At 68.4% G+C, this 115,343-nt stretch carries 99 protein-coding genes and 2 riboswitches (2 of these 101 cut by a window edge); of the genes, 46 read left to right on the plus strand and 53 right to left on the minus strand.

The window, feature by feature from the left end; genetic code table 11:
* The 4 genes from NFL01S_RS29590 to NFL01S_RS29605 form a co-directional block, all read right to left on the minus strand.
* A protein-coding gene (locus NFL01S_RS29590) for a fused (3R)-hydroxyacyl-ACP dehydratase subunits HadA/HadB (protein ID WP_062979608.1) crosses the window boundary here: on the minus strand, positions 1 to 722 show its 5' portion. The gene continues 334 nt to the left of window position 1, outside the view; 722 of the gene's 1,056 nt are visible here — the first part of the coding sequence; the start codon lies at positions 720 to 722; its stop codon lies beyond the left edge, outside the window.
* 85 nt (positions 723 to 807) lie between these two features.
* On the minus strand, positions 808 to 1,875 hold the full coding sequence (locus NFL01S_RS29595; RefSeq protein ID WP_062979609.1) for an alpha/beta hydrolase: 1,068 nt from the start codon (positions 1,873 to 1,875) through the stop codon (positions 808 to 810).
* Positions 1,876 to 2,114: 239 nt separating this feature from the next.
* On the minus strand, positions 2,115 to 2,450 hold the full coding sequence (locus NFL01S_RS29600) for a histone-like nucleoid-structuring protein Lsr2 (protein ID WP_062979610.1): 336 nt from the start codon (positions 2,448 to 2,450) through the stop codon (positions 2,115 to 2,117).
* A 178-nt stretch (positions 2,451 to 2,628) separates the two neighbouring features.
* Positions 2,629 to 3,519 carry an alpha/beta fold hydrolase gene (locus NFL01S_RS29605; protein WP_062979611.1) on the minus strand — a complete coding sequence of 297 codons (891 nt, stop codon included), beginning with the start codon at positions 3,517 to 3,519 and terminating at the stop codon, positions 2,629 to 2,631.
* A gap of 125 nt (positions 3,520 to 3,644) precedes the next feature.
* Here NFL01S_RS29605 and NFL01S_RS29610 point away from each other — a divergent pair, with 125 nt between their 5' ends.
* Entirely contained in the window at positions 3,645 to 4,556 is a 912-nt protein-coding gene (locus tag NFL01S_RS29610; RefSeq protein WP_062979612.1) for a TIGR03564 family F420-dependent LLM class oxidoreductase, read from the plus strand.
* A gap of 71 nt (positions 4,557 to 4,627) precedes the next feature.
* Here the strand turns inward: NFL01S_RS29610 and NFL01S_RS29615 are convergent, their stop codons facing one another.
* Complete coding sequence (locus NFL01S_RS29615) at positions 4,628 to 5,533, minus strand: universal stress protein (protein ID WP_062979613.1); 906 nt, start codon at positions 5,531 to 5,533, stop codon at positions 4,628 to 4,630.
* A 176-nt stretch (positions 5,534 to 5,709) separates the two neighbouring features.
* Between NFL01S_RS29615 and NFL01S_RS29620 the strand changes: the two genes are divergently transcribed.
* On the plus strand, positions 5,710 to 6,207 hold the full coding sequence (locus tag NFL01S_RS29620; RefSeq protein WP_062979614.1) for a GNAT family N-acetyltransferase: 498 nt from the start codon (positions 5,710 to 5,712) through the stop codon (positions 6,205 to 6,207).
* 7 nt (positions 6,208 to 6,214) lie between these two features.
* Here NFL01S_RS29620 and ku read toward each other — a convergent pair whose 3' ends face one another.
* From ku to NFL01S_RS29650, 5 genes are all read right to left on the minus strand, one after another.
* Positions 6,215 to 7,141 carry a non-homologous end joining protein Ku gene (gene ku, locus NFL01S_RS29625; RefSeq protein ID WP_062979615.1) on the minus strand — a complete coding sequence of 309 codons (927 nt, stop codon included), beginning with the start codon at positions 7,139 to 7,141 and terminating at the stop codon, positions 6,215 to 6,217.
* Positions 7,141 to 8,247, minus strand: a complete 1,107-nt coding sequence (locus NFL01S_RS29630; protein ID WP_062979616.1) for a lycopene cyclase family protein — start codon at positions 8,245 to 8,247, stop codon at positions 7,141 to 7,143. Before NFL01S_RS29630 ends, ku begins: the two co-directional genes overlap by 1 nt.
* Positions 8,248 to 8,736: 489 nt before the next feature.
* Positions 8,737 to 9,603 carry a hypothetical protein gene (locus NFL01S_RS29640; protein ID WP_157117093.1) on the minus strand — a complete coding sequence of 289 codons (867 nt, stop codon included), beginning with the start codon at positions 9,601 to 9,603 and terminating at the stop codon, positions 8,737 to 8,739.
* A 790-nt stretch (positions 9,604 to 10,393) separates the two neighbouring features.
* Positions 10,394 to 11,773, minus strand: a complete 1,380-nt coding sequence (locus NFL01S_RS29645) for a hypothetical protein (RefSeq protein WP_062979619.1) — start codon at positions 11,771 to 11,773, stop codon at positions 10,394 to 10,396.
* Between the two features lie 76 nt (positions 11,774 to 11,849).
* Entirely contained in the window at positions 11,850 to 13,319 is a 1,470-nt protein-coding gene (locus NFL01S_RS29650) for an NAD(P)/FAD-dependent oxidoreductase (RefSeq protein ID WP_062979620.1), read from the minus strand.
* Positions 13,320 to 13,569: 250 nt separating this feature from the next.
* Here NFL01S_RS29650 and NFL01S_RS29655 point away from each other — a divergent pair, with 250 nt between their 5' ends.
* On the plus strand, positions 13,570 to 15,054 hold the full coding sequence (locus NFL01S_RS29655) for a cytochrome P450 (RefSeq protein WP_062979621.1): 1,485 nt from the start codon (positions 13,570 to 13,572) through the stop codon (positions 15,052 to 15,054).
* An 84-nt stretch (positions 15,055 to 15,138) separates the two neighbouring features.
* Here NFL01S_RS29655 and NFL01S_RS29660 read toward each other — a convergent pair whose 3' ends face one another.
* Together NFL01S_RS29660 and NFL01S_RS29665 are read right to left on the minus strand one after the other, a co-directional pair.
* Positions 15,139 to 15,981, minus strand: coding sequence for a serine hydrolase (locus NFL01S_RS29660; protein WP_062979622.1), 843 nt, complete (start codon positions 15,979 to 15,981; stop codon positions 15,139 to 15,141).
* 88 nt (positions 15,982 to 16,069) lie between these two features.
* Complete coding sequence (locus tag NFL01S_RS29665) at positions 16,070 to 16,282, minus strand: hypothetical protein (protein WP_062979623.1); 213 nt, start codon at positions 16,280 to 16,282, stop codon at positions 16,070 to 16,072.
* A 327-nt stretch (positions 16,283 to 16,609) separates the two neighbouring features.
* Between NFL01S_RS29665 and recC the strand changes: the two genes are divergently transcribed.
* Genes recC through recD form a run of 3 tightly spaced genes read left to right on the plus strand, consistent with a single transcriptional unit; the run spans position 16,610 to position 25,549 of the window.
* Entirely contained in the window at positions 16,610 to 20,239 is a 3,630-nt protein-coding gene (gene recC, locus NFL01S_RS29670) for an exodeoxyribonuclease V subunit gamma (RefSeq protein WP_062979624.1), read from the plus strand.
* A gap of 34 nt (positions 20,240 to 20,273) precedes the next feature.
* The gene (locus NFL01S_RS29675) at positions 20,274 to 23,633 is read left to right on the plus strand and encodes a UvrD-helicase domain-containing protein (RefSeq protein ID WP_062979625.1); all 3,360 of its coding nucleotides are present in this window, start codon (positions 20,274 to 20,276) and stop codon (positions 23,631 to 23,633) included.
* Positions 23,630 to 25,549 (plus strand): exodeoxyribonuclease V subunit alpha, encoded by a 1,920-nt coding sequence (gene recD / locus NFL01S_RS29680; RefSeq protein WP_062979626.1) that lies wholly within the window; start codon positions 23,630 to 23,632, stop codon positions 25,547 to 25,549. Before NFL01S_RS29675 ends, recD begins: the two co-directional genes overlap by 4 nt.
* Here recD and NFL01S_RS29685 read toward each other — a convergent pair.
* Positions 25,528 to 26,316 carry a TetR/AcrR family transcriptional regulator gene (locus NFL01S_RS29685; RefSeq protein ID WP_084493370.1) on the minus strand — a complete coding sequence of 263 codons (789 nt, stop codon included), beginning with the start codon at positions 26,314 to 26,316 and terminating at the stop codon, positions 25,528 to 25,530. The genes recD and NFL01S_RS29685 overlap by 22 nt on opposite strands.
* A 180-nt stretch (positions 26,317 to 26,496) precedes the next feature.
* Here NFL01S_RS29685 and NFL01S_RS29690 point away from each other — a divergent pair, with 180 nt between their 5' ends.
* Positions 26,497 to 28,068, plus strand: a complete 1,572-nt coding sequence (locus tag NFL01S_RS29690) for a succinic semialdehyde dehydrogenase (protein WP_062979726.1) — start codon at positions 26,497 to 26,499, stop codon at positions 28,066 to 28,068.
* Between the two features lie 60 nt (positions 28,069 to 28,128).
* Positions 28,129 to 28,956, plus strand: a complete 828-nt coding sequence (locus NFL01S_RS29695; RefSeq protein WP_062979627.1) for an SDR family NAD(P)-dependent oxidoreductase — start codon at positions 28,129 to 28,131, stop codon at positions 28,954 to 28,956.
* Here the strand turns inward: NFL01S_RS29695 and NFL01S_RS29700 are convergent.
* Together NFL01S_RS29700 and NFL01S_RS29705 are read right to left on the minus strand one after the other, a co-directional pair.
* The gene (locus NFL01S_RS29700; RefSeq protein ID WP_062979628.1) at positions 28,940 to 29,755 is read right to left on the minus strand and encodes a putative protein N(5)-glutamine methyltransferase; all 816 of its coding nucleotides are present in this window, start codon (positions 29,753 to 29,755) and stop codon (positions 28,940 to 28,942) included. The two genes, NFL01S_RS29695 and NFL01S_RS29700, sit on opposite strands and share 17 nt — an antisense overlap.
* A gap of 73 nt (positions 29,756 to 29,828) precedes the next feature.
* The gene (locus NFL01S_RS29705) at positions 29,829 to 30,428 is read right to left on the minus strand and encodes a TetR/AcrR family transcriptional regulator (RefSeq protein ID WP_062979629.1); all 600 of its coding nucleotides are present in this window, start codon (positions 30,426 to 30,428) and stop codon (positions 29,829 to 29,831) included.
* A gap of 117 nt (positions 30,429 to 30,545) precedes the next feature.
* Here NFL01S_RS29705 and NFL01S_RS29710 point away from each other — a divergent pair, with 117 nt between their 5' ends.
* Positions 30,546 to 31,367, plus strand: a complete 822-nt coding sequence (locus NFL01S_RS29710; protein ID WP_218019641.1) for an SDR family NAD(P)-dependent oxidoreductase — start codon at positions 30,546 to 30,548, stop codon at positions 31,365 to 31,367.
* Positions 31,368 to 31,520: 153 nt separating this feature from the next.
* Here NFL01S_RS29710 and NFL01S_RS29715 read toward each other — a convergent pair whose 3' ends face one another.
* The gene (locus NFL01S_RS29715) at positions 31,521 to 32,150 is read right to left on the minus strand and encodes an NUDIX hydrolase (protein ID WP_084493385.1); all 630 of its coding nucleotides are present in this window, start codon (positions 32,148 to 32,150) and stop codon (positions 31,521 to 31,523) included.
* Between the two features lie 147 nt (positions 32,151 to 32,297).
* Between NFL01S_RS29715 and galT the strand changes: the two genes are divergently transcribed.
* Positions 32,298 to 33,419 (plus strand): galactose-1-phosphate uridylyltransferase, encoded by a 1,122-nt coding sequence (gene galT, locus NFL01S_RS29720; RefSeq protein ID WP_062979631.1) that lies wholly within the window; start codon positions 32,298 to 32,300, stop codon positions 33,417 to 33,419.
* Here the strand turns inward: galT and NFL01S_RS29725 are convergent, their stop codons facing one another.
* A complete protein-coding gene (locus NFL01S_RS29725; protein WP_245670950.1) occupies positions 33,420 to 34,295 on the minus strand; it encodes a YdcF family protein in 876 nt (291 codons plus the stop codon). It abuts the gene before it with no gap.
* 256 nt (positions 34,296 to 34,551) lie between these two features.
* On the opposite strand from NFL01S_RS29725, the gene NFL01S_RS29730 reads away from it, so the two are divergent.
* From NFL01S_RS29730 to NFL01S_RS29740, 3 genes are all read left to right on the plus strand, one after another.
* Positions 34,552 to 35,427, plus strand: coding sequence for a bifunctional 5,10-methylenetetrahydrofolate dehydrogenase/5,10-methenyltetrahydrofolate cyclohydrolase (locus NFL01S_RS29730; RefSeq protein ID WP_062979729.1), 876 nt, complete (start codon positions 34,552 to 34,554; stop codon positions 35,425 to 35,427).
* Positions 35,428 to 35,537: 110 nt separating this feature from the next.
* On the plus strand, positions 35,538 to 36,020 hold the full coding sequence (locus NFL01S_RS29735) for a cation:proton antiporter regulatory subunit (RefSeq protein WP_062979632.1): 483 nt from the start codon (positions 35,538 to 35,540) through the stop codon (positions 36,018 to 36,020).
* 10 nt (positions 36,021 to 36,030) lie between these two features.
* On the plus strand, positions 36,031 to 37,221 hold the full coding sequence (locus NFL01S_RS29740) for a cation:proton antiporter (RefSeq protein WP_062979633.1): 1,191 nt from the start codon (positions 36,031 to 36,033) through the stop codon (positions 37,219 to 37,221).
* Positions 37,222 to 37,286: 65 nt separating this feature from the next.
* Here NFL01S_RS29740 and NFL01S_RS29745 read toward each other — a convergent pair whose 3' ends face one another.
* Positions 37,287 to 37,637 carry a hypothetical protein gene (locus NFL01S_RS29745; protein ID WP_062979634.1) on the minus strand — a complete coding sequence of 117 codons (351 nt, stop codon included), beginning with the start codon at positions 37,635 to 37,637 and terminating at the stop codon, positions 37,287 to 37,289.
* Positions 37,638 to 37,921: 284 nt separating this feature from the next.
* Between NFL01S_RS29745 and NFL01S_RS29750 the strand changes: the two genes are divergently transcribed.
* From NFL01S_RS29750 to NFL01S_RS29760, 3 genes are all read left to right on the plus strand, one after another.
* Positions 37,922 to 39,493 (plus strand): AIM24 family protein, encoded by a 1,572-nt coding sequence (locus NFL01S_RS29750; RefSeq protein ID WP_062979635.1) that lies wholly within the window; start codon positions 37,922 to 37,924, stop codon positions 39,491 to 39,493.
* 114 nt (positions 39,494 to 39,607) lie between these two features.
* The gene (locus NFL01S_RS29755; RefSeq protein ID WP_062979730.1) at positions 39,608 to 41,185 is read left to right on the plus strand and encodes a phytoene desaturase family protein; all 1,578 of its coding nucleotides are present in this window, start codon (positions 39,608 to 39,610) and stop codon (positions 41,183 to 41,185) included.
* A gap of 132 nt (positions 41,186 to 41,317) precedes the next feature.
* Positions 41,318 to 42,766 (plus strand): three-helix bundle dimerization domain-containing protein, encoded by a 1,449-nt coding sequence (locus NFL01S_RS29760; RefSeq protein WP_245670951.1) that lies wholly within the window; start codon positions 41,318 to 41,320, stop codon positions 42,764 to 42,766.
* A 38-nt stretch (positions 42,767 to 42,804) separates the two neighbouring features.
* Here NFL01S_RS29760 and NFL01S_RS29765 read toward each other — a convergent pair whose 3' ends face one another.
* Together NFL01S_RS29765 and NFL01S_RS29770 are read right to left on the minus strand one after the other, a co-directional pair.
* Positions 42,805 to 43,725: an LLM class F420-dependent oxidoreductase gene (locus tag NFL01S_RS29765; protein ID WP_062979637.1), complete on the minus strand. Its 921-nt coding sequence runs from the start codon at positions 43,723 to 43,725 to the stop codon at positions 42,805 to 42,807.
* Between the two features lie 66 nt (positions 43,726 to 43,791).
* Positions 43,792 to 44,019 carry a hypothetical protein gene (locus tag NFL01S_RS29770; RefSeq protein WP_062979638.1) on the minus strand — a complete coding sequence of 76 codons (228 nt, stop codon included), beginning with the start codon at positions 44,017 to 44,019 and terminating at the stop codon, positions 43,792 to 43,794.
* A 325-nt stretch (positions 44,020 to 44,344) separates the two neighbouring features.
* Here NFL01S_RS29770 and NFL01S_RS29775 point away from each other — a divergent pair, with 325 nt between their 5' ends.
* Both NFL01S_RS29775 and NFL01S_RS29780 read left to right on the plus strand, forming a co-directional pair.
* Positions 44,345 to 46,450, plus strand: a complete 2,106-nt coding sequence (locus NFL01S_RS29775) for an AMP-binding protein (protein ID WP_062979731.1) — start codon at positions 44,345 to 44,347, stop codon at positions 46,448 to 46,450.
* 231 nt (positions 46,451 to 46,681) lie between these two features.
* On the plus strand, positions 46,682 to 48,001 hold the full coding sequence (locus NFL01S_RS29780) for a metallophosphoesterase (RefSeq protein ID WP_062979639.1): 1,320 nt from the start codon (positions 46,682 to 46,684) through the stop codon (positions 47,999 to 48,001).
* A gap of 29 nt (positions 48,002 to 48,030) precedes the next feature.
* On the opposite strand, the gene NFL01S_RS29785 is transcribed toward NFL01S_RS29780, so the two are convergent.
* The gene (locus NFL01S_RS29785) at positions 48,031 to 49,272 is read right to left on the minus strand and encodes a phthiocerol/phthiodiolone dimycocerosyl transferase family protein (RefSeq protein ID WP_062979640.1); all 1,242 of its coding nucleotides are present in this window, start codon (positions 49,270 to 49,272) and stop codon (positions 48,031 to 48,033) included.
* A gap of 148 nt (positions 49,273 to 49,420) precedes the next feature.
* On the opposite strand from NFL01S_RS29785, the gene NFL01S_RS29790 reads away from it, so the two are divergent.
* Positions 49,421 to 50,197 (plus strand): siderophore-interacting protein, encoded by a 777-nt coding sequence (locus NFL01S_RS29790; RefSeq protein ID WP_062979641.1) that lies wholly within the window; start codon positions 49,421 to 49,423, stop codon positions 50,195 to 50,197.
* Positions 50,198 to 50,209: 12 nt separating this feature from the next.
* Here the strand turns inward: NFL01S_RS29790 and NFL01S_RS29795 are convergent, their stop codons facing one another.
* Positions 50,210 to 50,986 carry a M50 family metallopeptidase gene (locus NFL01S_RS29795; protein WP_062979642.1) on the minus strand — a complete coding sequence of 259 codons (777 nt, stop codon included), beginning with the start codon at positions 50,984 to 50,986 and terminating at the stop codon, positions 50,210 to 50,212.
* Positions 50,987 to 51,224: 238 nt separating this feature from the next.
* Between NFL01S_RS29795 and NFL01S_RS29800 the strand changes: the two genes are divergently transcribed.
* Positions 51,225 to 51,689, plus strand: coding sequence for an RsbRD N-terminal domain-containing protein (locus NFL01S_RS29800; protein WP_062979643.1), 465 nt, complete (start codon positions 51,225 to 51,227; stop codon positions 51,687 to 51,689).
* Positions 51,690 to 51,694: 5 nt separating this feature from the next.
* Here NFL01S_RS29800 and NFL01S_RS29805 read toward each other — a convergent pair whose 3' ends face one another.
* Together NFL01S_RS29805 and NFL01S_RS29810 are read right to left on the minus strand one after the other, a co-directional pair.
* Positions 51,695 to 52,912 carry a PucR family transcriptional regulator gene (locus tag NFL01S_RS29805; RefSeq protein WP_062979644.1) on the minus strand — a complete coding sequence of 406 codons (1,218 nt, stop codon included), beginning with the start codon at positions 52,910 to 52,912 and terminating at the stop codon, positions 51,695 to 51,697.
* Between the two features lie 164 nt (positions 52,913 to 53,076).
* Entirely contained in the window at positions 53,077 to 53,598 is a 522-nt protein-coding gene (locus NFL01S_RS29810; RefSeq protein WP_084493372.1) for a DUF3558 family protein, read from the minus strand.
* Between the two features lie 226 nt (positions 53,599 to 53,824).
* Here NFL01S_RS29810 and NFL01S_RS29815 point away from each other — a divergent pair, with 226 nt between their 5' ends.
* On the plus strand, positions 53,825 to 55,237 hold the full coding sequence (locus tag NFL01S_RS29815; RefSeq protein ID WP_062979732.1) for an MFS transporter: 1,413 nt from the start codon (positions 53,825 to 53,827) through the stop codon (positions 55,235 to 55,237).
* Between the two features lie 19 nt (positions 55,238 to 55,256).
* On the opposite strand, the gene NFL01S_RS29820 is transcribed toward NFL01S_RS29815, so the two are convergent.
* From NFL01S_RS29820 to NFL01S_RS29835, 4 genes are all read right to left on the minus strand, one after another.
* Complete coding sequence (locus tag NFL01S_RS29820) at positions 55,257 to 56,240, minus strand: hypothetical protein (protein ID WP_062979646.1); 984 nt, start codon at positions 56,238 to 56,240, stop codon at positions 55,257 to 55,259.
* Between the two features lie 256 nt (positions 56,241 to 56,496).
* Entirely contained in the window at positions 56,497 to 57,051 is a 555-nt protein-coding gene (locus tag NFL01S_RS29825; protein ID WP_062979647.1) for a DUF8020 domain-containing protein, read from the minus strand.
* Positions 57,052 to 57,453: 402 nt separating this feature from the next.
* A complete protein-coding gene (locus NFL01S_RS29830; RefSeq protein WP_062979648.1) occupies positions 57,454 to 59,247 on the minus strand; it encodes a hydroxysqualene dehydroxylase in 1,794 nt (597 codons plus the stop codon).
* Between the two features lie 13 nt (positions 59,248 to 59,260).
* Positions 59,261 to 60,631: an NAD(P)/FAD-dependent oxidoreductase gene (locus NFL01S_RS29835; protein ID WP_062979733.1), complete on the minus strand. Its 1,371-nt coding sequence runs from the start codon at positions 60,629 to 60,631 to the stop codon at positions 59,261 to 59,263.
* 57 nt (positions 60,632 to 60,688) lie between these two features.
* Here NFL01S_RS29835 and NFL01S_RS29840 point away from each other — a divergent pair, with 57 nt between their 5' ends.
* Positions 60,689 to 61,528, plus strand: coding sequence for a TetR/AcrR family transcriptional regulator (locus tag NFL01S_RS29840; RefSeq protein ID WP_245670952.1), 840 nt, complete (start codon positions 60,689 to 60,691; stop codon positions 61,526 to 61,528).
* A gap of 13 nt (positions 61,529 to 61,541) precedes the next feature.
* Here NFL01S_RS29840 and NFL01S_RS29845 read toward each other — a convergent pair whose 3' ends face one another.
* Positions 61,542 to 62,099 carry a TetR/AcrR family transcriptional regulator gene (locus tag NFL01S_RS29845; RefSeq protein ID WP_062979650.1) on the minus strand — a complete coding sequence of 186 codons (558 nt, stop codon included), beginning with the start codon at positions 62,097 to 62,099 and terminating at the stop codon, positions 61,542 to 61,544.
* Between the two features lie 89 nt (positions 62,100 to 62,188).
* Between NFL01S_RS29845 and NFL01S_RS29850 the strand changes: the two genes are divergently transcribed.
* From NFL01S_RS29850 to NFL01S_RS29875, 6 genes are all read left to right on the plus strand, one after another.
* Positions 62,189 to 62,656 (plus strand): DUF4334 domain-containing protein, encoded by a 468-nt coding sequence (locus NFL01S_RS29850; RefSeq protein WP_062979651.1) that lies wholly within the window; start codon positions 62,189 to 62,191, stop codon positions 62,654 to 62,656.
* Between the two features lie 2 nt (positions 62,657 to 62,658).
* Positions 62,659 to 63,747 (plus strand): NAD(P)-dependent alcohol dehydrogenase, encoded by a 1,089-nt coding sequence (locus NFL01S_RS29855; RefSeq protein ID WP_062979652.1) that lies wholly within the window; start codon positions 62,659 to 62,661, stop codon positions 63,745 to 63,747.
* Between the two features lie 131 nt (positions 63,748 to 63,878).
* Complete coding sequence (locus tag NFL01S_RS29860; RefSeq protein ID WP_062979653.1) at positions 63,879 to 64,166, plus strand: acyl carrier protein; 288 nt, start codon at positions 63,879 to 63,881, stop codon at positions 64,164 to 64,166.
* 401 nt (positions 64,167 to 64,567) lie between these two features.
* Entirely contained in the window at positions 64,568 to 64,882 is a 315-nt protein-coding gene (locus NFL01S_RS29865) for a hypothetical protein (protein ID WP_062979654.1), read from the plus strand.
* A 77-nt stretch (positions 64,883 to 64,959) separates the two neighbouring features.
* A complete protein-coding gene (locus NFL01S_RS29870) occupies positions 64,960 to 65,415 on the plus strand; it encodes a hypothetical protein (protein ID WP_157117096.1) in 456 nt (151 codons plus the stop codon).
* An 81-nt stretch (positions 65,416 to 65,496) separates the two neighbouring features.
* Positions 65,497 to 66,126: a DUF305 domain-containing protein gene (locus tag NFL01S_RS29875; protein ID WP_174555735.1), complete on the plus strand. Its 630-nt coding sequence runs from the start codon at positions 65,497 to 65,499 to the stop codon at positions 66,124 to 66,126.
* 486 nt (positions 66,127 to 66,612) lie between these two features.
* Here NFL01S_RS29875 and NFL01S_RS29880 read toward each other — a convergent pair whose 3' ends face one another.
* The 6 genes from NFL01S_RS29880 to NFL01S_RS29905 form a co-directional block, all read right to left on the minus strand.
* Positions 66,613 to 67,167, minus strand: coding sequence for a TetR/AcrR family transcriptional regulator (locus NFL01S_RS29880; protein ID WP_062979657.1), 555 nt, complete (start codon positions 67,165 to 67,167; stop codon positions 66,613 to 66,615).
* Positions 67,164 to 67,487: a DMT family transporter gene (locus NFL01S_RS29885; RefSeq protein WP_033242026.1), complete on the minus strand. Its 324-nt coding sequence runs from the start codon at positions 67,485 to 67,487 to the stop codon at positions 67,164 to 67,166. The genes NFL01S_RS29880 and NFL01S_RS29885 overlap by 4 nt, the downstream gene beginning before the upstream one ends.
* 306 nt (positions 67,488 to 67,793) lie before the next feature.
* Entirely contained in the window at positions 67,794 to 68,573 is a 780-nt protein-coding gene (locus NFL01S_RS29890) for an SRPBCC family protein (protein WP_062979658.1), read from the minus strand.
* A 28-nt stretch (positions 68,574 to 68,601) separates the two neighbouring features.
* Positions 68,602 to 69,102, minus strand: coding sequence for a (2Fe-2S)-binding protein (locus NFL01S_RS29895; RefSeq protein WP_062979659.1), 501 nt, complete (start codon positions 69,100 to 69,102; stop codon positions 68,602 to 68,604).
* A complete protein-coding gene (locus tag NFL01S_RS29900) occupies positions 69,095 to 69,970 on the minus strand; it encodes an FAD binding domain-containing protein (protein ID WP_062979660.1) in 876 nt (291 codons plus the stop codon). Before NFL01S_RS29900 ends, NFL01S_RS29895 begins: the two co-directional genes overlap by 8 nt.
* Complete coding sequence (locus tag NFL01S_RS29905; protein ID WP_062979734.1) at positions 69,967 to 72,312, minus strand: xanthine dehydrogenase family protein molybdopterin-binding subunit; 2,346 nt, start codon at positions 72,310 to 72,312, stop codon at positions 69,967 to 69,969. Before NFL01S_RS29905 ends, NFL01S_RS29900 begins: the two co-directional genes overlap by 4 nt.
* A 336-nt stretch (positions 72,313 to 72,648) precedes the next feature.
* On the opposite strand from NFL01S_RS29905, the gene NFL01S_RS29910 reads away from it, so the two are divergent.
* Complete coding sequence (locus NFL01S_RS29910; protein ID WP_063916094.1) at positions 72,649 to 73,797, plus strand: XdhC family protein; 1,149 nt, start codon at positions 72,649 to 72,651, stop codon at positions 73,795 to 73,797.
* Here the strand turns inward: NFL01S_RS29910 and NFL01S_RS29915 are convergent.
* The 4 genes from NFL01S_RS29915 to NFL01S_RS29930 form a co-directional block, all read right to left on the minus strand.
* Positions 73,728 to 74,288, minus strand: a complete 561-nt coding sequence (locus NFL01S_RS29915) for a nucleotidyltransferase family protein (protein WP_062979661.1) — start codon at positions 74,286 to 74,288, stop codon at positions 73,728 to 73,730. The two genes, NFL01S_RS29910 and NFL01S_RS29915, sit on opposite strands and share 70 nt — an antisense overlap.
* A 12-nt stretch (positions 74,289 to 74,300) precedes the next feature.
* Positions 74,301 to 74,906 (minus strand): TetR/AcrR family transcriptional regulator, encoded by a 606-nt coding sequence (locus NFL01S_RS29920; protein ID WP_062979662.1) that lies wholly within the window; start codon positions 74,904 to 74,906, stop codon positions 74,301 to 74,303.
* Positions 74,907 to 74,981: 75 nt separating this feature from the next.
* Complete coding sequence (locus NFL01S_RS29925; protein WP_062979663.1) at positions 74,982 to 75,782, minus strand: ABC transporter ATP-binding protein; 801 nt, start codon at positions 75,780 to 75,782, stop codon at positions 74,982 to 74,984.
* A 194-nt stretch (positions 75,783 to 75,976) separates the two neighbouring features.
* On the minus strand, positions 75,977 to 76,648 hold the full coding sequence (locus tag NFL01S_RS29930; RefSeq protein WP_062979664.1) for a FadR/GntR family transcriptional regulator: 672 nt from the start codon (positions 76,646 to 76,648) through the stop codon (positions 75,977 to 75,979).
* A 175-nt stretch (positions 76,649 to 76,823) separates the two neighbouring features.
* Here NFL01S_RS29930 and NFL01S_RS29935 point away from each other — a divergent pair, with 175 nt between their 5' ends.
* A complete protein-coding gene (locus tag NFL01S_RS29935; protein WP_062979665.1) occupies positions 76,824 to 78,587 on the plus strand; it encodes a 2-isopropylmalate synthase in 1,764 nt (587 codons plus the stop codon).
* A 57-nt stretch (positions 78,588 to 78,644) separates the two neighbouring features.
* Here NFL01S_RS29935 and NFL01S_RS29940 read toward each other — a convergent pair whose 3' ends face one another.
* The 5 genes from NFL01S_RS29940 to NFL01S_RS29960 form a co-directional block, all read right to left on the minus strand.
* A complete protein-coding gene (locus NFL01S_RS29940; RefSeq protein ID WP_062979666.1) occupies positions 78,645 to 79,163 on the minus strand; it encodes a DinB family protein in 519 nt (172 codons plus the stop codon).
* 46 nt (positions 79,164 to 79,209) lie between these two features.
* A complete protein-coding gene (locus tag NFL01S_RS29945; protein WP_062979667.1) occupies positions 79,210 to 81,006 on the minus strand; it encodes an acyl-CoA dehydrogenase in 1,797 nt (598 codons plus the stop codon).
* 573 nt (positions 81,007 to 81,579) lie between these two features.
* Entirely contained in the window at positions 81,580 to 83,418 is a 1,839-nt protein-coding gene (gene cysC / locus NFL01S_RS29950) for an adenylyl-sulfate kinase (RefSeq protein WP_062979668.1), read from the minus strand.
* Complete coding sequence (gene cysD / locus NFL01S_RS29955) at positions 83,418 to 84,350, minus strand: sulfate adenylyltransferase subunit CysD (protein WP_062979669.1); 933 nt, start codon at positions 84,348 to 84,350, stop codon at positions 83,418 to 83,420. The genes cysC and cysD overlap by 1 nt, the downstream gene beginning before the upstream one ends.
* A 32-nt stretch (positions 84,351 to 84,382) precedes the next feature.
* Entirely contained in the window at positions 84,383 to 85,294 is a 912-nt protein-coding gene (locus tag NFL01S_RS29960; RefSeq protein ID WP_084493373.1) for a helix-turn-helix domain-containing protein, read from the minus strand.
* 81 nt (positions 85,295 to 85,375) lie between these two features.
* On the opposite strand from NFL01S_RS29960, the gene NFL01S_RS36210 reads away from it, so the two are divergent.
* The 3 genes from NFL01S_RS36210 to NFL01S_RS29975 are packed head-to-tail and all read left to right on the plus strand — an operon-like array spanning position 85,376 to position 88,501.
* Positions 85,376 to 86,539, plus strand: a complete 1,164-nt coding sequence (locus tag NFL01S_RS36210; RefSeq protein ID WP_062979670.1) for a hypothetical protein — start codon at positions 85,376 to 85,378, stop codon at positions 86,537 to 86,539.
* On the plus strand, positions 86,539 to 87,315 hold the full coding sequence (locus tag NFL01S_RS29970; protein ID WP_062979671.1) for an SDR family oxidoreductase: 777 nt from the start codon (positions 86,539 to 86,541) through the stop codon (positions 87,313 to 87,315). Before NFL01S_RS36210 ends, NFL01S_RS29970 begins: the two co-directional genes overlap by 1 nt.
* Positions 87,316 to 87,328: 13 nt before the next feature.
* Positions 87,329 to 88,501, plus strand: coding sequence for a sulfotransferase family protein (locus NFL01S_RS29975; protein WP_062979672.1), 1,173 nt, complete (start codon positions 87,329 to 87,331; stop codon positions 88,499 to 88,501).
* Between the two features lie 297 nt (positions 88,502 to 88,798).
* Here the strand turns inward: NFL01S_RS29975 and NFL01S_RS29980 are convergent, their stop codons facing one another.
* The gene (locus NFL01S_RS29980) at positions 88,799 to 89,467 is read right to left on the minus strand and encodes a PaaI family thioesterase (RefSeq protein ID WP_062979673.1); all 669 of its coding nucleotides are present in this window, start codon (positions 89,465 to 89,467) and stop codon (positions 88,799 to 88,801) included.
* A 222-nt stretch (positions 89,468 to 89,689) separates the two neighbouring features.
* On the opposite strand from NFL01S_RS29980, the gene NFL01S_RS29985 reads away from it, so the two are divergent.
* From NFL01S_RS29985 to NFL01S_RS29995, 3 genes are all read left to right on the plus strand, one after another.
* A complete protein-coding gene (locus NFL01S_RS29985) occupies positions 89,690 to 90,142 on the plus strand; it encodes a thioredoxin family protein (protein WP_062979674.1) in 453 nt (150 codons plus the stop codon).
* Complete coding sequence (locus NFL01S_RS29990) at positions 90,139 to 91,566, plus strand: serine/threonine-protein kinase (protein WP_062979675.1); 1,428 nt, start codon at positions 90,139 to 90,141, stop codon at positions 91,564 to 91,566. The genes NFL01S_RS29985 and NFL01S_RS29990 overlap by 4 nt, the downstream gene beginning before the upstream one ends.
* A 96-nt stretch (positions 91,567 to 91,662) precedes the next feature.
* Positions 91,663 to 92,484, plus strand: a complete 822-nt coding sequence (locus tag NFL01S_RS29995; RefSeq protein ID WP_062979676.1) for an IclR family transcriptional regulator — start codon at positions 91,663 to 91,665, stop codon at positions 92,482 to 92,484.
* A 30-nt stretch (positions 92,485 to 92,514) separates the two neighbouring features.
* Here NFL01S_RS29995 and NFL01S_RS30000 read toward each other — a convergent pair whose 3' ends face one another.
* From NFL01S_RS30000 to NFL01S_RS30010, 3 genes are all read right to left on the minus strand, one after another.
* The gene (locus NFL01S_RS30000) at positions 92,515 to 94,212 is read right to left on the minus strand and encodes an FAD-binding dehydrogenase (protein WP_084493374.1); all 1,698 of its coding nucleotides are present in this window, start codon (positions 94,210 to 94,212) and stop codon (positions 92,515 to 92,517) included.
* Positions 94,213 to 94,281: 69 nt separating this feature from the next.
* Positions 94,282 to 94,965, minus strand: coding sequence for a biliverdin-producing heme oxygenase (locus NFL01S_RS30005; RefSeq protein WP_062979677.1), 684 nt, complete (start codon positions 94,963 to 94,965; stop codon positions 94,282 to 94,284).
* A 136-nt stretch (positions 94,966 to 95,101) separates the two neighbouring features.
* Positions 95,102 to 97,186, minus strand: coding sequence for a threonine/serine exporter family protein (locus NFL01S_RS30010; protein WP_084493375.1), 2,085 nt, complete (start codon positions 97,184 to 97,186; stop codon positions 95,102 to 95,104).
* A gap of 348 nt (positions 97,187 to 97,534) precedes the next feature.
* On the opposite strand from NFL01S_RS30010, the gene NFL01S_RS30015 reads away from it, so the two are divergent.
* A complete protein-coding gene (locus NFL01S_RS30015) occupies positions 97,535 to 99,466 on the plus strand; it encodes an acyl-CoA dehydrogenase family protein (RefSeq protein WP_062979678.1) in 1,932 nt (643 codons plus the stop codon).
* Positions 99,467 to 99,791: 325 nt separating this feature from the next.
* Here NFL01S_RS30015 and NFL01S_RS30020 read toward each other — a convergent pair whose 3' ends face one another.
* From NFL01S_RS30020 to NFL01S_RS30030, 3 genes are all read right to left on the minus strand, one after another.
* On the minus strand, positions 99,792 to 100,559 hold the full coding sequence (locus NFL01S_RS30020) for a phosphatase PAP2 family protein (RefSeq protein ID WP_245670953.1): 768 nt from the start codon (positions 100,557 to 100,559) through the stop codon (positions 99,792 to 99,794).
* 139 nt (positions 100,560 to 100,698) lie between these two features.
* The gene (locus NFL01S_RS30025; RefSeq protein ID WP_062979679.1) at positions 100,699 to 101,589 is read right to left on the minus strand and encodes a hypothetical protein; all 891 of its coding nucleotides are present in this window, start codon (positions 101,587 to 101,589) and stop codon (positions 100,699 to 100,701) included.
* Between the two features lie 64 nt (positions 101,590 to 101,653).
* Positions 101,654 to 103,012 (minus strand): DUF2252 domain-containing protein, encoded by a 1,359-nt coding sequence (locus NFL01S_RS30030; protein WP_174555736.1) that lies wholly within the window; start codon positions 103,010 to 103,012, stop codon positions 101,654 to 101,656.
* Positions 103,013 to 103,662: 650 nt separating this feature from the next.
* On the opposite strand from NFL01S_RS30030, the gene NFL01S_RS30035 reads away from it, so the two are divergent.
* From NFL01S_RS30035 to gcvP, 7 genes are all read left to right on the plus strand, one after another.
* Positions 103,663 to 104,295 carry a CDP-alcohol phosphatidyltransferase family protein gene (locus NFL01S_RS30035; protein ID WP_062979739.1) on the plus strand — a complete coding sequence of 211 codons (633 nt, stop codon included), beginning with the start codon at positions 103,663 to 103,665 and terminating at the stop codon, positions 104,293 to 104,295.
* A 42-nt stretch (positions 104,296 to 104,337) separates the two neighbouring features.
* Entirely contained in the window at positions 104,338 to 104,736 is a 399-nt protein-coding gene (gene gcvH / locus NFL01S_RS30040) for a glycine cleavage system protein GcvH (protein ID WP_062979680.1), read from the plus strand.
* 150 nt (positions 104,737 to 104,886) lie between these two features.
* Entirely contained in the window at positions 104,887 to 105,372 is a 486-nt protein-coding gene (gene odhI / locus NFL01S_RS30045) for an oxoglutarate dehydrogenase inhibitor Odhl (protein ID WP_030520553.1), read from the plus strand.
* A gap of 62 nt (positions 105,373 to 105,434) precedes the next feature.
* Positions 105,435 to 106,238, plus strand: a complete 804-nt coding sequence (ftsR, locus tag NFL01S_RS30050; protein ID WP_062979681.1) for a transcriptional regulator FtsR — start codon at positions 105,435 to 105,437, stop codon at positions 106,236 to 106,238.
* Positions 106,239 to 106,436: 198 nt separating this feature from the next.
* Positions 106,437 to 106,910, plus strand: coding sequence for a bifunctional nuclease family protein (locus NFL01S_RS30055; protein WP_062979740.1), 474 nt, complete (start codon positions 106,437 to 106,439; stop codon positions 106,908 to 106,910).
* A 175-nt stretch (positions 106,911 to 107,085) separates the two neighbouring features.
* Positions 107,086 to 107,664, plus strand: a complete 579-nt coding sequence (locus NFL01S_RS30060; protein WP_062979682.1) for a MerR family transcriptional regulator — start codon at positions 107,086 to 107,088, stop codon at positions 107,662 to 107,664.
* 102 nt (positions 107,665 to 107,766) lie between these two features.
* Positions 107,767 to 107,866: riboswitch (glycine riboswitch) on the plus strand.
* Positions 107,867 to 107,870: 4 nt separating this feature from the next.
* Positions 107,871 to 107,967, plus strand: a riboswitch (glycine riboswitch).
* A gap of 51 nt (positions 107,968 to 108,018) precedes the next feature.
* Positions 108,019 to 110,838, plus strand: coding sequence for an aminomethyl-transferring glycine dehydrogenase (gene gcvP / locus NFL01S_RS30065; RefSeq protein WP_157117098.1), 2,820 nt, complete (start codon positions 108,019 to 108,021; stop codon positions 110,836 to 110,838).
* Between the two features lie 170 nt (positions 110,839 to 111,008).
* Here the strand turns inward: gcvP and NFL01S_RS30070 are convergent, their stop codons facing one another.
* Positions 111,009 to 112,367 carry a cation:dicarboxylate symporter family transporter gene (locus NFL01S_RS30070; protein WP_062979684.1) on the minus strand — a complete coding sequence of 453 codons (1,359 nt, stop codon included), beginning with the start codon at positions 112,365 to 112,367 and terminating at the stop codon, positions 111,009 to 111,011.
* 127 nt (positions 112,368 to 112,494) lie between these two features.
* On the opposite strand from NFL01S_RS30070, the gene NFL01S_RS30075 reads away from it, so the two are divergent.
* Positions 112,495 to 114,045 carry a sensor histidine kinase gene (locus NFL01S_RS30075; RefSeq protein WP_062979741.1) on the plus strand — a complete coding sequence of 517 codons (1,551 nt, stop codon included), beginning with the start codon at positions 112,495 to 112,497 and terminating at the stop codon, positions 114,043 to 114,045.
* A complete protein-coding gene (locus NFL01S_RS30080; protein WP_062979685.1) occupies positions 114,042 to 114,755 on the plus strand; it encodes a response regulator in 714 nt (237 codons plus the stop codon). Before NFL01S_RS30075 ends, NFL01S_RS30080 begins: the two co-directional genes overlap by 4 nt.
* Before the next feature lie 7 nt (positions 114,756 to 114,762).
* On the opposite strand, the gene NFL01S_RS30085 is transcribed toward NFL01S_RS30080, so the two are convergent.
* A protein-coding gene (locus NFL01S_RS30085; RefSeq protein ID WP_218019642.1) for a VWA domain-containing protein crosses the window boundary here: on the minus strand, positions 114,763 to 115,343 show its 3' end. It continues 1,087 nt past the right edge of the window; 581 of the gene's 1,668 nt are visible here — the last part of the coding sequence; its start codon lies off the right edge, out of view; it ends in the stop codon at positions 114,763 to 114,765.

Consider the following 115,343-nt stretch of genomic DNA (forward strand, 5'->3'; position numbering starts at 1 on the left):
TAGTTCACCAGATCCCCGATGGTGAACCGCACCGTCCGGGCGGGCAGTTCGTCGCCGATCCGGACGGTATCGAAATCCCGGACGTACGGGCCGGCCGGCGGTTCGGCGGCGGGCAGGGCGGGCTGCGAGGCCGGCGGTCGGACGGCCGAACCTCCGCGCGGGCGGGCGGTACTGCGATCGGCACCGGGCCGGAAACCGTGCATGAGGACACCGGCACCCAGTTCGTCGAGGTCGGGCCCTGTGCCACTGCGCCCGACCACGTCGGTCCGGGAAACCAGGACCAGTACGCCGTGCTGATCGGTGACCACGGTTTCGAACGATATGAGGTCGCCCCCGAACGCGTGACGCACCGATTGCAGGCAGACCTCGAAGGACAGAGCGTCGCCGGGACGGATCGGCCGGTGATAGCGGATCACCTGATCGGTCTGCATGACTTGGCTCAGGTCGTAGCCGGTCATCACCGATTCGAACATTTCTGTCTGCGCCAGATATCCGGGTACGGAGAACAGCGTCGGCGGCGCGATCAGGCCGGCATATCCGTAATCGATACCGGCGCCCTCGGACCAGTGCACGGGATGGTGGTCCTGGACAGCGCGGGCGAACTCGCGGATCTTCTCGCGTCCGACCACATAGTGGTCGCGGGCGCGGTAACGCAATCCCACCGGCAGTTCACCGGCGACGAAACCGCTGCCGACGGTATCGATTACATCCTCATGAGCCATGAACCCGAACCTTACCGAGTCGATACAGATAGTGCTGAGCGCCTGCCTTGCACTCGGCTGCGACGCGGGTGCGCCGCCACGGCCGTCACCCGATATTCGCCGAGAGATCCGGCAGCATCCGCAGCGCTTGATCGGCCCAGTTGTTCCAGGCATGGATACCGTGGGCAGGGAAGTCGTAGTGCACGTTCTGCGCGCCCAGCGTCGCCATCCGCACCTGGAAAGCCCGCGTGTTCACCAGCGCCAATGCTTCCAGGCCCATTCCGTTGACGGTGCCGATACTGGGGCCGTCGGTGGCGGTGGGCAGGCCGCCGGCGGCCGAGACCCACAGTCGGGTGTTGTTCGCCACCAGGCTGGGCGCGGCGACGAACGGGTCGATACGCAGCCATTTCGGATCCCACGGGGCCGCCATCGAATCCACGTTGTACCCGCCGGCGTCGATCATCGCGACCCGGATCGCTTCGCGCATACCGGGCGCGGAGATGTTCAGGTAACCGGAATAGGAACCGGCGAAGCTGAATTGAGCGGGGTAGTGCGCGGCGAGGGTGAGTGCGGCGCTACCGCCCATCGACAGACCGAAGACGCCGTTGCGGTGGGTGGCGAAACCCAGCCGGTCGCGCAGAGCCGCCGGAAGATCACGAGTCAGGAAACTCTCCCACTTATATGTGTAGGACTTCCCCGGACCATCCGCCAGGGCCTGCAGCCCGCCGGAGCCCGATGCCGACCCCGACGCCGATCCGTTCCCCGACCCGGTTCCCGGCGGTACGCCGAGGAAGGTACTGGGAGCGTTCCAATCGGTGTAGAAGCTGGACTGTCCGCCGACCGGCATCACCACGTTGATATTCCATCGGGTGAATTCCCGGGCGATATCGGTATCGATCTCCCAGCCGCTGAGGTCCTCGCGGGCCCGCATGCCGTCGAGCGCGTACACCACCCGCGAGGTATTGCCGTCGGCGGCGCGGAACACCCGGGACTTGATAGGTCCCATGGCGGAGTCGACCCAGAAATCCCTCCCCGCGGGATCGAAGGCGGCCCGCGCGGCGGGTGTACCACCGCTGACCAGTGAAATTGCCTGGATCATCACGGCGAGCGTGGCGGTGGCCAGCCAGAATCTGCGGCGGCTGCGGAGGGCGGGGATCGCCGGTGACAATCGCATGAGGGAACAGGGCCTTTCGTCCGGTGTGAGCACATCGTGCGTACGACCGGCTCTCGCCGTCCGCACGCTTCCCGACCGGTGCCGAACAACGCGTGGCCCTGCCACGGCATCGCCGTACCGGATTCTGTGTCGCTACCGGAGGCTGTTCTGTTACCTTTTTGTGATGTGTCACGCGCCCGGGCCGGGTCGCCTATGACCGGTTCCGGTCGGCCGCAGTGGGCCACCGGAATCCCTTTTTGCTACTTGTGTGCTTTCTTGTACGCCTCGAGGACCTCGGCCGAGATACGGCCACGGTTCGAGACATCCATACCGTTCGCGCGGGCCCATTCGCGGATGGCCTGGGTCTGGCGGGTATCGGTCGCGGCCTGGGCCGGACGTCTACTCTTCGTGACCCGGCCGCCGACCCGGCGCGCGTGCGCAGCCCACCCCCCGACGACGTCGCGCAGTTTCCCGGCGTTGTGTGCCGAGAGATCGATCTCGTAGGTGACACCGTCCAGAGCCAGGGTGACGGTCTCTTCCGCCGGTGAAGTTCCGTCGTAGTCGTCGACCAGCTCAACGATGACCTTGCGCGCCATGCATTCCTCCGAAAGTGGGCATTTTGTCCCGACAATCGTAGCGATACCCTTACGGCGCACCGGAACCGGCGGCGGTGTCGGCCGAGGGAAGAGGTTCTGCCGCGGCGGCGAGCCGAATCTGCTCGGCGGGCCGCCGGAGACGATCCGGCGGCCGGTTGTCGTCGGCCGAACTGCGCGCTTATCCGACCCGGGTCGTGTGGAACTCCTGAAATGCGCGCAGCGTCTCCTGCGGAGCTTCCAATTGCGGGTAGTGGCCGACAGCGGGCAGTTCCACCACATCGGGTTCGTCGACGAGGTGGCGATAGCGGCGCACCATCCGCTCCCCGGACACCGGATCGCGTAAACCGTCGATCAACCGGACCGGAACCTGCGGCCGGACGAGGGCGCCCACCCAGCGCTGCCGGTGCGTCCGCCGTTCGGCCATGTACCCCATCAGCTTGTGGCCGTTGCGTTTCCCGTGCTTACTGCACCACAGCAGCCAGAAACGATGCATTTCGTCGGCATCGGGCCTGCTGCCGGGCCCGAACACCGCGGAAAGGCTGTGCGCGAAGGTGCCTTCGGTGCCGAACCGGCCGATCAGCGGCCCGAGCGGGCCGGCCAGGAGCCGCTGGATGGGCCGGGGCCGGTGGGCCTCCGGGAAGAGCCCACCATTGAGCAGGCAGACCGATTCGATGATCAGCGACGTATCGCCGGCGGCCCGGCGTTCGGCGTCACGGGCCAGAAGTTCCTGGGCGACGGTATCGCCGTAGTCGTGCGCGAGGATATGGCAACGGTCGATGCCTTGTTCGCGCAGCAGCTGCTCGCACAGATCGGCCTGATCGGCGATCGTGTACTCGTAGTGCTGCGGTTTGGCAGACCAGCCGAAACCGATCAGATCGGGGGCCAGGACGCGGGCGAACCGTTCGCACAGATCCGGCCAGATCAGGTGCCAGTCCCAGGATGCCGTCGGGAACCCGTGCAGGCACAACAGGGTTCCCGCCGAACCGGTTCCGCCGGGCTGCCAGAAGATCTGGTGTCCGCGATGGGTGAAACGCTGCCCGTTCGACCGCCAGCTCGCAAACTCGTCCATGGTCACAGCATGCCCCGCCGCGGCTCCGGGGTCGAGCAGGTCCCGGGCGCGTCGGCCGGCGCAGGTTAGGGTCGGTGGCGCAACCATCGAGGTCCAGTCCCGACGAACCGTCCAGGAGGCCCGCCGTGCGGATCGGCATACTGCTCAGTGAACGATCCGGAAGCGACGCCCTGCGCGCGCTCACCGAGGACCTGCACCGGACCGCCGACGAAGGATTCGTTTCGGCCTGGATGTCGCATATCTTCGGCGTCGACGCGCTCACCGCGCTGGCGGTGGCCGGCAGCCGGGTGCCGGAGATCGAGCTCGGGACGGCCGTGGTGCCGACCTATCCGCGGCATCCGGGCGCGCTCGCCCAGCAGGTCCGCACGACCGCACTGGCGGTGGGCCCGGATCGCCTGACCCTCGGTATCGGGTTGTCCCACCGCGTCGTCATCGAGAACATGTTCGGGTACGGATTCGAGCGGCCCGCCCGCCATATGCGCGAATACCTGTCGATTCTCGGCCCGTTGCTGCAACGGCAGCCGGTGTCCTACACCGGTGAAACGCTGACGGGGAATCTGGAACTCGGGATCCCGGACGAGGGCCGGATCCCGGTCCTGCTGGCCGCCCTGGGCACCCGGATGCTGGAACTGGCCGGCCGCCGCGCCGACGGCACCGTGCTGTGGATGACCGGTCCGGCCACGATCCGGGAACATATCGCCCCGGCCATCACCGCGGCCGCCACGGCCGCCGGCCGGGCCCCGGCCCGTATCGTGTGCGCACTTCCGGTGCTGGTGACCGACGATGCCGATGCGGCGCGGGAACGGGCGGCCCGCACCTTCGCCACCTACGGCACACTGCCGTCCTACCGGGCGATGATGGACCGCGAGGGCGCGGCCGGACCGGCGGATCTCGCGATCATCGGCACCGAGGAGCAGGTCGCGGCCCGGGTACGGGAGGTCTTCGACGCCGGTGCCACCGAGTTCGTTGCCTCGGTCTTCGCCGGCGGCGCGGAAGCGCAGCGCACCCGGGCGTTGTTGTCCGGTTTGCTCGGCTGACCGGGGTGTTCGGCCGGCCGGGTGCCTGACTGACCGGCCGCTCGGTCCGGCGGACCGAGCGGGTTTCATGATCAGCCCGGCCGGGTGATCATGACCGGACAGGCCGCCCGCTGGATCAGCGACTGACTGGTCGAACCGAGCAGTAGCCCACGGAATCCGCCCCGCCCGCGGCTGCCGACCACGACCAACTGAGCGCGTTCGGACCATTCGCGCAGATGCAACGCCGGGGTCGAGGGATAGACCTCGCGCCGGACGGTGACCTCCGGGTAACGCTGCTGCCATCCGGCCAGCCGCTCGGCGAGCACCGCCTGTTCCGCGGTCTGCAGATCCTCGGCCGGTATCTCGATGAAACCGGTACTGGCGAACTCGGTGAAGGTGAGGTCGCTCCAGGTGTGGACGGCGACCAGTTCGGCTCCGCGTTCGGAGGCCTCGGCGAAGGCGGCGGCGACGGCGGTATCGCTGACCGGGCTGCCGTCGACGCCGACCACCACCGGGCCGCTCGTGATGTCCTCGGCGTCCTCGCGGACCGCGACGATGGTGCCGTGCCCGTGCGCCGCGACCGCCAGAATCGTCGACCCCAGGTGCGCGATGGCGCCGCCGCGACGTGAACCCAGCACCACCATATGCGCGGATTTGGACAGCTCGATCAGCATTTTGGCGGGGCTGTGCTCGGAGAGCAGAGTATCGGCCGCCAGATCCGGCGCGGCCTCGCGGACGACCTGCACCCCGGTGGTCAATGCCTGTTCGCCGTGTGTGCGCAGGGTCTGTACGGCTTCGTCCACCATCGGCTGATAGGCGACCAGCCAGGTCTTGGCCGGGGTGGAGTTCATCCCATAGGCCAGGACGAGCCGCCGCCCTCGCCGGGCGGCCACCGTAGCGCCCCAGCGGATGGCCGAATGGGCGGCCGGGGTGCCGTCCACACCCACCACCACGGCAGCGGATACGAGCCGGTGCGGATCCTCCGGGTTATCGGTCATGCACCCGAGTATCCACCCGGCAAACCGTGCCGGTCCTGTACTGCGGGCGTGTCTGCACGATTGGGTGTCGCGGAATTGTTGCTCGCCGGGCTTTCCGATGCGACCTGCGATTCTTGTCGGCGGCTCGCCGTCCATGGGGCTTGTCGAATGCCGTCAAATATGCAGATCATGATCACGTGCTGATATCGGATGGGGTGATCGGGCTACGGCCGATCGAGGTCGCCGACGCCGCCGCGCACCTGGCCGCCCAGGATCGGGAGTCGGTGCGCCGGACGGCCGGGCCCGGCATACCGAATACGGTGGCCGAATTCGAACGGTGTGCGGCGGAGTGGGCTGCCGACGGGCCCCGGAAAACATTTGCTGTGGTGGACGTGCCGTCGAATGCGCTGGCAGGGACTCTGGATGTGACGCTGGAGCCGGAATTCCTGGCGAAACGCCAGGCCGATATCCGCTATGGAATCCACGCGCCGTGGCGCGACAACGGAGTGCCCGGCCGGACGATCGTGCTGGCCTGCCGGTATCTGGCTCGTAACGACCTAGCGGACGAAGCGGTGCTGCGTATCGACAGGGACAACACATCGGACATCGCGCTGGCCCATCAGCTCGGATTCCATTACCACCGCAGCAGCATCGATTCCGAGGGGTACCTGGATTGGTTCATCCAAGCCCTGTGACCAGAGGTCACGCGCCTTTGCGAGTCCGCTTCTGAGCGGTTTTGCGTGGGGTCGTCTTGCGGGCTTTCGCGCTGCCGGAGCTCTTCTCACCCGTGGATTTCGTTCCGCCGGATTTCCCGCCACCGCGGCCACCGGACTTCTCGCCACCGCGAGCACCGCTGGCCTCCAGGCTGCGTTGCAGCGCAGCCACCAGATCGACCACTTCGGCATCGGATTCCTCGGCCGGTTCCGCGGCGCGTTCGGCAACCTTTCCGTCACCGCTGGCGATCGCCTCCTCCAGCAGTCGCTGCAGTTCGACCTGATATTCGTCGGTGAATTGATCAGGGTCGAAATCGTCGGACATCGATTCGACCAGTGTTTCGGCCATTTTGATTTCCTGCGGCCGGGGCGCCTTGGCCTCCTCCAGCGATTCGAACGATACCGAGCGCACCTCGTCCGGCCACAGCAGCGTCTGTAGCACCAGCATTCCGTCTCGCACCCGCATCGCGGCCAGCCGGGTCTTCTGCCGGAGGGTGAAATGGACGAGGGCGGTGCGATCGATACGCTCGAGTGTGGCGGCCAGCAGGACATAGGCCTTGGGCGTGGTCGAATCCGGCTCCAGATAGTACGTCTTGTCGTAGAGAATCGGATCGATCTGGTCCGACGGGACGAATTGCAGAACCGGGATCTCGTGTTTTTCGGCCACCGGCAATTTGGCGAAATCGTCGTCGGTGAGCACGACCTTCTCGCCCTCCGGCGATTCGTACTGTTTATCGATATCGGCGAATTTCACCGATTGCCCGCAGACGGTGCAGACACGGTCGTATTTGATCCGGCCGCCGTCCTTGGCGTGGACCTGGTGGAACCGGATGTCGTGGTCCTCGGTGGCGGTGTAGACCTTCACGGGGACATTCACCAGCCCGAACGCGATCGAGCCTTTCCAGATTGACCGCATCACTCCATGATGACCGAACCGGACCCCGCGTGCGAGAGCGCCGGGAGATGGAGTGTCGCGGCGGCGAGCCGCACGCGGGTACCGGCGGGCACCGCAGCGAACAGCCGGTTCATCGCGCTGACGGTGCCGGCGAGATCGGTGTGACCGGACAGATACGCGCACTGCAGGCCGATATCGAGCTCGAAGAACGCGTCGAAGAATCCGGGAAGTTCGCTGGGCGGCAGTGCGAGCAATGCCCGCAGCCCGGCGCGGCGCAGCCGATACACGGCTCGGGCCGCACTGGACGTGGCCGTATGACCGGCCGCGATATCTCCGGCCGCCGCCAGAGCCGCCCCCACGCTGTATCCGGTGGCCGGATGCAGGTATCCGCCGGCGGCACCGAGTCGGCCGGCCCCCGGGGTGCCGCCCACGACCGGGAAACGGACCCGCTCGACCGGTTCGTCGCCGCGCACCGGGATACCGCGAGCCCGCAACCGGCAGCGCAACCGCCGGGCGAGTTCACCGAGGTCGATTGCCGGTGCGCCCACCAGGCAGGTCTCCTCGAACAGAACCCGGCCACCGCCCACCGGGATCGTGTACAGGAACGACCGTGGCGAGCCGGGATCGGCACCGTTATCGTCGCGCCAGTCCATGAACAGGGCCGGTTCATCGTGTCCCGGATCGTCGAGCACGAGTCCGTAGGCCGTCTGCTCGGCCCGGCCGGCCCGGCGCCGCAGGCCGCGCGCGTCGACTACACGGTCGGTCCGCACGGTCCGCCCGGAATCCACGGTGACGGTGTGCCGGTCGAGGATCGTGGCCCGTCCGGTGAGCACGGTGGCTCCGGCGAGATCGAGGCGGTGCTGGAGCCGGCCGGTGTCCAGAATCGAGTACGACCGGGGGATCGTATGTGCGCGCCGGCCGTAGGCACACGGCCGGGCGACCGCCGCCGCGACGGTCGTGTCGTCCAGCCAGGCCGGGAGTTCGTCGGTCCATGCGGCGTAGGTCGCCTGCCAGCGCCGATGTGGATTGGGGTCGATTGCGATAACCGACATACCGCGCACCAGGCATCGGTGGGCGAGCGCTCGCCCGGCCGGGCCCAAACCGCAGATCACGATATCGGCGCGCACCGGAGGATCGAAACACGGCCGGGACTGTCCGGTGTCGGCGGGGTACCGGGATCGTGGAGCGTCCCGGTCCGGCCGGTCGTGCGCCCATAGCGCTGTGACTGGATGACCGCCGGCCCGAACGATCCTCGGTCACGAATTCGAGGCTGTCGATCCGGGGCGGGATCGATATCGACTCGAGCCCGTCGGCGGCGGTGTGGCTCGATGGATTGCCTCGAACCCGGGCGGCACCGATTGCAGGTCCGTACCCAGTGGCAGCGGGCGTTGTTCGGAGCCGGCGGCCAGATGGCCGGCCGGTGCGGCCGTGGTGCTGTCACTCAGGGGCGCTGTCGACCACGGCGCGAGCGGGTTTCCGAGTCTGTGGTCGACGGTCCGGGTGGCCGCCCCTCGACCCGCCCGTGTACCGCTGATGCGCGCCGGGTCGTTTCGCAGAGGATGCTCGACCGCAGGCAGGCGGGTGTCCGGCGGCGTATCCCGCCGGACACCCGGTGATCACTGCGGTGGCGCGCCGTACGGTGCCGCGGTGTACCCCTCGGCTGCTCCGATCGCGCCGCCGACAGCCGCGCCGACGGCCATCGCGGGTGCCGCGATCACCGCGTAGCCGATGGCCGCGCCGAGCACCGGGCCCACGACGAGACCGATCGGCAGGAACGGGACGCCGGAGATCAGCCCGGCGACCGCGCCGACCATCGCGGAGGTGGTCGCGATCGGGGAGGCCAGCGTATTGGCGACCGATGCTCCGATGGCCGCGGAACCCACGGTCTGCGCGGCCATCCGGTCCGACCGGCTGCGCTCCACGCCCACCGAATCGTAGAAGGTCGCCACCTGCGCTTCCGCCTGTGCGGCGCCGGTATTGATCTCCCGGACATCGAACGGCGGCGCATCCATGACGATGTTGCCGATCCGGAGCTTGCCGGGCGGCGCCTCGATCGGCGCTACCGGCGCCACCGGCATCGGCGCGTGCAAATCGCCCTGTGGGGCGAGATAGGCATGCTGGGGGAGCGCCCGGGTCGCCGGCGCGGGGGCCGCCGGTTCGGCGACCGCCGCGGGGGCCGGGGCCGGTGGCGCCGGGAGGAACGGTGCCGCCGCCATCCCGAACGTATCGGTAGCGGACCGCACGGCCACCCGGGTGGCGTCCTGGACGGCGACGGTGAGATCGCGGACCGGGTCGGGGGCGGCGGCCGGCTGGAGCGGATTCGCCGGTAGCGCGGGAATCGGGGGTGACGCGGGTGGAGCGGGGAGTGCTTCGGCATTGGCCGTACCGGCGCCGATCAGTGTCGCGATGAGCGGAACCGCGCCCGCCGCTACCACCGATCCCGCAGCCCGCCGAGCCGGACCGGTAGCTCTGTGCTTACCCATGGTCGCCTTTCTCCGGGAAATTGTCGGTTTGCCAGACATTCGGACCGGAGCGTCCCGCGGATGGGATCATCCTGTTCAGGCGGCTGAGCAATACGATATCGAACCGATAGCGAGGACCGGGCGGCACACCGATAACGACTGGTTTGCGGTACCGGCATGCGGTGACCACATCGCCGGTTGTGCCATCGACCGGACGGTCTCGATTTCAACGCGGTGTCAGGCGAACAGCAACCGGAACCGCCGTCCCGGCCGTGGCGGCTCGGCGCCCGGGATGCCGGGGCGGGGTTCGGCGGGTTGCTCACCGGTGTTCGGAACGACCGATGGGTGCGCGGACCCGACCCGTGCGGTACCGGCTCGTCGCGGTGCCCGGCGAACGGCAACGCGGGAACCGGCGTCCGGGCCGCGGGGGGCCCGGACCCGAGATACCGGCGTGGGCGGAAGCCGTGCCCGGTGCCGGCGCCCACGATCGGCATCGATTCGCGCGGTGCCCCGGTGCCGTCGGTCCAGGTGCGGACGTGGAGCCCGCTCCATTGCCGGCACCCGGCGGCAGGACGCACAGTCGACTGCCGACCGAGTGCGCGCCTGACCATGGCGGCATTGCCGGCCGAACCGAAACAAGCTGATGGAGAGCTGTATGGGGGTGTCGACGATGGATGGGTGGGCACCGACACGGGGCATCCACAAGGAGGAAGCGGCTATTCCCGAGTCCGTGCAGTCCGTGCAGTCCGTGCAGTCCGTGCAGTCCGTGCAGTCCGGTATCCGGCTGCCGGGCTCGGGCCGGATACCGGACTCACGGCTGGGTTGCGCCGAGCAGCGGTGTGGTGAAACCGTCGGTGACGCCGTACGCCGCCCCGAGTGCGGCTCCGGCGATCATGGCGGGCACCGCGACGACGCCGTACCCGACCGCGGCGCCGAGAACGGGCCCGGCGACGAGGCCGGTCGGGAGGAACGGGATACCCGCCACGAAACCCAGGGCGGCGCCGAGCATTCCGAACGGAATGGCGACCGGCGCGGCGACGGCGTTGCCGATGGCCGCGCCGATGACGGCGTTACCCAGGGTCTGGGCGGCGAGCCGGTCCGACCGGGTGGACTCCACACCCATCGAATCGAGGTAGTTCGACACCTGGCCCTCGGCCTGCGCGGCACCCTGGTTGACCGGGCCGGCGTCGAACGGGACGGCGATCACGAAGCTGCCGATCCGCAGTGTGCCCGGCGGTGCGTCGACCGGCGTCCCGGGGATGCCCGGCTGCGCCGCGAGGAGGGAACCTTGGGGCGTGTGATAGGCAGGTGCGGACCGCAGTGCCGCGCCCGGATCGGCGAACGCGGCCGACGGTGCGATCGCGGGGACAGGCCGAGTCAGCGGCGCCACCGCCGCGCTGACTGCCTCGGTCACCGACTGGACAGCATCCTGGACCGTAGTGGTTACCGCCGCGACGGGGTCCGGTACGGGGGGTGCTGCCGGCGGTTGAGCGGTCGGCGCCGGTGCGGGGTGGGCCGGTTCGGTGAACAGGTCCGCGATCGGTGTCGGGATAAGGGGTGCTGCCCCCGCCGGGCCCGGCACCAAGGCGCCGAGTGTGGCGAGCGGGCCGGGCGCCGGGTCGGCGGACGTGGCGAGTGGACCGGGGATAGGTACCGCGGGCGTTACGGAATGGGCGGGGCCGGCCGGTGCTTCCACGGAGACGGAGGTCGCCGGTGCGGTGAACAGGTCTGCGATCGGTGCAGGGACGGCGGAGGCCGCCGACGGGGTATGCGCCGGGGCGGTAGATGTGGCGTGGGCTGCGGGTGCCGGGTCGGGCGGCGCGTCGATCGGGCCCGGGGCTGCCGGTGTGGGGAACAGGTCCGCGATCGGTGCGGGGAGGGTGGGTGTTGCCGGTGCGGCAGGCATCGCCCCGGCGGGTGTGGTGGAAAGATTCGTGACCGCCGCAGCGGGTGCCCCGGTGCCGGGTGCGGGTGTGCCGGGAGTTGCTGCGGTATCCGCGGCCGGTTCGAAAGCCGGTGGGAAGATGCCCGCCGGGAGTGCGGGGAGTGCCGGGATCGGGGGTGGAGCGGGGAGTGTTTCGGCATTGGCTGTACCGGCGCCGATCAGTGTCGCGATGAGCGGAACCGCGCCCGCCGCGACCACCGATCCGGTAGCGCGCCGGGTGACACCGGGAGCTCTGTGCTTACCCATGGTCGCCTTTCTCCGGAAATTATCGGTTTGCCCGATATTAGCTCCGGAGAGGGTCTGCGCCTGGGATGTCGGCCGGTCAGCCGACTTTACGATCGCCCCCGGTTTTCCCGGCCGGATCGGCGACCCCGTTGCCGGCGGGGTTGGCCTGCGAGGAGCCGGGCGGTCGCCGCCCCGCCGCCCCGCGCACGATTTCCTCGCCCTCTTCGCTGTTGCCGTACACCGCCTCCAATGCGAGACGCGCGAAGATCCACTGTTCGGTGGCCGCCATCTGGCCGCGCCCACGGCCGAGGAAGGTCACGAACCATTGGATGATCGTGATGATCCGGCTCCGGTAGCCGACGAGGTAGTACAGGTGCAGCGCCAGCCAGGCCAGCCACGCGATGAAACCGCCGAATTCCAGCTTCCCCACCTGGCAGACCGCGCTGAACCGCGAGATGGTCGCCATGCTGCCCTTGTTGAAATATTTGAACTGCCGCCGGTCCGCCGGAGTCTGCTTACCCGCCACCTCGGCCTTGATCTGCTTGGCGGCGTAGGTGGCCCCCTGGATCGCGCCCTGGGCCTGTCCGGGGACATCGGGTACCGACATCAGGTCGCCGACCACGAAGACGTTGGGGTGTCCCTTGATGGTGAGATCGGGTTCCACCACCACCCGGCCCGCGCGGTCCACTTCGGTACCGTCCGAACGGTCGGCCAGCATCTTGCCCAGCGGGCTGGCCTGCACTCCCGCGGACCACACCTTGCAGGCGGATTCGATCCGCCGGGTGGTGCCGTCCTCGTCCTTCACTGTCACGCCGTGCGCGTCGACATCGGTCACCAGGGCGTTCAACTGGATCTCCACACCCATGGATTCGAGCCGGCGTTGCGCCTTGCCGCCCAGTTTCGGCCCCATGGGGCCGAGTACTGCGCCCGCACCTTCGACCAGGATCACCCGGGCGTCACGCGGGTCGATGTTGTGGAAGGTTCCCTCGAGGGTGCGGTCGGACAGTTCGGCGATCTGGCCCGCCAGTTCGACCCCGGTGGGGCCGGCGCCCACCACCACGAAGGTGAGCAACCTGTCGCGCTCCTCCTGCGTCCGCGCGACCTCGGCCTGTTCGAAGGAGCCCAGAATGCGGCCGCGTAGTTCGAGGGCGTCGTCGATGGTCTTCATACCGGGCGCGAAGGTGGCGAACTGGTCGTTGCCGAAATACGACTGCTGTGCGCCGGTCGCGACGATGAGGCTGTCGTAGGGAGTTACGGTCGACTCGCCGAGTAGTACCGAGGTGACGGTGCGCTCTGTCAGGTCGATATCGGTGACCTCGCCCAACAGGACCTGGGCGTTCTTCTGTTTCCGGAGCACCAGCCGGGTCGCGGGCGCGATCTCGCCGACGGACAGGATTCCGGTGGCCACCTGGTAGAGCAGGGGCTGGAAAAGGTGGGTCGTGCTCTTGGAGATGAGGGTGACGTCGACGTCGGCTCGCGCGAGGTGTTTGGTCCCGAACAGTCCGCCGAACCCGGATCCGATCACCACGACGCGGTGCCGGCCGTTCCCAACAGGTTGCGTGCTCATGGTCGCTCCTCGCCAGCGGTGGGCCGGTGCTGCCCGTGATGATCATGTCCGACAACGCACACGGTAGTTGCAGTACCCGTCGAGGACACAGTCCGACGCTGTTGTTCACTCGTGGTGGTGTGGCAACTCACCACGATAGCGATCGCGTGACGGTCTCGAGGTAGGCGAGTAGGTACCGATTCGGTCGAAATCGCCCGGTCTGTTGCAACAAAGAGAATAGGATGGGTGCTATCTCTCAGGAGGTTCCACCATGGTCACCGTCGACCGTGCCGCCACGCGAGCGTCGCGGGCGCGCACCGATACCGAGAATTCGGCGCTCATCGAAATCCCGCGGCGCCGCGCACTCGACCGGCTGCTGTTGCAGGTCCCCGAGCGGCCGCGAACCCTGGCCAGCCCGCCGGACCGGCACCATACCGTCGCGGTACGCGGCGACGGGGGCCTACCCTATCTGGGGCGCACCTTCCATTACATGCGCTGGGGTCCGGCCGAGATGCTGGATCGGTACCGCCGGTTCGGCCCGGTCACCCTCAACAGTTCGATGGGTATGGACCGGGTGTTCGCCGCGGGGCCGGACGCGCTCGACGAAGTGGTCGGCCGGCGACGCCGCGATTTCGGGCAGGGCTGGGACTATTTCATCGGCCCGTTCTTCCGGCGCGGTCTGCTACTGCTCGAATTCGACGAGCATATGTTCCACCGGCGCATCATGCAGCAGGCATTCACCCGGGAGCGCCTGGAGGCGCATCTGGCCGAACTGACGCCGGCCGTCCGGTCGGCCATCGGCCGCTGGGTGCCCGAGGGCGCGGGGGCGAGCCGGACCGTACAGCTGTTTCCCGCCATCAAAGAACTGGCGCTGGATATCGCCGGCGAAACGTTCATGGCGCTCGAGGTGGGCGAAGAGCGCAGGAAACTGACCGACGCGTTCGTGGCCTGTACGCATGCCGGGCTGGCACTGGTCCGGCACAATGTGCCCGGCGGCAAATGGCGGGCCGGGTTACGCGGCCGCAAGGTGCTCGAGGAGTACTTCCGCGGGATGCTGCCGCAGAAGCGGCGCAGCGATGCCCCGGACTTCTTCTCCGGTCTATGCCACGCACGCGCCGAGGACGGTTCGGTCTTCAGCGACGACGATGTGGTGAACCATATGATCTTCCTGATCATGGCCGCGCACGACACCACGACCACCACCGCCACCGCGGTTGCCTACTACCTGGGCAAACACCCGCAGTGGCAGCAGAAGGTGCGCGACGAGGTCCTGGCGCTGGATCTGACGAACGATTCGCCGGCCATCGCCGATCTGGACAGCCTGCGCACTCTGGACCTGGTGGTGAAGGAAAGCCTGCGGCTGATGCCTCCGGTGCCCGGAATGGTGCGGCGCGCGGTCCGCGATACCGAGATCTGCGGGCACTACATTCCCGCCGGAACCCCCGTCGACCTCGGCTATCAGGTCAACCATCTGCTCACCGAATTGTGGACCGATCCAGAGGTTTTCGATCCGCTGCGGTTCTCCGACGAGCGCCGGGAGGACAAATCCCATCGGCTCGCCTGGATGCCGTTCGGTGCGGGTTCGCATAAGTGCATCGGTATGCATTTCGGCACGTTCGAGGTGAAGACGATCATCTCCGCCCTGGTCCGCGACTACGCGTGGAGCTTCCCGGAGAACTATCGCATGCCCTGGGGTTTCACCACGATCCCGTTCCCGCGCGACGACGCCCCGATGCGGTTGCGGCGTCTCACCTGAGACACCGGGGGCGCCCGGCGCCGGCTCCCCGTTTTCGTCAGGGACCGGTGCCGGGCGCTCCCGGATACGGTTCGGGCCGATGGTTCAGCGGCCGGACAGCAAGTATTCGGCGACCGTGGTATCGGTTTCGGCGCCGACCTGGTAGCCGCCTTCACCGTTCATCGCCGTCATGATGGCCAGGGTGTAGCGCTCACCCGGCCCGGCGAAACCGACCGAGTTCACCACCCAGCCGCCCTGCTCCTCGGACCAGCCGTTCTTCAGGCCTGGCCGCATTGCGGAGCCGGCGCCCCAGACACCCCAGTGCTGATTGGAATCGACGCGGCGCATGAGGTCCAGCAGGTAGGCGCGGTCGTCGGGATGCATCCGGTCCAGCACATTGGACATGAGCCGGTCGAGATCGGCCGCGGTGGTCTTCTGGAATGCCCAGTGCGGCCCGGGATTGGGCGAGGGCTGCGGCGCCAGGCTGGTCATCCCGTTGGCGCGGAAGGCATTGTTGAAAGCCATCCGGTCCAGGCCCGCGTACTTGTTCCAGAGGATATCGGTGGCCTGGTCATTGGAGGTCGACATCATCTGCTCGATGAGCCCCCGATCCTCCGGCGGCAGGGTGATGGCGCCGACACGGGCCCGGTTGAGCAGATCCTGCGCGATGGCAAGTTTGATCGTCGACGCGGTCCACACCATATCTTCGGCGTGCGGGCTGGCGTAGACCGCGCCGGTGTCCCGATCGCGGATCACATAACCGGTGACACCCGGTCGCGATTCGAGATACGAGTTGACGGTTTCGATACGGCCGGCGAGATCGCAGTCGAAACCGTGCGCGCAACCCTGGGTGTGCGCGAGCGGAACGGCATCGGCCGCGGGCGGGCCCGCGGGCACACCGGCGAACATGATCGCGGCGGCGGCCAGGACTGTGGCGGGTGCGGCCATACGGGGCGCAGCACCGGTGAGCAGGGGGTAACGCACGAGGGAACACCTTGTCACATCGGCGCTCGGCGCGCACGTTTTCCGTGATCCGCTAGTGGACCCGGGCCGTTGCCTTCAGATCGGCCACCGGGCGGCCGTTGAGGCGGTAGCAGTGCTCGAATGCCTCGGTGTGCTGATCACGGGGCCACGAATGCAGAACGACGGTCCGCCCGTAATGCCGGGAGTTGACCAGCTCCCACCGGTCCCCGGAGCGGCGGACGGTGAATCCGTCTCTCGGTATCAGGGGAACAACCAGCGCTTTCATCGACGCGAACCAGCCTTTCGTGCGGTAACCCGTTCCTCCCGGGGTTGCACTGTGACACAGCGCCTCCGCCGGATCCCGGCCATCCGGCCGCGTGTCGGTGACTCATGTGCGCTAAATCACTGTGCGGAACGACTGAATATCGGGTAGAAGCGTTCAGCGCTAGGGACATTCGGGTGATGACCACCTGTCCGGGGGTTGTCCTACGCCGTCGTGGGGGGTGACCCGGCGCTGTCGGTGGCGGGGCGTATAAACGGGTGGACGAGAGAGCTGCCCGAGCTGTGCAGATGCGGGCGGATACCGGCGATCGGACCGAGCGGAAGGGCGGAGATGGCGCTGCACATCCACCGTGCCGAACGCGCGGATGCGCTCGCCGGCGCGCTCGCGGCGGTCCTCGCCGATCCGCTACCGGATCCGTTCGCCACGGAAGTGGTCGCGGTACCCGCCAAAGGTGTGGAGCGCTGGCTGGCGCAACAACTCTCGGGTGTGCTGGGGGCGGCGCCCGGTACCGGCGACGGGATCGCGGCCAATATTCGCTTCCCGGCCCCGGCCGTGCTGGTGGAGGAGGTGCTGGCCCAGGTCACCGGCGTCGCCGCGCAGGCGGATCCATGGGCCCACGACCGGGTGGTCTGGACGCTGCTGCGGGTGATCGACGAGGCGGTGCACGAACCGTGGTGCGTGGTACTGGCGCACCATCTCGGGCTGGAACCGGCCGGTACTGCCGAAGCCGCACCCGCTTCCGGGCCGGCCGCCGCGGAGCACCGGCTCGGGCGGCGGTATGCCACGGCGGCGCGGCTGGCCACGCTGTTCGACGGGTATGCGATCCAGCGTCCCCACCTGATCACCGAATGGGCGGACGGCGCCGATACCGACGGTACCGGGCGGCCGCTCCCGGACGATCTGGTCTGGCAACCCGCCCTGTGGCGCCGGTTGCGCGCGGCCGTCGGCGCCCCCGGCCCGGCGGAGCGGCTGCACACCGCGTGTGCACGCCTGCGGGCGGAACCGCGCGCTGTCACCCTGCCCGATCGCCTATCGCTCTTCGGAGCGACGAGGCTGCCCGCGGGACACCTGGCGGTACTCACCGCCCTGGCCGAACATCGCGACCTACATCTGTGGCTGACGCATCCGAGTCCGGCTCTGTGGAACGCGCTGGACCGGCGCCGCCGGGCTCCGGGCCGGCCGGTCGACTCCGGGATCGTCGCGGCCGCCGCACCGTTCGCCGGGGTCTCGGAGGTGGCGAACTCGGCGCCGCGTTCGCGCTCAGCGCCCGGCGCGGGTCCAGCGGTGGTCCGGGCGCCGGGATCGGTCTCCGGCACCGACCCGCTGCTTTCTGTGGAAAGCGCACGGGTGGAGGATGTTTCGGCCCGTTCGGTGCGGCATCCACTGCTGGCGGGGCTGAGTCGCGATATCCGGGAACTACAACTGCGGTTGCCGCCTGCGGGCACCGATACCCACCATCCGGCGGTGCCGGGCCCCGTGCCCGCCGAGGCGAGTGCGTCGGATCAGCCTGTCGGCGAAAAGGCCGTGGCCGCCGCCGGTTCTGTCGACGACCGATACGGCCCGAAGCCGCCGGCGACCCTGCTGGAGGCGCTCCAGGCACATATCCGTGACGACGACTGGCCGCCTGTCGCCGGTCGGCACACCGGCGACCGCAGCGTGCAGATCCACGCCTGTCACGGTCCCGTGCGGCAGGTGGAGGTTCTGCGGGAATGCCTGCTCGGACTGTTCGCCGCCGACCCCACCCTGGAACCGCGCGATGTCGTGATCATGTGTCCGGAGGTCGAATCCTTCGCCCCTCTGGTGCGGGCGTCGTTCGGTCAACCCGCACCGGCCGGTATCGAGGCATCGGATGTTGTGGCGCACCCCGGGCACCGGTTACGGGTACGTCTCGCCGACCGTGGGCGTGGCGCGACCAATCCGCTACTGGCTGTGGTGGCGCAACTGCTGGAGCTGGCGCGGGGGCGGGTCACCGTCACCGAGGTCCTGGATCTGGCCGCCTGCGAACCCGTACGCCGGGCATGCGCATTCGACGACGACGATATCGAGCGGATGCGGGAGTGGGCCGTCGAGGCAGGCGCCCGGTGGGGGATCGGCCGCCGGCAGCGGCATGCGTTCGGCCTCGGCGAATTCGAACAGAACACCCTCAACGCCGCGCTGGACCGGATCCTGCTGGGTGTCACCGCCGACGAGAGTTCACAGGACTGGCTGGACCGGGTCCTCCCGCTCGATGATGTGGACAGCAACGATATCGACCTGGCGGGCCGGTTCGCCGAATACATCGATCGCCTCGCCTCGATCCTGCGCGACCTCCAGGGGCCCGCACCGGCCGCGGAATGGTCGGCGATCCTGGGTCGCGCCCTCGACCTGCTCACCGATGTCGCCCCGTCACAGGAGTGGGTACGTACCGAGGCGCGGCGGGAACTGGCGGCCGCGACGGCCTTCGCCGCGGATACCGTACTGCGGCTCGCCGATATCACCGAACTGCTGCAGAGCCGCCTGGCCGCCGCCCCGACCCGGGCTAATTTCCGCACGGGCGAGCTGACGGTTTGCACCATGACCCCGATGCGCTCGGTGCCGCACCGGGTGGTGGTGTTGCTCGGCGTGGACGACGAGGTATTTCCGCGTGGCCCCGGCCTCGACGGTGACGATATTCCCGCGCGCGATCCCCTGCTGGGGGAACGGGATCCGCGGTCGGAGGATCGGCAGTTGCTGCTGGATGCGATCATGGCCGCCCGCGACACCCTGGTGGTGTTGCATACCGGTGCCGACCCGGTGACGGGTGCCTACCGTCCGCCCGCCGTACCCGTTGCGGAGCTACTCGATACCGTGCGAGCACATATCGGACCGGAGGGTATGCCCACGGTCCTCACCCGCCACCCCCTGCAACCACACGACCGGCGCAATTTTGCCGCCGCGGCGCCGTTCTCCTTCGACACCGCTGCCTATGCGGGCGCACAGGCGACGGTGCGTACCGTGGAACCCGCCGCCGGCCCTTTCACCCGGATCCTGCCCGCGGCGGAGACCACCGAGATCGGTTTGGCCGAGTTGATCGCCTTCCTGGAACATCCGGTGCGCGGATTCCTGTGGCAGCGGCTGGGTGTGCGGATCCCCGACCAGGAAGAGGAGATCACCGATCGGCTGCCGATCGAATTCGGCGGCCTCGACACCTGGGCGCTCGGCGAGCGGATGCTGACCGCGCGGCTGGCCGGAGCCGATCCCGCAGAGCTGCGGGCGGCGGAATGGCGGCGCGGCACCTTGCCGCCGGCCGAACTGGGACGTGCAGTACTCGACCAGGTGGAACGTACGGTCGATACGCTGTTCCGTGCCGCCGCACCGGACTATGCGCAACCGCCCCGCGATATCGATATCGCCGTCGATCTCGGCGGCGGCCGGCGGCTGACGGGCACGGTCGCCGAGGTGCGCGGTGATCTGCTGGTGCGTAGCACGTACTCCAGGGTCGCGCCGAAACATCGGTTGGCGGCCTGGGTTTCGGTGCTCGCGCTGGCGGCGACCGAGGAGCGGTCGTGGCGGGCCGCGGTGACCGGGCGTGGCCGGTTCCCGACGCCCGCCTGGCGCGCCGAACTCACTGCGCCCGCCGCGGACGAGGCGAGTGGTCTGCTGCGGACATTGGTCGCACTACGCGATGCGGGCCTGGCCGAACCCCTGCCGATCCCGACCGCTACCACCGCCGCCTACGCCGAGGCACGGTTCCGGCGCCTCCCGCCGGAGGAAGCCATGGTCGCGGCCGATCGCGAATTCGGCGGCGGGGACAAGAAACGTGATTTCGCCGAACACACCGACCGGAATGTGCGCTACGTATGGGGTCCGGCGCCGGATCTGAGCCGGCTCACCGCCGCCGCGGCGCCCGACGGTGAGCCCGTGGAAAGTACGCGGTTCGGATCCATCGCCCGCCGCCTCTGGGTGCCTCTGTTGCGGGCCGAACAGCAAGGGGCGCCATGAAAATTACGCGCAGCGGATACGTCAGGCGGATCCTATGACAGCCACCGCCACCACGCCATCCGCGGCCGGTGACACCTTCGCGCTCTGCGATGCGCTGCCGGGCGGCACCACTGTGCTGGAGGCCAGTGCGGGCACCGGGAAAACATATGCGATCGTCGGCCTGGCGGTCCGCTATGTCGCCGAGGCGGCGATCCCGATATCACGGCTACTGCTGGTGACCTTCAGCCGCGCAGCCACCCAGGAACTGCGGGAACGGACGCGTGACCGGTTCGTGGCCGTCGCCGCGGCGCTGGCCGATCCGGTGGCCGCACGTACAGCGGCCGATGAGTTGGTGCGGCATCTGGCGACCGCCGAACCCGGCGAGGTGGCGGCCCGCCGGGCCCGGTTGCGCACTGCACTCTCCGATTTCGATGCCGGGGTGATCGCCACCACGCACAGTTTCTGCCGGCGCATGCTGGCCGAACTCGGTGTCGCCGGTGATCTCGACCCCGGTGTGCGGCTGGTGGAGGAGGCCGACGACCTCACCCGCGCGGTGATCGACGACCTGTATCTGAGCCGTTATGCGCGCACGCCCGCGCCGTTCACGATCAAACAGGCCCACCGGTTCGCGCTCGCCGCGGTGCGGGACCGGCAGGCGGTTCTCGCGCCGGACACCGATGATGTGTCGGCGCAGCGGGTTGCTTTCGCCGAGGCGGTCCGTGCGGAGACCGAACGACGCAAAAGGCTTTCGAGCGTCCGGGATTTCGATGACCTGCTGGTTCTGCTACGCGATATCCTCGCCGACCCGGTACGCGGTCCCGGCGCGTGCCGCCGCATTCGCGACCGGTATCCGGTGGTGCTGGTGGACGAGTTCCAGGACACCGACCCGCTGCAATGGGAGATCCTGTACCACGCATTCCACGGTCACAACACGCTGGTGCTGGTGGGTGATCCCAAACAGGCGATCTATGCGTTCCGCGGCGCCGAAGTGCTCAGCTATCTCGACGCGGTGGGATATGCGACCGCCCGGCGCGAACTCGCCACCAACCGCCGCAGCGACGCCGGCCTGCTGCGGGCGCTCGATCACCTGCTCGGCGGGGCCGCGCTCGGGCACGACGACATCGTGGTGCCCACGGTCAGCGCGACCCAGCCCTGGACCCGATTGCGGGGCCCCGCCGAACTGGTCACGGCGTTGCGGCTGCGGTGTCTGCCGCGCACCGGAGCCGGGCCTCGGGGTATGTCGGGCTTTCCGAATATTCACCGGCAGCGTGCCCGGGTCGCCGCGGATCTGGCGGGCGATATCGTCGCGCTGCTGGAGTCGGGCACGATTCTCACCGAGGCGACCGGCCGGCGGCTCGCTGCGCACAACGGCTCCACCGGCGAGGGGCCGGTGGAGGAGGGGCGCCCACTGGGGCCCGGCGATATCGCGGTGCTCGTGCGCACCCACACCCAGTTGGAGGTCGTCCGGGAGGCGCTCGAACGCGCGGGAGTGCCTGTCGTACTGACGAGTGGCAGCAGTGTTTTCGGTACTCCGAGCGCCACCGATTGGCTGTGGGTACTGTCCGCGCTCGAACAGCCGCATCGCGCGGACCGGGTGCGGCTGGCCGCCCTCACTCCGCTGTTCGGGTACACCAGCACCGAAATGGATACCGGCGGCGCGGATCTGGTGGGGCGGGTCAGTGCCGAACTGCGCGATGCAGCCCGCCTGTTCGCCCGTGCGGGCTTTGCGGCCGTTTTCGAGGAGCTCGCCGCCGCGACCCGGCTGGTGCCGCGGTTGCTGGCCGTCGAGCACGGTGAGCGCCGGCTGACCGATATCCGCCAGCTGGCCCACTTGCTCGACGAGGTCTCGGCGAGCGAGGGTTTCGGGCTCACCGCGTTGACCAGATGGCTCACCGACCGTATCCGTGAACCCGGTTCGGGTTCGGTGGCCGGGCGCAGCCGGCGGCTGGACCGTGATCTGGCCGCGGTGCAACTGGCCACCGTGCACGCGAGCAAGGGGCTCGAATTCCCGATCGTGTACCTGCCGTTCGCCTGGGACAGTTCGGCCGATCCGAAACCGGCGACTCTGCTGATGCACGAGGACGGGGCACGGGTGCTCGATATCGGCGGTCCGGATGCGCCGGGCTACAACGCCCGCAAGGAGCGCGCGGACAGCGAATCGGCGGGTGAGGAACTGCGGCTGTGCTATGTGGCGCTGACCCGGGCGTGCTGCCAGGTGGTCGCCTGGTGGGCGCCGTCGTTCGGGACCGCGGTCGCCCCGCTGCACCGGTTGCTGTTCGGCCGGACGCCGGAGTCGGCGCAGCCGAAACCACGCGCTCCGGTCGACGAGGACGCGGCGGTGGTGGACCGGATCCGGGCCTGGGCCGCCGGCGCGGCGGAGACCATCTCGGTCACGGCGGCGGACCCGGGGTCGGAGGTGCCGGTGTTCCACGGGCGTGCCGGCGCTGCCGAGGGCGCACTCGCGGTGGCGCGCTTCGACCGGAAGCTGGACGAGCAGTGGCGGCGGACCTCCTACTCGGCGCTCACCGCCGCGGCGCACAATAGAGTGCCCGGCACCGAACCGGAGGAGGCCGTGGGCCCGGACGACGAACCGGAAGCCCCGGTGCCGCCGGCCGAACCCGAGCCGGGTACCGCCTCGCTCATGAATGCACTGCCCTACGGCGCGGAATTCGGCACCCTGGTGCATGCGGTGCTGGAGCGGGTGAGCACCGATGCTGCCGACCCGGCCGCCGAGGTGCGTGCCCGCTGCGGCGAAGCGGTGGGCGAGATGCTGTCGGAGGCCGATCCGGACCTGCTGGCGGAGGCGCTGCTCGCCGTACTGCGCACTCCGATCGGTTTCGGCGCCCTCGCCGATATCCCCGACCGGGACCGATTGTGCGAACTCGAATTCGAACTGCCCCTCGCGGGCGGGGACACACCCGCCGCGGGATCGGCGACGCTGCACCGGATCGCGGCGCTGGTGCGGACCCGGCTGGGCCCCGGCGATCCCTTCCAAACCTACGCCGACGAACTCGGCGCCCTGGACGACACCCCGTTACGTGGATACCTCACCGGCAGTATCGATGCCGTGCTGCGCACGCCCGACGGCCGGTTCGTCGTGGTCGACTACAAGACGAACCGGCTGGGCACCGGCGATCTCACCGTGGCGCACTACACCTGTGACCGGATGGCCGCCGAGATGATCCGGTCGCACTATCCGCTGCAGGCGCTGCTGTATTCGGTGGCATTGCACCGGTACCTGCGCTGGCGGCTGCCCGGCTACGACCCTGCGGAGCATCTCGGCGGTATCCGCTACCTGTTCGTCCGCGGCATGATCGGACCGGAGACCCCCGACGGTGCGGGAGTCTTCGATTGGACGCCGCCGCCCGTCCTGATCACCGAGTTGTCCGAGCTGCTCGCCGGAGGTGGGTCGTGATTCCGATCCGGGTGGCGCAGCGCGGGCGCGGAATACTGCGGGAATTCAACGAGGCCGGAGTGCTGTCGGCCGCGGACGTACATGTGGCCGCCCGCCTGGGCCGGCTCGCGGGGGAGGATCGCGAACCGGTGTTGTTCGCGGCGGCGCTGGCGGTACGCGCGGTGCGGTCGGGGTCGGTCTGCCTGGACCTCACCAGGATGCGGGATATCGGCGTCGATACCGACGACGAACATCCCGATCAGCTCGACCTCACCGAATTGCCCTGGCCCGACGAACAATCGGTGATCGACGCGGTGCGTGACAGCCCGCTCGTCCGCGGCGGTCCGGCCGGTCCGCTACGGCCGTTGCGGCTCACCGAACCGGCCCGGCCGGGAGCCGGCCCGCTGCTCTACTTGGACCGGTACTACCGGCAGGAGCAAACCATCCGCCGGGTGCTCACCGCGCGGGCGTCCGGCCATCCGGCCGCCGACCCGGCCGTGGTGTGCCGTGAACTCGATCTGCTCTTCGGCCCGGCGGGCGATACCCCGGACCGGCAGCGCCTCGCCGCGGCTCTGGCCGCCACCCAGTGGACAACCGTTGTCGCCGGCGGACCCGGCACCGGGAAAACGCATACCATCGCCCGGATCCTCGCGCTGCTCGTCGCGCTCCGCGCCGCCGAACCGGGGGGCGCGCCGCTGCGGATCGCGCTGGCCGCGCCCACCGGTAAGGCGGCGGCCCGATTGCAGGAGGCCGTCCGCGATCAGGCCGGGCCCCTCGGCCTCCCGGAACTCTCCGCGGCGACATTGCACCGCCTGCTGGGCTGGCAGCGCGGTCGCAGTACCCGGTTCCGCTATCACGAACACAATCGCCTGCCCTACGACGTGGTCGTGGTGGACGAGACCTCCATGGTTTCGCTGACCATGATGAGCCGGTTGCTCGCCGCGCTACGCCCGGATACCCGGCTGGTGCTGGCCGGAGACCCGGATCAGCTCGCCTCGGTGGATGCGGGGGCGGTGCTCGCGGACTTGGTGGCCGCGCCGTTCCCGGGCGAGCCCGATCCGGCCTTCGAGACGATTCTCGCCGCCGACCGCGGATTCGCCGGTGTGTCCGCACAGGCCGGGACGCCGGAAGCCGCCGAGGTGCTCACCGACTCCGAGCGTGAACGGTTGCGCGGCGGGATCGTCCGGCTCACCCGCGGTCGCCGGTTCGGCGGCCGGATCGCCGATCTGGCGGTGGCCGTCCGCGCCGGGGATACCGAGGCAGCGCTGGAACTGCTGGGGTCCGGCGGGGATACGCTCGAACTGCTCGGTCCCGACGATATCGCCGCCGTCCGGGCCGATACCGTCGCTACCGCGCAGCGGGTCACCGCCGCGGCGGCGGCGGGGGACGCGGCGGCAGCGCTGACCGCGTTCGAATCGCATCGCCTGCTGTGTGCTCATCGCCGGGGCCCGTACGGGGTGGAGCATTGGGATCGGACGGCGGCCGAATGGGCTGCCGCCGCGGGCGCGAGTGCGGATCACCGGTCCGGTCCCTGGTATCCGGGACAACCGCTGCTGGTGACGGCCAATGATCACGAGGCGCGGATCTACAACGGCGATACCGGTGTGGTCGTGAGCCGCCCGGACGGCTCACTGCGGGTGGCATTGCAGCGGGGCGAGGAACCGCTGCTGATCCATCCGACCCGATTCCCCGCCGTGGTCACGGTGTTCGCGATGACGATCCACCGCAGCCAGGGCAGTCAATACGATGCGGTGACCATAGTCCTGCCGGAGCCCGGATCGAGCCTGCTGACGCGGGAACTCCTGTATACCGCCATCACTCGCGCTCGCCGGCACGTGCGCATCCTGGGAACCGAGGACGCCATCCGCGCCGCGATCGACCGGCATGTACTGCGCGCCAGCGGACTCAGCCTCGATCAGGCCGATCGACTTTCCTGACCGGTGGCAGCGGCTCCGCCGACATCCTCCGGCGCGGCAGGGAACAACCCGGGCAGTCCCATGGCGTACCGGAAATCGGCGGTATTGCCCAGTGTCGCCAGCACGACGCGGATCATGGTGAGCCGGGCCTGGGCGACGGTGGCCGGATCGGGTTCGCCCCCGGGTTCGGAGGCGGCCGAGATCCGGTACACCACGTACTCGCAGACGTGCAGGGCGGCATCGAGATCCAGCGGTGCCGGCACCGAGCGACCCAGTTGCGTGAACTCGGCGCGAACGTTGTCGCGGATCCCGTCGAGCGCGGCATTGCGGTACGCCGAGACCGGTGAGGCCGGATCGTGGAGTTCGGCGAACAGCGGCCGCAGCATCGCGCCGTGTCCGCGGGCCCAGTCCAGGTAGGCGTCGATCAGCCGGATGCCGAGTTCCACGCCCTCACCGGTGGCCTCGAGCGCGGCCGCGATCCCGCCGACCAGTTCCGCGTTCGACACCTCCAGCAGCACATGCAGCGGTTCGGTGGCGTTGGCGAAATACCGGTAGAACGTGGGCCGGGAGATACCTGCCTGGTCGATGATCCGCGCCACGCTCAGGCCACGGGAACCGGCGCGGGTGAAGACCTCGCCGGTGGCGTCGACGATCCGGGCGCGTACTTGTTCGGCCTGTGCCCGGGTCTGCGGCGGCCGGCCTCGCCGCGCCGGGCGGGCGCCGGCGGGGCGGCGAGGCGATTCGGTGACACCCGCCTGGCCGTCACGGCTCGGTTCCGGGGTATTCATGCGGTACCTGCCCGTCCGGCTGTGAGATCCCACAGCCGGCGCAGGTGCCGGGCTGTTGTCCGCACCGTGGCTCTTGACACTCCGCACCGCACGAGCATTACATTAACACCACTGTTCAAATAATCACCGTGCCGCGGATCGCCGATCGCGGCACTCCCTCGATCCAGGAGAATGCCGACGATGACGACCGCCCAGCGTCCCGCCGCCACCGGTGCCCTCACTCCGGACCTGGTCGAACGGCTGATCGCCCGGGCCGCGGCCGGTGGTGCGCCTGCCGTCGCGGTCCACGCACCGGTCACCGGCGAGCCGATCGCCGAACTGCCGCAATCGTCGGTCGCCGATATCGAGGCCGCCTTCGAGCGGGCCCGCACGGCCCAGCGGCAGTGGGCGCAGGTGCCGGTCCGGGAGCGTGCCGCGGTCCTGCGCCGCTTCCACGATCTCGTGCTGGCCGAACAGGACACCGTCCTCGATATCGTCCAGACCGAAACCGGTAAGTCCCGCGTGCACGCCTTCGACGAGGTCGGCGATGTCGCGGTGAATTCCCGGTACTACGCCGCCACCGCAGCCAAACTGCTGGCCCGGCGCAATCCGCGCGGAGTGCTGCCGGTGCTCACCGATGTGCAGGTGCGGCAGCGGCCCAAGGGGGTGGTCGCGGTGATCTCGCCGTGGAACTATCCGCTGGCGCTGGCGGTTTCGGATGCACTGCCGGCTCTGGTCGCCGGGAACGCGGTGGTGGGCCGCCCGGACAACCAGACCGCGCTCACCGCGCTGTGGGCGGTCGACGCGGCCGTCCGGGCCGGCCTGCCCGAGGGGCTGTGGCAGATCGTGCTCGGCCGCGGCTCGGTGATCGGCGGCGAAGTGATCGACCGCGCCGACTATGTCGACTACACCGGTTCCAGCGCCACCGGCCGGACCATCGGCCGCCAGGCGGGGGAGCGGTTGATCGGTTGTTCACTCGAACTGGGCGGGAAGAATCCGCTGCTCGTCCTCTCCGACGCCGATCCGGTGGCAGCCGCCAAAACCGCTGTCCGGGCGAGTTTCGCCTCGGCCGGGCAGTTGTGCGAATCGATGGAACGCATCTATGTCCACGAATCGGTCTACGAGCGGTTCGTCGGCGAATTCGTGACGGCGGTAAAGGCACTGAAGTTGGGATCCCCGCTGGACTACACCACCGATATGGGTTCGCTGACCTTCCCGCGCCAGCTCGATACCGTCCGCGCTCATGTCGACGACGCGGTGGCCAAGGGGGCCACCGTACTGGCCGGCGGTGTGCACCGGCCCGACCTCGGCCCCTACTTCTACGAACCCACCGTGCTCACCGGTGTCACCGCCGAAATGACGGTGTACCGGGAAGAGACCTTCGGCCCCGTCGTCTCGGTGTACAAGGTCGCCAGTGACGACGAGGCGGTCACCCAGGCCAACGACACCCCATACGGTCTCAATGCCAGCGTGTGGTCGCGTAGTGCGGCCCGGGGACGTGAATTCGCGGCCCGGATCAACGCCGGCTCGGTCAATGTGAACGAGGGTTTCATCGCGGCGTGGGGGAGCGCGGACGCACCGTCCGGCGGTGTGGGAATTTCCGGTACCGGCCGCCGGCACGGTCCCGAGGGCCTGCTGAAGTACGTCGACACCCAGACCATCGCGGTCCAGCGCATGCTGCCGATCGCGCCACTGCCGGGGATGTCGGAGGCGATGTGGGCGAAAACCATGACACTGTATTTCCGGGTCATGAAAACTCTGCGCCAGAAATAGGCACGGCCGGAAACGGTCCGCAACCCCTGATTTCGCTGCGATGACAAAGGATCCGAATCGATGAAACTCGACACGGTGGCCGGCAAGAAGGTGCTGATCACCGGTGCTGCCATGGGCCTGGGCAAACTGTTCGCCGAACAGGCGGTACGCGAAGGCGCCGCCGCGGTGGTTCTCTGGGATGTCGACGAGACCGCCCTGCGCGCGACCGCGGCCGAACTCACCGCGGCCTCCGGTGCGATCCACACCCGTACCGTCGATATCTCCGATCGTGAGGCCGTTGCGGCCGCCGCCGAATCGGTGCGGGTGGATGTGGGCGATATCGACGTCCTGGTGAACAATGCCGGAATCGTGCGGGGGAATTCGTACTTCTGGGAGACGAAGGACCGCGACGATATCGAGCGGACCATGGCCATCAACGCGCTGGCGCCGATGTATGTGACCCTGGAATTCTTGCCGGCCATGGTCGTGGGAACCGCCGAGGCACGCGTGCTCACCATCGCTTCCTCGGCCGGTCTGGTGCACAATCCGCGGATGAGCGTCTACGCCGCATCGAAATGGGCCGCGCTGGGCTGGTCGGATTCGGTGCGGATCGAACTGGGCCAGGCCGGGCACGACCATGTCAAGGTCACCACCTTCTGCCCGACCTATATCAATACGGGCATGTTCGAGGGCGCCACGGGTTTCTGGTTCACGCCGATCCTCGACCAGCACAAGGTGGTGGCGACCGCGTGGGCGGAGATGAAGAAAGGCACCCCCGTGGTGATCATGCCGTGGACTTCCCGCCTCAACAAGGTCCTCTCCGGTGTCCTGCCGCTGAAACTGCGGGATCTGTTCCTGAACACCGTCGGGGTGTATCACTCGATGGACGAGTTCAAGGGCCGGAAGTAGCGGTCGCAGGCAGGCCGATCGCCACGGTCGCGCCGAGTTCGGCGGAGCGGGCGATCCGCGCCGCGAAGCCGTTGGCCGTGAGCAATACCGTGGCGGCGGGGATCTGAGCGGTACCGATCTCTATCAGTAGACCGCCGCCGGGCGCCAGCCAGGAGGACGCGGACGCGGCGACGCGACGAGCGAGAGCCAGCCCGTCCGGACCGCCGTCGAGTGCGGACGCCGGTTCGTGATCGCGGGCCTCGGGCGGCATCTGTGCCAGGGACTCCGACGGTACGTACGGAGTGTTCGCCAGCACGATATCGACCCGCCCGCGTAGCCGCGCGGGCAGCGCGTCGAACAGATCACCCCGAAAGACCCGCCCGCCGACACCCGCGAGGTTGCGGCGGGCGCAGTCGGCCGCCACCGGGTCGATATCGGCGGCGTACAGGTCCGGTAATGGGTCGGGGTGATCGGCGAGTTCGCTGATCAGGGCCAGCCCCAGAGCGCCCGAACCGCAGCACAGATCCACCACCGTGCGCGGCGGGGCGGCCCGGGCCAGGGCGAGCGCCTCGTCCACCAGTAGCGCCGAACGCCGCCGCGGGACGAAGACCCCGGCCCGTACACCCACCCGCAGCCCTTTGAATTCGGCCCAGCCCAGGACGTACTCCAACGGGTTCCCGGCGACCCGCCGCGCCACGAGTCCGGCCAGTTCGGCGGTGGATCGGGCGGTGTGCACGAGCAGCCGTGCCTCGTCCTCGGCGAAAACGCATCCCGCGGCGCGGAGCTCCCTGGTGACGGCCTCGATATCGAAAGCGGGCATGGGCACAGTCTGTCGGGTGTATCGGTCCGGCGCACCGGATTATGAACCGTGCCGCGGTCGGACGGCGCCTGCGTCAAGGGCGGAAAGCGCGCAGCGTGTTGTCGACCAGAGCATCGGCGTACTCGTCGGTGAGCGGCCCGGTGCGCAGCAGCCACCGCTGGAAAAGGGGCGCGTAGAGCATTTCCGATACGAGGTCGAGATCGGCGGCCGGGTCGAGCTGACCTGATTTCTGAGCGCTGCGCAGCCGCGCCTTCTTGGCTTCGTCGACCGGGCGGGCCAGCGTTTCGCGGTACCGCGCCGCGAGTTCCGGATCGTGGATGAGCGCGGAATTGAGTGCCCTGATGGGGCGCTCGAATTCGGGGTCGGCGAATTCGGCGGCGGTGGCGCGCAGGACGAGTTTGAGGTCGGCGGCGAGATCACCGGTATCCGGTAGTTCGATGCCGGCGCCGTCGGCGGATTCGCTCAGTGCCAGAAAGGAGTCGAAGATCACCGCGCCCTTCGACGACCACCATCGGTAGATCGTTTGTTTCCCGACACCGGCCCGGGCCGCGATCGCCTCGATGGACACCTTCGCGTATCCCGATTCGGCGATCAGCTCCCGGGTGGCGGCGAGGATGGCCTGCCGAGACCTTTCGCTGCGCCGTGAGCGGTCAGGAGTCCGGTCGGTGGTCATGCGCACAGTGTAGCAATCCAACGAGACGCAACGGTTCGTTTGACTTCCTTGTTGCACGGCGACATACTCGATGACACGAACCGAGGCGGTCCGTCTCGTATGAGAAGGGTGAATATCGTGATAACCACACGAACCTGGTTCATCACCGGTGCTACGCGCGGCCTGGGCCGGGCTTTCACGGAAGCGGCACTGGCTGCGGGCGACCGGGTTGTCGCGGTGGCCCGCAATACCGAACCGCTGGACGACCTGAGCGCCGCCCATCCCGGCGCACTGGTCCGGTTCTCGCTGGACGTTTCCGATCGCAGTGCCGTATTCGCCGGGGTCGAACGGGCCTTCGCCGCGTTCGGGCGCATCGATATCGTGGTCAACAATGCGGGCGCGATGTTGTACGGCATGGTCGAAGAGGCCACCGAGGAGCAGATCCGCGCCCATTTCGACGTGAATTTCTTCGGCGCCGTCTGGGTTTCGCAAGCGGTGGTGCCCCGGCTGCGGGCACAGGGCGGCGGCCGGATCCTGCAGGTGAGCTCGATGGGAAGCGGTGGGGGGATGGCGTCCGTCGGGTTCTACGGAGCCGGTAAAGCGGCGCTGGACTCGTTCGGCCAGGCGCTGGCGATGGAGGTGGCCTCGTTCGGAATCAAGGTCACCAGCCTGCAGATGGGTGGTTACGACACCGGGCTGTTCACCGCCGGCACCACCGCGACCGATCCGCTCCCGGAATACGGGGCCCTCCGGGAGGAGATGGCCGCGATGTGGGGGTCCGACGCCGGACCGGATCCGGCCACCGCCGCGGCCGCGATCATGCGGCTGGTGGACGTGCCGGATCCGCCGCGCGCGCTCATCGTCGGCAGCCGGTCCTACGACCTGGTCCAGGAGATGGAGCGCGACCGGGGAACGTTGCGTCAGGAGTGGGAGGATCTCAGCCGTTCGGCTCCGGGCTGAATCGCGCCACGAGAGACAGGACCGTGGGGAGCGGAGGGCGGTTCCTCTTCAAGGCACAACCGTGCTGCCCTGCCACGTGGATGTTGCTGGGCCGGCATGCGGAACGGGCACCGGTTCGACCGGCCTCTTCTGCTGGGCCGCGGCGCGCGATCGTCACGGTGGCGGGTCGCGGAACGCCCAGACCGCGGCCGGGCGGCCGGTAGCCCTGGTGCGGCGCCGCTCCCCGGTTCTCACCAGCCCGGGGATCGCGGCCAGGGTGCGGTTGAGATTGGCCGCGTCCGGCCGGGCGCCCATCAGTGAGGCGGCGAGATCGACGGCGCGGGTGGCCGGGAATTGTGCATCCAGCAGTGCGCGGGTGAGTGGGAGATCTTTCCACAGCAAGCCCGCGAGCAGACCGCGCGCGGCACCCACGATGCTGTTGTGGTCGAAGGCCAAGTCCGGTGGCTCGTCGAACGACACCCACTGTGCCGGCCCCTCGTGCGGTCCGGTCACCGCCCACATGACGATCGACAGGGTGGGTCCGCGCGGATCCCGGTTCGGTTCGTCGAAGGTCACCAGCTGTCCGACCGGCCCGAGGGCGGCGGGCGGGACGCCGAGCTTGGTGTGCACCGCCCGGGCCGCGGCATCGGCCAGGCGTTCGCCCCGGCCCAGCAACACCCCCGGGAGCGCGAGCCGGCCCGTGAACGGTTCGTGGCCGCGGGCCGCGATGCCGAACGTGACCGCGGCGTCCGCGGCCCAGAACCGCAACGCCACGACATCCACCGATACCGCCGATTGGTCCACGGCCCCATACTGCCGCATCCGGGCCCCGCAACCCATGGATCCGGCGCGGGCGGACAGCCCGCCGGGTGTCGTCACCACACGACAGCCGGGGGCCCGCCGGTCGCGGAGAGGGGGCCCGGGGCCTGCCCGGCTGGTTATCGTGAAGGCGTGCCGAACCGTATCGTGAAGCGCAGTGCGACCCTGGCCGACGGCCGGGACCTCATCTACTACGACGATGCCGATACGCGGCTCGGTCCCGAACGCCGGATCGACAACCGGCCGCTGGAACCCCGGCCACCGACCGCCACCATGCGCCAGGATGTGCTGAACGGCGAGTGGATCTCGGTCGCCGCCGCTCGGCAGGGCCGCGTAGTACTGCCCCCGGCCGACCGCGACCCCTTGGCTCCGCAGACACCGGACAACCCGTCGGAGGTCCCGGATCTCTACGATGTGGCCGTTTTCGAGAACCGTTCGCCGTCCTTCGGGCCCGCACTCCCCGGCGACGGTACGGGCGTGGTCGCGGCACCGGCCGGGCTCGCCGATATCAACGACCTCGGGTTCGGCCGGGAACGCGTGGCGGTCGGACGTTGTGAGGTGGTTTGTTTCAGCCCCGAACACGAAGGATCCTTCGGCAATCTCACGCCGAGCCGGGCGCGCACTGTGATCGAGGCCTGGGCCGACCGCACCGCCGTGCTGTCGGAACTGCCGGGCATCGAGCAGGTTTTCGTTTTCGAGAACCGCGGAAAGGCGATCGGTGTCACGCTGCCGCATCCGCACGGTCAGATCTACGCCTACCCGTATGTGACGCCGCGGACCATGCGGGTGCTCGAATCGGTGCGCCGGCTCGGACCCGATCTGTTCCAGCGCATCCTGGAGAACGAACGCGCCGGCGACCGGGTGGTGCTGGCGGGTGAGATGTGGACGGCGTTCGTTCCGTTCGCGGCACGCTGGCCGATCGAGGTCCATCTGCTGCCGCATCGGCATATCCCCGATCTCGCGGCGGCGAACGACGCGGAGCGCGACGAACTGGTCACGCTCTACCTGCGGCTGCTCCGCGGGATCGATGCGCTGTACGAGGATCCGACGCCGTATATCGCGGCGTGGCATCAGGCGCCGGTACACACCGGCCGCGATACCGTCCGGCTGCATCTGCAGCTGACCTCGATCCGCCGCGGAGCGGACAAGATCAAGTATCTGGCCGGGTCCGAGGCCGCGATGGGGGCCTTCGTCGCCGATATCGTTCCGGAGGAGGCGGCCGCCCGGATCCGGGCGGCCGTCGCCACCGGGTGATCAGCGACTGGTGCTGAGCTGGAAGGTGCGGGTCGCGTCCAGATAGATGCTGTACTGCGCCTGTTTGCTCGGCGGCGGCAATTGGGAGACCAGCTGGTTCAGCGAGGTCGTAGCACCCACCACCGGAATTCCTGCGACGTAGAGATCGGCCACCGCACGCCGGATATGGTTCGGCGAGGTGACCGCCACCGCGCCGGTGGCGCCGAGACCGTGCAGGATTTCCGCGCTGAACAGCGCATTCTGCACGGTGGAGCCGGCCCGGTCCTCCACATGGATCCGGCTCGCCGGAATTCCGCGTCCCACCAGCCAGTTACGCATGGCCTCGGCTTCGGTGATCCCGTTGCTGGGGTTGTACCCGCTCACCACGATGGGGGAGAACGGCGAGGCGATGGCCTGCAACCAGGCAGCCTGCAGCCGATCGGCGAGTTCGGGCCGGGGCGTGCCGTCGGGCAGCAGACCGAAACCGAACACCACGATGCCGGTGTTCGGTCCGACCAGGGCGGGCAGCGGATTGGGAAGGGTGGCGATGCCCGCACCGATCCCGTGCAGGACACGGTCGGTGCCCGCGGCCATCTCCGGGTCGACGACCCGCAGCCGCCCCATGGCGTCGTTCATGGCCGGGATATCACCGGCGTAATGAGACCAGATCGCCTGCAGCGACAGGGCCTCGGCATCGGCCGGGTCGCGGCCGATGAGTTCGCGCAGATCGGCGCGACCGGCATCCGAGTCGCCTTCGGTGAAATGACGCTGGGCGGAGTTGTAGAGTGCGTCCGTTTCGGGGCCGGCATGAGCGGGCGCGCCGAAAAGACCGGTGAGAGAAATACTTGCTGCTGCGGCGATGGCCACCAGATATTGCAGACCTCTGCGATTGTGCACTACGGCGACACCTTTCCACGGGGGAGTTGGTTCTCGTAGGGATCGGGTCGGAACTGACGGATTTGCGGTACGTGGGAACTCACCATAGAGCCGAACAGGGCCGCGACCGCGGATTTGCGGCTGTCCGACTCGTGACATGTCTCAAACCCGGCAGCGCCGGCTTACCGCTGATCCGGCGGTATCCTCGCGGCCGCTACGCCGTGTCGCACGACGCCCTCGCGTACCGCATGCCGCCACGGCGCTAGGGTGGATGCTCGTGGATACCGCATCGCTGACCGGGAAAGATCTCGCTGCCGCTCTCAACGCGGAGACGACCGCGCGGGCGCAGGCCCGCACCGAGCAGATCGGCCGGGCACCGCGCCTGGCGTTGATCGTCGCCAACGACGATCCGGCCAGCGCCTGGTACGTCAACTCGTTGAGGAAATCGGCCGCCAACCGCGGTATCGAGTGCGACACAGTCGATCTGGGTGCCGATGCCTCGGCCGATATGTTGCGGACCGAACTGTCCGTGCGCAGCGCCGACCCGGCCACCGATGCGATCATGCTGCAGACCCCGCTCCCGGCCGGGGTGAGCCTCGACGACGTCTCCCCGGCGATCGCCGCCACCAAAGATGTGGACGGGGTGAGCCCACTGTCGCTGGGCCTGCTCACCGCCGGATCGGCCGGCTTTGCGCCGGCCACCGCCGAGGCCGTGGTCGAATTGCTGAAACATCACGGTATTGCGCTCGAAGGGCGCCACGTCGCCATCGTCGGCCGCTCCAATGTGGTCGGCAAACCGCTGGCCCAGCTACTGCTGGCGGAAAACGCCACGGTCACCGTGTGCCATTCCCGTACCACCGATCTCCCCGCGGTGACCGCCGCCGCCGATATCGTGGTCGCCGCCGCCGGCCGGATCGGGCTGGTGACCGGCGCCAATCTGCGTCCCGGCGCGGTGGTGATCGATGTGGGGACCAACGAATCGGCCGACGGCTCGATCGTCGGCGATGTGGACCCGGAGTCGGTCCGGGGCACGGCGGCCGGGCTGAGTCCGGTGCCGGGCGGAGTCGGTCCGGTGACCACCGCGCTGCTCATGCGGCACGTGGTGATCGCGGCCGAACAGGCCGGCCGGACCGCTGATACCGCGCCTGCGTGACTTCGGTCCACCGGGGTTGTGGCCTGCGGGTTTCGCCACCGTCCCGGTTCGGGTAGGGCTAGGGAGTACGGTCCATCGGACCGTACCTACAGTCGAGTTAAGGTGACATCGTGAATGTCGAAGTGACACCCTTGCCTGGGATAGGCGTACGCAAGGATTTTCCACTCACCACCGTGCGCCGGCGGATCGGGGTCGTCGACCACAAGGACGGGACGATCGACCTGATCTTCACCAAGATCGGCGATCCCGATGCCACCACGCAGATTCCGATGACCGAGGCCGAGGCCGGGACTCTCGCCAATCTGTTGGGGGCGCCGCAGCTGGTGGGTCAGCTGCGCAACGAATACCGCGATATGGACGGGGTGAACACCCGGCAGTTGCCGGTCGGTGAGAACTCGCCGTACGACGGGCGGACGCTGGGGGAGACGCGGATGCGTACCCGCACCAAGGTCTCCATCGTGGCCGTGATGCGCGCAGGCCAGACCATGCCGGCACCGGGGCCCGATTTCGTGTTCACCGGGGGCGATGTGCTGATCGTGGTGGGGACTTCCGAGGGGCTCGACAGCGCCGCGGACATCCTGAAAGACGGCTGATCCTCCGGCGATGAATGCGACCACGCTGGCAATGATCCAGCTGGGGGCGGTGTTCTTCGGGCTCGGAGTGCTCGGACGCATCGCGGCCCGGATCGGCATGTCCCCGATACCCTTGTATCTGATCGGTGGACTGGTATTCGGGGAAGGAGGTTTTTTCGAACTCCACGAAGTCGGCGAGTTCATCCATCTCGCCAGTGAAATCGGCGTGGTGCTGCTGTTGCTGCTCCTCGGCCTGGAATACAGCGCGGCCGAATTGTTCACCGGTATGCGCCGCTCCTGGATGGCCGGTCTGCTCGACCTGCTGCTGAATGCGACCCCCGGCGTGATCGTGGCGCTGCTGCTGGGTCTGGGACCCGCCGGCGCCCTGGCCATGGCCGGTGTCACCTATATCTCGTCGTCCGGAATCATCGCGAAGGTCCTCAATGATCTGGGCCGGCTCGGTAACCGGGAAACACCGGTGATCCTGTCGATCCTGGTTTTCGAGGATCTGGCGATGGCCGCCTACCTCCCGGTGCTGACGGCTGTCCTGGCGGGGCTGGGTTTTGTGGCGGGTTTGCAATCCCTGGGTATCGCGCTGGCGGCGGTCACGGTTGTCCTCGTGGTGGCGCTGCGCTACGGCAGATACGTTTCGGCGATCGTGTCCAGCGAGGACCGCGAGATATTTCTGCTGAAACTGCTGGGTTCGGCATTGCTGGTGGCCGGGGTGGCCTCCGCACTGCAGGTATCGGCCGCGGTCGGAGCCTTCCTGCTGGGTATCGCGATCTCCGATACCACCGCGCACAATGCGACGAAGATCCTCGAGCCGTTACGTGACCTGTTCGCCGCCATGTTCTTCGTCCTGTTCGGTCTGACCACCGATCCCCGCACCATCCCGCCGGTGCTGGGCTGGGCGGTGCTGCTGGCGGTGGTCACCACGGCGACGAAGGTTGCGACCGGCTGGTGGGCCGCCGCGCATGCCGGATCCTCGCGGCTGGGCCGCGCTCGTGCCGGTGCCGCACTGGTGGCTCGTGGGGAGTTCTCCATCGTCATCGCGGGCCTGGCCGTGGCGGCGGGTGCCGTACCCGCCGAATTCGCGGCCCTGGCGACGACCTATGTTCTGCTGATGGCGGTCGTCGGACCGATTGCGGCCCGTGTGGTGGAACCGGTCCTGCGGTTCGTCACCCGGCAGCCGAAACCGGAGCCGGATACGGCGGACGAATAACACCGGAGATTCGCCGATCGGCCTCCGCGGCGATGGAGGCCGATCGGTGAACCGGAGGCCGCCGGTCAGGCGGCAGCGGCCGAGTACAGGGACCGCAGCACGGTCGCCGGGTCCTCGACATCGACGACGAGCCGGGTGTAATCGGTGCCGCGGAGATCGATACGCACCGCTTTACCCCCGAAGAGCGTGTCCCAGAATTCCTTCCGGCCCTTGCCGCGGAAGGTTCCGGCCGCGATCGCGCCGGGGAAGAAGGTGCCGGGCGCGCGTACCCACGGCGGGCGCAGATCGATTTCCGCGGGGGCGATCGCCACGATATTCGCCAGATCGAAGGTGATCCGGTCGCACAGCGAGAGCACCCGATGCGCGCCGCGGACCTGGACAGTGACGGTGGTGCCGGTGATCTCGATATCCACCATGGGTTCCTCCCGGGGCCGAGTTCCGCTCGTCTCCTACCAGAATGCCGCCGGGATCTGTCGGTTGGCTGTGCTGCTGCTGTGAATGTTCTCAGGTTGGCTGTTTTCCGGGTCACCCCAGGTGGCGGTGACCGCGGCCCGGCGGCTCGGTTCCGCGGTGGCGCGCCGCGGGCGGTATCGGTCAGACTCGTCGGTGTGGAACAGAAATCGAACGAGTGCCCGGCCTCGCGCCGGGGAACTCGGCGTACCGGACGGTTCCGGTACGTGTCGAGTCGAGGTGATAAGAGGTGACCGCACTCGCTCCGGGGGAGAACCGGCCCGCACCGGGCGACCGGTTGACCGTCACAGTGACATGTTCGGCGGCCGTCGACGTCTCGGCGCTGCTGCTCGCCGGTGACGGCAAGGTCCGATCGGATGGGGACTTCGTCTTCTTCAATCAACCCGTGGGCCCCGGTGTCACCTACCGGCACGGACGGGGCGCCGGGGATGTGGTCGATGTGCAGACGCCGGCGCTACCGGCCGATATCGACAAGGTGGTGGTCACCGCGAGCCTGGACGGTAGCGGACCGCCGGCGTTCGGGGCGGTGGGATCGCTGACGGCGACGATCACGGGCCCGCAGGGCACGCTCACCTTCCCGGTCGCCGGGCTGAGCACCGAAACCGCGGTGGTCTGCGTGGAGATCTATCGCCGGTCCGGTGCGTGGAAGGTGCGCGCGGTGGGGCAGGGCTACGACAACGGCCTGGCCGGTATCGCCACCGATTTCGGGGTCAATGTGGACGACGATCCCGTACCGCCGACGCCCGCACCGCCGGAACAGCCACCGGCTTCCCGTACCGATCCGACCATGGTCGCCAACCCTGTAGCGGCGCAACAGTATTCGCCGCCGTCCGCGCCGCATATGCCGTCCGCGCCGGGGTATCCGCCGCCCGCGGCTCCTTATCCGCCGGCGAATCCGGCGCCTCGTCCCTCGGGGCATCAGCCGCCGCCCGGATACCCGCCGCAGCAGCCCTACCCACCGCAGCAGCCGTATCCGCCACAGCGGCCGTATCCGCCTGCTGGCCCCTATCCCGCAGCGTCACAGCACAATCCAGCACACCTTCCTCAGCAAGGAGCTCAGCCGATGCACAGCGAGCTGTTCGACCCCCGTCATGCCGAAGTCTCTGGTATGGGCATCCAGAAACAGGGCGGCAAGATGATCAAGGTCGGAGTGAACGGCGAAACGCTGGTCCGGTCCGGCTCCATGGTCGCCTACCAGGGCGACCTGCATTTTCAGGCGCTCGGCTCCGGCGGTATCGGCCGCGCCATCCAGCAGCGGCTCACCGGTGAAGGAGTGCCGCTGATGAAGGTATCCGGCCGCGGTGATCTCTTCGTCGCCAACGGCGCCGCCGAGGTGCACATCATCGATCTGGACGGCACCGACGGGCTCACCATCAACGGGTCGAATGTGCTGGCCTTCGATCCGACCCTGGGCTACGACATCCGGATGGTGCAGGGTGCGGCCGGCGTCGCCAGCAATGCCGGATTGTTCAACTGTGTGTTCTCCGGTCGCGGCCGGATCGCCATCACCAGCCACGGCACGCCGGTCGTGCTGAATGTCGACCAGCCGACCTACGCCGATCCGCAGGCGGCGATCGCCTGGTCGTCGAGCTTGCAGACCGGCGTCAAACGCAACGATTCCTTCGGGCTGGGCCGGCTCATCGGCCGCAGCACCGGCGAGGGGATCACGCTCTCGTTCTCCGGCCGGGGATTCGTCATCGTGCAACCTTCCGAACTGCCGCCCGGCGGGCTCCTCGGTGGCACCGGCGGTGGGCAGGAGGCGGGCCAGAGCGGTGGGCTGCTGGGCGGTCTGCTGGGCTAGCATTCGGTCTCGTGCCGGCCGCTGCGGCAATCCATATCGACTCGAAGGCGGCGCCGCGCCGTCGCCATGGATTGCGAGCGGCATGCCGGCGGCGGCGTGTGGTATCGACAACCCATGGTGAAGAGCGCTCGATACGACATGGTGATCGTAGGTGGTGGGCACAACGGTCTCGTCGCGGCTGCCTATCTGGGCGGGGCGGGGCATTCGGTGCTCGTGCTGGAACAGGCGGGCGCCGCCGGGGGCGCGGCGGTTTCCGCACAGCTGTTCGCGGGCATCGATATCCGGGTATCGCGCTACTCGTACCTGGTCAGCCTGCTGCCGGACCGGATCGTGGACGATCTGGGCGTGCGATTCCGCACCCGGAAGAGGCGGATATCGTCCTACACCCCGGTCGGGGACACCGGCCTGCTGGTGGACAACGGTTCGGCGGCGGTGACGCGGGAAAGTTTCGCCCGTGTGACCGGATCGGACCGGGAATTCACCGCCTGGGAGCGGTTCTCGGCGATGACCGGCGAGATCGCCCGCGCCGTGTTCCCGACTCTGACCGAACCACTGCCCACCCGGGACGAACTCCGGCAGCGAGTGGGTGCGCGGCAGTGGGCGGCACTGTTCGAACGACCGCTGGGAGAGACGATCGAGGAGTATTTCGCCGACGATCTTGTTCGCGGTGTGGTGTTCACCGATGCGCTGATCGGTACGTTCACCCACGCTCACGATCCGTCGCTGGCCCAGAACCGGTGCTTTCTCTATCACGTGATCGGCGGGGGTACCGGCGACTGGGATGTGCCGGTGGGCGGGATGGGCGCGCTGACCGATGCCCTCCTCGCCTGTGCGCGTTCGGCCGGGGCGGAGGTGGTGACGGGTGCCGAGGTTGTGGGCGTGGAGACCGACGGTGCGAAAGCGCAGGTGCGTTATGTGACCGATGGTGCGGAATCGGTCGTGGACGCCCGGTACGTCCTGATGAACGCGGCGCCCACCGAGGCGGCGCGGTTACTCGGCGAACCGGCGGATACGGAACCGGAAGGCGCCCAGCTGAAGATCAATATGGTGCTGGACCGGCTGCCGCGTCTACGCGATACCGGGACCGACCCACGGGACGCATTTGCGGGGACCTTCCATATTGCGGAGTCCTACGAACAATTGGACCGCGCCTACCGTGAGGCCGCTGCGGGGCGCCTGCCCGCGGCCCCGCCGTCAGAGATCTACTGCCATACCCTCACCGATCCCGGTATCTCCGGCCCGGGCGCGCCGGGCACCCGGCATACGCTCACTCTGTTCGGGTTACAGACCCCCGCGCGCCTTTTCGCCGATAATCCACAGGCGGCGAAAGAGGCCGCCGTCGCCGCCACCCTGGCCCAGTTGAACACGGTCCTGGCCGAACCGGTGCAGGACTGCCTGGCCCGTGACGCCCACGGCGCGCCGTGCCTGGATGCGGCGACACCGCTCGATCTGCAGCGAAGCCTGCGCCTGCCCGGCGGGCATATCTTCCACGGCGATCTGTCGTTCCCCTATCGCAGCGGCCCCGGCGAGACGCCGGCGCAGCGCTGGGGGGTGGATACCGCGCACCGTAATATCCTGCGCTGCGGGGCCGGAACGGTCCGCGGTGGTGGTGTGAGCGGTATCGGCGGGCACAATGCCGCCATGGCGGTCCTCGAGGAAACCGCCGCCCAGCGGCCGGGAAATGCGCGGTGAATTCTGGTCGGAGAATCGGCTGCCGTGCCCGCTCGCGGGAGTGTTCGAATACTTTGTGGCGGTAGGGTTGTCGGCTGTGGATCGGCCCGGCGGGTCGTTTCGATTTCGCTGACCGGCGCCGAGGAGATGGACGTGGCACTCGATACCGCACCCAAGGGTGAGGCCCCCGGCGACAAGGCCGCGCGCGAGCTGAAGGCGATTCGCGAGCTGGAGAACCGGCTGGCTGCCGCCTATTCACCGGACCGCTCGGCCGCGGAGGTGGGTGTCGCGGTGCGGACGACCCACGATCGGTTCTCCGACAGCGCCGTTCGCGATTTCGTGCCCATTCTGGTGGAACGCGCGGTACGCCGCGAGCTGGAGCCGGCGCAAGAACCGGAGGGCGATACGGCGATCGCGCCGGACACCGCCACGGCACCGACCGAGAAAGTGACGACAGGTGACGGCGCGCCTGCTTCCGCCGATCACAGTCGCGCACCGGCCACCGGCCGTCGTGGTCTGTTCGTGCTGGCCGGGGCCGGTGTGGTGGCGGCGGGCGCCGCCGCCTGGGCGGTGACGCGACCGGGGTCCGAGGCGACGCATGCGGCCGCGCCGGCCGCGGGGGCACCGCCGGCGACCGTCACCGGGACCGTCGGATCGGAGAAGATGGCGTTCTTCGGCGATCCCCGGGTCGCCGAGGTCTTTGCCGCCCACGGGTTCGACATCCGGGTGAAGGCGGCGGGATCGCGGGAGATCGCCACCTCGCTCGATCTCGCCGGACAGGCCTTCGCTTTTCCGTCCAGCCTGCCGGCGGCCGAGAAACTGAAACGCGAGGTGGGTGTACGGACCCAGTTCACGCCGTTCTATTCGCCGATGGCGATCGCTACATTCGCGCCCATCGTGGAACTACTCGACGCAGCCGGGGCGGTGAAATACGACGGACCCGTCCCCGCGCTCGACTTCGCCGCCTATATCGATATGGTGCAGCGCGGTGTGCAGTGGGACGAACTGGCCGGAAACCGCACCTACCCGGTGGCGAAGAATATCCTGGTCAGCACGACCGATATCCGGACGTCGAATTCGGCAGCCATGTACCTGGCGGTGGCCGGCTATGTGGTCAACGATCACGCCGTGGTGCGCGGTGCGGCTGCCGAGCAGCATGTTCTGCCTACCTTGCAGCGGCTGTTCCTGGCCCAGGGGTACACCGAGGGCTCGAGTACGGGACCGTTCGAGGAGTACCTCACCGCGGGGATGGGGGCGACCCCGATGACGTGGATCTATGAGGCGCAATACGTCGCCGCGTCCGTCGCGGGCCGCCTGCGCGACGATATGGTCCTGTTGTATCCCTCGCCGACGGTGCTGTCACGGCACACCCTCGTTCCGCTCACTCCGGAAGGGGAGGAGATCGGGGCGCTGCTGCACAACGACCCCGACCTGCAGGCGCTGGCCGCCGAACACGGATTCCGCACGGGGGACGCGGCCCGGTTCGACGAGGTGGTGACCGAGCACAATGTGCAGGTCAGCCCGGATCTCGTCGATGTGGTCGATGTTCCGGCCTACGAAACTCTCGAACATCTGCTCGGTGGGGTCGCGGGCGCCTACTGACCGGGCCGGCGGGGACCGGACGGCCCCCGCCGGTGACCTCACAACTGCGCGGCGACCTCGTTGGCGATGAGCGTCAGGTGTTCGAGATCGGTGAGGTCCAGGATCTGCAGATAGATCCGCTCGGTGCCGATCTCGCGGTAACGGCCGATCTTGTCGACGACCTCGGCGGGCGACCCGGTCAGCCCGTTGGTGCGCAATTCGTCGACCTCACGTCCGATCGCGGCGGCCCGGCGCGCGATCTCGGCCTCGTTCGTACCGACACAGGCAACGAGCGCGTTGGAGTACACCATGCTGTCCGCGGCCCGGCCCTGCGCCGTGACCGCCGCGCGGACCCGCTCGAACTGGGCGGCGCTGTCTTCGGCGGAAAGGAACGGAATATTGAACTCGCTCGCGTACCGCGCCGCCAGCCGGGGTGTCCGCTTCGGGCCCTGCCCGCCGACGATTACCGGGACGGGTTGCTGAACCGGTTTGGGCAGCGCCGGTGAACGACGGAGTTCGTAGTATTTCCCGGTGAAGTCGAAGGTTTCGCCGAGCGCGGTCTCCCAGAGGCCGGTGATCACCGCCAGCTGTTCTTCGAACCGGTCGAATTTGTTGTCCGGGAACGGAATACCGTATGCCTCGTGTTCCTCGGCGAACCAGCCGGTGCCCAGGCCCAGCTCCACGCGACCCCCCGACATCTGGTCCACCTGCGCGACCTGGATGGCGAGCGGGCCGGGCAGCCGGAATGTGGCGGCGGTGACCAGGGTGCCGAGCCGGATCCGGTTGGTCTCCCGGGCCAGGCCGGCCAGGGTGATCCACGCATCGGTCGGGCCCGGCAGGCCGTCCACCGATCCCATGTGCAGATAGTGATCGGAGCGGAAGAAACCTCCGAAGCCGAGGTCCTCGGCGGTCCTGGCCACCCGCAGAAGTGTCGTGTAGTCCGCGCCCTGCTGCGGTTCGGTGAAGATACGCAGTTCCATGGGCCTATCGTGCCGCACGGCCGGGTGGCGGCCCCGGCCGCCCTGCGGCTGTGGTTGCCGCCGCTGTCAGACCAGGCGCGCCGCCGGGCCGGTCATCGTGGTGGGCAGGACCTGGTCGGACCAGCCGCACGGCAGACCGCAGTGGGCGATGACCACGGTTTCGATTTCGCCGGTGTCGTAGATGCGGCGATAGGATTCCGCGCGCGCCGGATAGCCGCACGATTTGCATTTGCCGAAGTAGTTGAGGATCTCGTCGGTGTGGTTGCGGACCACCCTGCGCCGGGTCTCGGGCATGGTTTCCTCCGGGGTCTCCGTTGACTGTTACGGCGCCGAATGTAATTCGCGCACAGTGGGTGTGTGGCCGGAGTGAGCCGGGGCTGGGAGCACTCACACCGTTGCCGGAGTAAGCTTTGGGCAACCTCCAACCGCGAGGTCGGCGGGCTTTCGGGACCCGGGGTGAACATCCGGCAATTCGCTTCGTGACCTGTCACAGAGCCTTTCCGGAGTGGGTGCTACTCGCTGGTAATAACGGTGGCGCCCGGCTATTGTGAGCGACGTTACAGATGGGTTTCCCCGCCGACCCAGTTGTCCGTTGCGGGCCGACGAGAAGTTGTACGAGTTGGTTACCGACGTCATCGATGTGGTCGCGGATCTGCCCGCGGCACGCGCCGCGGTGTGGGATCTGCTGCTGGACCCGCAGACCTATCCGCGCGTGTTCACCGGGATCGGCGCTTGCTCCAGGCTCGACCTTCCGGGAGCGCAACCGGTCTTCGAATTCCGCATCGGTACACCCGATGCGGGTATCCGCGTGCTGCGGGTACGGGTGGTCACCGGCCGGTGGTACGAAAGTTGTGAACTGCACGCGCCGGAGATCGGCAGCTTCGCCGCACTGCGGTTGACAGGGGAGGGCGACCGCAGCCGGATCGCGGTCACCTTCTTCACCCCCGGCCGGGTGCACCGGCAGGTGACGGGGCTGTCGAATTCCGCCGTCCAGGAGTGGGCGGTCAAGGGTTTACGCCGGATCGCCGATATCGTGCGCGGCGCCCGCACGTCGATCGTGGCGAACGGGGACGCGTCGCCGGTACGGCGCAGCTTCGGGGTGATGCGGCAGGTCACCGTCAGCGGTGTGGTGCGTACCAATGCCCAGGTCGCGGTGAAACAACTGCTGTCACTGAACAAATGGGGCTTCAACCTGGCCGGTGGTTACGCCGCCGGTGCCGCCTACTCGCCACACCGGCTCGCCGTGATCGACGACCGGGGCGCCCGGACCTTTGCCGAGATGGACGAACGCACCACCGCGCTCGCCGGGGCCATGGCGGCAGCCGGTCTCGGTGCCGGCGATGCGGTGGGCCTGTTGTCGCGCAATCATGCCGGCATGGTCGAAACCATGGTTGCGGCCGGAAAACTCGGCGTGGACGTGGCCCTGCTCAACGCCGGCCTCGCCGCGCGCACCATCGAACAGATCGTTCAGCGGCACCGGCTCTCGGCCTTGTTCGTCGATGGTGACCTGGAGGAACTGGTGCAGTATCTGCACGAGGACCTGCCCCGGTTCACCACCGATCTGCTGCCACCGTTCCCGGACCGCTACACCGTCGACGATCTGATCGAACTGGGCGAGCGGGACTTTCGCATACCGGCTCATCCCGGGCGGCTGATCGTTCTCACCTCCGGAACGAGCGGCGTTCCGAAGGGGGCGCGACGCCCGCACCCCAAAGGGTTCGCCACCATCGCCGCGCTGCTGTCCCGGATTCCGCTCGAAATGGAATCGGCAATGCTCATTCCGGCCCCGCTCTTTCATACCTGGGGCCTGGCCGGTCTGCAGCTCAGCACCGCCCTGCGATCCACGGTGATCCTGCCGGAACGTTTCGATGCCGAGGACTGCCTGCGCCTGGTCGCCGAACACGGGATCACCACCATGATCGTGGTGCCGACCATGGTCAACCGTATTCTCGACCTCCCGCCCGCGGTGCGCGCCCGGTACGACACCTCGAGCCTGCGGCATGTGATCAGTTGCGGGGCACCGCTGGCCGGAGCCACAGTCCTGCGCTTCATGGACGCCTACGGCGATATCCTCTACAACGTCTACGGATCGACCGAAGTGTCCTGGGCGACCATCGCGACCCCGGCGGATCTGCGTTTCGCACCCACCACCGCCGGCCGGCCGCCACTCGGTACCCGGGTCGCGGTACTGGGCCCGGACCACCAGCCGGTGCCGATCGGCGCCACCGGGCATATCTTCGTGGGTAACCACATGCTGTTCGACGGTTATGTCAACGCGGCGCCGCCGGACGAGGCACACGGCATGCTCGATACCGGCGATATCGGATATTTCGATGTCAACGGGCGGTTGTTCATCGCCGGCCGCGACGACGAGATGATCATCTCCGGCGGAGAGAACGTTTTCCCGCGTCCGGTGGAAGAGGCCCTCGCGCATCTGCCACAGGTGAGCGAGGTCGCGGTAGTGGGTGTCCCGGATCCGGAATTCGGTCAGCGACTGGCCGCTTTCGTGGTGAAACACGAAGGGTCCGGGTTGGATCCGGATATGGTGCGCACCTATATCCGGCACCGCCTCAGCCGGTTTTCGGTGCCCCGGGATGTCACCTTCCTGCCGGCTCTGCCGCGCGGGGAGACCGGGAAGATCTTGAAATGGCTACTGGCGGGCGGGCACAACGGCGAGCTTCCGCCGCCGGGGATGGGCGGGCTGGGAATCAGCGGCTCGGCGTGACCGGGCCGCGGCGGAGATGATCTCCGCGCCGCGGCGCGGAGGAATGCCGAAAAGATGCCGGTCCCGAAAATATTTGCGCTGACATGGGGTAATCAGTGGTTGCCGCGGCGCAGGGCCGGTACGCGCCGACGCCACGGGGGCGGATAAGAGGAACGGGGGCCACGGGCCGTCGATCCGGCACGGGTAGATTCAGCATCCGCAGAGGCAATCGGTCAGGGAGAGGCATCCTCCGTGGTAGTAGTTTCCGTGCTCGCAGGGCTGGCCGCGGTGGTGGTACTCGCCGGGGCGCACTGGTACCTGTGGCGACGGTTGGTCCGCGACACCACGCGAGCAGGTTCGATGTGGCGGCCGATCGGCGCCGGGGTGCTCGGCCTCGGCGTGGTGTCGATGGGTACTGCGTTCGGTGCGGTGTTCGCGGGCGCCACCTGGGATTTCTGGCGGCTCGCTACGTGGCCGGGTTTCCTCTGGGCTGCGTTGTTCATCTACCTGCTGATCGGTGTGCTGGCGGGAGAGATCATCCGTCCGCTGCTGTTGCGTGGACTGGAGACCCGCGACGCCGGAACCGCCGCGCCTCGGCCGGCGGCCGCCCCCGCACGTCCGGCGCAGGCACCGGAACCCGTGGGTGCTGCGCTCGGAGACGGCGGGGAGCCGCCCCGGCCGGCGCCGATGGCCGCGCCGCCGCCGGACGTTCCCCCACTTCCGCCGGCGCCGGCGCGTCCGCCGCTGTCGCGGCGGATGCTCATCTCCCGGCTGGCGGCCGGCGCGACGGTTCTCACGGCCGGTGCGGTGGTGGGCACCGGCACCTACGGCGTGCTCGACGGGCCGATGGTACGACGGGTCACCGTACCGCTGGCCAAACTTCCCGCCCAGGCACACGGCCTGCGGATCGCACTGGTCAGCGATCTGCACCTGGGCCCCGCGCTCGGCCGGGGCTTCTGCGAACGGGTCGTCCGTACGGTGAACGACACCCGCCCCGACCTCATCGCTTTGGTGGGCGACCTAGCCGACGGCAGCGTCGCGGATCTGCGCGCGGAAACCGAACCGCTGGCCGGGCTCAGCGCCCGTTTCGGCACCTACTTCGTCCCGGGCAACCACGAGTACTACTCCGATGCCGACGCCTGGCTGGACCGAGTCGGGGAACTCGGTATGCGGGTCCTGCTCAACGAGCGGGTGAGCCTGCCCGAGTTCGATCTCGCCGGGGTCGACGATCCCGCGGGCAGCATCATCGGCCGCGGCCCCGATTTCGCGGCGGCACTGGACGGCCGGGACAGCGAGCGCGCCTGCGTGTTGCTCGCCCACCAGCCGGTCGTGGTGCACGATTCGGTGCGTTACGGTGTGGATCTGCAATTGTCCGGCCATACCCACGGCGGGCAATTGTGGCCGGGTAACCTGATCGCACGATTGGCCAACCCCACCGTGGCAGGGTTGGAACTGTACGGTGCGACGGCGCTGTACGTCACCCGCGGCGCAGGGGCCTGGGGGCCGCCGGTCCGGGTCGCGGCCCCGTCGGATATCACCGTGCTGGAGCTGGCTTCGCTCCAAGGTGTCTGATCGCGCCACCGCGACAGCGGAGTCCCGGCTCAGAGCCGGGTGAGCAATGTGCGCAGGTGTTCGATGCGTGAACGCTGGACTGCGGTGAATTCCGGCGGGTGGTGGATCTCGATACTGAGCCGGCTGTCGTAGGTGGTGACGATACTGGTTCCGCCGCCGGGTTGCGGGGGGCGGCGGCCGGTGGGATCGGGCTTGGCAATCATGGTGGTACGGAAATCGTCGATCCGGACCGCGGGCCCGGACAGTCCGGGTAATCGGCCCCAATTCGTGGTCATCACCGTGTCGGACGGATTCGCCGGCGGCGCCGCCAGGGTGTCGGGCAGTTGCAACGGAGTCTGCTGGACGTAGCCGGTGGCGAGACCCTCGCGTAATGCGCCGAAGACCCCGTGCGCGAGCGAGGTGAGCGTCTGCACCGCGCCGGGCGCGGGGCGGTAACCCGCGAAACCGAGCACGTTGGTGCCCTCGGCCGGCCCGATCGCAGGCCGGACCCGGCGCCGCAGATCCACCGAATACGAACACTGCAGGCCGGTCACCGGAAGCCGGCGGGCCTCGGCTTCGGTGAGTAGCAGGGCTGCGGCCACCAGGCTGTGCACGGTCACCCCGGTGCGGTGCCCGTAGGACACCAGCGCGCCGGTGTGCTCCCGGCTCAGCCGGCACCGGGTGGTGACCAGCGGCGGGTAATCATGGTCGTTCACGGCGAGCGCGTCGGGCGGGGGGAGCGGGGGGGCGCTGCGGGGTGGCCCCGCCCGGCCGGGGACGGGGCGCCGGGTGATCCCGCGGGCAGCGAGCAGATCTTCGACCGGCTGCGGCTGCCGGGCGGGCGGGAGTTCCGGGACCCGGCCGGTGACGGCGGTCGAGTAGCACTGCCACAGTCGTTCGTAGAGGTGCAGCGCATGTGTCGCGTCGGCGATACTGTGGTGGACGAGCAGGGTGACGCTCGCGCCGGTTGCCGAGCGCACGACGTGCACCGAGCCGAGGGCGCGCCGCTGGTCGGGCCCGGCCCCGGTGAGCAGTAGTTCGGGATCGCCGTCCGCCACGGTGAGCACGATCTCGGGCGGACCGGAGGTGACCAGCGTATGCCCGGACGGTTCACCGGGGACGAGCTGGGCGCCGAGCATGGGGTGGGCGGTGACCAGCGCCTCGTACGCGGCGGCCAGGGCGGAGGTGTCCACTCGGCCGGATACGCGCGCGCAGTATCCGACGAAAACCTCGCTGAACGCGAAGATCTGCTCGCTGGGAGCCAGCGGTCGGATGACGGTAGCCGCGGTCATGGTGGTGCCTCTGTCCGGATGTTGCTGAGAGATTAGCCCAAAAAGGCTTCATTGCCTCATATTTCGGTCCGGACGAGACGGATGCTACACAGTGGTTCCGGCGGTGCTGGTACGTTGCTTAGGTATACCTAATTAGTGAGGAGGCCGGATGGCCAGGAAACGCACGACCATGACCGTGGCCCGGACCGAGCAGCTCAGCCCGCATCTCGTCCGCGTACATCTGGGCGATCCCGGATTCGACGATTTCACCGCGAACGAATTCACCGACGCCTATGTGAAGCTGCTGTTCGATCGGCCCGACGGCGAGGTGATGCGCACCTACACCGTCCGCTCGGTGGACACCGCGGCCCGCGAGATCGCCATCGATTTCGTGGTACACGGTGACGAGGGGATCGCCGGACCGTGGGCGGCGGCTGTCCGGCCCGGTGAGCAGATCACCTTCTTCGGTCCGTCCGGAGCCTACGCGCCGCGTGCGGACGCCGACTGGCATCTGCTGGCCGGTGACGAGGCCGCGCTGCCCGCGATCTCCGCCGCGGTGGAAGCCTTGCCCGAGGGCGCCCCAGCGAAGGTTTTCGTCGAGGTCGCCGATGCGTCCGACGAGATCGCGCTACCGTCCAAGGCGCTGGTCGATATCACCTGGGTGCATCGTGGCGGCGCGGCACACGAGGTCGGCGACGACCGCGCCGGGGACAACGCGCCGTTGATCGCCGCGGTACGCAGCGCACCGTGGCTGCCGGGGCAGCCGCAGGTGTTCATCCACGGCGAGGCGCAGGCGGTGATGCACAACCTGCGTCGCTATGTTCGCCGGGAGCGGGGTGTCTCCGCCGAGTTCGCGTCGATCTCCGGGTATTGGCGGCGCGGCCGCACCGAGGAGGGGTTCCGGGTGTGGAAGAAGGAACTCGCCGAGGCCGAGAGCACCGGATAGCGCGGACCACGGTCAGCCGGCCCGGCAGTCCGCGCCGCCCGGGAGCGGCAGGCAGATCCCGGCCGTGGCCGACAGGAGGAGTCCGGCGCCGGCCACCAGCGCGCCGAGGGCGACGGCCAGGAACACTCCGACCCACAGCAGGCCGGGCAGCCGGGTGAGCCGTGCCAGCTGGTCGGCATCGGTGGTGCCGTCGCGCATCCGGGACCGGGTGCGCTGCAACTCCAGTACCGGACGGCTGCCGGCGAGTAGCAGTAGCCAGGTCGCCAGGTAGGCGAAACCCGCTTGCAGCGCATCGGAACCGAACCAGGACACGCCGAAAACCAAGGCCCCCGTGGTCACTACGGATACCACGCCGTACACGTTCCGGATCATCACCAGTATGATGGCCAGGGCGGCGATGGCGATCCACAGCATCAGCGTGATCCGCCCGGCGCCGAGCAGGGCGGCGAAACCCAGCCCGACCAGCGGTGGCGCCGGATAACCGGCGAGCGCGGTCAAAATCATGCCGAATCCATAGGGTTTTCCGCTGGAAACGGTGAGCCCGGAGGTATCGGAATGCAGGGTGATCGCGTTGAGCCGCCGGCCGCTCAGTAGTGCGACCAATGCGTGCCCGCCCTCGTGCGCAATGGTGACGACATTGCGGGTCACCCGCCATAGCGGTCCGTAACCGACGAGAATCAGGGCTACCACCGCGGTCGCCAGTACCAACCAGGACGGCGGGGCCACCTGGGTCGTCGTGAGCCGTTCCGCGATGGAACTGCTGCGGTCTATCAGATCACCGGTATCCACTGCCGCACCATAACCGGGGAGGGCGCCGCGGCGCGCGGCGCCGGGAGGGCGGCCTCCGGCACCGGACCGGGGTGGGCGATACCACGATGCCCGGATATCTGTTGATGGGACGTTTCACTATCTTTGGCCGGCTGAATTCCGAGGTGGACCGAAGTCTGGGCGTTGGGTCGTTCACAGAACCATGAATAACTATACGTTTGTCCATATCGGTAGTCGGTCGCTGGCGGAGGGAGCACGGATGTGCACGAGTGGACAGTACGACCCCGAACCGGAGGACTCCGCCGAAATCTTCGAAGTGCCGGAACTCACCGAACTGCTGCGGATCTGGTCCGTGCGCAGCACGGGCGCGCCGCGGCAGTCGCGGCCGGTGGCGGATTTCGGGACGGCCTTCCGGGTGGGATTGGGGCTGGCGCTGGCGCTGCTCGACGATTCCGATCCCTCGGGACGGCAGGTGCTGGCCCGCCTCGAGGTAGCGGCCGCGCGCTGGGCCCGCGAGGAGGTTCCGCTCGAAGTGATCCAGCATGCCCTGCACGAGGGTGTGAAAAGTGGGCTGGGATTACGTGATTCGCCATTGTTGCGACGTTCGGGCGCGGCGCCCGGCGGGGTGGACGGATCGTTTGTGGTGGATGTGCTCGATACGCTGACTGCGGCGGTGTCTCGTGCCTATGTGGCGCAGGTCCGTAACGGCCAGGCCTCGGCCTGATGTGCTCACCTCGCCCGATAGCTGCGCGCGACGAGCGCGGAACGCAGGTACCACAGGCCCGACGGCTGCGTCGGGTCGAAACCGGTCAGCTGCGCCACCCGTTTGAGCCGGTAATCGATCGTGTTGGTGTGAATATGCATGAGCCGGGCCGTGCGCTGACGGTTGAGATTGTTGGAGATATGGCGCTGCAGCGTTTCCAGCAACTCCGGGTGGTCATCGAGCGGCTCGAGCAGCGAACCGAGATATTCCCGGCCCGGTCCCGGGCGGGTGAGCTGGTATTCCAGTGCCATATCGTCGAACCGGTACAGCCCAGGGACGCATTCGAGCCGCTGCACCATATCCAGCAGCTCATGGGCCTGATCGGCGGCCGCGGGGATATCCGCGGTGGGCGTTTCCACCATGGCGGCACTGATCGGCACCTGCGCCGCGCGCGCCAGTTGCGGTATCAATTCGTCGAGCTCGTCGGCGCCGAGAGTTTCGGCCGGTAGTAGTACGGTGCCACCGTCCACGCTCAGCAGCGACAACGCCGCGTCGGTGCAGCGGGTCGCCAGTTCCGCCTGCACCCGGCGCAGTTTGCGGCGGGCCACCACTTTCCCGTCGAGCGCGGGAACGGATTCGTCGGGATGGGCCGGGATGGCCACGGCCAGCACGATATACGCGGGGGCGATCTCGATACCACATTCGCGAGCCATGGTCGAGGTACTGTGCCCGCCCAGCAGCGCCGAGGTGAGCGTATGCACCGCCGTATGGTGTTCGTTGACCACCGAGCGCAGTTCCCGGACGTAGGCCATCGAGATACAGACCGTCATCTTGTCGAGCATTTCGACGACGAGTTTGGCGCCGTCGACCAGAGCGGAATAGTCGGTCACCGTCGCGTGCGACACCACCAGGTCCAGCCCGAGCCGGAACCCCTCGTGGACGGCGTGGTGGATGGTGTCGATCGGCACCCCTTCCCGCGCCCAGCCGGCGGCGGCGTTCTCCAGTCTCCGGGTCTTCTCCGGGATGTCCTTGCCGTCGAGCATGCTGACGGCCAGTTCCAGGCAGGTGCGGGTGATGATGGTGACATCGCCGTTGATCGCATCACCGGGCAGAGTCCCGCACGGCACCACGTTCTCCACGAAATGACCCACCATCCGGCGGGACAGTTTGCGGACATCCTGCAGCGGGGCAGACATGGGCTGTCCCGATAGCGTCAGCTTGGTTCTGGTCGTGTCGACGGTCATGCTGACTCCTTCTACCCCCCGGACGGTGAGACTGCGGCTACACAGTAACGACCGGATGTCGTACCGGGTACCGCTTTGCGAACTGGACTGGACGACGGTAAAGGGGCGCGCCCATCGCATTGTGAGCGGTCACAGTGGTACGCGCTATGGTCGAAACCCGCTGATCAGGCCGGTAGGGCGGGCGCAAGGACGCTTGCCACCCGCTCCGCGCGGCCGCAGACGTCCGCGCCGGTTCCGGGACCGGCACTGTCCAGCCGGACCCGGATCAGTCCGCCGTCCTCGGTGGGCAGGGCAACCGTGCAGGTCGCCGCGGTACCGGTGGACCGAGGCTGCACTCGCTGCCCGGTCCGGTCCGCCACGGTGATCTCCGTGCGGAGGGCCTCGGCGCCGCCCACGCTCTCCGGAGAGCCGGCAGTGGTGAACAGCACCCGCACCACGGCCTCACCGCTGCTCCAGCCGCACCCGGCCCAGCCCGGCTCCGCGGCGACGTCCCGCCGCTGCGATCCGGCCGGGAACCCGGCCTCGGTGAGGAGCCCGTCCGGCAGATCGCACGGATCCCACACTGCGGCCGGATCCGTGACCTCCGCCGCCCCGCAGGCGCCGGCGCCGAGCACGGCGGCGGCGAGCACGCAGCACAGCATCCGGTGGCGGACAGGACTGCCCGGGACAGTTGCCGAATTCGTCATTCCGCGGATGCTAGCCGTGGGTTACATTGCGGCACAGGGGCTCTGTGTGCCCTCACAGCGCCCACTGACGACTGTTGCGGATCGGCACAAGCCGGTTGCGGCCGGTGTGGTGGTCAAACGTCCACCCACTATGTGGAAATCCGGACGCTCGAGAGGCCCGGTGCGGGAATAGCGTGACTGCACGGCGGTGTTGGCCGGTCTGTTGTCCGAGGAAAGGGGTGCGCCGGTGGTGGCGGATACCGCAAAGGCCGGCGTAGGGCTTCGTTCCGACCGTGGCGCGATACTGGGCTCACTGATGCTGGCCACGGGTCTGATCGCGCTCGATTCGACGATTATCGCGACCGCGGTCCTCTCCATCACCGCAAGCCTCGGCGGTTTCGCCCAGTTCCCGTGGCTGTTCTCGATCTATTTGCTGGCCCAGGCGGTCACCGTGCCCATCTACGGCAAGGTCGCCGATCTGGTGGGCCGCAAACCGGTGATCCTCTTCGGCATCGCGGTATTCGCCCTCGGCTCACTGCTCTGTGGCCTTGCCGGGAATATGATGTGGCTCATCGTATTCCGGGGTATCCAGGGCATCGGCGCGGGCGCCATCCAGCCGATGACCATGACCATCGCCGGGGATATCTACACACTTGCCGAACGTGCGAAGGCGCAGGGATATATCGCCGGAGTCTGGGCCTTCTCCTCGGTGGCCGGCCCCCTGCTGGGCGGGGTTTTCGCCGATCACCTCGGCTGGCGATGGATATTTCTGATCAATATTCCGCTGTCGGCCTGGGCGGCCTGGATGCTGTCCCGCCATTTCACCGAGACCGTACCCCGGCAGCGGACTGCTCTCGACTATCCCGGCGCGATACTGCTGACCTCCGGGGCGGGAGCGATAATCCTCGGCCTGCTCGAAGGCGGCCGGTCCTGGGCGTGGGATTCGCCGGCCGGTATCGGGATCTTCGCCGGCGGCGCGGCCGCGCTGGTGGCGTTCGTTTTCGTGGAACGCCGGGCCGCGAATCCGATTCTGCCGCTGTGGCTTTTCACCCGGCGGGTGGTGCTGGCCAGTTCGGCGATCTCACTGCTGGTCGGGGCGCTGCTGCTCGGCCTCACCTCCTACGTCCCGACCTTCACCCAGGGCGTGCTCGGCGCCGGCGCACTCGTCGGCGGCCTGACCGTGGGCGCGCTCACCCTCGGATGGCCGATCTCGGCATCCCAATCCGGCCGGGTGTACCTGCGGATCGGTTTCCGGTTCACCGCCGTTCTCGGCGGGATACTCGCCACGATCGGCGCTTCCGCGACGTTGTTCATCGACATCGGATCGTCGATCGGGCAGGTCGCAGCCACCTGTTTCCTCATCGGCCTCGGGATGGGCCTGGTGGCCGGCCCCACCCTGATCGCCGCGCAGACGGCCACCTCCTGGCACGAACGCGGCGTGGTGACCTCGGCGAATATGTTCGCCAGATCCATCGGCAGCGCGGTCGGGGTGGCTGTGTTCGGTGCGCTGGTCAACTCCCGGATCGGTGATGCGGCCGTCCCCGCACCCGAAGCCCTGGCCGAAGGGGTGCACCTGGTTTTCGTGGCGGTGCTGGTGATGACGGTAGCGATCGTGGGTGGCGGTGCCCTCATGCCGGGCCGCTCCGGATCCGGCCGGTAGCGGCCCGGCGGCGCGGCGCCTAGGCCTCCCGGCCGAGAACCTCCACCCGTTCGCCCGCCTCGAACTCGATCACCTGGTGGACCCGGGATTCGCCCACGGGACCGAGATCGGCGAGTACCACGTCATCGCGCCGGGTCAGTGATTCGACGATCGCGTCGACCGGTTGACCGTCCGATCCGGCGATACGGAGGCGATCGCCGACCTCGAGGGCATCCGCACGGATACCGCTGGGGGCCGCCAGGGGGTTGTACACCCCGCAGTAGGTCCGGCCGGCTGTATCGCCGACGCCGCGGTGGGCGATGGTCCACCACACCGGCGCGGAACTGTCGCCGGCGTTGCGGCGGTGCCGGTACAGCACCCGATCGCGACCGTCCTCGGCGGCGGCCCGGCTCTCGTGCACCGAAACATGCCGCCGAATCGGCGCACTGCGATGCCGTACGGTACCGGCCGCACCGTCGACGACCAGGACCCAGCCACCGGACAGATCCTGGTCCCGGGCCGCGTTCACCCGTTTGGCCAACGCCTGGCCCGGGGTGGCGCCGAGCCGGTCGGCCACCTCGGCCAGGCTCTCGGCCAGCCCCAGCGCGCGCAGGAATCCGGCCACCTCGATCTCCGCGGTGCCGAGCCGCTGCGCGAGCACCGGCATCGGCGTGCGCTCGCGCCACGCCTGCCGGGTGAGATGCTCGTGTTCGGTGAGCCACAGCGCGGACGGGCCGTGGCGGTGGTTGTCGACCACCGTCGCCCACCAGTCCCAGCCCGGTTCGGCGGCGAGCCGATCCCGGATCCAGCCGGCGCGATCGGCGGCGCGGACCCTTTCCTGCGGGGGGATGACATTGCGTAGTGCCGCCCGTACGGCGGACGGTGTGCGCCCGAGAACGTCGGCAATCGCGGTCAGTTCCTTGCCGGCACGGAGTTCCGACACGATCGTCCGATACTCCGATTCCCGCCACGAGGTGCCGTGCTGACGCGGCGGCAGCAGTCGTTGTTGTCCGAATTCACTCATCACAGAACCCCCGGTTCCGTTGCGCCGGAGACTGTCCGCCGTGACCGGTCGGCCGATCGCGACTCACTCTCCGACTGTGTCCTACCTGCATGATTTTACTGCGGGGGTCCGACAGAAACGGCTCCGGAAAACGGCGGAGCACAGGTGCCGTCGTGCATGATATCGGCTCGGCGCCAACAGAATCGGCATCGCGGCGCTGGAAAGCGGCCTCGGCCGTGCGCCGCCGCATCCGGCAGTGCACGGCCGAGAACCGATATCACGGAGTGGAATAACCGATCAGCGCGCCGATACCCGCGCCGATCGGGATGGTGATCAGTGCACCGACACCGCCGAGGAAGAAGCCGAGTACCGCGCCGATACCGCCGCCGATCAGCGCACCGATCCCGGCATTGTGCATTTTGCGGGCTTCGGTGCCCGGATCGGCGACCAGCTGGGCGAGATGGTCACGCGCCGGTGTGGCGGCCTCCGGTGTGAGCGTGAGGGTCCGGCCGTCCGCGGAGACCGCGGCAGCCAGCGGCGCGGTGGTGCCCGCAGCGGTGACCCCGAGCGGCAAGGTGGTCAGCGTGTGCCCTGCCGCGTCGGCCAGCAGTACCGCGGCACCGCCCGCGGCGAGCCGGAAACTGCCGGTGTCCAGCGTTGTGACAACTGCCGTCCCCGCCTCGTTCGGTGCGGCGACGTACCCGACCCCCTGCTCGGTGCCGCGCACGGCCACCTCGGCGGCGGCCCGTGGATCGGCGTGCGCGGTACCCGCGGCCGCACCGAGAGCGCCGATCGAGAGCAGCGCGGTCGCTGCGATGTACTTGATTCTCATGGTATTTCCCCACATGTTCTGCCGGCGTCGTGACACCGGCCGGTCCCCAGTGGCCGGATTTCGGCCCGGAACCCATTCTCGAAGAACCGGATACGACGGACAATGCTTTCGGTCGAATCGACGCAGACACGCCGCGGTTCGAGTACCCGGCGAGTTCGCCGACCGCTCGCGGGAGCCCCGCGTATGGACTGCGGTTGTGCGGGTTCCGGCGGCGCCGGGAAACATCAGTAGCGTGGGGGCGTCGCCGGCCCGCAGGGAACGGTCCGCGGGTCCCTGTCCGGCGACGACTCCGGGACAGCGCCTGAGAGCTCCGTCCACCACATGGTGAGGTCTGGTTTCCGGCGTAGCCAGAGTCTGCTGCCGCGGTGCTGCGTTCCCATGTATACCCCGAGCCGGGGGTCGTCAAATATCCAATATGTGCGGTAGTCCCGCGCGGAAGCGGTCGGCGTCGAGCTTCTTGGCGGCCTCGAATGCCGGTAGCGCGACCAGCGGAAACACGGGGGCGTGCGGGGCGGGGTCGTCGGCGGCATCGATGATGGCGTTGGCGGCGCTACGGCCGGATTCGTTGGCGCTCTCCATGGTGGCCAGGTCGATATGACTGCGTACATGGTCGCCGCCGAAGAACAGATTCGGAATGGCGCAGTGCGCGTACGGCCGATGATCGTAGGATCCCACGGTATTGACCAGTAGGGGTGTCTCGTTGTGAGTGGTACCGCCGGACCAGCTGATTCCCGGATCCAGATGCCAGGAATGGATATCCTCGTCGCGTAGCCAGCCCGTTCCGGTGTTCAGCCACACTTTCAGCTGGGCCCAGACCTCTGCCGCGATTTCCGCGGCGGTGCACTGCTTGGCGGGTCGCCCGTGCAGGATTCCCGGGGTATCCCAATCGGAGATATCGACCGAGAAGCATTCCTGCACCGACCCGTCGCCGTACTGCCCGGCGAAATCACCGACCCACATCGGTGCCTGGCGCAGCGCCGTGAGCGCCCACGGTGACCCCAGGGCGGCGATATGGCCCTCCGGGATCTCGGTGGGACGGCGCAGATAGAACTGGATACCGACCATCCAATCGGTGAGCAGTTCCCGCATCCCGGCCAGGTGCGGATCGGCCGCCAGGATCCGGTCGTTCAGCAGCGGCACTGTTTTCTCCACCGGCATGGCGCAGATGTAGTGATCCGCGACCACGGAGGTCGCCGTGCCGTGCGCGTCGGTGACGGTGACCGAATCGATCCGGCCGCCCGCACAGGACAGCCGGCTCGCCCGCTGCCCCATGACGAATTGCACGCCGCGCGACCGTAGATAGTCCACCCAGGGGTCGATCCACGCCGCGTTCGTGGGGCGGTTCAGGATTCGGTCCACACCACCGGAGAACTGCGGGATCAGCCCCGTCCCGGCGAGTACCAGTGCTTCACCGATGGTGCCGATCGTGCGTGCCGAACTCAGATGCGGTTTGGCGGCCACCGTGATGCGGGTGAGTGCGTTGACCAGATACGCCCGGTAGGCCGCGGATTTACCGTCGGCCCGCATGATCTGCTCCCAGGTCAGGTATTCCCATTGCCCGAACCGCCGTTCGGTACTCGAGGTGAACCACATGAGCATCTGCTTGCCGAAGAAGGCCAGTTCGTGCGGCGGCAGCTCCGGGATGAAGCCGAATGCGCTGACGATGCTGTTCTGCAGGTTTTGCGGCGTGAGCTGGTCGAGTCCGGCGATCTCCACCGGCGCGACGATCGGTGGCCGGTCGCGGAAACCGGCCACGGTGCCCTCGACGCGGATCAGGTTGTCCAGGACACCGTCCGGGTTGCCGGGGAACGGGATCCGGCGCATGGTGTCGGGAATGTTCTGATAGCAGCCCGGAAAGAACCGGAACCCGTGTTCACCGGGCAGATCGGCGCGTCCGCCGGTACCGGTGCCGGGAACTCCCAGGCTGCGCGCCTTTCCGCCCAGATAGGCCGGTTCATAGACGGTCACCCGGAAACCGCGTTCGGCGAGTTCGTGGGCGGCCGATAAACCGGCCATCCCGCCACCGAAAATCGCGACCTCCTTACCGCCGGTGCGTAGACCGGGAGTTCGGTGCCGGGCCGGGCCCGCCGCGGCGGTCGCCTGCCCGGCGGCGAGTATCGCGGCGCCGGCGAATGCACCGCGTAGCGCGGTGCGGCGGTCGATCGATGCTGACTTCTTCGGCAGCTGATCCGGCATGGTCTTCTCCTGGTCAAACGGTTGAGACTCCGGTGACGGGTGGGGCGCCGCGCAGGGTGGTGCACGACGTGCGGAATTCGCGGGCGGTGACGGCGACCTCGTGCGCGATATCGCGGAACACCGGCCCGGGATCGCGACGGTGCCGCCACAGCGCGCCGGCCGTGAGCCGGGCCATCCGTGCCGGTGTGTAGAGCTCGGCGGGACGTCTGGTGCGGGAGAAGATCCCGGTGGTGACGGCCGCCAGTTCCGGGTCGGTGGTCGCGGCGCGATAGAGTTCGACTTCCAGCGGGCTCATCGCTGTACCGCGGGCGAGCCGGTTGGTCCAGTGGTAGATCTCCCGGCATTCGCGTAGCCGGCGTTGTTCCCACACGGCGACCGTATGGTCCAGACGCACGGGATCGTCGAGCACCGGGGCCACCTCCTCGGCCAGCAGGCGGCCGTAGTGCAGGGCGTCGCGAATACCCTGGGCGGTCACCGGGTCCTTGAAATGACCGGAGTCACCGGGTAAGGCCCAGCCGGGCCCGCTCGAGCGCCGGAAATAGGAAACGATCCCGGTGGCCGCCCGCACCCGCCCGACCTGTTCGCATCCGCGCAGACGTTCACGCAGCGGCGGGATCCGATCCAGTGCCGCGGCATAGCGCCGTTCGGCATCGCCGGGGCGGAGCCGGCCGGTTGGGGCGGGCGGCTGGACCAGACAGAGCAGCAGGCCGTCGTCGCAGGGGAACGCCGTGCCGAGATCGGCTCCCACCCGCCATTGCGCGGCGGTCGAGCGCCATTCGGTGGAGTTGTCGCGCCAGTACGCGAAATAGCAATCGCGACCGCTGGTTTCGGCCTCGTACGGTGTTTCCACGCCCGCCAGTCGCGCGACGGTACTGCGCCGGCCGTCCGCTCCGACGACCAGTGCGGCACGGAGTTCGACAGGGCGTTCCTCGGGTCCGGAGTAGCGGACGCCGATGCACCGCGCACCGTCCCAGACCAGTTCGGTGACCCGGCAGCGCTGCCGTACCTCGGCCCCCGCATCGGTGGCCGTGGCGACGAGTGCGTGATCGAGGCCGGTCCGGCGGACACAGAGCGTGTAGTCGATACCGCCCACCTCGGGAAACGGTGTCACGATGGTATGTCCGGAGCCTGCCGCGAAGGCATGGGTGAGTGGGGGAGCGCCGAGTTCGGATACCGCGTCGAGCGCTCCCAGCCGGGACAGTTCGGATACCGCGGCCGGCCACAACAGATGGGTGGACAGCGTGTCCGATGGAAATCGGGCGCTGTCCAGGACGACGACCCGGTGTCCGGCCCGGGCCAGCGTCGCCGCGGTGGCCGAACCTGCGCAACGGGCCCCTACGACCACGACATCGGCTTGTTCGACCGTGGCGGGGAAGTCAGCCATACGAACCGCCTCGGTCATCGAGTCTCGGACACTATGTCCGATTTATGGTGCGGTGCGATGGCGGCGTTGTCAACCATCTGGGCCGCACTGTCCCGCACAGTTTTCCGGAAATATCGCCCAGAATCGGCAGCAGTGGTCCCGGACGGGCCGGTGAACGCGGCCCGCGCGGGCCGGCGGGCACAATGGGCTCATGGACCTGGTGAGCGGATATCCACGATCGTGGCAGAGCGATACGGCGGTCCCCGGATGCCCTCGCTGACCCGCGGCCGGCGGCCCGCCCGGAAATCGGACGACGAGCGCCGGGCCGAATTCGAGCAGCGGGTCCTGCGCGCGGTCGAGGATCTGCTCGCCGACGGCACGCCGTACACCGAGATCGCGGTACAGAAGATTGCGGCGACCGCCGAGGTGGCGCGGTCCACCTTCTATCGCTACTTCCCGGACAAGAGCCGATTGCTCATCCGGATGGCGGAATTGGCGACCAGTGATCTGTTCGCCGCCGCCGAGCGCTGGTGGAGCGCCGAACACACCGACCGCGAGGTGGGTGTGCGCAATGCGATGAGCGCCATGATCGCGGGCTTCCGCCGGCACCGGTACCTGCTGCTCGCTTTGAGTGAACTCGCCTCCTACGACCGCGATGTCGGCGCCTATTGGCGCGGCCGGGTCGCCGGTTTCGTCGAGTTGGTACGCCATCGCCTCGAGGCCGACCGGGCCGCAGGCCGGGTGGCGCCCGAACTGGACCCGGCCGCGACGGCGCTGGTACTGGCGGCCATGGTGGAGCGGTCCATCAGCACGGCGTTCGCGGTACGCACCGGCATATCCGATGCGGAACTGGCGCGGACGCTGGGCCGCTCGATCTGGCTTGTGGTCTACGGTGACGCCCCGGCCGGTCCGGCCTGACGTCGCGGCGCTCTCAGATAGCGGGTTCGACCAGCCGGCGCGCAGCCAGAACCACGGCGGCGCGTTGCTCGGCGACCCGGTGGGCCGGCCCCTGGCCGCTGTGCACCGCGGTACTGCGAGCCAGTTCGGTGAGCATGCGCAACAGGGTCGGCGCTGTGATATCGGTGGTGACGGATCCGGCGCGCTGCCCGCGCCTGATCTCGGCCAGTTTGGGGTCGACTGTGCGGCGCAGTACCTGTGCGATCCGTTCGTCGGCCGGTTCCAGCTCCGCCCACGCCTGTAATCGCGCATTCTCGGGGTGGGCGCGGAAATGGTCGAACAGCCGGCCCACGTAGCCGGGAAGATCGTCGGCGCGCAGGGCGGTTTCGGCGGTGGTCTGCGCGGTCCATTGTTCGGTGACCGCTGCGTAGAGTTCCGATTTACCCGGGAAGTAGGCGTAGAGGCGATCCTTGCTGGCCTGCGCGGCCGCGGCAATCCGATTGATCCGCGCACCGGCGGTGCCGTATTCGGCGAATTCCGCTTTGGCCGCCGCGAGGATCCGCTCCCGGGTCGCCTGGCCTGCCGCACGCATACGGGAATCGTAGCTTGCCGAACCAGATGGTTCGGAACTAAGGTCGTTGCCGAACCATCTGGTTCGCCGAACCGGTCGAGGGGACAGATATGAGCGCGGACACACCACGCTGGCAGCAGTTGCGGGAGCAGACCGAGGGCGTATCGGTCGCCGAACTCGACGATCTCTGGGGGCGGCTGCGGCCCGCGCGCGCCGAGGACATTCTCGGTGAATGGCGCGGCGACGCCTTCCAGACCGGCCATCCGCTGTGCCGGGCACTGCCCAAAAGTGGTTGGTACGGCAAAACCTTCCATGCGCTCGACGACGCGAAACCGCTGATCTGCCGGGCCGAGGACGGCACGCTGTTCTCGAATGTGGAACTCGGCGGCGGCGAGGCCACCCTGTGGAATATCGAATTCCGCGGCGAGGTGACCGCCACCATGGTCTACGACGGCCGCGCGGTTTTCGACCATTTCAAATGGCTCGACGACACCACCCTGATGGGCATCATGAACGGCCGCCCGGAACTGGTCCTGGCCGGCGGTGAATACTTCTACTTCCTGCTGGAACGGGTATAGCGATGCGGACCACGGCGCTGCTGTCCCGGGATCCGGCCGCATCGTTCACCGCGGAGACGGTCGATCTCGACGGCCCCCGTGACGACGAGATCCTCGTGCGCATCCTGGCCTCGGGGATCTGCCATACCGACCTGGTCAATCGGGTGCTGGGCAAACCCGATCGGCCGGTGCTGCTGGGCCACGAGGGCGCCGGAGTCGTGGCCGCGGTGGGTGCGTCGGTGACCTCGGTGGTGCCCGGCGACCACGTGGTGCTCACGTTCCGGCACTGTGGTGCCTGCCCGAACTGCGTCGCCGGCCGGCCCGCCTACTGCCGGCACTCCACCGCGCTCAACCATTTCGGACGTCGCGCCGACAAAACGCCGCGCGTCACCGTCGGCGGTGCCCCGGTACGGGACGGCTTCTTCGGACAGTCGAGCTTCGCCGGGTACGCGATAGCCACCGTGGACAACACCGTCGTCGTCGACCCGGCGGCCGACCCGGCCGTCGTGGCCTCCTTCGGGTGCGGATTCCAGACCGGCGCGGGCGCGGTACTCAACGCCCTGCGGCCGGGATCCGGTGCCTGGCTGGCGATCTACGGTGGGGGAGCGGTCGGTTCGGCTGCACTGCTCGCCGCCCGCACCGTTCCCGGTGTGCGGACCGTCGTGGTCGAAACCTCGGCGGCGCGGCGCGATCTGGCCACGGAACTGGGCGCCGATATCGTCCTGGATCCGGCCGGCGCGGGTACCGCGGAAACGGTCCGGGAGATCACCGGCGGCGGGTCCACCCATGCCTTGGACACCACCGGGATTCCCGCCGTGCTGGCCGATGCGTTCGCGGCCCTCACCACCGGGGCGACGGTGGTCGCGGTGGGTCTCGGTGCCGGTGTGCCGCCGATCGATGTGCGCGATATGGTGCTGCAGGGTAAAACGATTCGCGGGTGTCTGGAAGGCGATGCGGACCCTGCCACGTTCATCCCGCACCTGCTCGACCTGTACCGCAGGGGAGAGCTGCCGGTGGATCGGCTGGTGACCCGCTTCCCCCACACCGACATCGAGGCGGCGCTGGCCGCGCAGCATGCCGGATCGGTGATCAAACCGGTACTCACCTGGTGAGGCGGTGTCCGGTTCATGGTTTCCGGATCCCGACAGGCAGCGGACGAATTCCGTTTGCGTAGCGGTCATCCGATGGTCGCCCGGGCGCGAGATCCTGCACGCGGTCGGCCACCGGGGCGACCACTGCCCACGTGTCGACCGGTTCCGGGCACCGGGAAAGGCCGGTCGCCGTGCCCGATATGCCGATTCGCGACTACATCGCGGAATTCCTGCGTACCCATTGCGATCTGGAATTCGACACCATCGCGCCCCAGGCGACCCCGGCCGAACTGGGCCTGGATTCCCTCACAGTGCTGTCGATCATCGTGCTGGTCGAGAAGAAGTACGGGATCGAACTGCCCGACCGGCAGGTGGCCGCCGCGCGGACGTTCGCCGAACTGATGGAGCTGTTCGGGGTATCCGTCGCGCCGGCCTCCTGATCCGGAGCGTCGACCGTCCGGCTTCGCGGTTCGCGGCTACTGCGTGAGGCCGCGGGCTACTGCCGGAGAACGCGGCGCCGTTCTCCGGTGACGGGCCGGCGCCGGGTGGCAGGGCCGCCGCCGCGCGGAGCCTGTGACGCAGCTGTCGTGAAACCGCAACGCATCGGTGACCATGCGCGAGCACCGGGGCGAATGGGATGCCGATCGGGTGCTGTCCCGAAGTGCTCCCCGCGTGTCGTCTCGGCGACACGCCGCGATTTTCGGCGCTGACCAGAAGAAATCGGCGAGTCTCTCCCCATGGAGGCCGCGATTGCGCTTCAATAACCGATCGGGTTCGGCTTTACGGAAACGGCATTCGTCCGCCACCGGATACACCGGCATCCGAGAGGGGCACGACCAGAATGAGCATGATCCTCACCGCACTGCACGACGGCCTTCCGGCATTGCACGACAGCTATACGACACTCGCCCAAGTCGGCAATCCCACCCCCGAAGCGCCGCCATTGTCGGACAAGATCACCCAGATGACCAGGTATCTGACCTGGTTCGTTCTGCTCTCCGGCGTCACCGCCATCATGTTCGGCGGCGGTAAGTTCGCCTGGGAGAAATGGAACGGCGGCGCTCTCACGGCACCGAAGCAGATCGCCGGCGCCATGATGGGCGGCGCGGTCGCCACCAGTGCGGGCACGATCATGAATGCCATCATGGGCGGCTGACCGGTCCCGGCCACCGGTTCGAGGCCACGGTACTGCCCGTGCCGGCCGCGTTCGGAGCGGTTGCTAGATTCGGGTTCGTGCACTCCGGCGCCGCGGGAACACTCGTTCGGTGGTTGCTGCCGCTCTTCCTGGCAGTGGCCCTGCCGAGCATGCATCATCTCCCCGCCGCCGGCGAGCCCGCGGCCGCTCCCGCACAGCACGAGCCGGTCCGGTCTGTCGAACCGGAAGCCGGTCCGCCGGCGCCGGCCGGTGCACTGTCCGATTCCGCGCACTGCTGTACAACGGCGGTGGTGCTCGCGCCGGAGTCCGCGCACGACACTCCCGGCGATCACGGTGCCGGTCACGACCTACTGCATCTGTGCCTGGCCGTGCTGACCGCATTGGCCGGAATCGTCCTGGCATTGTTCGTCGTCGCCCGGGGCATGACCGGATATACCCCCGGCGCGGTGATTCCGGCCGTCCCGCTCGTCTGGGCGCGCCCTCCACCACCCGTCTCCCGACGTTTGGCCGCCCTGGGTGTGTTGCGCCTGTGACCGACGCCCGCCGGACCCGGTGATCCGGGTCGCGGCGCTGTTGCGCAGTCACGACAACCGACACCCAGGGAGAACCAACTCATGAAAAGAATGCCACTGACCGCCATTACAATCGCCCTCCTCGCCTCGGCCGCGGTGCTCACCGCCTGCGGCGACGACACCGGCGAATCGGGCACACCGGCGACGAGTGGTGCGATGACGACATCAGGAGCCGCGACCCCATCGGATACTGCGCCGGTGGAAGGTGAGCACAACGAGGCCGATATCCGTTTCGCACAGGAGATGATCCCGCATCATCGGCAAGCTGTGGAGATGGCGGCGCTGGTGCCCACGCATTCGACCGACCCCCGCGTGATCGACCTGGCTGCCCGCATCCAGCAGGCGCAGGACCCCGAGATCACCGCCATGACGGGGTGGCTGCAGGCGTGGGGTGCCTCGGTACCCGAGGGCACCGGCCATTCCGGCGGCCATCACGACGGTATGCCGGGCATGATGACCGATGAGCAGATGGCCGAACTCGAAGCGGCGCAGGGCGCGGAATTCGACCGGATGTGGCTGACCATGATGATCGACCACCACGAAGGCGCGGTCCAGATGGCGCAGACCGAACTGGCCGAGGGGAGCGATCCGCAGGCCCGGACCATGGCACAGCAGATCATCGACGCCCAGCAGTCCGAGATCGAGGAGATGCAGGCGATTCTGGAAGGCTGATCCAGCGAGGTGACCCGGCCGTGTCCGCGCGGCCGGGTCATCTCCCGTCTTCCACGGGGCCGTACCCGGTCTATCGGCGGCGCCGCATCGCCGCCCGTCCCACTCGCTCACCGGTCGGTCCGCTACGGACCGCCGCCGGAGCATCAGGCCGGTCCCGCAGAGCCGGAGCTGCCGCCGGCTCGGCCTGATCTCCGCGAGCCGGGCACCTGGCGAAAAGCCGCGCCGTTCCGGCGCATGGAACGGACTCCGCGGACACTCACGCAGGCCGGGACGAAGTCTCCGGACGCCGCGCCTTGCGAAAACTGTGCTGGAGCAGGTGCCCGGCCCGGTTTCGTGTCGGCGGGCTCTGATTCGGCTGGGCTCCGCTGATCCGGCGGGGATCAGCCGTCTCGCTCCTCGGGAACGGTCGGCCGGTGCTATCGCCGTGTGGTGGATCGGAGTGCGGTGTCCGTGGTCTCCGGGCGCCCCGCATGCGCTGCGTCCCGCTCAGCCGGCCGACGGCTCTTCTCCGAGGGCCGCGAGGGCGGTCAGGGGCGCGGTGAGTGTGGTCGTGTCGACCGCGGAATCGCTGGACAGGGCGTGCAGCAGTACCCCGTCGAGATACATCGCGGTCGCCCGGGCGGCGGTGGTGCCGATATGCGGGGTGAGGATATCGACCAGGCCGTCGAACCAGACCCGGGCCAGCGGGCGTAGTTCGGGATGGCGGGTCGCGGCGAGATAGAGGTCGTTCACGGTGAGCATCTGCTCGGGGTGGTCGAGATAACCCGCGATGAGCGCGGACAGGGTTGCGGGGAGGTCGGCGCCGCGGGCAAGTTGCTCGGACCATTCCGCCAGGGCGTCGCGGGTGGCCGCGGCAGTTTCGGCCAGCGCTGCCTCGGTGAGATCGGCCAGGTCGGCGAAGTAGTAGGTCGTCGAGCCGACCGGGACTCCGGCTTCGGCCGCCACCAGGCGGTGGGTGATTCCCGCGATTCCGTGGCGGGGGATCAGAGCGCGGGTGGCGTCGAGAATGCGGCGGCGCCGGTGCGGATCCCGGGGAGTCAATGCGCGCCCGCCAGGTTGAGGGTGACCACGCCGGCGACCACCAGTGCCACCCCGGCAATTTTGGCGGGACCGAGCGATTCGCCCAGGAACAATGCGCCGACGATGACGATCAAGGTCGTGCCCAGCCCCGACCACACCGCATAGGCGAATCCGACCTGCATTCCGCGTGCGATGGCCTGAGCCAGGAGAACGAAGGCGACGGTGTACGCGGCCAGCGACGCCACGGTCGGCCAGAGCTTGGTGAAACCTTCCGTGGCCTTGAGCAGGCTGGTCCCCACGATTTCCGCGACGATCGCCAGCCCGAGCATTACCAGTGCCATGACCGGCCCCTTCGATGTGTACGTTTGTCCATGGATAAACGTACACATCGACGACCGGCCTGTGCGGTTCCTGGTCGCGGCGAAGTGATACGTGACTCCACTTCCGGGAGAACGGCCGGGCGGGGTTCGGGGAGGCCGATGAGGAGTTCGCCGAAGGTATGCAGCAGGGGCAGGCGTGCGCTGGTGGAGGGCGCCGTGCCGGCTCTTGGCCGAGTCGACGGTCGACGGGAGCCCGTACCGCCCGACCGGTGTGGCCCCGGTGACGGTGCCGGGTGTGGACGGTGCGGAGAGTAGCGCGAAACGCGTCTACCCGCGGCACTCCCGGCGATTCCGGGACAGCAGGAACAGGATCACCAATGTTGCCGCACCCAGTGCGAGCAGGAGTTGGCGGTTGGCGGATAAGCCGGCGGCCGCCATCAAATCGATGGGTTCGGCGCCGGGTCGCGCGGCGACAGGGGTGGGCCCGGCCGGCCGGGGCGAGGAGGCCGACCCGGCATCAGCGGGCCCGGTGCGAGGGGCTCGCGTGGGTCCGGTGGCCTCGGCGCCGACGATCTGAGTGGGCGCAGCGCCGACCTGCCCGGTGGCGTCGGCGGGGGTGGAGTTGCTTGCCACCTCGACTCCCTCGTCGGCGGCCCCGCCCGCCGACGAGGTGATCTCCGCGGCGAGGTTGTCGGCGAAGGTGCCGATCAGTGTGCCCGCCACATCGGCCAGGGCGCCCCGGCCGAACTGGGCGGGTTTACCGGTGATCGCCAGGTCGGTGTCGACGAAAACATCGGTGACGCCGCCCGATTCGACCAGACGGCAGGTGATCACCGCTTTCGCGGTGCCGTTGCCGCGGGTTTCGCGGCCGCCGCCCTCGAGGACCGCGATTCCGGCGTCCGCGTCCTGGGACAAAATTTTGATGACACCGTTGTAGGTGAGTCCCACCGGCCCGAGTTTCACCTTGATCTTTCCGTGGAAATCGTCACCGTCCCGGGATGTGAGGGTGGCACCCGGAACGCAGGGCGCGAGCCGCTCGAGGTCGAGCAGAACGGGCCAGGCCTCGTCGGCGGGAACGGGGATCCGGAAAGTGTTCTCGAGTTTCATACGCGGTCCTTGGCTTCGGTGGGCCGGTTCAGGCCTGCGGTGACGCGGGGGTTTCGGCGTCGATCGTGGTGGCGGCGTCCCGGACGGCCCGGATGATGCCCTGATAGCCGGTGCATCGGCAGATGTTCCCGGACAGTGCCTCGCGGATCTCGTCGTCGCCGGGGTCGGGGTTCTCCGCAAGGAAGGCGGTGGTGGAGACCACGAATCCCGGTGTGCAGAACCCGCATTGCAGGCCGTGGTGATCGCGGAAGGCCTGCTGTACCGGCGAGAGCCGGCCGTCCGGTTCGGCCAGGCCTTCGATCGTGGTCACCTCGGCACCGTCGGCCTGTACCGCGAAAACCAGGCAGGCGCGCACCGCCGCCCCGTCGAGCAGGACCGAACAAGCACCGCAGACACCGTGCTCGCAGCCGAGGTGGGTGCCGGTGAGTCCGCAGGTTTCGCGCAGGTAGTCGGCCAGCGTGCGCCGGGGCGGGATCCGGTCCCGGCGCCGGACTCCATTGACCACCACCGCGATCTCGGTATCAGTCATTGCTCGCCTCCTCTACCGCGCGGGCCCAGGCCCGCGCGACCATGACCGCCCCGATCCGGCGCCGGAATTCGGCGGATCCGTGGATATCGGCGGGGACAGCGTTCAGTGCCGCGGTGGCCGACCGCCCGACCTCCGCCGGATCGATATCGGCCGCGGGGCGTCCGAGCACCTCGGATTCGGTGGTGGTGGCCCGCAGCGGGGTCGGTGCCAGGCCGAACAGCCCCAGCGCGACCTGTTCGATTCGGGAGTCCGCATCCAGCCGGACCGCGACCGTCGCGCCGGCCATGGCGAAATCACCGGCCCGGCGGGCGAATTCCTCGATCGCGAAACCGGTGCGCCCCCGCCACACCGGGAAGGTGACCCCGGTGAGCAGTTCGTCGGGTTCCATGGCGGTGCTCCACATTCCGGTGAAGTAGTCCGCGGCCGCGATATCGCGGGTGCCGCGCGGCGACAGGGTGTGCATCCGCGCGTCGAGTGTCAGCGCCGCCACCGGATACTCGCCGGCGGCGTCGGCGTGGGCGATCGCACCACCGAGGGTGCCGCGATTGCGGATCTGGAAGTGACCGATCAGCGGGGTCGCCCGGTGCAGCAGCGGTATATCGCGGCGGATCTCCGCGGACCGGCCCACCGCCGCGTGTGTGGTTCCGGCACCTATCCATACCGAATCACCGCGGGCTTCGATACCGCCGAGTTCGTCCAGGCGGCGCAGGTCGACGAGATGGTCGAAAACGGCGAGCCGCAATGCCAGCATCGGTACGAGGCTCTGCCCGCCGGCAATGATCTTGGCTTCGTCGCCGAGATCCGCCAGCAGGGCCACTGCCTCGTTCGCGGTGGCGGGGGCGTGGTAGTCGAAGGCCGCGGGTTTCATGCTGTCACCTCCGTGTTCCCGTTCGCGCGGGCTTCGTCGATCATGGCCACGATCCGGGCCGGGGAGAGGGGGAGCCGGTCGATCTGCACGCCGAACGGTGCCAGTGCGTCGGCGACGGCATTGAGTACCGCGGGGGTCGAACCGATCGCACCGCCCTCGCCGACACCTTTGAACCCGCCCGGACCGGAACTCGGGGTCTCGACATGGCCGAGTTCGATCACCGGGACCTCGGCCGCGGTGGGCAGCAGATAGTCCAGGAAGGTGGTGGCGACCGGGTTTCCGTCGTCGTCGTAGGCCAGATGCTCGTAGAGCGCGCCGCCGATACCCTGCACGGCGCCGCCGTAGATCTGGCCTTCCACCACATTCGGGTTGATCATCGGGCCGACATCCTCGCTGACGACGAAACGCAGCAGTTTCACTGCGCCGGTGTCGATATCGACCTCACAGGTGCAGATGTGGGTGGCATTGGCCCAGATCATCATCTGATCGGCGCGGTGGCGGCCGGTGGCCTCGAGCCCGGGGACGACTCCCTCCGGGAGGAGTTCGGTCTGGAAGTAGGCGATCTGCGCGATCTCGGCCAGCGACAACGATTTCTCGGTCCCCGCGACGCCCGCCCGGCCGTGCGCGAACTCGACATCCGCGACCGCGGCGCCGAGCTGATGTGCCGCGATGGCGATGATTCGTTCGCGTAGTACCGCCGCCGTCTGCGCGATGGCGCCGGCGGCCATGGAAGCGGACCGGCTGCCGTTGGTACCGCCGCCCTGCGGAGCCACCGCGGTATCGCCTTGTACGGTCTGCACATCGGCGATGTCCACGCCGAGCGCGTCGGCGGTGAGCTGGATCGCGGTGGTCTCCAGGCTGTTACCCGCCGATCCGCCCGAGAGATAGACGTTCACCTTGCCGGTGGCCGAGATCCGGATGGTCGCGCCCTCGGTGCTCAGGAACGGCGTACTGCCGGTGGTGGGTTCCACATAGGTGCAGGTGCCGACGCCGAGATAGCGTCCTTCGGTCCGGGCCCGGGCCTGTTCGGCGCGGAAGGCGTCGTAATCGAGGATCTGCAGCGCCTGTTCGAAGGTTTCCAGCGGTGAGGCGTCGGAGTAGGGCATACCGTTCGGGTTGGCGACCGGCATCTCCTTGTGGCTGAGCATATTCCGTCGCCGCAGTTCCACGGGGTCCAGGCCGAGACGGCGGGCGGCGGTATCCAGCAGCAGCTCGCGGGATACCGATTCGAACTGCCAGGGGCCACGGTAGGCGACCCGGCCCACGGTGTTCGAATAGTAGGAGGCGGTGCTGAATCCGGCTTCCGGTATCCGGTACGGGCCCGGGAACAGCATGCCGACCGCGATCGAGGAGGTGAGCGGGGAGGGGATCGGATAGGCCCCCACGTTCTGCACGTGCTCGATGGTGGCGGCCAGGATGCGGCCGTCGTCGTCGAAGGCCATGGCGACCTCGCCGTGTTCGTGGCGGGCAGCCCCGGCGGCCATCAGGTTCTCCTGCCGGTCCTCGATCCATTTCACGGCGTACCGCAGGGTACGGGCGGCCAGCATGACGCAGGTGTCTTCCCGCTGTGGGGCCACTTTCTGGCCGAATCCGCCACCGGTGTCGCGCACGATCACCCGGACCCGGTGCTCGTCGACACCGAGCAGCCGGGAACAGAAGCCGCGTACTTCGTGTGGCGACTGGGTGGAGGTCCAGATGGTCATCTCACCGGTGGGCGCGGTCCATTCCGCGACGATGCCGCGCGTTTCCAGCGGGACGGGAGCGTAGGCCTGCTGGTGCACCGTCTGGCGCACCACATGCGGGGCCGCGTCGAAGACCGGGGCGAGGTCGGCGGGGGCCCTCCCGGCCAGACCGCCCGCGGAGTTGCCCGGGTGTTCGGCGTGCACGAGTTCGGTGGCGGTACCGGCGGTTTCGTAGTCGACCACGGGTTCGAGTGAGTCGTAGTCGACGACGACGAGTTCGGCGGCGTCCTCGGCGATATAGCGGTCTTCGGCAATCACCATGACCACCGGGTCGCCGACGAATCGCACCTCGCCCTCGGCCAGTGGTGGCCGGGGCACCTCGGGGAAGCCCGGAGTGTCCAGAGCGTAGGAGATCTCGGTGACCAGCGGGTTCAGTTCGGTGGCCGTGTAGACGGCTACGACGCCGTCGAGGGCGGCGGCCTCGGTGGTGTCGATCGCCGTGATCCGGGCCCTGGGCAGCGGGCTGCGCACGAAATTGGCGTGGACCATTCCCGGGCGAGTGATGTCGTCGACGAAGGTGCCGGCGCCGGTGAGCAGGCGTAGATCCTCGATCCGGGGGACGCGCGCCCCTACGGCTGTCGTTTTCTCGGTTGTGCTCATGCTCGGCTCCGTCGCGTCGGGGTAGGGGGTGTGGCGCTGCGGAACAGTCTTTTCGGACCCATCCGGTGCGTTCCTCCGTTCGCGGGATCTTCCGGGTACCGGCGTGTGGGTGCCCGGAACCGCTGTGCGGTACCCGATTCGTGCGTCCCGGCCCGGTCGGGGGCCGGCGTTGCGGGGGTTCGGCACACCGGTGCTGAGCACTTGTTTAGCATCGGCCTCTGCGCAGTGTCAATACAGGGTATGCCGGTGGCAAGAATTGCAATGTCGATTTAAGAAAGTGATATTCTCGCATGTGGTCCGCGGTTTCCGGCTACCGCTGCGGTGAGGAGGTGGCGTATGCGCGAATTGGCCGCGCAGCTTGCCGGGTGGCATACCGAGGGAGTCGAGTACGCCCTGGCGACGGTGGTGGATATCCGTGGCAGCGCACCGCTGCCGCTCGGGGCGAGTATGGCGGTGGATGCCGCCGGAGTCGTCCGGGGAAGCCTGTCCGGCGGATGCGTAGAGGGCGCCGTCTACGACCTGTGCCTCGCGGTGCTGGCCTCGGGAGTGCCTGCCCGGCAGACTTTCGGCTACAGCGATTCCGACGCGTTCGCCGTGGGCCTCACCTGCGGCGGTGAACTCGAGGTTTTCGTCCAGCGCGTCACCGCCGCCGAGCGGGCGGTGCTGGACGCGGCGTGGCACGCGCCCGGGTCCGCGGCGCTGGCCCGCGACCTCGCCACCGGTGAGACAGTAGCCGTCACAGCGGATTCGGCACTCGGATCAGCGGGCGACCCGCCGGATACGACAGTGGCCCTCGCCCGCGCCATGATGCCCCAGGGCGCCGGCGGAATACGGACGGTCGGATGTGCGACCTCGGCCCGGGAGCTGTTCGTCGAATCTTTCGCCGCACCGCCGCGGATGATCGTTTTCGGCGCAAATGTGTTCGCCGGCGCGCTCGCCCGGGTGGGGCGGCTGCTGGGGTACCACGTCACCCTCTGCGAGGCCCGGCCGGTTTTCGCCGACCGTGCCGGCTATCCGGAGGCCGACGACGTGGTCACCGAATGGCCGGACCGCTATCTGCGCACCACCGAGGTGGATGCCCGGACCGTGCTGTGCGTGCTCACCCACGACCCGAAGTTCGATATCCCGGTTCTGGTCGAAGCACTCCGGCTGCCGGTCGCATACGTGGGCGCGATGGGATCGCGCCGGGCCGATGCCGAGCGCCGGGTCCGGCTGCGCGAGGCCGGTGTCACCGCGGCCGGACTCGCCCGGCTGCATTCCCCGATCGGACTCGAACTGGGCGGCCGCACCCCCGAGGAGACGGCGGTCGCCATCGGCGCGGAGATCGTCGCGCACCGGCACGGTGGTTCGGCGCGGTCGCTGTCGGCCACCGCGCGGCCGATCCACGCTTCGGTCGCGGTGGCACGGGCGGGGGATCAGCGGATCAGGTCCCGTGGGGTGTCGACGTCGTCGGGTGAGCCGGTGTCGTCGCACGGAACATACTGAACCAGTTCGCGATTGGCGGCCAGGAAGGTACGAGCGCCGATCTCGCCGACCGCGGTGGCCGCGATCGCCGGGAAGTATTCGGCCCCGAGGAGCACCGGATGTCCGGTGTGGTCGCCGTAGGTCGCCACGGCGAGGCGTGCCCCGCTGGCGAGAAGCCTGCGCACGGCACCGGACCCCAGCCAGGGCATATCGACCGGCACCACCACCGCCGCGCCTTCGTGGACCGCGCGCAACCCTGCCACCAGCGACGAACCCATACCGGTGTGCCAGTCGTGGTTGTGCACCACCGTGGCGCCCTCGACCCGCAACGGCACCGCACCCGATACCACGACCACCCGCGCACAACCGCCGTCGCGCAGCAGTCCGACTGCGCGGTCCACCAGCCGTTCCCCGTCCCACCGCACCTCGGCCTTCGGTCCGCCGAACCGGCGTCCGGCGCCGGCGGCGAGCACAACCCCCGCGGCGTCCGTGCGGACGTTGCCGGTGTCCATGACCTGCGCGGCCTATGTCGGTGGCAGATCGATGCCCAGCAGCGCGGCCTGCACCTGGTGCAGCCGGTCGACATCGCCGCGGAGGCCGGTCACGTTGTCGTGGTACAGGAATGCCTCGCCCAGTCGCACCAGAGAGTAAGCGAGCAGGGGGCGTTCCAGCTGCGGTACGTATCCGTCCTGTTCCTCGGCGCGGGTGATGAGTTGTTCCACCGCGGTCAGGACGCGCGGCTGGACCGGGCCGTCGCTGGAGGTCAGGATGCGGAGCCCGGCCAGGGGTTCGTTCTCGAAATACCGCCGGAACGGAACGTTCCCGGCCATCCAGCGGTTGACCCGGTCGAGCACGGTCAGGATGCGCCGGGCGCCCGTATCCTTGCGGCGGGCGTCCGCGCGTTCGATGAGTGATTCGAATTCCCCGGCCAGGACCGCGCCCAGGACGCCGTCGCGGGAGCCGAACCAGCGGTAGATCGACGCGCGGCTCAATTTGAGCTGGGCGGCGATCGCCTGGACATCGACACGTTCGCCTGCCAGGAAGGCCTGCCGGGCGAGGGCGACGACTTCTTCGCGGGTGGCCGAGGCGGGCCGGCCGGGAGGCCGGGAGGTGCGGCTGGCTGTGGTCACCCCACTTACGATACACACAATGCCTCGTGTATCTAAAGAGGGATTCCGGCCGGCTCCGGGCTCCGAGTGTAGGCCTCAGGCCACCGGCAGGGTCAGCGGGGATCGGGCGGACCAGCGACCGCCCTGGCGGTCGACGCGGACGGGGTGGTCGAATGCCGCGGAAATGTTTGCCGTGGTGATGGTTTGGTCCGCTGTGCCCGCGGCGACTGTACGACCGCCGGCGATCAGCAGTGCATGGGAGGTGCTCGTCGGAAGCTCCTCCAGATGGTGGGTCACCAGGACGGAGGCGAGGTCGGGCAATGTCCGGTCCAGGGTGTCGACGGTGTGCAGCAACTGTTCGCGCGCCGCCACATCGAGGCCGGTCGTCGGCTCGTCGAGCAGTAACAGCCGCGGTGCGGTGATCAGTGCACGGGCGATCAGGGTGCGGCCCCGCTCGCCCTGTGAGAGTGTGGGCCAGGTCCGTTCGGCCTTGGTGGCCATACCGACCGTCTCGAGCGCGTCGGTGGCAGCACTGATTTCGGCTCGGCGCGGTGTCCAGCGCATCGGAATATCGATCGTGCCGGTGAGTCCGGTGAGTACGACCTCCCGCACCGTAAGCGGCGACCGCAGCGGGTGGCGCGGATTCACATGTCCGATGGAGCGTCGCAGTTTCTGCAGCTCCACCCGTCCGAGTTGCTCCCCGAGGATGCGCACCGTGCCGCCGGTGGGGTGGGTGAGCGCGCCGCAGAAACCGAGCAGGGTGCTCTTACCTGCGCCGTTCGGGCCGAGTAGTGCCCAGTGTTCACCTGTGCGGACGGTCAGCGAAATACCGTCGATGATCGGATTGCCGTCGCGCCGGAAGGTGACCTCGGTCAGCTCCAGAACGGGTGTGCTCACTGTTCTTCCTTCGGGTTCGGGGCGGGATTCTGTGGGGAGTGTCCCCGGTCGTTCGGGGCGCCTCGCTCATGCTGTGTGGCCGGTACGGGCAAGGCGGGCCTCCGCTGCCGGGTGTGGTCGCCCGGTGCTGCTCGACGCCGGAGCCGGCGGGGTCGGTCGATCGGGTATAGCCACCATCACCGCCGAGGGCGTACTTACGCAAAGGCTTCCTTGATGGTGTGGAGATGGGCGCGGCTGTGGGTGGCCGCGGCCGCGGGATCGCGGGCGGCGATCGCCTCGGCGAGCCGTTCGTGGGCGGCGTGATCCTCGTCCGGCGCGGGCATCGGGCGCAGCTGCAGCATATCGATCATCGCGGCGCGGGAACGGGGGAGAAAGGTGTCGAAGAGCTGGGTCAGGATGTCGTTGTGGGCGGCGACGATCACGGCGCGGTGGAACGCCGTATCGGCATCGACGAGGTCGGCGATCGTGCGGCCTTCGGTGGCTCGTACCGACAGCGCCCGCCGGATGGCCCGCAGATCGGCCGGAGTACGCCGCCCGGCGGCCAATGCGGCGGCCTCGGCCTCGATGGCGATCCGGGCTTCGAGAACCGCCGCGATGGTGGCCCGGCGCAGCACGATATCCCAGTCCTCGGGGATATCCAGTGCCGTCACGAAGACGCCCGCACCCTGCCGGCTGGCGAGGACGCCCTTGCCGGCGAGGATGCGTACGGCCTCGCGCAGTGTCGAACGGCCCACACCGAGCTGAGCGGCCAGCGTCGTCTCGCCGGGCAGCTTATGTCCGAGCGGCCATTCGCCGGCGCGGATGCGCGCGAGCAGTAGATCGGCTGCTTGCTCGGCCAAGGGGTGGCGTCGCACCTGGGTAACCATCCGAACCTCGCTACTTGTCTGAGGAGTTGTGTACAGTCTGCCATATGTCGCAGCAGCTTCTCCTCGGCCGCCACGGCGGGGCCTGAACGATCGGCCACCCCGCCGTGGGGTCTTGTCGTCGGCCGATCACCGTTTCCGTGCGGCCGAACGAACAGAAAGGGTCGGGGAGATTCCCATGACCACGCAGGCATACCCCACCATCGATACCCCCGCCGGCGCCGTCCCCGAGACCGCGCCGGATTGGTTCCGGCAGCGTCGCTCACAGATGCCGTCGCACCGGTACCGCGATATCCACGATCGAGTGCAGGTTCCCGCACAGGAGCGGCACTGGCCGGGCGCCCGGCTCCGGCAGGCTCCGCTATGGGTGCCGGTGGATCTGCGCGACGGTAACCAGGCGCTGGCCGAACCGATGGACCCCGACCGCAAACGCCGGTTCTTCACGCTCCTGGTCGCCATGGGGTACAAGGAGATCGAGATCGGCTATCCGTCGGCCTCCCAGGACGATTTCGATTTCGTGCGGCTACTGGCCGATACCGGTATCGCGCCGCCGGACGTCACCGTGGTGGTGTTCACCCCCGCCCGGCGGGATCTGATCGCCCGCACGGTCGAATCGGTCCGCGGGCTGGCCAACGAGGTGGTGATCCACCTGTACACCGCGACCGCCCCGGTGTGGCGGGATACCGTGCTGGGCAAGAACTCTCGCGAGGTCCGCGAATTGATCCTGGCCGGTGCCCACGATGTTCTCGAACTCGCCGGTGACCTGCCCCGGGTGCGCTTCCAGTTCTCCCCGGAGGTGTTCAACCAGACCGAACCCGGCTACGTCCTGGACCTCTGTGACAGCGTCACCGACCTGTGGCAGGCCAGCCCCCAGCGCCCGGTCACCCTGAATCTGCCGGCCACGGTGGAGATCGCGACGCCCAACGTGTATGCCGACCAGATCGAATATATGCACCGTCACCTGGCCCGCCGCGACAGCGTGGTGCTGTCGGTGCATCCGCACAACGACCGCGGCACCGGGGTGGCCTGCGCCGAACTCGCGGTGCTGGCCGGCGCGCAACGGGTGGAGGGTTGCGTATTCGGCAACGGCGAACGCACCGGCAATGTCGATATCGCCACCCTCGCCCTGAATCTGCATGCCCAGGGTGTGGACCCGATGATCGATTTCTCCGATATCGACGAGATCCGGCGCACCGTCGAATACTGCACTCGGCTGCCGGTCCACCCGCGGCATCCCTATGTGGGGGATCTGGTGCACACGGCCTTCTCCGGCACCCACCAGGACGCCATCAAGAAGGGGTTCGCCGAGCATCGCGAGCGCGCCGCGCGCACGGCTCGCCCCGAACACGAGATCGAATGGCGAGTGCCGTACCTGCCGATCGATCCGGCCGATATCGGGCGTGGTTACGACGCGGTGGTCCGGGTGAATTCGCAGTCCGGAAAGGGTGGAATCGCCTATCTGCTCGAGGCCGGACACGGTCTGGACCTGCCCCGGCGGTTGCAGATCGATTTCGCGCGGCAGGTACAGCGGCATACCGACGGCTCCGGCACGGAGGTGAGTGCGGCCGAGTTGTGTGCGCTGTTCGACGCGACCTATCTGGACACGCCGCAACCGCCGGAGGTCCAGTTGAAGGATCTCCGGGTGACCGGCCCGGCGGAGGCTGCGGTGATCACCGTAGGACTCGTGGTCGGCGGCCGGCAACACCGGAGCACCCATGAGGGGAGCGACCAGGTCTCCGCGGTGGTCTCGGCACTCGGGCAGGCGGGCCGGCCGATCGAGGTACTGAGCCTGTCCGGACATCCCGTCGCCGGGGGCAGGATTGCCTATCTGGAGTACCGGCGAGCAGGCCGGATCGAATGGTCCTGCGCCCGAGCCGATTCCGCATCGGCGGCCGCGGTGGCGGCAGTGGTCCGGGCAGCCGGTACGGTCGATCGCGGGTGAACCGGCTGTGCGGTCCGTCGTGGTGGCGAGGGGCCGGGCGTAGCCGGGTCGCCGGGCTCAGTCTCCGGTACGGCCGTCGATCTGCTCACGCAGCAGATCCGCGTGACCGTTGTGCCGGGCGTATTCCTCGATGAGATGCAGATACACCCAGCGCAGGCTGTACTCGGTACCGGCGGGATTCAGGCAGCGGTGGTCGAGCGGGAGCTCGGCCACCGCGGCGTCCGCCAGCTCTGTCTCCCGCCGGTACACGGCGAAATCGGCGGCGGGGTCGGCCGTGCCGATATTGTCGAAATCGCCGTTCGGATCCGTTTCGGCGCAGTAGAGGTACTCGAGCCGCTGTCCGGCCGCGGTGATCCGCAACCAGCCGCGCTCCACCTCGGACATATGGCGCACCAAACCGTGCAACGACAGCACCGAAGGCGGTACCGCACACTGCTTCAGCTGTGCGGTACCGAGGCCGGAGCATGCGGCCAGCAGGGTCTGCCGGTGGAAGTCCAGCCAGGACTGCAGCATCGGTCGTTCCGGACCGGTCCGTGCGGTTTCGATCCGGTCGATATCGGGTGCGATCCAGGTCATCCCACCGAACCTATCGGCACCCGCAGGCACCTGTCGCCCGGTGTTGTCAGAACCAGCTCTCGGCCATATCGACAGTGGTGGTGTCCAGATCGGCCAGTAGATCCAGCTGCGGCCCGGTGCGGGGGAGTTCGTGGCGGAAGAAATAGCGGACCGCGTGCCGTTTACCGTCGTAGAAATCGCCGGTGCGGCCGTGGGCGGCGAGCATCTGGTCCAGCCATATCCACGCCACCACGTGGTGGCCGAAGGCCTCCAGATAGACGGAACTGTTGGCAAGTGCGATCTCGATATCACCGGCGGCGAACAGACCGCCGGTGACCGTGATCAGGCGGGACCAGGATTTCTCCAGCCGGTCGGCGAGTTCGGCGGGTTCGTCGCCGAGTTCCTGTGCGGCCGCCAGGGTGGCCCGGATCCGGCTGTCCAGTTTGCGCAGGCTCGCCCCACCCTGCTGGGTGACTTTGCGGCCCAGCAGGTCCAGGCCCTGAATACCGTGCGTGCCCTCGTGGATGGGGTTGAGCCGGTTATCGCGATAGTGCTGTTCGACGTTGTATTCGCGGGTGTAGCCGTACCCGCCGAGAACCTGGATGGCGAGATCGTTGGCGGTCAGGCACCACTGCGAGGGCCAGCTCTTGGCGATCGGGGTGAGGATATCCAGCAGCAGCGTGCGGGCGCGGCGCTCCTCGTCGGATTCGGCCGTGTGCTGTTCGTCGATCAGACGGGCGCAGTACAGCACCAGGGCCAGCCCGCCTTCGGCGTAACTCTTCTGTGCCAGCAGCATCCGTTTCACATCGGCGTGCTCGATGATCGGGCGCTGGGGGGCGGCCGGATCGGCGGCGCCCTTGGTGCGGCCCTGGGGGCGGGTCCGGGCGTACTCGAGGGATTCGAGGTAGCCGGTGTATCCGAGTGCGGCCGCGACCAGACCGACCCCGCTGCGCGCCTCGTTCATCATGTGGAACATGTATTTCAGGCCCTGGTGTGGTTCGCCGACCAGATAGCCGATGGCGCCCGCGGCGCCCTGCGGTGTCCAGCGGCCCTCGCCGAAGTTGAGAACCGTGTTGACCGTGCCACGGAATCCCATTTTGTGGTTCAGCCCCGCCAGCGCCACATCGTTGCGTTCCCCGAGTGAGCCGTCCTCGTGCACCAGGAACCGCGGTACCACGAACAGTGAGATCCCTTTGGTGCCCGCCGGGCCACCGGGGATCTTCGCCAGCACCAGGTGCACGATATTCTCGCCGAGTTCGTGATCACCGCCGGAGATCCACATCTTGGTGCCGAACAACCGGTAAACGCCGTCGTCACGAGGCTCGGCACGAGTGACGATATCGGCGAGCGAGGACCCGGCCTGCGGTTCCGACAGGCACATCGTGCCGAAGAACCGTCCCTCGATCATCGGTGGTACGAACCGCCGCACCAGGCCGGGGTCGGCATGGGCGGCGAGCAGGTTGGCGTTGCCGATGGTCAGCAAGGGGTAGGCGCTGGTACCCGGGTTGGCGGCGTGGAACCAGGCGAAACCCGCCTGGGCGACCGCGGCGGGAAGCTGCGCACCACCGAGTTCGGCGTCCATGGTCGCGCCGACCATCCCTGCCTCGGCGAACGCGGCGAGTGCCTGTCCGACCTCGGCGATGAGGGTGACCTTGTCGCCGTCGAAGGTGGGTTCGCGGGTGTCGTTCAGTTTGTTGTGGGTGGCGAAATATTTGGTGGCCAGCTGCTCGCTCAGGTCGAGGACGGCATCGAAGGTCTCTCGCGAATGTTCGGCATATCGGGGCCGCCGGGTGAGGCTCTCGACATCGAGCCATTCGTAGAGCAGGAACTCCAGGTCACGCCGGGACAGCAGAGTAGACCGCATAACCACCCTTTCGATACAAGTTGCGGCCAGAGTATCAAATATGGCCGGGGGTCGTGGTTTCGAACCGGGGTCGCGCCGCTCGCCCGAATCCAGTATCACCGGTACCCGCCCGGACGCTCATGGACCGGGGCGGGCGCGGCCGACGGCACTGCCCGGCGATCCGGCAGGCCTGCCGGTGTGTGTACGCCCGGACCGCGGCGTCGCCGAGACAGCGGACCGCGCGGGCAACGAGGTGCCCGCGCGGTTGCGTTACCCGCGGTTGCGTTACCCGCGGTCGCCGAAGCTGCGGGAGGTCGAGGCGGCGAACTCAGCTGCTGCTGCCCTGGCGCGCGCCGATGGCGGCGAGAACTGCGCAGGCCGGTGGCGGCAACCGGAACGGTCCGGTCAATGCTTGGGGCCCACACACTGCCGAGCTTGCTGTAGCTGTCGAATATCAGCGCCGCCGCGCCGCCTAACAGACCCGTGGTGATGCCGAGAGCGGGCATCGCGGGCCGGCGAAGCGCACGGGGCGCACTCCCGTCACCCGCGATCGGCGTGGTGCCGCAAGCCTTCGCGCTGGGCGGGCTGTGCGTCTCAGGCGTCGTCGTTCCTGGCCGGCAATGCCAGGATCGCGGAGGCCATCGCGCCGGGGTCGCCGTCCTCCGGACGCAGAACCAGTGCCGGGGACGCGGGGGGCTCGTAGGGATCGTCGATGCCGGTGAACCCGCGGATTTCCCCGGTCCTTGCCTTCGCGTACAAGCCTTTGGGATCGCGGGCCTCGCAGATATCCAGCGGGGTGTCCACGAAGACCTCGAGGAACGGGATACCGGCGGCGTCGTGCACCGCTCGGGCCCTTTCGCGGTCGGCTCGGTAGGGACTGATGAGCGAGACGATGGCAACCGTCCCCGACTCGGCGAACAACCGCGCGACCTCACCGACCCGGCGGATGTTCTCCGTCCGGTCCGCCGCCGAGAAGCCCAGATCGGAATTGAGTCCGTGCCGCAGGTTGTCGCCGTCGAGCAGAAATGCCGGCTGTCCCGCCGCCACCAAGCGGCGTTCGAGTTCCACCGCCACCGACGATTTCCCGGAGCCGGACAGTCCGGTGAGCCAGATCGTGCGACCGCGTGTCGGGCGTTCCGCGCGGCCGACCGCGCTCGAATGCCAGACCACCCGGGAGGCGGGCAGGCTGGGCCCGGTGATCATACCGGCGCCGACGGTATCGCCGGTGGTGTCGTCGATCAGCAGGAAACTGCCGGTGGTGCGATTACGGCGATACGGGTCGAACTGCAGCGCCTGCCGGGTCCGCAACTGGACGCGGCCGATCTGGTTGAGTGCCAGGGTGTTGGCGTTCTCGTCGCGATGCAGGGTATTCACATCGAGCCGGTAGTCCAGGGTGCGGACCTCTGCCGCGACGCTGCGAGTGGTGTGCCGCACCGTATACGAGGCGCCGGGCCGCAGTTCGGTCTCGTCGCTGAACCAGCAGACCATCGTGTCCAGATCGCGGCTGGTCTCCGGCCGGTTGGCGGGGCGGCACAGCATGTCCCCGCGGCCGATATCGAGCTGATCGGCCAGTGTGACAGTCACTGCCTGCGGCGGGAACGCCTCGGTGAGCGGGGCGCCGCCCGGCCCCCAGATTCCGGTCACCGTGGTGGAGAGCCCCGACGGAAGAACGGTGATCTCGTCGCCGGGAGACCAGACGCCGCTGGCGACCGTTCCCGCATACCCGCGGAAATCCGGTGTGTGGCTGCGGATCACGTACTGCACCGGCAACCGGGCGTCGATCAGATTTCGGTCGGAGGCGATATGCACCTCTTCGAGGTGGTGCAGCAGCGGCGTGCCCTCGTACCAGTCCATGGTGGCGCTGCGGTGCACGATATTGTCGCCGTGCAGAGCCGACATCGGGATGAAGGTCAGATCGGCGATGTTGAGCCGGGACGCGAAACCCGCGAATTCCTCGCGGATCTCGGCGAATCGCTGGGCCGACCAGTCCACCAGATCCATCTTGTTCACGCACAGCACGAGATGGGGTACGCCGAGCAGCGAGGCCAGGAAGGCGTGCCGGCGGGTCTGTTCCACCACGCCGTGTCGGGCATCCACCAGGATCAGCGCCAGATCGGCGGTCGAGGCGCCGGTCACCATGTTACGGGTGTACTGCACATGCCCCGGGGTGTCGGCGATGATGAATTTACGGCGCGGGGTAGCGAAATAGCGGTGTGCGACATCGATGGTGATGCCCTGTTCCCGTTCCGCGCGTAACCCGTCGGTGAGCAATGCCAGGTTCGGAAGATCCTCGCCGCGATCGCGGCTGGTGCGTTCGACCGCGTCGAGCTGATCGGTGAACAGGGTTTTGGAATCGAACAGCAGCCGGCCGATGAGGGTCGATTTCCCGTCGTCGACACTGCCCGCCGTCGCCAGGCGCAGCAGGGAGCCCATCAGAAGTAACCCTCTCGTTTGCGATCTTCCATACCGGCCTCGGAGATCCGGTCGTCGGCGCGGGTGGCGCCGCGTTCGGTGACCCGGGCGGCGGCGACCTCGGCAACCACCTCGGCCGGTGTAGCCGCGGTGGATTCCACGCAACCGGTGCAGGTGGCATCGCCCACGGTGCGGAACCGGACCAGCGCTTCCTGCGGTTCCTCACCGTCGAGCAGCGCCAGGAACCGGGTGTGGGCCAGCAGCATCCCGTCGCGCTGGACCACCGGCCGGCGATGGGCGTAGTAGAGCGGCGGCAGGTCGATCCCTTCGGCCGCGATATAGCTCCAGATATCCAGCTCGGTCCAGTTGGACAGCGGGAAGACCCGGATGTGTTCGCCCGGGCGGTGTTTGCCGTTGTAGAGATTCCACAGTTCCGGGCGCTGCCGGCGCGGATCCCACTGGCCGTACTCGTCGCGGAAACTGAAGACCCGTTCTTTGGCGCGGGCCTTCTCTTCGTCGCGGCGGGCGCCGCCGAATACGGCGTCGAACCGGCCCTCGCGCACACTGCGCAGCAGGGTCGTGGTCTGCAGCCGGTTGCGACTGCCCCGGGGACCGGTGTCCTCGGTGACCCGCCCGGCGTCGATATCGTCCTGGACCCGGCCTACGAGCAGGCGTAACCCGTACTTCGCGACGACCTGGTCGCGATAGGTGATCACCTCGTCGAAGTTGTGCCCGGTATCGATATGCAGGATCGGGAACGGTACCGGCGCCGGCCAGAACGCTTTGGTGGCCAGGTGCAGCATCACCACCGAGTCCTTGCCGCCGGAGAACAGGAGAACTGGACGTTCGAATGTTGCGGCCACCTCCCGCAGGATGTGGACCGATTCGGCCTCGAGTGCGGCCTGATGCGAGAGCTCGTAGGTGCCCGCCGCCGACTTCGTGTGCTGGCTCACGGTTAAAAACTAGAACACGTTTCTATGAATGGTCAATGGTGTTGCGGCCGGTGCCCGCCCGCCGCGGCGGTGACTGCATCGGCCGCGGCGACCAGCGCGCTGCCGCGGCGGGCGATCTCGGCGCCGGTGATCGAGGTACCCACGTACATGGTGAGCACCAGTTGCTGGCGGCCGCCGGCGTCGTAGGTCGGCGCCGCCAGCAGGCTCACCGGATGCTCCTTACGCGGGCGCAGATCCGCGCCCAGATATACGCGCTCGCCGAGCGTGGTCACCAGTTCCGCGACGGCGGTGCGCAGCTCATCGGGCATTTCGTGACCACCGACCCCGGCCAGCATGGAGTACAACTGCCGGCCCGCGCCGGTCATGCTCTCCACCAGGTAGCCGCGGTTGCGGCATTCGGCGACGAGGCGGCGCAGCCGGGTCTCGTCCTGGTTCAGGGGAACCGTCGGCGGGGTCGCCAGCCAGGCGTCGAAGGCGGCGTCGGTATCCCACAGCACGTACATCAGGCCGACCGGTGGCGCGAAACGGTAGGTCGCCCCGACCCGCACCATGGCGGGCCCCGCACTGTCCAGGACACTGATCCGTTCGCCGACCACGGCGGATGCGGTGCAGGTGGTGCCGTATTCGGCACTGAGGCGCTCCAGCTCCGGGTGGGCGAGGCCGGCGATGGCGAAACTGTCCTGGGCGACCCGGCCCGCGGCGATGAGTGCGGGGCCCGGGCCGTAGTCGCGGGTGCGCGGGTCGCGGGTGAGATAGCCGGCGGCGGTGAGCTCGGTGAGGATGCCCAAGCAGGTGGGTTTGGCCAGGCCCAGGTCGCGCGCTATTTCCGACAGTCCGGCCCGGCGACCCCGCCGTGTGGTGAGGTAGTCGATCACCTGGATCACACGCTGGGTGGGTGCGGACCGCCGGCCCACCTCGCGTGCCTCCGCCGAGCTCGCTGCCATTGACCGCTCCTAGAACAGGTTCTAATCTTTTCGATATCAGAATGTACCAGGGCGGTACATATATGGAACACTGGGAGTATCGTGCTCACACAGCCGTTCGCGGACGCGATCGCCACCGCCGAGGAAATCATCAAAGGCGCCCCCCATATCCGCACCGAGCAGGATCTGGCCGAGGGCTACGACTACCTGGCCGCCAGTATCCGGGCGGCCATCCAGATGTCGTGGGCCTTCGAGCGGGACTTCCCGTTCTTCGTGACCTCCACCGGGCCCTATACGAAGATGGCGCTGGACAACCCCGACACCCTCTATTGGCACGCCAATCTGAATCCCGACGCGGAATACGTGGTCACCGGAACCCGCGGCACCACCCGCGACCTGAGCTTCCAGGTGCTCAACGGTAACTACTCGCCGACCGAGGTGCCCGGCGGGGAAACGGCCTTCGACGACCGCTCCATCGATATCGCGGCCGACGGCACCTATGAACTGACGCTGGGACCCGGCGCCGGCGGCCGCAACCATATCCAACTCGCCGCCGATTCCTCCATGCTCGCGGTGCGCGAGGTCTACGGCGACTGGGCGAACGAGAAGGCCGGCACCGTCCGGATCCGCCGGGTCGACACCACCGGGACCGCCCCACCGGCGGTCACCACCGATCTGATGGCCAAACGGTACGAAATCGCCGGCAAAATGCTGGTCTCCCGGCTGAAAACCTTTCTCGCCTTCCCGGAGTGGTTCTATCTGAACCTGCCGGTCAACACCATGACCGAACCGCGGCGCACCCCTGGCGGACTGTCCACGCAGTTCTCCTCGGTCGGACACTACGAACTCACCGACGACCAGGTCATGATCCTGACCGTGCCGAAATCCGACGCCCCCTACCAGGGGTTCCAGCTCGGTAGCATGTGGTACCTGTCGCTGGACTACATCAACCACCAGACCAGCCTCAACGCCGACCAGGCGAAAACGGACCCCGACGGCATGATCCGGCTGGTGATCAGCGAACGCGACCCCGGCCTGGTGAACTGGATCGAACGCACCGGCCACGACCGCGCCTACCTGCAGTTCCGCTGGCAACGCCTGTCCCGGGAACTGAAACCCGAGGACGGGCCGACGGTGGAACTGGTGTCCTTCGACGAACTGCCGGACCGGCTGCCCTACTACCGGGAATCCCGGATCACCCCGCAGGACTGGAAGGCGCGTATCGCCGCCCGGCAGGCCGCGGTGGCGGAAAGGATGCTGGGCTGATGCTGTTGCGGGACAAAGTGGTGGTCGTTTCGGGAATCGGCCCCGGGCTCGGCCAAGCCATCGCGGTGCAGAGTGCGAAGGCCGGCGCGAAGGTCGTACTCGCCTCGCGTACCGAGAAACGGTTACTCGAGGTCGGTGCCGTTATCGAGGATCTGGGCGGCCGCGCGCTGGTGGTGCCCACCGATATCACCGACGACGCGGCGGCGCAGGAACTCGTGCGCGCCACCCAGGAGGAGTTCGGGCGGGTCGACGCACTGGTGAACAATGCGTTCGCCATGCCGCCGATGGCCGACCTCGCCGATGTGGCGATCGACGATCTGCGCGCCAGTTTCGAAACCAACGTTTTCGCCGCACTACGCCTGACCCGCCTGTTCGCGCCGGCGCTCGCCGAACGCAACGGGTCGGTGGTGATGATCAACTCGGCCGTTCTGCGCCACTCCCGGCGGCCCTACGGCCCGTACAAGATGGCCAAGACCACGCTGCTGGCGCTGGCGCAGAGCCTGGCCACCGAACTGGGACCCCGGGGCATCCGGGTGAATTCGGTGGCGCCGGGCTGGATCTGGGCCGACACTCTGAAATGGTATTTCGGCTATCTGGCGAAGGAACGCGGAGTCACGGCCGAAGAGGTCTACACCGAGACGGCCGCCGATATCGATCTGCGCCGGCTGCCCGAACCCGACGAAATCGCCGATGCCGTTATCTTCTTCGCCTCCGAGATGTCCCGGGCGATCACCGGGACCTGTCTCGACGTGAACTGCGGCGAATTCCACCACTGAGGAGACAACAGAAATGATCGGCAGGGAAGACGTCGGTACGATCGACGATCTGCACGCCTCCGCCACCAAAGTGATCGGCCTGGACGATTTCGGTGCCGACGACTACCGCACCGGACTGTCGGTGCTGCTGGAATCGTTCGAACGCGATGCCGAACTCACCCCGTTCGGCAACAAGGTCAACCGGGCGTTCCTGCGCGGCGCGCTCATCGCCCGGGCGTTGAGCGAAGCCGGCTGGAAACAGTATCCGCAGCATGCCGAGGTATCCGTCGAGCGCCCGATCTTCGTCACCGGGTTACCGCGTTCGGGCACGACCGCCGTGCACCGCCTGCTCACCGTCGATCCCGGCCATCAGGGCCTGGAGATGTGGCTGACCGAGATGCCGCAGCCGCGACCGCCGCGGGAGACGTGGGAACAGAACCCGGTATTCCAGCGGCTCCAGGCAGCCTACGAGAAACACCACGTGGAGCATCCGGAATTCATGGGTGTGCACCATATCTCGGCCGACCAGGTGGAGGAGTGCTGGCAGCTGCTGCGGCAATCGGCGATGTCGATCTCCTACGAATGCCTCGCCTACCTGCCGCGCTACTCCGAATGGCTACGCGACCAGGACTGGATCCCCGCCTATGAGCGCCACCGCCGCAATCTGCAGCTGATCGGGCTCAACGATCCGGATCGCCGGTGGGTGCTGAAGAACCCGAGCCACCTGTTCGCGCTCGACGCCCTGCTCGCCGTATACCCCGACGCACTGATCATCCAGATGCATCGGCAGCCGCGCACCATCGTGGCGTCGGTGTGCAGCTTGAACGAGCAGGCCACGGATGGCTGGTCGGAGAAGTTCCGCGGTCCGGTGGTGGGGGAGGCGCAACTGGAGCTGTGGTCCCGCGGCGCCCGGACCTTCCTCGCCGATCGCGCGAAACATCCCGCCGCGCAGTTCGTCGATGTGTACTACGAGGATTTCGTCACCGATCCGATCGCCACCGTCGAGCGGATCTACGACCACTTCGGGATCGAATTCACCGAAGCGGCTCGTACGCAGATGGCCGGCCTGCACAGCGAATCCACCTCGGGCGCCGCACGACCCGCCCACAAGTACTCACTGGCCGATTTCGGTCTCACCGCCGATCAGGTCGATGAAGCGTTCGCCCCCTACCTGGCCGAGCACTATCCGGGTGGTAGCCGTAATTGACCGAGTGCCCGGGCAGTGGGAGCCGTACCGCGCTCACTGCCCGGCGTCCGGTACGGCTTCGTGCACCGGTCGGCAGCGGAAGTTACCGCTCCGCCACCAGATATTCGGTCACGGACCTGTGCCTTCCGGTAGGGGCCGTCGCAGTCGGCGTCGTACTGGGATTTGTCGAACCGAACTCTGCGCCACGGCCTTCCTCCCGAGATGGCACGTGCTCGTCTTCAGGCCGCTGCCTGAGAGCGTCTCCGGGGGAAACCTGGCCGAGAAGGTGTGGCGGTCGCCCTCTCGAGCGCTCGAGTTTCAGGGCTGGCCGGGTTTCAGCACGATGAACAAGCCGTGGGCTTCGGCGCAGAGCAGGTCTCCGTCGTGCAGGGTGGCCTTGATCCACACCTTGCGGCCCTCCTGGCGTTCGCCCCAGGCACGCAGCTGTAGTTCTTTGTTCAGCGGTGTGATCGCCCGGTAGTCGACGGTGAGCGAGGCGGTCCGGGTGACCGACCCGGAGTACAGCGAACCGGCCAGTCCCATCAGATCGTCGAAGCCCAGCGAGACGTATCCGCCGTGCGCCGCCGCGTTCCCGCCCAGGTGGAAAGTGCGATAGGTGATCCGGGCCTCGACGCCGTCCGGTTTCGCGCGATCCACCCGGTAGGGCGGCAGAGTCACATTGCCGCGAGACGGCAGATCGAACCGAGTCCAGCCGGGTGCGTCCCATTCCTCATGGACGTGGGTGCCGAGCCGGTCGTTGAGTTTCTCCAGGATGCCGGCCGCTTCCTGCACCAGATCGTCGGGCGGTACCGCCAGCCGTGCGCGGTCCATGAGCGTCCGGACCTGTTCGACGAAATCGCCGTAGTGGGGTCCGCCGCGGCTGGTGTCCACCGATCGGACCTGATTCATCAGCTCCGACATCGGCCGGAATCCGCCTTCGTGATGCTCCGCGCTGGGGAGTGCGTTCCCGGCCTCGTCGTCGCTCATGAGAACACGTTATCGTTCGGGTCGGGGGCCGCGGCCGGGCGGGGCACTCTTCCGTGCCCGCGCACCGGCCGTCCCCGCGCTGCTCGGGCCACGTAGGCTCCCGGCAACGGCTGTCCGGCCGTCCATTTTTCGCTGGGCGGCCGGTGCCCGTCCGTGGGAGGATTTCCGGACGGGGTGATACGCACGCGGGGCGGTCGGCTCGGGCCGCCGGGAGGACTACAGATGCCGACGACGCCACTGACCCAGCAGAGTTTCCAGACGGTCGTGGCCACCAACCACATTGTGCTGGTGGATTTCTGGGCGACCTGGTGTGGTTGGTGCACCCGGTTCGCGCCGGTCTACGAGGCCTCCTCCGAAACTCATCGCGATATCGTGCACGCCACGGTCGAGGCCGAGGCCGAACCCGCGCTGGCAGCGGCGGGGCAGGTCGACCGCTACCCGTGGATCATGGCCTTCCGCGAGGGCATGCTGGTCTACTCCAAGGCCGGATTCCTGCCCGCCGACCAGCTCGAGGAACTGGTCCAGCAGATCCGGTGGATGGATATGGAGACCTTCCGGCGCGAACACGGACAGCCTGCCCGCGAGACGACAGTGCCCGCGGAACCCGCGACCGGCCGAGCCGGGCCCGCCCCCGGGCCGCAGTCCTACGGCTGGCCCGGTCTGCGGCCGGCGTGAACGGCGCACTCGAACCAGGCGCGGTATTCGCCGGTTACCGCATCGAACGGCTGCTCGGAACGGGCGGTATGGGCCAGGTCTATCTGGCCCGCGACCGCGACCTACCGCGTCCGGTCGCCCTGAAACTGCTGAACCCGATGACCGGGGACGAGCAGGAGGTCCGGGCCCGGTTCCTGCGCGAGACCGATACCGTGGCGCGGTTCGCCCACCCGAATATCGTCGCCGTGTACGCCCGCGGGGAAGAACAGAACCGCCTCTGGATGGCGATGCAGTACATCGAGGGCACCGATGTTGCGGCGGTCCTGCGGGACGGGCCCGTCCGCCCCGACCACACGGTACGGATCATCGAGGAAACCGCGCGCGCCCTCGACCACGCGCATACCGCCGGGGTCCTGCACCGCGACGTGAAACCCGCGAACATCCTGCTGGCCTGGGGCGAGCACCAGCGGGTGTACCTCTCCGATTTCGGTATCGCCAAAGCAGTCGACCGTTCCGACGGGCTCACCCGCACCGGGGAGCTGTACGCGAGTTTTCACTACGCCGCGCCCGAATACTTCGAGATGCGACCCGATATCGACCGCCGCGCGGATGTGTACTCGCTGGGCTGCACGCTGTACTACCTGCTGACCGGCCGGTTACCGTATCCGGCGGCCACCACCGGCGCATTGATCAACGCCCACCTCAATGCCCCGGTGCCGCGGCCGTCGGCGGCAGACCCGCGAGTGCCCCGCGGATTCGACGGGGTGATCGCCAAGGCCATGGCGAAGAATCCGTACGAGCGGTTCCCGAGCTGCGGGGAACTGGCGCTGGCCGCCCGCCGGGCACTCACCGAACCTGCGGTCACCATGCCGGCCACCCCGCCCGTGCCACCGATCGCGCAGTCCGCGCCGCCTCCCGGCCGGCCGAGTCGCGGCCGCCGGCGGATAGCGACGGCGCTCGCCGCCGCGCTCGCGCCGGCGATATTCGGTACAGCCGCCTGGCTCACCGGGATATCGCGCACCGGCACCGCGGACTCCGCCGGCCCACCGGCACCGCCCGCGGATGCGGAAGCCGCCGCCGAACAGGCCGCCTGTGCGTATACGACGCTGGTCGGCACATACGACTACGCGGACCCGGCGGGCTGGGAACAACAAGTGCAGGCCGGGGCCACCGGACAATGGAAAAGCCAGGCCGAAACCGTCCTGCCGATGGCCCGGGTCCTCATCTCCGCCGACCCGGAACGGTCCCGGGTCCAGGAGGCCACATGCACGGCGACGATGAGCGCCGGCGGCACCCGCGCCGAGGTCCAGGTGCAACTGACCACCCTTGATGCCGAACCCGGCGCCGCCGAGACATCACGGGAACCTTCGGTGTCCACCGTGATGGAACTGGTCGACGGCCGGTGGCTGTGCAGCGTGTTCAATGCGCCTTTCATGCCGGAATGATGTTGTGAGGGTTTGCACACCGCTGGAACGGGGCATCGTCGATAGCGTCCGGTTCGCTACGCATAAGCTGGCCCGGCTGCACGATGGAGGTAAGTCTTGACGGTCGAGGTACTGGCCGACCCGGAACCGGGCGGGTCGTGGCAGGGCGGGCAACAGCCGGTCCGGCCGGCTCCACCGGTATCGATGATCGAGCGGATGACATCGATCCTGGACGCATTCGCGCCCGCCACACCGGTGCTCACACTGCAAGATCTGGTGGAGCGCACCGGTCTGCCCCGGTCCACGGTGCATCGCATCCTGGACCAGATGATCCGGTTGCGCTGGCTCGCGCATTCGCCCGGCGGCTACCGCTTGGGCCTGCGCACCCTGGAACTGGGTGGACTGGCCGCCGGGCACAACGAACTGCGGGCAGTGATCGGTCCGCTGCTGCACGAACTGTGTCAGCGAACCGCGTCGGTGGGTCATCTCGGCGTGCTGGACGGCCGCGACGTGGTGTATCTGGACAAAACCGGTGGCCGCAACAGCGCCACGGTCCCCACCCGGGTCGGCGGCAGGCTCCCGGCGCACAGCACTGCACTCGGTAAAGCGCTGCTGGCGGGCCTGGATCCCGGTGTCGTGGAAACATCGCTGCGCGAACAGCTTCCCCGGCTCACCGCACGCACGATCGGTGACCGGCTGGAACTGCACCGGGAATTGGCCCGGATCCGCAGCCGCCAGGGGGTCGCGGTGGACCACGAGGAAGCGGTCACCGGAATCGGCTGCGTAGCGGTACCCGTCCGGCGCCGGGGAGTGGCGGTGGCGGCGTTGTCGCTTGCCACCCGGATCGGTTCCGGCCGCCCGGCCGTTGACACCGGTCTGCAGGCCCGGCAGCTGAGTGCGCTGGCGGCCGAAGCGGGCCGGTTGCTCTCCCGTGAATGAGGCCGGAGCCGTCGAGGTGACCGGACGGGGTCAGGGCGGTGTCAGGGACCGCGCCAGTGCGCGTCCCGCGGCCCGGCCGGAGAAGATGCATCCGCCGAGGAAGGTCCCTTCGAGCGCGTTGTAACCGTGCACGCCGCCGCCGCCGAATCCGGCGACCTCACCCGCGGCGTACAGCCCGGGGAAGGGAGTGCCGTCGGAACGCATCACCCGGGAGTCCAGATCGGTCTGGAGACCGCCGAGGGTTTTGCGGGTGAGGACATTGAGCCGGACCGCGATGAGTGGCCCCGCCGCCGGGTCCAGGATCCGGTGCGGTTTCGCGACGCGCGCGGTTTTGTCGCCGAAATAGGTTCGCGCGTTGTGGATCGCGGCCACCTGGGCGTCCTTGGTGAACTTGTTGGTGATCTCGCGGTCGCGTGCGACGATCTGGCGTTCCATATCCGCAAAGTCGAGCTGCGGGCCGCGGGCGATCGCGTTCATACCGTCCACCAGTTCGCGGAGAGTACCGGCGACCACGAAATCGGCGCCGTGTTCCTTGAATGCCTCCACGGGGGCAGGCGCGCCCTTGGTGAACCTGCTGCGAACGGTGGTGAGCCGGTCTTTGCTGGTGATATCGGGGTTCTGCTCCGATCCCGAGAGCGCGAACTCCTTCTCGATGATCGCCTGGGTCAGCACGAACCACGAATAGTCGTGACCGGTCGACAGAATGGCCTTCATCGTGGTGTTGGTATCGAAACCGGGGAAACACGGCGCCGGCAGCCGTTTACCGTTCGCGTCGAACCACAGCGACGACGGGCCGGGGATGATACGGATCGCATGGTCGGGCCAGATCGGGTCCCAGTTGTTGATGCCCTCGGTGTAGTGCCACATTCGGTCCCGGTTCACCAGGGCGGCGCCGGCGGATTCGGCGATACCGAGCATCCGGCCGTCCACATGCGCGGGCACCCCGGAGATCATGGTCCGGGGCGCGGGGCCCAGCCGGTCGACCGGCCAGTTGCGCCGGATCAGGTCGTGATTGTGACCGATACCGCCGGTGGTGACCACGACCGCGCCGGCCCGGAATTCGAAATCGTCCACCACCGTGCGCGAGGTGGCGACGCCACGGGGCAACTCCGTGGGTTCCAGCACACTGCCGCGGACCCCGGCGACCGCACCGTCCTCGACGAGCAGGTCGTCGACCTGATGCCGGAACGCGAACCGCACCAGCCCGTTGCGTTCCGCTTCCAGGACGGGGTTCAGGAAGACCTCGAGAACTCCGGGACCCGTACCCCAGGAGATATGGAACCGCGGCACCGAATTGCCGTGTCCGTCGGCGAGGGCTCCGCCACGTTCGGCCCAGCCGACCAGCGGCGTGACCCGCAGACCGAGGTCGTAGAGGTAGTCGCGTTTCTCGGTGGCCGCGAACTGCACGTAGGCCTGCGCCCACTGCCGGGCCCAGTGGTCCTCCTCGTCCCGGTCGAAACCGGCCGAACCCAGCCAGTCCTGCAGTGCGAGTTCGTAGGAGTCGTGGATACCGAGCCGCCGCTGTTCGGGGCTGTCGACGAAGAACAGCCCGCCGAGCGACCAGAAGGCCTGCCCGCCCAGGTTGTTGCGGTTCTCCTGGTCGACGACGAGAACGCGATGCCCGGCCCTGGTCAGTTCGTAGGTGGCGACGAGACCGGCCAGTCCGGCGCCGACGACGATCACGGGATATTCGCCGGATACCCGGTCACCGGGGGAGGTTTCGGACACGGTTCACCCTTCGCTCACGGTAGTTACCGGCGGGAAACTTATCAGACCCGCGGCATGCCCGGCCGGGGTTCAGCCGGGTCGCCCGGCTGCGAATTCGCCGGCCAGTTCGGTGAACACCGCGCGATTCAACACGAAGGCCTGCTTACCCTCGTCCAGAATGCGGCGCTGTTCGAGTTCGTCGGCGCCGATACGGTCGAGCAGGGCGCGGTATTCCCGTTTGAACGCCGCCGGATTACCGATGCCGTCGAAAACGTAGAAGCGCACGCCATCCCCGCGATGCGGCAGATCCCAGAGCTTTTCGGCATGCCCGCGGATCACCTGCCCGCCGGACAGGTCGCCCAGATACCGCGTGTAGTGGTGCGCGATATAGCCACCCGGCCAGGTGCGGGCGCATTCCTCGATCCGCGCGGCGTAGGTGGCGGTGGCGGGTAGCGGGTTCAGCTGTGCGCGCCAGCCCGGCCCGGCCAGATGCGCCAGATCGCGTTCCAGCTCCGCCGTACGCGCGAGTTCCGGTTTGATGAACGGGCCCGCCACCGGGTCGGCGGCGAGGGCGTCGGTGTGCTCCTCCAGCGCCTGGTAGATGAACCAGAGCTGCGCGGTGTAGCGGCAGTAGGACTCGATGCCGAGTACTCCGGCGAGCATCTCGGTGATGAAGGTCGAATTCTCCGCTTCCTCGTGTTCGCGCGCGGTGGCCTCCCGGATGCGCGTGGAGAAGGGGGCGGCCGGGTCGGCGGTTTCGGTGGTCTCCGGCATACATCAAACCCTTCCTGCGAACAGGGCGGCCGATCGCCGCACCATCACGCGGCCGCCGGTGGCGTGGCAGGTCACCACGCCACCGACAGCCGGCAACCCGACGATACCGGGCGCACACCACCTGTGGGGATGTCCGTCAGCCGGCGTCGGAACGCCGGGACGCCGGTAGCGGCTCGGTCGGGACCGGGCCTGATTCGCCGGCACCCACACCCACCGGCTCGGCCGCGGCGCCGACGCCGACGGGCTCGGGCGGCGAGAACGGTATCGCCGCGGTGGGCAGCATATCCTCGGCCATGCCCAGTGCCGCGGTGGGCAGGGCCAGCAGATCGGCGGGCAGCACCGGCATCTCACGCATCTCCGGCGCCGCGGCCGTGCCCGCGGTATCGGGCCCGGCCGGCGGCTGCGCCGATACGGCCGAACTCAACGGCGCCGGATCCAGGTCGCGGGTCCAGACGTGGTGATCCACTCCGGAGACCGTGGCCCGCCCACGCCCGGACGGCACCGGCGGTTGCGGAGCGGTGACCCGCGGCGCCTGCGGTGCGACCGGGCGGGGTGCCTGCGGTAATTGTCCAGCGGCCGGGAATCCCACCGGCATATCCGGTGAAGCCATCACTGCGGCGGGTGCGGCGCCCAGTACCGGACCGTGCGCGCGACCCGACGCGGTGGCCCGCCGCTTGCCGAGGTTCACCGAGTACAGGCGTTTGGCCAGATGCACCGACGGCAGCCGTTTGCGCGTGACCACCGGGCGCCGCAGGGCGCCGAACTTGCGCAGGATCGGCGGGCGGCGCACGGTCCGGTCGAACCATTCGCCGAGGGTCACCCCACCGGCCAGCGCGCAGCCGATACCGAACGCGGCCAGCAGCTGGTCCGCGCCGCGGGTGATCTCGTCGTTGAGCATGCCGTACAGCCCGCGGTAGATGCTCAGGCCGGGCAGCAGCGGGGTGATACCGGCGAGCGCTACGACCAGCGGCGGCGTCAGCGCCCGCCGGGCGAGCAGACCACCGACCATACCGATCACCACGGCCGCCGCACCTGCGGCGAACACCGGACCGAATCCGGCCGCCATCACCAGCAGATAGCAGATGGTGCCCATGGCGCCGCCGCCGGCGGCCGCGGCGAGTGCCCGTTTCTCCGCGTAGCAGGCGAGGCAGAAGGCCAGTGCCGCGGTGGCTCCGGCCAGGACCTGTACCGGCAGATTGGTCAGCGCGTGGCTGGGGCCGAGATCCAGGGGCACCGTCGCGTCGAACGCCTCGCCGATTCGCAGAGTGATCGCGATACCGGCGATGATTCCACCCGTCATCATCAGCAGTTCGAGCATCCGCGCGCCCGCGGTGATCGGGGCCCCGGTGATCGCGTCCTGTACCGAGCCCACCAGGCTCAGCCCACTCAGCAGCACCGTGATCCCGGCCGCGATGATCAGCGTCGGACTCACCGAGATACCCAGCGGTTCGGCCACGGCGGCGAGTACCACCGCCGGTGTTGCCGCAATGGCACCGCCCACCAGATGCTGGAAGAAGAACGGCAGCCCGTACCGATTGAGTGTGCGGTTGGTCCGGTCGATCAGGGCGGTGGTGATGAAGCTCAGTGCGACGACGAGAACGCCGCCGCCGAGGAGCAGCGAGATTGCCGCGGCCATCAGCGACCAGCCGAAGGTTGCCGTCCACCGCTTGTACGGGTGCGGTGCCGAGGTGATGGCGTCCAGGGCCGCGCGTGCCTCATGCGGCGGCACGATCTCGCGACGGATCCGGCGGGTGAGCCGGTCCACCGCCGCGAGCCGGGTGAAGTCCAGCGAGCGGTACTGCACCACCCGCATGGAACTGACCGGCGGCAGCCGCCGGCCGCGATGCACCGAGATGCGGATGGCGTTGTAGGTGACCTCGACATCGCACTCCGACAGGCCATAGGTGGCGACGATGAAGCGCACCGTGGTCTCGGTATCGGTAACGGCGGAGCCGGAGGCCAGCACCACTTCGCCCATCCGAATGGCCAGATCCATGACTTCGGCCACCGTGGCGTCGTCGGTGAGATCGATCGGCTGCAGCGGAGCGGGTGCGGAGACGATCGTATCGGCGGTGGCGGGGCGGTCGGCGACCAGCTTCTTGATGGCACCGGTGATCACAGGCAAACGCAGGGGAGTACGCCGATGCTCGGCATACCCCGACGGGTCCGGAGAGATCTGTGGTGGAGAGGTCGCTCCTTCCAGGAATCCTTGCGCAGCCATAGCCGCGAAGGTAGTGGCCGAAGGGGGCTCTTTTCCACCGGAAAATAGGTCGGATGAATGTGATCTTTGTTACGTGCCGGTTTATTTGCGGTTTCAAATGGAAAAAGGGACGCGTTTGCCCAGCTCGGCGCGGTCTCATCTGTGCGTCGGCCGCCGCCGGGGCCGCGTTACGTACTCCGCGCCGATACGCCCGGCGCATAGCTCCGGCCGCGGTACGGACTCCGGCCGGCCTCGCCCGGTCCTGCGGGCATACCCGCGCACACCGCGACCATGTACGCCCGTCGACACCGCGACCGTGTGCGGTTTGTCGCCGGGCTTCGCCCCACCACGGCCGTTAGGGTCGAAGGCATGAGCACCGGCAGCACTGCGACAGCACAACAGTTACGGCAGGCACTGGACGGACCGTGGAGCGAAGTCCGGGAAGAAGCCCGCACCCAGCTCGCGGACGGGCGGTTCGCCGGTGACCCCGATCTGGACCTCCCCGCCGCCCGCGCCCGGGTACTGGAACAGATGCGCGAGATAGCGAAACTCGGCCTCGCCGATCGCGGGTTCCGGCGTGAGCACGGCGGCACGAGCGAGCCCGGCGCCGCCGTGGTCGGATTGGAGATGCTCGCCTACGCGGATCTCTCACTGTGGGTGAAATCCGGGGTGCAGTGGGGTCTGTTCGGAGGCGCCGTGGAGAACCTGGGCACCGAACGGCACACCGAGTACATCCGGCGCCTGATCACGCTGGACCTGCTCGGCTGTTTCGCGATGACCGAATCCGGGCACGGCAGCGACGTCGCGAATCTGGAAACCACCGCCACCTACGACCCGGCCACCGAAGAGTTCGTGATCCACACCCCGACCCCCTCGGCGCGCAAGGACTATATCGGCGGCGCCGCCGAACACGCACGGATGGCAGCGGTGTTCGCGCAGTTGCGGACACCGGCGGGTGAACACGGGGTGCACTGCCTGCTGGTCCCGATCCGGGACGAACAAGGCAACGACCTGCCCGGTGTCACCACCTCCGACTGCGGCCGCAAAGGTGGCCTGGCGGGCGTGGACAACGGCCGGATCGTCTTCGACCAGGTGCGGATACCGCGGGAGAATCTGCTCAACCGCTACGGCGAGGTCGCCCCGGACGGCACCTACAGTTCCGATATCGACAATCCCAGCCGCCGTTTCTTCACCACTCTCGGCACCCTGGTGCGCGGCCGGGTCAGTGTGGGTGGCGCCGCGGCCGCCGGGGCCCGGGTGGCCTTGAGTATCGCGCTGCGCTATGCACTGAAACGCCGTCAGTTCGGCAATCCCGACGACGGCGGCGAAACTCTGCTGCTGGACTACCGGATGCATCAGCGCCGCCTGCTCCCATTGCTGGCCCGCTCGTACGCGCTGGCCTTCGCGCAGAACGATCTGGTCCGCCGGATGCATCTGGTGCAGACCGGTCAGGATATCGACCCGCATTCGCAGCGTGCCCTCGAGAAGCGGGCCGCGGGGCTGAAGGTGGCGCAGACGCGGCATGCGACCCGCGCCATCCAGGAATGCCGGGAGGCCTGCGGCGGTGCCGGCTATCTCACCGAGAACCGCCTGGTCACACTGAAGGCCGATACCGATGTGTTCACCACCTTCGAGGGTGACAATGTGGTGCTCACCCAGCTGGTCGCCAAGGAGATCCTCACCGCTTACGCCGACGAGGTGCGCGACCTCGACGCCCTCGGCTGGGTCCGCTTCGCCGCGACCATGGCCGGTGATGTGGTGCGCAAACGTTCCGGCGTGCGCCAGCTGATCCAGACCCTGCGCGACCGCAGCGGTGAAACCGTCGATGAGGGCGATCTCGGTAAACGCGCCACTCAGCTGCAGTTGTTCGCCGACCGCGAGGACTACCTCACCCGTACCGCCGCCCACCGGCTGCGCGCCCGGGCCGAGGAAACCGGGCCCTTCGAGGCATTCAACAATGCGCAGGACCATATCCTCGCGGCCGGGTCCGCCCATATCGATCGGCTGGTACTCGAGGCGTTCATCGAGGGGATCGCCGATATCGAGGACGAGCAGGCTCGCGCGCTGGCCGAAACCGTCTGCGATCTCTACGTGTACTCCGTGCTGGAGGAGAACTCCGCCTGGTTCATCATGCACCGTTTCATCTCGGTCGAACGGGCGAAGGCCATCCGGCGCGGTGTGAACGAACTGGTCGACCGCCTCCGCCCGGAGGCCCTCACCCTGGTGGAAGCACTCGGTGTCCCCGAATCGATGCTGAACGCTGCCATGCTGGACGACGCCAGCGTCTACGAACGGCAATAGCGGGGCGCCGACCGTGCGGGCAGCCGGGCCCGTCTCCGATATGTACGCCGGCCATTGCGCCGATCGGTGCATACGGTTCGACCACTACGGCGGGCCCGGATCCCGTTGTCCGTGCCCGGCAGTCCAGTGGGTCACGCATAGCGGTGGCCCCGTCGCCCGGCGGAAACCCAGCGGCGAAGCTCGGCGCCGCCGGGTACGAGACGAAGGCGGGTACCCCGGGTATGACAGCTGAACCCAGCAGGTCATGGGTGTGTACGGTCGCGGGTGTCGCGCTGGGCGCCGCGGTCAGGGATGAACCGGATGGTGCGGTGCCGCGACATAGGGGTCAGCGCGGGCGCGGCCCGAAAGTGCGGCGGAGGCACACCGAGACCCAGTAGAGGGCGATGGTCAGCGAGATCCCTGCGGCTGCCCCGCCGATGATATCGGTGGCGTGGTGGTAGTCGAGCGCGATCATGCCGGCCCCGCCCGCACACCAGACGGCCGTGGCGAGCGCGACGATCACCGCCCGGGCCCGCGCGGAGCGCAGCAACAGGACCAATGCTGTGATCACCGAGACGAGATGCACGGTATGGCCGCTCGGATACGCGAGATAGTCGTGCAGCGGCCGCCCCCACCAGGGTTTCAGCGCCCAGGTGTTGACCGCCACCGCGAGCTCCGGCGCCAGGACGACGGTTGCCGCCTCCCACCACCGGCGTTGCCAGGTGAACCACAGCGCGCTACCGCAGAGCAGCGCGAGTACGACTCCCGTGTTGGTCGCCAGCGCGAGGACCTCGGCCACCCAGGGCCGCGGATCCAGCCGTGGGTCCACACGCGACCCGATCGCCAGATCGAAGGTGGTGGGCCCGCCGCCTGGCGGGAACGACCAGGGTAACGCCGCCGCCACCGTCGCTGCGGTCGCCGCGACGACTCCGGTGCCGAGAGGGCCGGCGGCCTGCGGTATCGAGGCGGTAACCAGGTGCGGGCCCGGCGCTCGATCCCGGTGGGCGGGGGGCAGGTGCGCCGGTGGCCCCGGGCGAGTCGGGGCCGGGCGGTGATCGTCTCCGGTAGGCCGATCCGCGGGACACGGGTTCGGCGCGCCGGATGTGGTGCTCACCAGCCGACCATATCCATCGCGGGCGGCCACGGGGTAATCCGTCGTGCGGCGACGGCTCGGCGCAGCGATGTACGGGCGGCTCGGTCCGGTCGTGCCGATACGTCCGCTGTGGTCTGCCGGCTCACCGATTTCCTGCGGCTCAGCCGGGCCCGTAGGTCACGAAGGCCGTGATCACGAACCACAGGACCCATGCCACCGCGACGAAGATTCCGAGCGCGTAGAGCGCGCGCATAACGGCCCGGCCGAAATCGATATCGCCGGTCTCTCTGGGATACAGCAGCCACGGGCTGTACCAGGGTGCGCGGAACCGGCGTGCGCCCGCGAGCCGTTCCATCTCGGCCAGATCCTCGGCGTACTGCTCCGCCTCCGCCTGGGCGGGACTGCCGTGCCACCGCGTGACATCGATCGGGCCGAGGAAACCCTCGTCGATCAGTAGCTGGGGTGCGGGGAGGTACGCCAGGATTCCCAGACCGCGGAATGCGGCGGCCACGTCGTTGGCGGTCCAGCGGTGCGATTCGCGTTCGGCGAGGACACCGAAATAGTGCCGCAGTCGTTCGGGATCGTTGCCGACGATCACATCGAAACTCGGGTCTTGCACTTTCTGATCGATCTGCACCGGGACAGGCTGGAACGGCACGATCAACGCGACACCGTGCACCATGCGCTGCCCGAGCCCGCGCGCGGCCAGCCAGTTCTGCATTGCGAAAGTGTGTTCGCGGGACCGTTCCAGCAGCGAGCGGTCGTCGGCGGCCTCCAAGTCCGCGCGAACCCCGTTGAGCGTCGACCTGCCGGTGAGCGGAACGTGCAGAGTGCCACCCTGATCGCTGCGCAGGCCCGCCACATCGATGACAACGCAGCTCGTGGGTGTCCACACCACGGCATCGAAGTGGTGGATCTCGTTGTCGTACCGCAGATCGCAGTTGAGGATCGCCACTCCGTGTGGACTGTCGACCGTGCCCCAGCCGCTGAGCCAATCGATGAGGGACCGCTCGGCAAAACTGTCGGTGCCGTCCTGAACCTGCACGAGCATGGTGACCGCCCTTCGCGTCCGAACCGGGACTCCTGCGGCGCCGAGCGCGGCGCACTTCTCGAAACTACCGGTCCGGCTCCTCCGCCGGAAGTTTCCCCGCCCGAACGGCGGCGGCGAGTCCGTCGTGATCGGCTTCCGTGCGATCGGCGTAGCGCACCGCGAAATCGGCCACGGCTCCGTCGAAGTCGGCGTTTTCGCCGAGGTAGCCGTGGATCAACCGGGGATCGAGGGAACGGGCGTGGGCGCGCGCCAGCAGGGCACCGGCGAGCCGGCCGTAATCGTCGAGATCGTGCGGTTCGAGTTCTTCCGGCGCTATTCCGCCCTTGAGATTGCGGAACTGGCGGACGATGAACGGCAGTTCCCGGTTGCCGCCGCCGGGCTGTGGAATCGCCATGGTGGTCCAGCCGAGAAGGATATCGGTTTCCGTCTGAACCAGCCTGGCACCCTGGACAATTCGCTTGCCTTCGTGTTTCGGTGCGGCGATCCCGAGTACCGATGCCAAGGCCGAAGGCGCGGCCTGTTTGAGCTGCAATACCAGTACTTCACCCGAATTGCCGTGCAACAGAGCGACATAGCTGTGCATACCGACGCTACCGGTGCCGACGATCCGGAACGCGATATCGGCGACGGCGAACCGCCCCAGCAGTCCCTGCCGGGATTCGCGCAGACTCGACCCGTAACGTTCCAGTGCATCGATGGCCGCGTCCTCCACCTCCTGTGCCACGGTGGTCAGGATCGGCGGATCGCTGACGAAACGATGACTTTCGATACCCGTTTCGTGATCGTCGATATGTGTCCATTTGCGGACGACTCTCTCGCTGGTGTTCTTACGCGCCTTCTTGGCGGCCTTCTTGAAGTTGTCCAGCAGATCGTCGGCTTCGACGCGATCCAGAATCGATTCGTCGGCCAGGGCCGACCATGAGGTCAGGAACGGCCGCTGCGCCAGCGCCGCGGCGGTGCGCCGGTAACTGCGCGCGGCATCGGCAGCGGCGGTACGGCATTCGTCCTCGTTTGCGCCGCCGACCCGCCCGGCCAGGACCAGACTCGCTGCCAGCCGTTCCAGGTCCCATTCCCATGGTCCCGGTACGGTTTCGTCGAAATCGTTGATATCCATGACGATTTCGCCCCGCGAGGTGCCGTACAGGCCGAAGTTGCCCGCATGTGCGTCACCGCAGAGTTGGGCGTGGAACCCGGTATCCGGACTACCCGCCAGGTCGAGGGCCATCAGACCGGCCGCGCCCCGGTAGAACGCGAACGGCGACGCCAGCATCCGGCCGATCCGTAACGGGACCAGATGTTCGAGCCGGCCCTTGTTGGTCGCCTCGACGAATTCGACGATCGACGGCCGGCCCTCGGTGCGGATCGCGCGATCCCGTGCGGTAAGCGACACCCGGTCGCGGACCGCGCGGCCACGGGCCAGCATGTCCTCGGCGGGGATATACGAGCGCAAGGGGATCCGACTGTTCGACACCGGGTAACCGTACCCACGGTGATCGTGGTCCGCGCCGGGATCACAGCGAGGTTTCGGTACGCCGTACCCGTTCGTGCTCGTGCCGGCGCAGAATCGAGTGGTTCCGGCAGGTGCGGGCTGCTCGGTCTCGATCCCGGTGCGCACTCGCCGTGCTGCTCGGTCAGGTCGTGGCCCCGTCACGGTGAGCCTCTGCGGTGTTGTCCAGAGCCGCCGCCGGGCGTGCCGCGGTCCGGTGAGCACAGCTCGGCCGGGCTCGGTGTAGGTCACCGCCGGTCCGGCAGCCCCGGCGCCGCGTCCGGGCGAGAACCTGGATGTGGCCGGAAGCATCACCCGAATGCCGCATCCGACATGCCGTTCACGCGCGGCAGTGAGACCGGAAGGCCGATCCGGAACGAACCGCGCCGGCCCGACATGATCTTTCTCTCACTCATACCGGGGGTACCGAGTGTTCGACGCTCGTTACGTCTCCGCGACCCGCGCGGGGGTCGTGCTGGCCTCTGTGGAGGTCGTGCGGTAAGCACTGGCATGTGACGAGTGATTCGGGAACCGGCGGATCCGAGACCACGGCCGCGGGCCGGCGATCCGGCGGTGCCCTCGCGGCGGTGCTGTCGGATCGGCTGCTCACCGTCCCCAATGTGCTGAGCCTGCTGCGGTTGATCGGTGTTCCGGTCTTCCTCTGGTTGCTGCTGGTGGAGCGGGCCGACGGCTGGGCGTTCACCCTGCTGATCCTCAGCGGGCTGACGGATTTCCTGGACGGCAAACTCGCCCGGTTGCTCGACCAGTCGTCGCGGCTGGGGGCCCTGCTGGACCCGTTCGTCGACCGGCTCTACCTGGTGACCACCCTCGCCGCATTCGTCGCCCGCGGTCTCATCCCCTGGTGGGTGGCAGCACTGCTCATCGGCCGCGATCTGGTGCTCACACTCACGCTCCCGGTGTACCGCCGCCGCGACCTCGACCCGCCCGAGGTCATCTATCTGGGGAAGGCCGCCACGTTCGCGCTCATGTCGGCTTTGCCCTGGATGCTGGCCGGAGAGATGGACTGGGTAGGCGACGGCTTCGGGCGCGCCTTCGGTGGGGCACTGCTCATCTGGGGTACTGCGGTCTATGTCTGGACCGGCCTGTTGTATCTCGGCCGCGCGATCGCCGTCGCGCGACGGGTGCCCCGGACCGCGGACCGCCCCGGCGGCGGCCCGGGTCGGGATACCGGCGCGGCGAACCCCGGCGGGCTCGCATAGAGTTGCTGCATCGTGCACGACGACACGAGGAAAGGACACCACGTGAACGGGGCTCCGGAGGACCTGCGCTACACCACCGAACACGAATGGGTGCGTCGGATCGAGCCCACCCGGGTCCGGGTGGGAATCACCGATTACGCGCAGTCGCAACTCGGTGACGTCGTGTTCGTTCAGTTGCCCGAAACCGGTGCCGCCGTTGCCGCCGGGGACGGTATCGGCGAGGTCGAATCGACCAAGAGCGTTTCCGACATCTACGCTCCCCTGAGCGCGAAAGTTGTTGCGGTGAACCAGGAACTGGAGGCGAAGCCGGAAACGCTGAACACCGATCCCTACGGTGGCGGGTGGTTGTTCGAACTCGAGGTGGACAGTGCTTCGGCACTGGACTCGAGGCTCGGTGAACTGCTCGATGCCGCAGGTTATCAAGGAGTTATCGGGGGCTGATCCAGCCTTCCCGGTTCTACCTGCACGGGCACGGCCCGGCAGGGTACGGTCAATGCCAACGGATGTGCCGCCCGGAGTCGGGGCCGCCGAGCCACGTCGCACCGCGGCATCTGCCTGCATGGTTTATGAGGTTCGAGGAGGAGAGAAACGGTGAGCGAGAACAAAGACCCGGGTTACGGGGAGACCGCGGCCGAGACGACGTCGGTCTTCCGCGCGGATTTCCTGAACGAGGTCGACGCATCGCGCTCCGGCGAGCCGACCGGCGAACAGCCGGTGCAGGGTGTCGAAGGTCTTCCGGTCGGCGCGGCGCTGCTGGTGGTCAAACGTGGCCCGAACGCGGGTTCGCGGTTCCTGCTGGATCAGCCGACCACCTCGGCCGGCCGCCATCCCGACAGCGATATCTTCCTCGACGATGTCACCGTCAGCCGCCGTCACGCCGAGTTCCGGCAAGATGAGGATTCCTTCCAGGTCGTGGATGTGGGCAGCCTGAACGGCACCTACGTCAACCGGGAGCCGGTGGACTCCTCGGAACTGCAGAACGGTGACGAGGTGCAGATCGGGAAGTTCCGGCTGGTGTTCCTCACCGGTCCGCGGACGCAGGAGGCCGGTTCGGCCGCCGGGGCCGGTAGTTTGTGAACAAGTGATGATCGGTGCGCCGATCCGGGTGATCGGCGCTTCGGCATGAAAGACTCGAAGTCATGACAGGCGCGGCGCAGCAGTGGGCGCACGGAGGGATGTCGATCGGCTCCGTGCTCGATCTGCTGCGGCCCGAGTTTCCGGATATCACCATCTCCAAGATCCGTTTCCTGGAAGCGGAGGGGTTGATACGCCCGGAACGCACCCCCTCGGGTTACCGCCGATTCTCGGTGGCCGATTGCGAGCGGCTCCGGTTCGTGCTGACCGCCCAGCGTGATCAGTACCTGCCGCTGAAGGTGATCAAGGAACAACTCGAGGCAATCGACAGCGGGGCCGCGACCCTCGGGGTCCGTGAGGCCCGTGCGCGGGCGCGCACCGTCCGTCCGGATGCGGGGCAGGATATGGCGGACGAGGGCGCGACGACACCGCGGCCGCCGCGCCGGTTGGCGGTTCAGCCCGGCCGGATCACCGCCGACGAGCTCGAATTCGATCACGAGATCCGGGTGACGCGCGAGGATCTGCTCGAACAGGCCGGTATCGATGAGAAATTTCTCACCGATCTGATCCGGGCGAATCTCATCACTCCCGGCCCCGCCGGTTTCTTCGACGCCGATGCGGTGACCTTGGCCACTACGGCCAAGGCGATGGCCGAATTCGGTTTGGAGGCCCGGCATCTGCGGGCGTTCAAACTCGCTGCGGACCGGGAGGCCGCGCTGGTCGCGCAGATCGCCGCACCGATCGCGAAAAGTCGCGATGCGGGCGCCCGCGCCCGCGCCGAGGAGACCGTGCGGGAACTCGCCGCACTGTCGCTCACCTTGCATGCGAGCCTCGTGAAGGCCTCGGTGCGCAATTCACTGGGCGGCTGAATCGCCCGTGCCTATATCGCCACCACGACGGTATAGGCCTGACCTGCGGCGAGATCGCCGGCGCCGACGCCGGTGGCAACACACCGATTCCGGTGTCCGTGTGCCATCGCGGCGGCGCCCGGAATTCGCCTAGACTCGTGGTACGGCGAGCCCTGCATCGGCGAGGGCGGGCGGCCGGGGAGTATGGGAGGCAGTGCGATGAGCGAAATGCGCGTGATCGGCATCCGGGTCGAGCAGCCACAGAACCAGCCCGTCCTGCTGCTGCGGGAGGCCGGCGGCGAGCGGTATCTGCCCATCTGGATAGGGCAGGCGGAGGCCACGGCGATCGTGCTCGAGCAGGAGGGGGTCACCCCGGTCCGGCCGCTCACCCACGATCTGATCAAGATTTTGATCGCCGATCTGGGGCACACTCTCGAAGAGGTTCATATCGTGGATCTCAAAGAAGGAACCTTCTACGCGGATCTGGTGTTCGAGAACGAGGTGCGGATATCGGCGCGCCCCTCCGATTCGGTGGCCATCGCGTTGCGCGTCGGCTGCCCGATCTATGCGGCGGAATCCGTGCTCGAGGAAGCCGGTCTGGTGATGCCCGACGAACGCGAGGACGAAGTCGAAAAGTTCAAGGAGTTCCTCGAGTCGGTATCCCCGGACGATTTCAAAGCGACCGACAGTTGAGTTTCCCGATTATTTTCTAGACCTCAACTACAGGTCGAGACTGTTACCGCGCGTCGTGTTTGGATCGGCACCTCTGCGGCCGAGAGAATGGGAAGAGTAGCCTCGTATTCGACGCCGGGCCGTCGGGTATGGGCACAGATCGGCGGAGCAAGGGAGTAGTTCAGTGGCAGAGCATATGCGGGATATGCGGTCGGAAGTCGGCCCGCCTCGGCGCTACGAAATACAACCCGGTTTGTTCCCCGACGATTCGGTCCCCGACGACCTGGTCGGATACCGGGTTCCCACGGCGTGCCAGGTCGCCGGTATCACCTACCGGCAATTGGACTACTGGGCGCGGACCGGGCTGGTCAAACCCTCCATTCGCAGCGCGGCCGGATCGGGTAGTCAGCGGCTGTATTCCTTCAAGGACATCCTGGTCCTGAAAATCGTGAAACGTCTGCTCGATGCCGGTATTTCGCTGCAGAACATCCGTATCGCGGTCGATCATCTGCGCAGCCGCGGGGTACAGGATCTGGCGAATATCACGCTGTTCTCCGACGGCACCTCGGTCTACGAGTGCACCTCACCGGAAGAGGTCGTCGATTTACTGCAGGGCGGCCAAGGCGTATTCGGCATCGCGGTCAACAGTGCGATGCGCGAGCTCACCGGAGCGATCGCGGCTTTTCCCGCGGAACGCGCGGCGGAGGCCACGGAGCGGCCCGAAGACGAATTGTCCTACCGGCGCAAAGCGCGCATGACCCGCAAAACCGGGTAGCAGTTCCGCGGCTGCGGTGCCGGCGGGCAGCGGTACGGCACCGGGACACCTTCCGGGTGCGTTGCCGCTCGGTTCGGCCGCCGGGCTAAGATATCGAGGCGCCGTAGCCGTACGGGAGAGCCCCGGGTCCGCTGAGGGTCCGGGCGCCGAAGGAGCAGCACCTCCCCGTCAATCTCTCAGGCACCAGGACCGTACGGGAACCGGCGCCTCTGGAAAGTGGTGGCTGCGGGCCACCCGCCCAAGGTGAAAGGCGATCCGGCCCCCTGGCCCGGCCGCCGAAGCTCTCAGGCGCCGCGACAGAGGGGGAGGGCCCTGTGTCGGCCGTACGGCCGGCCGTCCTACCAGGGAGTCGTGGTGACCCAGAGCTTCGCAGACCGGCATATCGGACCCGACGGCGCCGGGTTCGCGCATATCCTCGCCGAGATCGGTATCGCCTCCGCCGAGGATCTCGTCGCCGCCGCGCTGCCCGCCGGAATCCTCGACACCTACCCACCCGCGGCAGGTACCGACCCGCTCGCGGGCCTGCCGCCGGCCGCGAGCGAGCACGAGGTGCTGGCCGAACTGGCCGCGCTCGCGGCCACCGATAAGGTCGCCACCTCGATGATCGGGCTCGGCTATTACGACACCCTGACCCCGCCCGTGCTGGTACGCAACCTGCTGGAGAATCCGGCCTGGTACACCGCCTACACGCCTTACCAGCCCGAGATCAGTCAGGGCCGGCTCGAAGCGCTGCTCAATTTCCAGACCATGGTCACCGATCTGACCGGTATGGATGTGGCGAACGCGTCGATGCTGGACGAGGCCACCGCGGCCGCCGAGGCGATGACGTTGATGCACCGGGCAGGCCGCGGTCGCGGTACCCGTCTGGTGGTCGACAGCGATCTGTTCCCGCAGACCCGCACCGTGCTGACGACCCGCGCCGAACCGCTCGGCATCGAGATCGTCGAGGCCGATCTGGCCGGCGACGGGCTGCCCGGCGGCGAGTTCTTCGGTGTGCTGGTGCAGGTGCCGGGGGCGTCCGGGCGTGTGGTGGACTGGACCGGCGTCATCGCGCAGGCCCATGAGCGTGGCGCGCTGGTCGCCGCCGGCGCGGATCTACTCGCCCTTACGCTGATCACCCCGCCCGGGGAGCAAGGCGCCGATATCTGTTTCGGGACCACGCAACGGTTCGGTGTGCCGATGGGCTTCGGCGGCCCGCATGCCGGTTATCTCGCGGTGCGCACCGCCCAGGCACGGCAGCTGCCCGGCCGCCTGGTCGGGGTGTCCAAGGACGCCGACGGCACCCTTGCCTACCGGCTGGCGCTGCAGACCCGGGAGCAGCATATTCGCCGGGAGAAGGCCACCTCCAACATCTGCACCGCGCAGGTGCTGCTGGCGATCGTCGCCGGCATGTATGCCTGCTACCACGGCGCCAACGGGTTGCGGGCCATCGCGCGGCGGGTACACGGGCATGCCGAGCAGCTCGCGGCCGCGCTGGGGCAGGCACTCGTGCACGACAGGTATTTCGACACCGTCCTGGCCCGGGTGCCCGGGCACGCCGAAAGTGTGGTCGCCAAGGCCGCGGCGCGCGGGATAAACCTGCGCCTGGTGGACGACGACCACGTCGCCGTCGCCTGTGACGAGGCGACGACCGGCGACCATATCGCCGCGGTCCTGGACGCGTTCGGCGTCGCGCCCGCCGAACCCGCCTGCGCGGATATCGCCGACCGCACCTCGGAGTTCCTCACTCACCCGGTGTTCCAGCGGTATCACACCGAAACAGCCATGGTGCGGTACCTGCGGGCGCTGTCGGACAAGGACATCGCGCTGGACCGCAGCATGATTCCGCTCGGCTCCTGCACCATGAAACTCAATGCGACCGCGGAGATGGAGCCGATCACCTGGCCCGGCTTCGCCCGGCTGCACCCCTACGCGCCGGCCACCGATGCACCCGGCCTTCGGCGCGTGATCGACGATCTGGAGCGCTGGCTGGCCGAGATCACCGGATACGACTCGGTGAGCCTGCAGCCGAACGCCGGTAGCCAGGGCGAGTACGCGGGCTTGCTGGCCATCCGGCGCTACCACCTCGACCGCGGTGATACCGGCCGCGATACCTGCCTCATTCCGTCCAGCGCCCACGGCACCAACGCCGCTTCGGCGGCCATGGCAGGTCTGCGCGTGGAGGTGGTGAAATGCCGGGCCAACGGTGACGTCGACCTCGACGATCTCCGCGGCAAGATCGCCGACCATGCCGACCGGCTGGCCTGCATCATGATCACCTACCCGTCCACGCACGGCGTATACGAGCACGAGATCGCCGAGCTGTGCGCGCTGGTCCACGACGCCGGCGGACAAGTCTACGTCGACGGTGCGAACCTGAACGCGCTGGTCGGACTGGCCCGGCCGGGACGGTTCGGCGGTGATGTCAGCCATCTCAATCTGCACAAGACGTTCTGCATTCCGCACGGCGGCGGCGGTCCCGGTGTCGGCCCGGTCGCGGTGCGCTCGCATCTGGCGCCCTACCTGCCCGGGGATCCACTGGTCACCGATTCGCACGCTGTCTCGGCAGCGAACTACGGGTCGGCGTCGATTCTGCCGATCACCTGGGCATATATCCGGATGATGGGCGCCGACGGTCTACGCCGCGCCACCCTCACCGCGATCGCCTCGGCGAACTACCTGGCACGCCGGCTGGGTGAGTTCTATCCAGTGCTCTACACCGGTGCCGGCGATATGGTCGCGCACGAATGCATCCTGGATCTGCGCGAGATCACCAAACGCACCGGCGTCACTGTCGACGATGTCGCCAAACGGCTGGCCGACTACGGTTTCCACGCCCCCACCATGAGCTTCCCGGTGGCAGGCACCCTCATGGTGGAGCCGACCGAGAGCGAGGATCTCGCCGAACTCGACGAGTTCGCCGACGCGATGATCGCCATCCGCGGCGAGATCGACCGGGTCGCCGCGGGGGAGTGGCCGGTGGAGGACAGCCCGCTGCGCAACGCCCCTCATACGGCAGCCTGCCTGGTCGCCGACTGGGATCACCCCTACAGCCGGGAGGTCGCGGTGTATCCGCACGGGCTCGCGCATACCCGCGCCAAGGTGTGGCCTGCGGTGCGCCGGATCGACGGCGCGTTCGGCGACCGCAATCTGGTCTGCACGTGCCCGCCGCTGGATGCCTACACCGACCGATGAGCCGACGAACCCCGCGTCCCGGGTAGGGGCGCGGGGTTCACGATACGGCCGGGTCCAGTGAGCGCGATCGGTGCCGGAAACCGACTGCGCCGGGGCGGCGAGGCGTGCCGCCCGGCCCGCTCCGGTGCCGGGGCGGCGCGCTCCGGTGCCGGGGCGGCGCGCTCCCGGTATCAGGACGGGACGAGGGCCTTCGGTTCGGTCCCCGTCGGCGGAGCCGGTTCGTCGCCGTGTTCGTCCACCAGCGTCTGCTCGTCGAACGGCAGTTTGCGATCCAGGACGTCACGGACCCGGGCAGGCTCGATGGTTCCGGTCCAGGTACCCACGAGCACCGTGGCCACCGCATTACCGGAGAAATTGGTGAGCGCCCGCGCCTCGGACATGAACCGGTCGATACCGACGATCAACCCGACACCGTCGAGGAGTTCCGGCCGGTGGCTCTGCAGGCCGCCCGCAAGGGTGGCCAGACCGGCGCCGGTGACCCCGGCAGCACCCTTGGATGCCACGATCATGAACAGCAGCAGGCCCAACTGCTCACTGAGGCCGAGTGGCTGCCCCATCGCATCGGCGATGAAGATCGACGCCATGGTCAGGTAGATGGCGGTGCCGTCCAGGTTGAACGAGTAGCCGGTCGGCACGACGACACCGACGGTGGTGCGTTCCACTCCCAGATGCTCCATCTTCGCGATCAGGCGTGGCAGTGCCGATTCCGAGGACGAGGTGGCCACGATGAGCAGATACTCCCGCGCCAGGTAGCGGCACAGTTTGAAGATCGAGACGCGGGCGATCAGCCGGACGAGCACCCCGAGCACACCGAAGACGAACAGCAGGCAGGTCAGGTAGAACGCGATCATCAGGGTCCCCAATTGGACGACCGCGTCGAGTCCGGTCCTGCCGACCACGTTGGCGATCGCTCCGAACGCGCCGATCGGGGCGAGCCAGAGGATCATCACCAGAATCCGGAAGACGAGCTTCTGGATCAGTGTGACCGCGCGCAGGATCGGCTCGCCGGACGAGCCCATCGCCTGTACCGCGAAACCTACGAGCAATGCGACGAAAAGAGCTTGGAGCACGCTCCCCGCGGTGAGCGACGAAACCAGGGTGGTGGGAATGATGCCGTGCAGGAATTCCACTGTGCCACCAGCGGCATGTGCCTGTTCGGCGTATTGCGTGCCCTGCCCGGCCGAGCCCGTGATATCCAGTCCGGTCCCCGGATCGAGCAGATTGCCGACCAGCAGTCCGGCACCCAGGGCCACGGTCGACATCACCAGGAAGTACGCGATGGCCATACCGCCCACCTTGCCGACCGTTGCGGCCGCGCGTACCGAACCGATGCCGAGCACGATCGTGCAGAAGATCACCGGCGCGATCATCATCTTGATCAGGTCGACGAACATGGTGCCCAGTGGTACCAGTGCCCGGCCGGTGCCCGGCGCGAGCCAGCCGATCAGTATGCCGGCCACCACGGCGACGATAACCGCCAGATAGAGCCAGTGGGTGCGATCGCGTCGCGTGCGAGTCCGGTCGTCCATGACCTGATCTCCTCCCGGTTGTAGTGAGTGGGTGCGGTGGACTCGGCCACCGCGACCCATGGAGAATGGTGGACCAGCGCGTGACTTCCGTCACTGTTTAGTGCATTTCGTTCATGTGGAGGTATTGGTGCGTTCCGGCCGGTGGTCGCTCGCCCGACAGGTGTTCGCCCTGCAATTGGTGCTGTTGGTGCTGGTCACCGGACTCTGGTCGGGTTACGCGGTGCTCGACGCGCGCCGCGACAGCGACCGCACCGCCACCCGGGAGGTCACCGATATCGCCGTGACCGTCGCCGCCGCGCCGTCCACCGCCGCGGCGGTGGGGTCCCCGGATCCGACCGCGCTGCTGCAACCGGTGACCGAACGTATCCGCAAGGCCACCGGGGTGGATTTCATCGTGGTGATGGCTCCCGACCGGACCCGCTTCACCCATACCGACCCGGCGCGGATCGGCCGGCCCTTCACCGGCAACATCGATCGGGCACTGGCCGGTGCCACGTTCAGCGAGACCTATACGGGAAGTCTGGGGCCTTCCATCCGCGCGGTGACACCGGTCCGCGACGACGGACAGGTGGTCGCACTGGTCTCCGCGGGCGTCACCCGGGCCGCGATCGGTGACCGATTCGCCGAACAGCTGCCGATCGTCCTCGGTGTGGCAGCCCTGGGATTGTTCGTGGCGGCCACCGGATCGCTTTTGCTGAACCGCAGGCTGCACAGGCAGACCCGGGGACTGGCGCCCGCGCAGCTGTGGGCCATGTACGAGCACCACGATGCGATCCTGCACGCGATGCACGAGGGGTTGCTGGTGTTCGGGCCGGCCGGTGCGCAGGCGGAGGTCGTCAACGACGAGGCCCGCAGACTGCTGGATCTGCCGCCCGGGCCGGTAACCAGGTCCGACCTGCCGGTTTCGCTGCGCGGGCCGGCCCGGACGGTCCGGGACGAAACGCATGTGACCGCCGACCGGGTCCTGCTGGTCAATCAGGACATCGTCGATCTGGGCCGGCGCGCGAACGGCACGGTGACCACCATCCGTGATCACACCGAGCTGCGCACGGTTCTCGGCGAGCTCGATACGGTGCGCGGTTTTGCGGAATCGCTGCGGGCACAGGCGCACGAATCGGCCAACCGGCTGCACACCGTGGTCACCATGGTGGAGCTCGGCCGTTACCGGGAGGCAGTGGAATTCGCCACCGCCGAACTCGAGCTGTCCCAGGCACTCATCGATCGGCTTCTGGCCGAGGTGGGTGATCCGGTGCTGGCGGCGCTGTTGCTCGGCAAGGTGAACGAGGCCGCCGAACGCGATATCGAACTCACCGTCACCGCCGAGACCGGTCTCGATTCGGTGGCCCCGCTGTCCAGCCGGGAAGCGGTGACGCTGGTGGGTAATCTGATCGACAACGCGATCGACGCCGCGGCCGGCGACGCCGACGCGTGGGTGGAGGTGACCGTGCGCGCGGATGCGAGCACGCTGCTGGTGCGGGTGGCCGACAGCGGCCCCGGCCTGCCCCCGGAAAGTTTCCTGCGGGCCGCCGAACGGGGCTATTCCACCAAGAGCCGGCATCACGGACTGGGCTTGGCCCTGGTTCATGGGCTGGTGGTCCGGCACGGTGGCGCCGTCACGACCGCGACCGTGCCGGAAAGCGCGATCACGGTGAGCATTCCACGGAAGGCGGGGGCATGATCAGCGTGCTGATCGTCGAGGACGAGCCACTCATCGCCGAAGCGCATCAGGCCTATCTCGATCGGATCGCCGGTTTCCGGGCCGTCGGGGTCGCGCGGACCGGCCGGGATGCGCTGCGGTCGGTGGCTGCCGCGGCGGCCACGGAGGCACCGGTCGATCTGGTGCTGCTGGATATCGGCCTGCCCGATATGACCGGGCTCGAGGTCGCGGCGACTCTGGTGGGGCAGCGGCCGCGGCCGGACGTCATTGCGATCACCTCGGCCCGCGACCTGGCTCTGGTGCATGCCGCCGTCGCCCACGGCGTGGTCCTCTATCTGCTGAAACCGTTCACCTTTGCGGCTTTTCGGGACAAGCTGGAACGCTACCGCGAATACCGGACGGCGCTGCCCACCGGCGAGTCCGCCGCGACCCAGGCCGATATCGACCGTGCCCTGGCAGTGCTGCGCACCCCGGCACGGAACCAGGGCACACCGAAGGGGGTCGCGCCCGGCACGCTCGACGAGGTCACCCGCACGGTTCGCGCGGCGCCGGACGGGCTCACCGCTGCCGATGTCGCGATATCGGTCGGTGTTTCCCGGATCACCGCGTGGCGGTATCTCGAGCGGCTCGCCGAGGACGGTGTGGTGGACCGGCGCTCCGACTACGGCCGGGCCGGTCGCCCGCGCACCCGTTATCGCTGGCAGGACGCCCGCGGCGGGCAGCCCGGATGAGCGCTGTTCAGGGGGTGGTGAGCGCCTCGACCATCGCGGTGCCGAAGGCGAGATCGTTACTGCTCGGCAGCACGGTGTAACTGCCGCCGGTGCGCTCGGTGAGCATGCGCAGCGAATCGGAGCCCGCACCGCCGACGACGATGACGTCGATACGGACAGGGGTGGCGGAGTTGCCCGCCTCATCGATGCGGGTGAGGAGGTCCTCACCGGTGATCTCCGAACTGTCCTCCGGGCCATCGGTGACCAGCAGGATCGAATTGGTGCGGTCGGCGGCATAGTTCTCGATCGCGTTGCGATAGGCGGCCAGCAGCGCCGGGAGGCAGTCGTCGGTATCTGCTGCCGCCGCCTCGATATCGCCCAGTGAACCCATGAGCGTCCCGCGGTGCTCGTCGGTGAGCGCGGCGGTGCCGACGACCACGTCGTACGGGCTGCCGCCGGTATTCGCACCGAAGGTCCATATCCCCAGGCCGAATTCGGGGGGCATCACGTTGACGGTCGAGGCCAGGGCGCCGACGGCATTGGTCAGCCGGCTCTGCTCGCCGTCGGTGGTGGTCATCGATGCCGAAACATCCACGAGGGCGGTCGCGT

Origin of the sequence: Nocardia flavorosea NBRC 108225 (assembly GCF_001613385.1) — a bacterium.
GTDB classification, from domain to species: Bacteria; Actinomycetota; Actinomycetes; order Mycobacteriales; family Mycobacteriaceae; genus Nocardia; species Nocardia flavorosea.

Excerpts from the sequence above, each read along its gene's own strand:
- NFL01S_RS29595 (WP_062979609.1), bottom strand. The coding sequence starts at position 1,875 with ATGCGATTGTCACCGGCGATCCCCGCCCTCCGCAGCCGCCGCAGATTC.
- NFL01S_RS29600 (WP_062979610.1), bottom strand. The coding sequence starts at position 2,450 with ATGGCGCGCAAGGTCATCGTTGAGCTGGTCGACGACTACGACGGAACT.
- NFL01S_RS29605 (WP_062979611.1), bottom strand. The coding sequence starts at position 3,519 with ATGGACGAGTTTGCGAGCTGGCGGTCGAACGGGCAGCGTTTCACCCAT.
- NFL01S_RS29615 (WP_062979613.1), bottom strand. The coding sequence starts at position 5,533 with ATGACCGATAACCCGGAGGATCCGCACCGGCTCGTATCCGCTGCCGTG.
- ku (WP_062979615.1), bottom strand. The coding sequence starts at position 7,141 with ATGCGGTCAATCTGGAAAGGCTCGATCGCGTTCGGGCTGGTGAATGTC.
- NFL01S_RS29640 (WP_157117093.1), bottom strand. The coding sequence starts at position 9,603 with ATGGGTAAGCACAGAGCTACCGGTCCGGCTCGGCGGGCTGCGGGATCG.
- NFL01S_RS29645 (WP_062979619.1), bottom strand. The coding sequence starts at position 11,773 with ATGGGTAAGCACAGAGCTCCCGGTGTCACCCGGCGCGCTACCGGATCG.
- NFL01S_RS29650 (WP_062979620.1), bottom strand. The coding sequence starts at position 13,319 with ATGAGCACGCAACCTGTTGGGAACGGCCGGCACCGCGTCGTGGTGATC.
- NFL01S_RS29655 (WP_062979621.1), top strand. The coding sequence starts at position 13,570 with ATGGTCACCGTCGACCGTGCCGCCACGCGAGCGTCGCGGGCGCGCACC.
- NFL01S_RS29660 (WP_062979622.1), bottom strand. The coding sequence starts at position 15,981 with ATGGCCGCACCCGCCACAGTCCTGGCCGCCGCCGCGATCATGTTCGCC.
- NFL01S_RS29665 (WP_062979623.1), bottom strand. The coding sequence starts at position 16,282 with ATGAAAGCGCTGGTTGTTCCCCTGATACCGAGAGACGGATTCACCGTC.
- recC (WP_062979624.1), top strand. The coding sequence starts at position 16,610 with ATGGCGCTGCACATCCACCGTGCCGAACGCGCGGATGCGCTCGCCGGC.
- NFL01S_RS29675 (WP_062979625.1), top strand. The coding sequence starts at position 20,274 with ATGACAGCCACCGCCACCACGCCATCCGCGGCCGGTGACACCTTCGCG.
- NFL01S_RS29685 (WP_084493370.1), bottom strand. The coding sequence starts at position 26,316 with ATGAATACCCCGGAACCGAGCCGTGACGGCCAGGCGGGTGTCACCGAA.
- NFL01S_RS29690 (WP_062979726.1), top strand. The coding sequence starts at position 26,497 with ATGACGACCGCCCAGCGTCCCGCCGCCACCGGTGCCCTCACTCCGGAC.
- NFL01S_RS29695 (WP_062979627.1), top strand. The coding sequence starts at position 28,129 with ATGAAACTCGACACGGTGGCCGGCAAGAAGGTGCTGATCACCGGTGCT.
- NFL01S_RS29700 (WP_062979628.1), bottom strand. The coding sequence starts at position 29,755 with ATGCCCGCTTTCGATATCGAGGCCGTCACCAGGGAGCTCCGCGCCGCG.
- NFL01S_RS29705 (WP_062979629.1), bottom strand. The coding sequence starts at position 30,428 with ATGACCACCGACCGGACTCCTGACCGCTCACGGCGCAGCGAAAGGTCT.
- NFL01S_RS29740 (WP_062979633.1), top strand. The coding sequence starts at position 36,031 with ATGAATGCGACCACGCTGGCAATGATCCAGCTGGGGGCGGTGTTCTTC.
- NFL01S_RS29745 (WP_062979634.1), bottom strand. The coding sequence starts at position 37,637 with ATGGTGGATATCGAGATCACCGGCACCACCGTCACTGTCCAGGTCCGC.
- NFL01S_RS29755 (WP_062979730.1), top strand. The coding sequence starts at position 39,608 with ATGGTGAAGAGCGCTCGATACGACATGGTGATCGTAGGTGGTGGGCAC.
- NFL01S_RS29765 (WP_062979637.1), bottom strand. The coding sequence starts at position 43,725 with ATGGAACTGCGTATCTTCACCGAACCGCAGCAGGGCGCGGACTACACG.
- NFL01S_RS29770 (WP_062979638.1), bottom strand. The coding sequence starts at position 44,019 with ATGCCCGAGACCCGGCGCAGGGTGGTCCGCAACCACACCGACGAGATC.
- NFL01S_RS29785 (WP_062979640.1), bottom strand. The coding sequence starts at position 49,272 with ATGACCGCGGCTACCGTCATCCGACCGCTGGCTCCCAGCGAGCAGATC.
- NFL01S_RS29790 (WP_062979641.1), top strand. The coding sequence starts at position 49,421 with ATGGCCAGGAAACGCACGACCATGACCGTGGCCCGGACCGAGCAGCTC.
- NFL01S_RS29800 (WP_062979643.1), top strand. The coding sequence starts at position 51,225 with ATGTGCACGAGTGGACAGTACGACCCCGAACCGGAGGACTCCGCCGAA.
- NFL01S_RS29805 (WP_062979644.1), bottom strand. The coding sequence starts at position 52,912 with ATGACCGTCGACACGACCAGAACCAAGCTGACGCTATCGGGACAGCCC.
- NFL01S_RS29810 (WP_084493372.1), bottom strand. The coding sequence starts at position 53,598 with ATGACGAATTCGGCAACTGTCCCGGGCAGTCCTGTCCGCCACCGGATG.
- NFL01S_RS29820 (WP_062979646.1), bottom strand. The coding sequence starts at position 56,240 with ATGAGTGAATTCGGACAACAACGACTGCTGCCGCCGCGTCAGCACGGC.
- NFL01S_RS29825 (WP_062979647.1), bottom strand. The coding sequence starts at position 57,051 with ATGAGAATCAAGTACATCGCAGCGACCGCGCTGCTCTCGATCGGCGCT.
- NFL01S_RS29830 (WP_062979648.1), bottom strand. The coding sequence starts at position 59,247 with ATGCCGGATCAGCTGCCGAAGAAGTCAGCATCGATCGACCGCCGCACC.
- NFL01S_RS29835 (WP_062979733.1), bottom strand. The coding sequence starts at position 60,631 with ATGGCTGACTTCCCCGCCACGGTCGAACAAGCCGATGTCGTGGTCGTA.
- NFL01S_RS29840 (WP_245670952.1), top strand. The coding sequence starts at position 60,689 with ATGGCGGCGTTGTCAACCATCTGGGCCGCACTGTCCCGCACAGTTTTC.
- NFL01S_RS29845 (WP_062979650.1), bottom strand. The coding sequence starts at position 62,099 with ATGCGTGCGGCAGGCCAGGCGACCCGGGAGCGGATCCTCGCGGCGGCC.
- NFL01S_RS29850 (WP_062979651.1), top strand. The coding sequence starts at position 62,189 with ATGAGCGCGGACACACCACGCTGGCAGCAGTTGCGGGAGCAGACCGAG.
- NFL01S_RS29855 (WP_062979652.1), top strand. The coding sequence starts at position 62,659 with ATGCGGACCACGGCGCTGCTGTCCCGGGATCCGGCCGCATCGTTCACC.
- NFL01S_RS29865 (WP_062979654.1), top strand. The coding sequence starts at position 64,568 with ATGAGCATGATCCTCACCGCACTGCACGACGGCCTTCCGGCATTGCAC.
- NFL01S_RS29875 (WP_174555735.1), top strand. The coding sequence starts at position 65,497 with ATGAAAAGAATGCCACTGACCGCCATTACAATCGCCCTCCTCGCCTCG.
- NFL01S_RS29885 (WP_033242026.1), bottom strand. The coding sequence starts at position 67,487 with ATGGCACTGGTAATGCTCGGGCTGGCGATCGTCGCGGAAATCGTGGGG.
- NFL01S_RS29890 (WP_062979658.1), bottom strand. The coding sequence starts at position 68,573 with ATGAAACTCGAGAACACTTTCCGGATCCCCGTTCCCGCCGACGAGGCC.
- NFL01S_RS29895 (WP_062979659.1), bottom strand. The coding sequence starts at position 69,102 with ATGACTGATACCGAGATCGCGGTGGTGGTCAATGGAGTCCGGCGCCGG.
- NFL01S_RS29900 (WP_062979660.1), bottom strand. The coding sequence starts at position 69,970 with ATGAAACCCGCGGCCTTCGACTACCACGCCCCCGCCACCGCGAACGAG.
- NFL01S_RS29905 (WP_062979734.1), bottom strand. The coding sequence starts at position 72,312 with ATGAGCACAACCGAGAAAACGACAGCCGTAGGGGCGCGCGTCCCCCGG.
- NFL01S_RS29910 (WP_063916094.1), top strand. The coding sequence starts at position 72,649 with ATGCGCGAATTGGCCGCGCAGCTTGCCGGGTGGCATACCGAGGGAGTC.
- NFL01S_RS29915 (WP_062979661.1), bottom strand. The coding sequence starts at position 74,288 with ATGGACACCGGCAACGTCCGCACGGACGCCGCGGGGGTTGTGCTCGCC.
- NFL01S_RS29930 (WP_062979664.1), bottom strand. The coding sequence starts at position 76,648 with ATGGTTACCCAGGTGCGACGCCACCCCTTGGCCGAGCAAGCAGCCGAT.
- NFL01S_RS29935 (WP_062979665.1), top strand. The coding sequence starts at position 76,824 with ATGACCACGCAGGCATACCCCACCATCGATACCCCCGCCGGCGCCGTC.
- NFL01S_RS29940 (WP_062979666.1), bottom strand. The coding sequence starts at position 79,163 with ATGACCTGGATCGCACCCGATATCGACCGGATCGAAACCGCACGGACC.
- NFL01S_RS29945 (WP_062979667.1), bottom strand. The coding sequence starts at position 81,006 with ATGCGGTCTACTCTGCTGTCCCGGCGTGACCTGGAGTTCCTGCTCTAC.
- cysC (WP_062979668.1), bottom strand. The coding sequence starts at position 83,418 with ATGGGCTCCCTGCTGCGCCTGGCGACGGCGGGCAGTGTCGACGACGGG.
- NFL01S_RS29960 (WP_084493373.1), bottom strand. The coding sequence starts at position 85,294 with ATGGCAGCGAGCTCGGCGGAGGCACGCGAGGTGGGCCGGCGGTCCGCA.
- NFL01S_RS29970 (WP_062979671.1), top strand. The coding sequence starts at position 86,539 with ATGCTGTTGCGGGACAAAGTGGTGGTCGTTTCGGGAATCGGCCCCGGG.
- NFL01S_RS29975 (WP_062979672.1), top strand. The coding sequence starts at position 87,329 with ATGATCGGCAGGGAAGACGTCGGTACGATCGACGATCTGCACGCCTCC.
- NFL01S_RS29980 (WP_062979673.1), bottom strand. The coding sequence starts at position 89,467 with ATGAGCGACGACGAGGCCGGGAACGCACTCCCCAGCGCGGAGCATCAC.
- NFL01S_RS29985 (WP_062979674.1), top strand. The coding sequence starts at position 89,690 with ATGCCGACGACGCCACTGACCCAGCAGAGTTTCCAGACGGTCGTGGCC.
- NFL01S_RS30005 (WP_062979677.1), bottom strand. The coding sequence starts at position 94,965 with ATGCCGGAGACCACCGAAACCGCCGACCCGGCCGCCCCCTTCTCCACG.
- NFL01S_RS30010 (WP_084493375.1), bottom strand. The coding sequence starts at position 97,186 with ATGGCTGCGCAAGGATTCCTGGAAGGAGCGACCTCTCCACCACAGATC.
- NFL01S_RS30015 (WP_062979678.1), top strand. The coding sequence starts at position 97,535 with ATGAGCACCGGCAGCACTGCGACAGCACAACAGTTACGGCAGGCACTG.
- NFL01S_RS30025 (WP_062979679.1), bottom strand. The coding sequence starts at position 101,589 with ATGCTCGTGCAGGTTCAGGACGGCACCGACAGTTTTGCCGAGCGGTCC.
- NFL01S_RS30030 (WP_174555736.1), bottom strand. The coding sequence starts at position 103,012 with ATGCTGGCCCGTGGCCGCGCGGTCCGCGACCGGGTGTCGCTTACCGCA.
- ftsR (WP_062979681.1), top strand. The coding sequence starts at position 105,435 with ATGACAGGCGCGGCGCAGCAGTGGGCGCACGGAGGGATGTCGATCGGC.
- NFL01S_RS30055 (WP_062979740.1), top strand. The coding sequence starts at position 106,437 with ATGAGCGAAATGCGCGTGATCGGCATCCGGGTCGAGCAGCCACAGAAC.
- NFL01S_RS30060 (WP_062979682.1), top strand. The coding sequence starts at position 107,086 with ATGCGGGATATGCGGTCGGAAGTCGGCCCGCCTCGGCGCTACGAAATA.
- NFL01S_RS30070 (WP_062979684.1), bottom strand. The coding sequence starts at position 112,367 with ATGGACGACCGGACTCGCACGCGACGCGATCGCACCCACTGGCTCTAT.
- NFL01S_RS30080 (WP_062979685.1), top strand. The coding sequence starts at position 114,042 with ATGATCAGCGTGCTGATCGTCGAGGACGAGCCACTCATCGCCGAAGCG.